At 74.4% G+C, this 81,070-nt stretch carries 41 protein-coding genes, 1 tRNA gene, 1 rRNA gene, 2 pseudogenes and 1 other annotated feature; of the genes and pseudogenes, 37 read left to right on the plus strand and 8 right to left on the minus strand.

All coding sequences use genetic code 11. The features are described 5' to 3' along the window. The first annotated feature begins 89 nt into the window (after positions 1 to 89). Positions 90 to 190 (plus strand) — a sequence feature (23S ribosomal RNA rRNA prediction is too short). A gap of 88 nt (positions 191 to 278) precedes the next feature. Continuing rightward, positions 279 to 395, plus strand: a 5S ribosomal RNA gene (rrf, locus tag NMK34_RS12635). A 94-nt stretch (positions 396 to 489) separates the two neighbouring features. Here rrf and NMK34_RS12640 read toward each other — a convergent pair. Continuing rightward, positions 490 to 2,043, minus strand: a complete 1,554-nt coding sequence (locus NMK34_RS12640; RefSeq protein WP_318333527.1) for a hypothetical protein — start codon at positions 2,041 to 2,043, stop codon at positions 490 to 492. On the opposite strand from NMK34_RS12640, the gene NMK34_RS12645 reads away from it, so the two are divergent. Next, positions 1,960 to 2,943 carry a Replicase polyprotein 1ab gene (locus tag NMK34_RS12645; protein ID WP_318333528.1) on the plus strand — a complete coding sequence of 328 codons (984 nt, stop codon included), beginning with the start codon at positions 1,960 to 1,962 and terminating at the stop codon, positions 2,941 to 2,943. The genes NMK34_RS12640 and NMK34_RS12645 overlap by 84 nt on opposite strands. Continuing rightward, positions 2,940 to 4,007, plus strand: a complete 1,068-nt coding sequence (locus NMK34_RS12650) for an HAD-IIA family hydrolase (protein ID WP_318333529.1) — start codon at positions 2,940 to 2,942, stop codon at positions 4,005 to 4,007. The genes NMK34_RS12645 and NMK34_RS12650 overlap by 4 nt, the downstream gene beginning before the upstream one ends. Before the next feature lie 13 nt (positions 4,008 to 4,020). Here the strand turns inward: NMK34_RS12650 and NMK34_RS12655 are convergent, their stop codons facing one another. Then, complete coding sequence (locus NMK34_RS12655; protein WP_135239476.1) at positions 4,021 to 4,356, minus strand: SCP2 sterol-binding domain-containing protein; 336 nt, start codon at positions 4,354 to 4,356, stop codon at positions 4,021 to 4,023. 112 nt (positions 4,357 to 4,468) lie between these two features. Here NMK34_RS12655 and NMK34_RS12660 point away from each other — a divergent pair, with 112 nt between their 5' ends. The 13 genes from NMK34_RS12660 to NMK34_RS12720 all read left to right on the plus strand — a co-directional run bounded on the left by NMK34_RS12660 (position 4,469) and on the right by NMK34_RS12720 (position 20,488). Continuing rightward, positions 4,469 to 5,134 carry a hypothetical protein gene (locus tag NMK34_RS12660; protein ID WP_318333530.1) on the plus strand — a complete coding sequence of 222 codons (666 nt, stop codon included), beginning with the start codon at positions 4,469 to 4,471 and terminating at the stop codon, positions 5,132 to 5,134. Then, on the plus strand, positions 5,131 to 5,358 hold the full coding sequence (locus NMK34_RS12665; RefSeq protein ID WP_194799848.1) for a hypothetical protein: 228 nt from the start codon (positions 5,131 to 5,133) through the stop codon (positions 5,356 to 5,358). Before NMK34_RS12660 ends, NMK34_RS12665 begins: the two co-directional genes overlap by 4 nt. 21 nt (positions 5,359 to 5,379) lie before the next feature. Beyond that, positions 5,380 to 6,228 (plus strand): TlyA family RNA methyltransferase, encoded by an 849-nt coding sequence (locus NMK34_RS12670; RefSeq protein ID WP_269700394.1) that lies wholly within the window; start codon positions 5,380 to 5,382, stop codon positions 6,226 to 6,228. After that, on the plus strand, positions 6,225 to 7,109 hold the full coding sequence (locus NMK34_RS12675; protein ID WP_013285580.1) for an NAD kinase: 885 nt from the start codon (positions 6,225 to 6,227) through the stop codon (positions 7,107 to 7,109). Before NMK34_RS12670 ends, NMK34_RS12675 begins: the two co-directional genes overlap by 4 nt. Positions 7,110 to 7,683: 574 nt before the next feature. Further along, positions 7,684 to 9,441: a DNA repair protein RecN gene (gene recN, locus NMK34_RS12680; RefSeq protein ID WP_318333531.1), complete on the plus strand. Its 1,758-nt coding sequence runs from the start codon at positions 7,684 to 7,686 to the stop codon at positions 9,439 to 9,441. Positions 9,442 to 9,559: 118 nt separating this feature from the next. Continuing rightward, entirely contained in the window at positions 9,560 to 10,738 is a 1,179-nt protein-coding gene (gene steA, locus NMK34_RS12685) for a putative cytokinetic ring protein SteA (RefSeq protein WP_318333532.1), read from the plus strand. A gap of 27 nt (positions 10,739 to 10,765) precedes the next feature. After that, positions 10,766 to 11,707, plus strand: coding sequence for a copper transporter (locus NMK34_RS12690; RefSeq protein WP_318333533.1), 942 nt, complete (start codon positions 10,766 to 10,768; stop codon positions 11,705 to 11,707). A 60-nt stretch (positions 11,708 to 11,767) separates the two neighbouring features. Beyond that, positions 11,768 to 12,631, plus strand: coding sequence for a hypothetical protein (locus NMK34_RS12695; RefSeq protein WP_318333534.1), 864 nt, complete (start codon positions 11,768 to 11,770; stop codon positions 12,629 to 12,631). Position 12,632: 1 nt separating this feature from the next. After that, entirely contained in the window at positions 12,633 to 14,330 is a 1,698-nt protein-coding gene (murJ, locus tag NMK34_RS12700; RefSeq protein ID WP_318333535.1) for a murein biosynthesis integral membrane protein MurJ, read from the plus strand. Continuing rightward, a complete protein-coding gene (locus NMK34_RS12705; RefSeq protein WP_318333536.1) occupies positions 14,327 to 15,460 on the plus strand; it encodes a glycosyltransferase family 4 protein in 1,134 nt (377 codons plus the stop codon). The genes murJ and NMK34_RS12705 overlap by 4 nt, the downstream gene beginning before the upstream one ends. Further along, a complete protein-coding gene (locus NMK34_RS12710; RefSeq protein WP_318333537.1) occupies positions 15,460 to 17,847 on the plus strand; it encodes a hypothetical protein in 2,388 nt (795 codons plus the stop codon). Before NMK34_RS12705 ends, NMK34_RS12710 begins: the two co-directional genes overlap by 1 nt. A 270-nt stretch (positions 17,848 to 18,117) precedes the next feature. Further along, a complete protein-coding gene (locus NMK34_RS12715; protein ID WP_318333538.1) occupies positions 18,118 to 19,848 on the plus strand; it encodes a CTP synthase in 1,731 nt (576 codons plus the stop codon). A 34-nt stretch (positions 19,849 to 19,882) separates the two neighbouring features. Further along, positions 19,883 to 20,488, plus strand: coding sequence for an NUDIX domain-containing protein (locus NMK34_RS12720; protein WP_135239487.1), 606 nt, complete (start codon positions 19,883 to 19,885; stop codon positions 20,486 to 20,488). A 67-nt stretch (positions 20,489 to 20,555) separates the two neighbouring features. Here the strand turns inward: NMK34_RS12720 and NMK34_RS12725 are convergent, their stop codons facing one another. After that, positions 20,556 to 20,870 (minus strand): TM2 domain-containing protein, encoded by a 315-nt coding sequence (locus NMK34_RS12725; RefSeq protein ID WP_396884342.1) that lies wholly within the window; start codon positions 20,868 to 20,870, stop codon positions 20,556 to 20,558. A 224-nt stretch (positions 20,871 to 21,094) separates the two neighbouring features. Between NMK34_RS12725 and ald the strand changes: the two genes are divergently transcribed. The 15 genes from ald (at position 21,095) to NMK34_RS12800 (ending at position 42,244) form a co-directional block, all read left to right on the plus strand. After that, positions 21,095 to 22,210 carry an alanine dehydrogenase gene (ald, locus tag NMK34_RS12730; protein ID WP_013285593.1) on the plus strand — a complete coding sequence of 372 codons (1,116 nt, stop codon included), beginning with the start codon at positions 21,095 to 21,097 and terminating at the stop codon, positions 22,208 to 22,210. Positions 22,211 to 22,221: 11 nt separating this feature from the next. After that, a complete protein-coding gene (locus NMK34_RS12735) occupies positions 22,222 to 23,193 on the plus strand; it encodes a site-specific tyrosine recombinase XerD (RefSeq protein WP_318333539.1) in 972 nt (323 codons plus the stop codon). Positions 23,194 to 23,387: 194 nt separating this feature from the next. After that, positions 23,388 to 24,311: a ParA family protein gene (locus NMK34_RS12740; RefSeq protein ID WP_013285595.1), complete on the plus strand. Its 924-nt coding sequence runs from the start codon at positions 23,388 to 23,390 to the stop codon at positions 24,309 to 24,311. Positions 24,312 to 24,352: 41 nt separating this feature from the next. After that, positions 24,353 to 25,348 (plus strand): ScpA family protein, encoded by a 996-nt coding sequence (locus NMK34_RS12745; protein WP_318333540.1) that lies wholly within the window; start codon positions 24,353 to 24,355, stop codon positions 25,346 to 25,348. 4 nt (positions 25,349 to 25,352) lie between these two features. Further along, entirely contained in the window at positions 25,353 to 26,291 is a 939-nt protein-coding gene (scpB, locus tag NMK34_RS12750) for an SMC-Scp complex subunit ScpB (protein ID WP_318333541.1), read from the plus strand. Then, positions 26,278 to 27,048, plus strand: a complete 771-nt coding sequence (locus tag NMK34_RS12755) for a pseudouridine synthase (RefSeq protein ID WP_318333542.1) — start codon at positions 26,278 to 26,280, stop codon at positions 27,046 to 27,048. The genes scpB and NMK34_RS12755 overlap by 14 nt, the downstream gene beginning before the upstream one ends. Positions 27,049 to 27,219: 171 nt before the next feature. Next, complete coding sequence (gene cmk / locus NMK34_RS12760; RefSeq protein WP_318333543.1) at positions 27,220 to 27,900, plus strand: (d)CMP kinase; 681 nt, start codon at positions 27,220 to 27,222, stop codon at positions 27,898 to 27,900. Then, positions 27,897 to 29,306: a ribosome biogenesis GTPase Der gene (gene der, locus NMK34_RS12765; RefSeq protein WP_318333544.1), complete on the plus strand. Its 1,410-nt coding sequence runs from the start codon at positions 27,897 to 27,899 to the stop codon at positions 29,304 to 29,306. The genes cmk and der overlap by 4 nt, the downstream gene beginning before the upstream one ends. Before the next feature lie 148 nt (positions 29,307 to 29,454). Beyond that, positions 29,455 to 29,528: transfer RNA gene (locus tag NMK34_RS12770), tRNA-Pro, on the plus strand. Between the two features lie 479 nt (positions 29,529 to 30,007). Further along, complete coding sequence (locus tag NMK34_RS12775) at positions 30,008 to 30,154, plus strand: hypothetical protein (protein WP_318333545.1); 147 nt, start codon at positions 30,008 to 30,010, stop codon at positions 30,152 to 30,154. Between the two features lie 155 nt (positions 30,155 to 30,309). Then, positions 30,310 to 31,218 carry a DUF4132 domain-containing protein gene (locus tag NMK34_RS12780; RefSeq protein WP_318333546.1) on the plus strand — a complete coding sequence of 303 codons (909 nt, stop codon included), beginning with the start codon at positions 30,310 to 30,312 and terminating at the stop codon, positions 31,216 to 31,218. Next, positions 31,215 to 35,945: a hypothetical protein gene (locus NMK34_RS12785; protein WP_318333547.1), complete on the plus strand. Its 4,731-nt coding sequence runs from the start codon at positions 31,215 to 31,217 to the stop codon at positions 35,943 to 35,945. Before NMK34_RS12780 ends, NMK34_RS12785 begins: the two co-directional genes overlap by 4 nt. Next, the gene (locus NMK34_RS12790) at positions 35,942 to 37,057 is read left to right on the plus strand and encodes an AAA family ATPase (protein ID WP_318333548.1); all 1,116 of its coding nucleotides are present in this window, start codon (positions 35,942 to 35,944) and stop codon (positions 37,055 to 37,057) included. The genes NMK34_RS12785 and NMK34_RS12790 overlap by 4 nt, the downstream gene beginning before the upstream one ends. After that, positions 37,041 to 40,490, plus strand: a complete 3,450-nt coding sequence (locus tag NMK34_RS12795) for a DUF5682 family protein (protein WP_318333549.1) — start codon at positions 37,041 to 37,043, stop codon at positions 40,488 to 40,490. Before NMK34_RS12790 ends, NMK34_RS12795 begins: the two co-directional genes overlap by 17 nt. Continuing rightward, on the plus strand, positions 40,487 to 42,244 hold the full coding sequence (locus NMK34_RS12800; protein WP_318333550.1) for a hypothetical protein: 1,758 nt from the start codon (positions 40,487 to 40,489) through the stop codon (positions 42,242 to 42,244). The genes NMK34_RS12795 and NMK34_RS12800 overlap by 4 nt, the downstream gene beginning before the upstream one ends. 968 nt (positions 42,245 to 43,212) lie before the next feature. Here NMK34_RS12800 and NMK34_RS12805 read toward each other — a convergent pair. Together NMK34_RS12805 and NMK34_RS12810 are read right to left on the minus strand one after the other, a co-directional pair. After that, positions 43,213 to 43,305, minus strand: a pseudogene (locus NMK34_RS12805) (IS5/IS1182 family transposase); the annotation flags it as partial. A 355-nt stretch (positions 43,306 to 43,660) separates the two neighbouring features. Further along, positions 43,661 to 45,592: pseudogene (locus tag NMK34_RS12810) on the minus strand (non-ribosomal peptide synthetase); the annotation flags it as partial. A 1,228-nt stretch (positions 45,593 to 46,820) separates the two neighbouring features. On the opposite strand from NMK34_RS12810, the gene NMK34_RS12815 reads away from it, so the two are divergent. Continuing rightward, complete coding sequence (locus NMK34_RS12815; RefSeq protein WP_318333551.1) at positions 46,821 to 48,011, plus strand: ATP-grasp domain-containing protein; 1,191 nt, start codon at positions 46,821 to 46,823, stop codon at positions 48,009 to 48,011. Positions 48,012 to 48,111: 100 nt separating this feature from the next. On the opposite strand, the gene NMK34_RS12820 is transcribed toward NMK34_RS12815, so the two are convergent. Then, complete coding sequence (locus tag NMK34_RS12820; RefSeq protein WP_318333552.1) at positions 48,112 to 49,149, minus strand: 3-dehydroquinate synthase family protein; 1,038 nt, start codon at positions 49,147 to 49,149, stop codon at positions 48,112 to 48,114. After that, positions 49,130 to 49,963 (minus strand): hypothetical protein, encoded by an 834-nt coding sequence (locus NMK34_RS12825; protein ID WP_318333553.1) that lies wholly within the window; start codon positions 49,961 to 49,963, stop codon positions 49,130 to 49,132. The genes NMK34_RS12820 and NMK34_RS12825 overlap by 20 nt, the downstream gene beginning before the upstream one ends. A 225-nt stretch (positions 49,964 to 50,188) precedes the next feature. Here NMK34_RS12825 and NMK34_RS12830 point away from each other — a divergent pair, with 225 nt between their 5' ends. From NMK34_RS12830 to NMK34_RS12840, 3 genes are all read left to right on the plus strand, one after another. Next, positions 50,189 to 65,095, plus strand: coding sequence for an SDR family NAD(P)-dependent oxidoreductase (locus tag NMK34_RS12830; RefSeq protein WP_318333554.1), 14,907 nt, complete (start codon positions 50,189 to 50,191; stop codon positions 65,093 to 65,095). A gap of 78 nt (positions 65,096 to 65,173) precedes the next feature. Further along, positions 65,174 to 66,736: a bifunctional 3-(3-hydroxy-phenyl)propionate/3-hydroxycinnamic acid hydroxylase gene (locus tag NMK34_RS12835; protein ID WP_318333555.1), complete on the plus strand. Its 1,563-nt coding sequence runs from the start codon at positions 65,174 to 65,176 to the stop codon at positions 66,734 to 66,736. Positions 66,737 to 66,765: 29 nt separating this feature from the next. After that, positions 66,766 to 67,653: a class I SAM-dependent methyltransferase gene (locus tag NMK34_RS12840; RefSeq protein ID WP_116506946.1), complete on the plus strand. Its 888-nt coding sequence runs from the start codon at positions 66,766 to 66,768 to the stop codon at positions 67,651 to 67,653. A 70-nt stretch (positions 67,654 to 67,723) separates the two neighbouring features. On the opposite strand, the gene NMK34_RS12845 is transcribed toward NMK34_RS12840, so the two are convergent. Beyond that, on the minus strand, positions 67,724 to 68,485 hold the full coding sequence (locus NMK34_RS12845) for a thioesterase II family protein (protein ID WP_318333556.1): 762 nt from the start codon (positions 68,483 to 68,485) through the stop codon (positions 67,724 to 67,726). A gap of 285 nt (positions 68,486 to 68,770) precedes the next feature. Between NMK34_RS12845 and NMK34_RS12850 the strand changes: the two genes are divergently transcribed. Continuing rightward, positions 68,771 to 74,335: a type I polyketide synthase gene (locus NMK34_RS12850; protein WP_412098873.1), complete on the plus strand. Its 5,565-nt coding sequence runs from the start codon at positions 68,771 to 68,773 to the stop codon at positions 74,333 to 74,335. A 44-nt stretch (positions 74,336 to 74,379) separates the two neighbouring features. Further along, a partial coding sequence (locus NMK34_RS12855) for a type I polyketide synthase (RefSeq protein ID WP_318333558.1) occupies positions 74,380 to 81,070 on the plus strand: 6,691 nt, incomplete at its 3' end.

The raw sequence follows: 81,070 nt of genomic DNA on the forward strand, positions 1-81,070 counted from the left end.
CCGCCAGGGGCACGGCTGGTTAGCTACGTTCGGAAGGGATAACCGCTGAAAGCATCTAAGCGGGAAGCTCGCTTCAAGATGAGGTATCCCACCCACATTGTGGGGTAAGGCCCCCAGCTAGACGACTGGGTTGATAGGCCGGAAATGTAAGCCCGGTAACGGGTTCAGTTGACCGGTACTAATAGGCCGAGGACTTGACTACCAAGCTGCTACGCGTCCACTGTGCAACTCTGAACAAACGATCACCCACCAAGGGTTGGTTGACATGTTCATAGAGTTACGGCGGTCATGGCGGAGGGGAAACGCCCGGTAACATTCCGAACCCGGAAGCTAAGCCCTCCAGCGCCGATGGTACTGCACTCGGGAGGGTGTGGGAGAGTAGGACACCGCCGGACAATCTTCCAGTCGAGGGCCGCCCCAGCAGGGGCGGCCCTCGACTGCGTTAGCGTTCTCGGCGGAAACGCCATCAGGAAGGATGTACCTGTGAGCTCAGGACCCCAGGGCGGGGACCGCCCCCGTCGTTACGAGGATCGCGCCGACCGCGGCCAGGGGCGTGGTGACGCCGGCCGCGACGGCCGTCGCGATGACCGTCCCTCGTACCGGGGCGGCCGCGACGACCGCCCGGGTGGCTTCCGTGGTGGCGACCGTGACAGTGGCACCCGTGGCGGTGACCGTCGTGAGGGCGGTTTCCGTGGCGGTGACCGTCGTGAGGGCGGCTCCGGCGGCGGTGACCGTCGTGAGGGCGGTTTCCGGGGTGGCGACCGTGAGGGTGGCTTCCGGAGTGGAAGCCGTCCGGGCGGCGACCGGCGCGAAGGCGGGTTCCGGGGCGGCGACCGTGACGGCGGTTTCCGCGGTGGTGAGCGTCGCGAGGGTGGCTTCCGTGGCGGTGACCGCCGCGAGGGCGGCTTCGCCGGTGGCGACCGCCGCGAGGGCGGTTTCCGTGGTGGGGACCGTCGCGAGGGTGGCGCCCGCGAGGGCGGCTTCCGGGGCGGCGATCGTCGCGAGGGCGGTTTCCGGGGTGGCGACCGTGAGGGTGGCTTCCGCGGTGGTGAGCGTCGCGAGGGCGGGTTCCGCGGTGGCGACCGTGAGGGTGGCTTCCGCGGTGGTGAGCGTCGCGGGGGCGGGTTCCGCGGCGGTGACCGTGAGGGTGGCTTCCGCGGTGGCGACCGCCGTGAAGGCGGCACCCGTGACGGTGGCTTCCGTGGCGGTGACCGCCGTGAGGGCGGGTTCCGCGGTGGCGACCGCCGCGAGGGCGGCTTCGCCGGTGGTGACCGTCGTGAGGGTGGCTTCCGCGGTGGCGACCGTGACGGTGGTTTCCGGGGCGGTGCCCGTGAGGGAGGCTTCCGGGGCGGTGACCGCCGCGAGGGTGGTTTCCGTGGCGGTGACCGGCGTGAGGGCGGTGCCCGTGAGGGAGGCTTCCGGGGCGGTGACCGGCGTGAGGGCGGTGCCCGTGAGGGAGGCTTCCGGGGCGGTGACCGCCGTGAAGGCGGCGGTTTCCGGGGCGGTGACCGTGAGGGTGGTTTCCGCGGTGGGGATCGTCGTGAGGGTGGCTTCCGTGGTGGCGACCGTCGCGAGGGCGGCTTCGCCGGTGGTGACCGTCGTGAAGGCGGTTTCCGCGGTGGCGACCGTGAGGGTGGTTTCCGCGGTGGGGATCGTCGTGAGGGTGGCTTCCGGGGCGGCGACCGTCGTGAGGGCGGCTATCAGGGCGGCGACCGCCGGGAGGGCTACGCCGGCGGCGAGCGCCGCGACGGCGGGTTCCGCGGTGGCGACCGCGACCGTGGCTTCCGGCGTGACGACCGGCGGCCGGGTGGCTTCCGGGGCGAGCGGGACGGTGAGCGCCGCGGCTACGGTGACCGGCCGGGCGGCGACGACCGCCGTGGCACCTACGGTCCGCAGCGGGAGCGCCAGGACGAGCGCGGCGAGGGTCGTACCGGTGAGGCGCCGGAGCTGCCCGACGACGTGGTCGCGAGCGACCTCGACTCGGCCGTCCGGGCGGAGCTGCTCTCCCTCGCCAAGCCGGTCGCGGAGACGGTCGCCCGGCACCTGGTCGCGACCGGTCTGCTGATCGACGAGGATCCGGCGCTGGCGCTGGCGCACGCCATGGCGGCCCGCCGCCTCGCCTCGCGGATCGCCGCCGTGCGGGAGGCCGTCGGGCTGGCCGCGTACCACGCCGGTGAGTGGCAGACCGCCATCGCCGAGCTGCGGACGTACCACCGGATGACCGGCCTGCAGAGCCACCTGGCGGTGCTGGCCGACTGCGAGCGGGCGCTGAGCCGGCCGGAGCGGGCCATCGACCTGTTCCGCGGCGCGGACCGGGACAAGCTCGACCAGGCCGTCGCGATCGAGCTGCTGATCGTGGCCGCCGGGGCGCGCGGTGACCTCGGGCAGAAGGACGCCGCGGTGGCGATGCTCCAGGTCCGCGAGCTGACCGGCGACTCGACCGAGCCGTGGGCGGCGCGGCTGCGCTACGCGTACGCGGACGCCCTGCTGGCGGTCGACCGGCGCGAGGAGGCACGGGAGTGGTTCTCCCGGGCCGCCGATGTCGACTCCGAGGGGGAGACGGACGCCGCCGAGCGGCTGCTGGAGCTGGACGGCGTGGTCATCGAGGGCGACGACGAGCCGGAGGACGACGCGGACACGTCCGAGGCGTCGGCCGACGACGACGACGACGATGACGATGACGACGACGATGACGACCGGGACGACCGGGACGACGACGCTCGGCTGAGCGGCGACGGCGGTGACGCGGCTCGGGCCGGCTACCGGGACCGGGACGCCGGCGACCTGGCCGACGACGAGCTGACCGACACCGAGGCCGGCTCGCTCGCCGCCGACACCCCGGCCGCCGTCGGCACGACCGAGGAGCCGGCCGCCGGTACCCCGGCCGACGAGGTCACCCAGGCGCGGGCGGCCGGCGAGGGCGAGGCGGCGGACCGCCGATGACCGGGTACGCCGGTGACACCGCCTCCGGCGCGGATCGGGGAGAACCCGACCGCGCCGGGGCGGGGCGGCTCGTCGACGCGTACTCGCTCGTCGTCTTCGACCTGGACGGCGTCATCTACCTGATCGACCGGCCCATCCCCGGCGCGGTCGAGGCGGTCAGCCGGCTGCACGCCGAGGGGCGCGCGGTCGCGTACGCGACGAACAACGCCTCCCGCCGCTCCAGCGAGGTGGCCGATCTGCTCACCGGCATGGGCGTCGCGGCTGAGCCGGCGGAGGTGCTCACCTCCGCGGCGGCCACCGCCGAGCTGCTCCGCGACCGGCTGCCCGAGGGCGCGCCGGTGCTCGTGGTCGGTGCGGAGGCGCTGCGGGCCGAGCTGCGCGCGGTGGGCCTGCGGCCGGTGTCCACCGCCGACGAGGAGCCCGCCGCGGTGGCCCAGGGCTACGGCCCGCAGGTCGGCTGGTCCGACCTGGCCGAGGCGTCCCTGGCGGTGCGCGCGGGCGCGCCCTGGTACGCCACGAACACCGACCGCACGCTGCCCAGCCCGCGTGGCCCGCTGCCGGGCAACGGCTCGCTGGTCGCCGTGCTGCGGACCGCGCTCGGCCGCGACCCCGACGTGATCGTGGGTAAGCCGGAGCCGGCGCTGTTCACCACCGCCGCGCGGCGGGCCGGGACCGGGCGCACGCTCGTCGTGGGCGACCGGCTGGACACCGACATCGAGGGCGCCCGCCGGGCCGGGCTGGACAGCCTGCTGGTGCTCACCGGCGTCAGCGACGCCACCGAGCTGCTGGCCGCACCCGAGGAGCGCCGCCCCGCGTACGTCTCGTTCGACCTGGCGGGCCTGTTCGACCCGGCCGCCGTGGTGGCGGTGCCGGGCCGGGCCGCGGACGGCGGCTGGTCGGTGACGGAGGCCGGCGCGGACCTCGTGCTCGACGGCGCGGGACCGCCTCTGGCGGCCCTCGCGGCGCTCTGCGCGGTGGCCTGGTCGACGGGGTCGGGGCCGCGCGTGCGGGCGCAGTCCCCGGCGGCGGAGGAGGCCCTCGCCACGTTCGGTCTCGACGGCTGAGGGGCCGGGCCGCTCAGAGCAGCTTGCGGAGCTTCATCAGGTCGAACGGGTTCGCCTTGATCGACACCCGGCGGGAGGCCACCGCCGCCATGACGTCGAGCCGGCCGTGGACCAGCGCGACGAGGTCGTCGCTGCCGGTGCTCAGCGCGATCTTCGCCTTCGGGTCGTCGCCGTCGGCCAGGTCGACCAGCCGGCCGCCCTCCAGCCGCCCGTGGAACGCGGTGCCGAGGTCGGTGATCCGGCAGGCCAGGGTGCGGTCGAGGTCGATGCGTCCCTGCGCCTCGGCGTTGCGGTCCAGCCGCGCGGCCAGGTCGTGCAACGCCTGCCGGCACTCGTCCACGCTGGCCACATCGTCTCCTCACCACGAACCACGCCGTTTCCCGGCACCGTACCGCAATGGGGCGTCCGGGGTGCCCGGTAGCGTGGCACCTGCACATCTCGCCCCGCGGAAGGACTCAGGCATGCAGGACGCGTGGCGCGCCTACCTCGAGCTGGCCATGGGCCTGACGGAGGCGCCCCGGAAGAAGGCACAGGACGCGGTCATGCGCGTCGTCGGCCAGGGCGGCGCGACCGCCGCCCAGCTCCAGACGCTCGCCGAGGAACTGGTCGCGACCGGCCTGGCGAACCGGGAGTCGCTGACCAAGCTGGTCCGCTTCGAGGTGGACCGGGCACTGGGCGCGGTCGGCCTGGCCACCGCCGACGAGGTCGCGGAGCTGACCCGCCGGGTGCACGACCTGGAGCGGCAGCTGCGCGAGGCGCGCGGCCACCTCGGCCCGGCCGACACCCCGCCCGCCGCCGCAGCACCGGCCGGGACAGCCGCCGAGCCGTCCGAGACGGCGCCGTCCGGGGCCGGGCAGCCGAACACCGCGTCGCCCGCCGCCGAGACCCAGCCCAAGGCCCCGGCGACGATGCCGGCAAAGGCCCCCGCGACGACGCCCGCCACGGCCCCCGCGACGACGCCGACGAAGGCGGTGGCGAAGAAGGCGGTGGCGAAGAAGGCGGTGGCCAAGAAGGCGATCGCGAAGAAGCCGCCCGCCACCGTGGCCCGCACCCCCGCCGACGACTCGCCCGCCGCGCCCGCCCGGCCGGCGAAGAAGGCAACCGGGCACCGGGCGGCCGGCTCGTGACCGCGCCCCGGCCCGGCCCGCCGCCGGGTCCGCGGCCCGGACCGCCCCCGGGGGTACGGCCCGCGCCGGTCGAGGAGGTCGGCGAGGCGAGCCATCCGGCGGTGGACGCCGCGGTGCTCGGCATGGCCAACGCCGAGGCGCTGGCCCCGGCCGACCAGATCGCCCAGTACGAGGCGGCGTACGAGACGCTGCGCGAGACCCTCGCCACAATCGACCAGGCCTGAGCAGAGGCGGAGACACACCTGATGGCTCGTCGTACCCGGCTGGACGCCGAACTGGTCCGGCGCGGGCTGGCCCGCTCCCGGGAACAGGCCGCCGCGCTCGTGGAGGCCGGTCGCGTCCAGCTGCGCGGAGTGCGGGCGCGCAAGCCCGCGGCGATGGTCGACCCGGCCGACCCGCTGCTGGTCACCGGCGAGGATCCGGCCGACGAGTACGTCTCCCGGGGCGGCCACAAGCTGGCCGGCGCGCTCGCCGCGTTCGCCCCCGGCGGGCTGACCGTCACCGGCCGGCGCTGCCTGGACGCGGGCGCGTCGACAGGCGGGTTCACCGACGTGCTCCTGCGCGGCGGCGCCGCCGAGGTGGTCGCCGTGGACGTCGGCTACGGGCAGCTCGCCTGGTCGCTGCGTACCGACGAGCGGGTGCGGGTGTTCGAGCGCACGAACGTGCGTACCCTCACGCCGGAGGCGATCGGCGGCCCGGTCGACCTGACGGTGGCCGACCTGTCGTTCATCTCGCTGCGGCTGGTGCTGCCGGCGCTGGCGGCGTGCACCGGGCCCGGCGGTGACCTGGCGCTGATGGTCAAGCCGCAGTTCGAGGTCGGCAAGGAGCGCGTCGGTGCCGGCGGTGTGGTCCGCGACCCGGCGCTGCGCGCCGAGGCGGTGCTGGACGTGGCCGCGGCGGCCGCCGGGCTCGGCCTCGGCCTGGCCGACGTGGCGGCCAGCCCGCTGCCCGGGCCGAGCGGCAACGTCGAGTTCTTCGTATGGTTGCGCGGGGACGCGCCCGCCGCGGACCCGGAGCGGGTCCGCGCGGTGGTGGCCGCCGGCCCGCAGGGCGCCGCCGCGACGGCGGCCACGACCGAGGAGGTGTCCGGGTGAGCCGTACCGCGCTGCTGGTCACGCACACCGGCCGTCGACGCAGCACCGAGCACGCCCGGGCGGTTGCCGCCGACCTGATCGCCGCCGGGTTCGAGGTGCGGGTGGTGGCCGAGGAGGCCGACGACCTGGACCTGCCGGGCGTGGTGCCGGTGACCGGCCCGGAGGCCGCCGAGGGCGCCGAGATCGTGTTCGCGCTCGGCGGGGACGGCACGTTCCTGCGCGCCGCCGAGCTGGCCCGCCCGGCCAAGGTGCCGCTGCTCGGCATCAACCTGGGCAAGGTCGGCTTCCTCGCCGAGGCGGAGATCGACGACCTGGACACCGCCGTGCGTGACGTGGTCGACCGCAACTACACGGTGGACGAACGGCTCACCCTCGACGTCACCGCCGAGTTCGAGGGCGGCCCGACCATCGAGTCGTGGGCGCTCAACGAGATCAGCGTGGAGAAGGGCGAACGCGCCCAGATGCTGGAGCTGCTCGTCGACGTGGACGGCCGGCCGCTGTCCCGGTACGGCTGCGACGGCGTGATCTGCGCGACCCCGACCGGCTCGACGGCGTACGCGTTCTCCGGCGGCGGGCCGGTGGTCTGGCCCGAGGTGGAGGCGCTGCTGCTGGTGCCGATCAGCGCGCACGCGTTGTTCAGCCGTCCGCTGGTGACCGCGCCGACGTCGACGTTCGTCATCACCGTCGACCCGTTCACCACACTGGCCGTGCTGTGCTGCGACGGGCGGCGCGTCTACGACCTGCCGCCGGGCGCCCGGGTGACGGTGCGCCGGGGCACGCTGCCGGTGCGCATCGTGCGGCTGCGGGCCCGCCCGTTCACCGACCGGCTGGTGGCCAAGTTCGACCTTCCCGTCCAGGGCTGGCGGGGCAACCGTCGCTGACCAGCGGCTCAGTGGAAATCTCCGTTCGGCCCACCGGTCCCGGCCCTCGCGCGCGTTACGGTGGGCGTACGGGCCGCGAAGAGGTGAGTCCGGGCGCGGCGGTGAGGCCCGCCGCTTCCCGGATGCGGCCCGGTGTCGCGGGGCTCGGCCAGGGGGTGGCCGGGGCCGCGACGGTCGGGACGCCGGAGCGTCGTAGCCGGCCGCGGCGGGCGGACCGGCACGCCGTGTCCGGTCGGGTGTCGACCCCGGCCGGGCCGACAGGTCGCAGGGCCGCCGCCGGAGGAAGCGGCGGCACGCGAGCTGGGCGACACGGTCTCCGGCGTCCCGGCCTCCACTCCGTCGTGCGCGTGTCCACCTGGCTACGCGGTCCTGGGGCCGTCCCGCCCCGACCCCGGTCGGATCCAGCCGGGCCGGGCGGCCTGGAACGCCAGCCCGGGCCGGGTGTCCACATCGGCGGAGGCCATCAAGTCGGCCGGCCGCCACTGCACGGCACGCCGGGCTGACCTGTACCGGTGCCCGCGGCTCGCCCTGCCGGCTGGTCAACTGTCACACGGCGGGGCTACTGTCGGGTGCTGTGCTGGAAGAGCTGCGCATCACCGGACTGGGCGTCATCGAGGACACCACGCTGCCGCTGGCCGCGGGGATGAACGTCATCACCGGCGAGACCGGCGCCGGCAAGACCATGGTGGTGACCGGCCTCGGCCTGCTCTTCGGCGGCCGTGCCGACGCCGGCCGGGTGCGCGCCCAGCCGGGCCGCGCGGCGGTGGAGGGCCGGCTTCGCCTGAGCGGACGGGTGGCCGAGGCGGTGCACGCCCGCATCCTCGATGCCGGTGGCGAGCCCGACGAGGACGGCTCGCTGCTGCTCAGCCGCACCGTGACCATCGAGGGCCGCTCCCGGGCCCACCTGGGCGGGCGCGCCATGCCGGTGTCCACGCTCGGCGAGGTCGGCGAGCAGGTGCTCGCCGTGCACGGCCAGTCCGACCAGCTCCGGCTGCTGCGCCCGGCCGAGCAGCGCGCCTCACTCGACCGGTTCGCCGGGGCCGAGCACGAGAAGCTGCTCGACGCGCTGCGCGAGACGTACGCCCGGTGGCGCACCGTCGTCGACGACCTGGCCGACCGGCGGCGCAACGCCCGCGAGCGCAACCAGGAGGCCGACCTGCTGCGCCTGGGCCTGGACGAGATCACCCGGGTCGACCCGCAGCCGGGGGAGGACGACGAGCTGAAGGCCGAGGCGCAGCGGCTGGAGCACGCCGAGGGGCTGCGTACCGCCGCGCAGGTGGCGCAGCAGTGCGTGGCCGGCGGCGTCGAGGCGACCGACGAGACGCCGGACGCGACGGTGCTGCTCGGCACCGCGCGGCGCACGCTGGAGGCGCAGGCCGGCACCGACCCGGCGCTGGGTGAGCTGGCGGCCCGGCTGGAGGAGGCGGCCACGCTCGTCACCGACGTGGCCGCGGAGCTGTCGGCCTACCTGGCCGCGCTGGACGCCGACCCGGCCCGCCTGCAGACCGTGTACGAGCGGCGGGCCGCGCTGCGCGCGCTCACCCGCAAGTACGCCGACGACGTCGACGGCGTGGTGGCGTGGGCCGAGCGGGCTCGCACGCGGCTGTCCGATCTGGACACCTCCGACGAACTGCTGGACGAGCTGGACCGCGAGGCGACCCGGCTCGCCGGTGAGGTGGCCGACCTGGCCGGCCGGGTGTCGGCGTCCCGGCGGGAGGCGGCGGTGCGCTTCGCCGAGGAGGTGACAGTCGAGCTGGCCGGGCTGGCGATGCCGCACGCCCGCATCGAGGTGGCGGTGCTGCCGCGCCCGGCGGGCCGGTCCGAGCCGAGCCTGCCGGTCAACGGCGTCGAGACCGGCGTCGGCGCGGACGGCGCCGACGAGGTGGAGCTGCGGCTGCTGGCGCACCCGGGCGCGCCGGCGCTGCCGTTGCAGAAGGGCGCGTCCGGTGGCGAGCTGTCCCGGGTGATGCTCGCCATCGAGGTGGTCTTCGCCGGTTCCGGCGGCCCGCCCACGCTGGTGTTCGACGAGGTCGACGCCGGTGTCGGCGGTCAGGCCGCGGTGGAGATCGGGCGCCGGCTGGCCCGGCTGGCCCGTAGCCACCAGGTGCTCGTGGTCACGCACCTGCCGCAGGTCGCCGCGTTCGCCGACCGCCACCTGGTGGTGGCCAAGGACACCGGGGGAGCGGTCACCACGAGCGGGGTGCGCGTGGTGGAGGACACCGAGCGCGCCCGGGAACTGGCCCGGATGCTCGCCGGTTTGCCGGACTCGGATCTGGGTATCGCCCATGCCGAGGAGCTCCTGGCCGTGGCGGCCAAGGAAAGGCGTCCGTGATGCCCCGATTGTGAGCGCAAGCACACCGGCGCGGGTTCCGGTGTGCTTCCCTGGGTAGGCGGCCCTGCTCAGGCATGTCGCGACAGCAAAACCTGCCTCACATGCCAGGATGGTCACGATGCGTCTACCCACACTGCGCCGGAGCCGGAACCCGGAGCCGGGCTCCATCGTCGGCACCGCGCGCCTCGACCGGCGGACGAAACGGCTGGTCGGGCGGCTGCGACCCGGCGACATCGCGGTCATCGACCACGTCGACCTGGACCGGGTGGCGGCCGACTCGCTCGTCGCGGTGGGTGTGGCGGCGGTGCTCAACGCCAAGCCGTCGGTCTCCGGCCGCTATCCCAACCTCGGCCCGGAGGTGCTGATCTCGGCCGGCATCCCGCTGCTGGACGACCTCGGCGAGAGCGTCTTCGAGCAGGTCCGCGAGGGCGACCGGGTCCGCATCGAGGGCAACACCGTCTTCGTCGGCGACGAGCCGGTCGCGCACGGCTCGCTGCAGGACGCCGAAACCGTGGCCAAGTCGATGGCCGACGCCCGGGAGGGCCTGTCGGTGCAGTTGGAGGCGTTCGCCGCCAACACGATGGACTACCTGCGCCAGGAACGTGACCTGCTGCTCGACGGCGTCGGCGTGCCGGAGATCCAGACCCGGATCCAGGGCCGGCACTGCCTGATCGTGGTCCGCGGCTACGACTACAAGGCCGACCTGGACGTGCTGCGCCCCTACATCCGGGAGTTCAAGCCGGTGCTGATCGGCGTGGACGGCGGCGCCGACGCGCTTGTCGAGGCGGGCTACACGCCGGACATGATCATCGGGGACATGGACTCGGTCACCGACGACGTGCTGCGCTGCGGCGCCGAGGTGATCGTGCACGCCTACCCGGACGGGCGGGCACCGGGTCTGGCCCGGGTCAACGGGCTCGGCGTACCGGCGATCACCTTCCCGGCGGCGGCCACCAGCGAGGACCTGGCCATGCTGCTGGCCGACGAGAAGGGCGCCTCGCTGCTGGTGGCGGTCGGCACGCACGCCACCCTGGTGGAGTTCCTCGACAAGGGGCGCGGCGGCATGGCGTCGACGTTCCTGACCCGGCTGAAGGTCGGTGGCAAGCTGGTCGACGCCAAGGGCGTCAGCCGGCTCTACCGGCAGAGCATCTCCGGGTCGTCGCTGCTGCTGCTGGTCCTGTCGGCGGTGGCCGCGATGGCCTCCGCGGTGGCGGTCTCCACCGTCGGGAAGGCGTACCTGGGCGTGGTCTCCGAATGGTGGGACAATTTCGTGTTCCAGCTCGGCCAGCTCTTCTAGCTCCCCGACGATCAAGAGGCTGCAAGCGTGATCAACTTTCGCTACCACGTGGTGTCCCTGACCGCGGTGTTCCTGGCACTGGCGATCGGCCTGGTGGTCGGCACAGCCGCCCTCAACGGGCCGGTCGCCGACTCGCTCCGGGAGAACGTCAACGGCCTGCGCAAGGACAACTCGCTGATGCGCCAGTCGGTCAACAGCATGCAGAAGCAGCTGGAGACCGAGGAGGACTTCGCCGCCGAGATGGCCCAGCTCGTGCTGCCCGGCAAGCTGACCGGCCGCCGCGTGCTGGTGCTCACCCTGCCCAGCGGCCGCGACCAGGCCGAGGGCGTGGTGGAGATGCTCCGGACCGCCGGTGCCGACGTCACCGGCCGCATCGACGTGCAGGACAAGTTCGTCAACCCGGACAGCAACAACAACCTGCTGGAACTGGCGGTCACCGCGGCCCGGCCGAACAGCGCCCCCACCGGCAATCTGCCCGGCAACGGCCACGGCGTGGAGACCTCCAGCGCGCTGCTGGCAAACGTGCTGGTCGACCGCCCGGCCGGGAGCCCGCCGGTCAGCGACGCCGACCGGCGCGCGGTGCTGGAGCAGTACGCCACCGCCGGCTACCTCACCCCGGCGGACAAGATCTCCACCGCCGCCGAGGCGGTGGTGATGGTCACCGGCCAGCCGTACGTCGACAAGGACTCGGCGAAGAAGGACGAGTCGGTGGTGAAGATCGCCGAGCAGTTCGACAGGGCCGGCGCGCTGGTGGTCGCCGGGATGGGCTCGACCGGCGGCAACCTCGTCTCCGTGGTGCGCGGCGACCCGGTGCTGTCGCAGACCATCTCCACCGTCGACAACGCCAACACCGTGCAGGGCCAGCTGGGCACCAGCCTCGCCCTGGCACAGCAGCTCACCGAGAAGAAGACCGGCCAGTACGGCGTGGGCGACAACGCCACCTCCCGGGTGCCTACACTGCCCCGGTGACCGCTGCGGGCCGCCCGGTCCGTGCCGCGTCGCGTTCGAAGTCCGGATCGAGGAGGTTCCGTGAGACTGGGTCGGCTGCTCGCCGTGGGCGCGGGCGCGCTGGCCGCCCGCTACGTGCTGCGTCAGACGCGCACGTCGCCCGGCGGCCCGGCGCTGGAGCGCACCAACTACCGGGGCCGCACCGTGACCCTGGCCGCCGGTCCGGCCCTGGCCGCGGGCGCGGCCACCGGGGCCGCGCTCGGCGCCGGTAGCGCCCCGGCCGGCGCCGCCGCACTCGTCGCCGGGCTCGGCGCGGGCGCAGTCGGCCTCTACGACGACGTGGTCGGCGCGCGTCCCGAGCAGAAGGCCGCCAAGGGGTTCGCCGGGCATCTCGCCGCGCTGCGCGAGGGTCAGGTCACCGCCGGGATGGTCAAGGTCGCCGGGGTGGGCGTGGCCGGGCTGGGCGCCGCCGCGCTGCTCGCCGCCGACCGGCGGGTCGCCGCGCATCCGCGCCGCCGGCGGGCCGGGGCGTTCGGCCGCGGGCTCGACGTGCTGCTCGGCGCCGGCGTGGTGGCCGGCACCGCCAACCTGGTCAACCTGCTCGACCTGCGGCCCGGCCGGGCGCTGAAGTCCGGCATGCTGCTCGGCGCGCCACTGACCACCGGCCCGTACGGCGGGCTCGCCGCGGGCGCTGTCGGCGCCTCGGCCGCGCTGATCGGCGACGACCTCGGCGAGCGCGTGATGGTGGGCGACAGCGGCGCCAACGCGCTCGGCGCGCTGCTCGGGGTGAGCCTGGCCGCGCGTACCGGGCCGCTGGGCCGGGCCGGCGTGCTGGCCGTGCTCGCCGCGCTCACCGCCGCCAGCGAGAAGGTCAGCTTCACCCAGGTCATCGCGTCCACGCCGGGGCTGCGGCACCTCGACGAGCTGGGCCGGCTCCCGGACTGACGTGACGAAACCGGCTCCTCTCGCCGCCGCCGGCCGGGTCGCCGGGGCGGCCGCCCTCATCGCCGTCCTCACCGTCCTCAGCCGGCTCGCCGGCTTCGGCCGCACCGCCGTGTTCACCTGGATGCTGGGCCCCACCGACCTCGGCGGCGCCTACCTGGTGGCGAACTACGTCCCGAACTTCATCTTCGAGATCGTCGCCGGTGGGGCGCTCGCCAGTCTCGTCGTACCGCTGCTCGCAGGCGCCGTCGAGGTGGGTGACCGGCGCGCGGTGGCCGTCACCACCGGCGCGCTGCTGACCTGGACGCTGAGCCTGCTGGTTCCGTTGGCGGTGCTGCTGGCGGTGTTCGCCGACCCGCTGCCCGGCCTGATCGGAAACGGTCTCAGCGAGGCGCAGCAGGCCTCCGGGGCGCGGATGCTGCGGGTCTTCGCACCGCAGTTGCCGCTGTACGGCGTGGGCATCGTGCTGACCGGCGTGCTCCAGGCGCACCGCCGCTTCGCCTGGCCGGTGATCGCGCCGCTGCTGTCCAGCGTCACGGTCATCGCCGTCTACCTCGGGTTCACCGCCGCCGAGGGGCGGCAGGCCACGATCGGGGAGGCCGGACGCGGCGGCGAGTTGCTGCTGTCCGCCGGCACCACACTCGGCGTGGTGATGCTCTCGCTGTCGCTGCTGATCCCGGTGCGCCGGCTGCGGCTGCGGATCCGGCCCGGTTACCGGTTCCCGGCCGATGCCCGCGCCCGGGTCGGCGGTCTGGCGCTCGCCGGGGTGGTCACCGTGACCGCCCAGCAGATCGCCCTGGTGGTCGCGCTCAACCAGGTCACCTACGGCCGCACCGGCGACGTCGTCGTCTACAACCTCGCCCAGACCGTCTACTTCCTGCCCTGGGCGGTGCTGGCGGTTCCGCTGGCGGTGGCCGCGTACCCGACGCTCGTGGCGGCCCGGGCCACCGGCGACGAGCGCGCCTACCGGGAGACCCTGGCCCCGGCGGTACGCGGCGTCGTGCTGCTCAGTCTGCTCGGCGCCGCCGCGCTCGTCGGCACCGCGATCCCGGTCGGGCACTTCTTCTTCGCCGACCCGCTCGATGCGCGTACCGCGGCGGCCGGGATCGCCGGGTTCGCGCCCGGCCTGGTCGGCTACGGCCTGTTCGCGGTCCTCACCCGTGCGCTGTACGCCCGCGGCGAGACCCGCGCGGCCACCGTCGCCACCGCGCTCGGCTGGCTCAGCGTGCCCGCGCTCGCCGTGGTGTCCGCCCAGGTGGCGCCGCTGGCCGACCGGGTGCTCGCGGTGACGCTGGCGACATCGGCCGGCATGCTGCTGCTCGGCGCGCTGCTGATCGCCGCGGTCCGGCGGGCGGCAGGTGGCGAGGCGCTGGCCGGGATCGGCCGGGCCGGCACCGCCGGACTGCTCGCCGCCGTGGTCGCCTGCGCTGGCGGGGCGGCCGTCGCGGCGGGACTCGCCGGGCTCGGTGACGGCACCCCGACGACACCGTGGGCCCTCGCGCAGGGCATGCTGTCCGGGGTCGTGGTCGGTGTCCTGTTCCTCGCCGTCGCCTGGCTGACCGATGCCCGCGACCTGCGGCCGCTGCTCGCGACCGTTACCCGCCGGCTGCGCCGGCGACGCCCGGCCGGCGGGGACGACGGCCCGCCGGCGCAGCAGCACCCCGGCGAGCGGGGTGACGGAAGGGAGACCGTTTCCTCATGACGGACGCCTCGCCGGCACCGCGCTGGCCCGGGTCGGTGGCCCTGGTGCTCGCCTCCAGCACCGGCGGGGTCGGGCAGCACGTGCGCTCGATCGCCCGAGGGCTCACCGAGGCCGGCGCGTCCGTGCTGGTCTGCGGCCCGGCCGCCACCGAGGAGCAGTTCGACTTCACCGGTGCCGGAGCCCGGTTCACACCGGTGGAGATCCCGGCCAGCCCCACGCCGGGTGACGCGCGCGCGGTCACCGCGCTGCGCCGGGCGCTCGCCGGCACACCTGTCGACGTGGTGCACGCGCACGGGCTGCGCGCCGGCCTGGTCGCCGCGCTCGCCCGTCCCGCCGCGCCGCTGGTCGTCACCTGGCACAACGCCGTCCTCGCCGGTGGCCTGCGCGGTGCGGTGTCCCGGCTGGTCGAGCGCGTCGTCGCCCGGTCCGTGCGGGTCGCCCTGGGCGCCTCCGCCGACCTGGTCGACCGCGCCACCGCGCTCGGTGCCGCCGACGCCCGCCTGGCCCCGGTCGCCGCGCCGGCGCTGCCCGCGCCGCGCCGCCGCCGCACCGCGGTACGCGCCGAGTTCGGCGTCGCCGCCGACCGCCCGCTGATCCTGTCGGTGGGCCGGCTGCACCCGCAGAAGCGGTACGACGTCCTGATCGACGCCGCCGCCCGCTGGCGGACCCGCACCCCCGCCCCGCTCGTGGTGATCGCGGGCAGCGGTCCGGCGTACCTGCCGCTCGCCGCCCGGATCTCGGCCGCCCGCGCGCCGGTGACGCTGCTCGGGCACCGCACCGACGTGGCGGACCTGCTCGGCGCCGCCGACCTCGCGGTGGTGACGAGCGACTGGGAGGCCCGTCAGTTGTTCGCGCAGGAGGCGCTGCGGGCCGGCGTACCGCTCGTCGCGACCGCCGTCGGCGGTCTGCCGGACCTGGTCGGCGATGCGGCCGTGCTGGTGCCGCCGGGCGACGTGGACGCCGTCGACGCGGCGGTGCGCGACCTGCTCGACGACCCCGCCCGCCGGGCCGACCTGGGCCGGCGCAGCCTGGCCCGGGCCGCGACCTGGCCCACCGAGGCGGACACCGTGGCCGCGCTCGCCGGCCTCTACGCCGAGCTGACCCCGCAGCTCTCCACCGGGAACCGCTGATGCTGCGCAGACTGACCCCGGTGTTGCTGACGCTCGTCGTGGTGGCGCTGGGCATCACCGCGCTGTCCGCCCGCCCGGACGACGGCGCGACCCGGCCGAACGCCGACTACGTGGTGCTCGTCGGCGCGGCGGGCCTGCGGTGGGACGACGTCGACCCGGAGAACACGCCGACGCTGTGGCGGATGGCCGAGCAGGGCGCGATCGGGTCGCTCTCGGTCCGCTCCGCGCACCGCCCCACCTGCCCTGTCGACGGCTGGCTGACGCTCGGCGCGGGGAACTTCGCCGCCTGGCCCGGCACCCGCCCGAGCGGCGGCTGCCCGGCCACCGCCGTCACAGTCGAACGGCCCGACGGCATCGGCGCGAACCTGCCCGACCAGGCCAGCGCGGTCGTACACAACCAGGAGCAGCTCTCCTGGGGCGCCACGCCCGGCGCGCTGGCCGAGTCGGTGCGCTGCTCGGTTGCGGTCGGGCCGGGTGCCGCGGTGGCCGCCGCCCGCCCGTTCGGCCGGGTCGACAGGTACGCGCCCACGCTCCCCGAGGATCCGGCCGAACTGCTCGGCTCCTGCGTGCTGAGCATCGTCGACGTCGGCACCGTCGACGACGAGGACCCGGCCGTGCGGGCCGCGCAGGCGCGGCAGGCCGACGCCCGGCTGGCCCGGGTGCTCGCCGCCCGGCCGCCGCGTTCGCTGGTGCTGGTCGCCGGCGTGTCCGACACCGACTCCCCGGCGCGGCTGCACGTCGCTGTCGCCGACGGCCCCGGCTGGGAGGGCGGCTGGCTGACCTCGCCCAGCACCGCCCGGTCCGGCTACCTGCAACTGATCGACCTGGCCCCGACAGTGCTCGCCGTGCTCGACAAGCCGATGCCGGAACGGGTGTTCCTCGGCCGCCCCGCGGTGACGGTCGACGACCGGCCGGACGACCTGCGGGCCGCGATCGAGGCGCCGGCCGACGCGGACCGGGAGGCCGCCGCCCAGCGCCGCGTCGCCGGCTGGTTCTTCACGCTGCTCGCCGCCGCCCAGCTCGCCCTCGCGGTGGCGGTGCTGCCGCTGCTGCGCCGGGCCCGCCGGCTCGCCGGCCCGCACGGACCGGAACCGGTGTCCCCGCGCATCGTCGCCGTGGTGGAGCTGATGCTGATCGCCGCCGCGCTCGCCGTGCCCGCGGCGCTGCTCGCCGACGCCGTGCCCTGGTGGCGCGGCGACCACGCCGGCCTCTGGTACGCCTCGGTGACCGCGCTGCTCATCGTCGGCGGCACCGCCGCGGTCCGGTTCACTCCGGGGCACGAGCGCACCCTCGGCCCGCTCGGCGCGGTGGCCGGGCTGGCCACGCTCGTCGTCGGCGTGGACGTGCTCACCGGCTCCCGGTTGCAGCTCAACGGCGTGGTCGGCTACTCGGCGCTGGAGGGCGGCCGGTACGCCGGGCTCGGCACCGTCGGGCTGGGCGTGTTCATCGCCGGGGCGCTGCTGTGCGGCGGCTGGCTCGCCCAGCGGTTCCGCAAGGGCTGGCGGCCGATGGTGATGGTGACTGTCGGCGGGCTCGCCGTGGTGATAGTGGGCAGCCCGTACCTGGGCGCCGACTCGATCGGCGCGATCGCGCTCACCGCCGGCGTCAGCGTCGCGGCAGCGATCTGCAGCGGCGGCTGGCTCACCGTGAGCCGGCTGGCCTGGGCCACCATGGCCGCGCTGGCGGTCACCGTCGGCTTCGCCCTGGTCGACCTGGGCCGTCCGGCGGACGAGCGGGGCAGCGTGGGCCGGTTCCTGGCCGCTGTGGGCGACGGCACCGGCGGGCTCACCGTGCACCGGTCCAGCAGCTCCAACATCCAGACGCTGGTGAACAGCCCGCTCACCGTGCTGGCCCTGGCCGGGGCGGCGCTGGTCTGGCTCGCGCTGCTCCAGCCGTGGGGCGGGCTGATGCGGCTGTTCGGCATCTACCCGGCGATCCGGGCGGCGATGGCCGGTACCGGCGTGGCCGTCGGGCTGGGCGGCCTCCTTGGTGGGTCGGCACTGGACGTGGCCGGCGCGGCGGCGGCTCTCGTGGTGCCCATGGCGGCCCTGGCGGCGCTGCGGGTGCTCGACCACTCCACCGACCGTACGGTGCCCGACAGCGGCCGTCCCGGCGGCGAGACGGGCGCGGTCCCACCGGGCGGCCCGGACAGCTCCTCCCGGGGCGGTGCGGCCGGCGACGGTGCGGGTGGTGGTCGGCCGGCTGCCGACGGCCCGGCCGGTGACGGTGCCGGCGACCCGGGGGAGGCCGGGGAGCCGGTCGGGCCGGACGGACAGGACTCCGCCGGCACGCAGGCGCCGGACGGGCCGCCCGCCGCCGGCATGGCCCACGGGGCGCGGGTGCCCGCGCAGCCGACCCCGGCGTCCTCGGAGATCCCCGCCGGCTGACCCGGGCCGCCCGTGCGGCCCGCCAGGTCTGCCGCTCGCCGGTTCGGGGAGGTGGCGGGGTCGAGGCCCGGTGGAAGGCACCACAGCGGCGAGCTGGTGTCGATCAAGGGCCGGATCCGGGCCGGATCCGGCCTCACGTGCGCCGACAGCGGGTGCGACGCCGGCTCACGGTCCGGATGGTGTTACCGTGGAATCCCGTGGATCGCGTGATCACTCTGCTGATCGGCACGGCGGTTCGCACGACCGCTACGGACGACACGGGAGCAGGCCTTGGCCCCTACAGCACGGACGACCAGGCACATTTTCGTCACCGGGGGCGTCGCCTCCTCGCTGGGTAAGGGCCTCACCGCCTCCAGCCTCGGGAGTCTGCTCACCGCGCGCGGACTGCGCGTGGTGATGCAGAAGCTCGACCCGTACCTGAACGTCGACCCCGGGACGATGAACCCGTTCCAGCACGGCGAGGTCTTCGTCACCGAGGACGGCGCCGAGACCGACCTCGACGTCGGGCACTACGAGCGGTTCCTCGACCGGGACCTCTCCGGGAAGGCGAACGTCACCACCGGCCAGATCTACTCGGCGGTGATCGCCAAGGAGCGGCGCGGGGAGTACCTCGGCGACACGGTGCAGGTCATCCCGCACATCACCAACGAGATCAAGGCCCGCATCCTCGGCATGGCCGACCCGGACGCCGACGGCCAGGTGCCCGACGTGGTGATCACCGAGGTCGGCGGCACGGTCGGCGACATCGAGTCGCTGCCGTTCCTGGAGTCGATCCGGCAGATCCGCCACGACCTGGGCCGGGACAACTGCTTCTACCTGCACGTGTCGCTGGTGCCGTACCTGGCGCCGTCGGGCGAGCTGAAGACCAAGCCGACCCAGCACTCGGTGGCGCAGCTGCGCAGCATCGGCATCCAGCCCGACGCGCTGGTGCTGCGCTGCGACCGGGAGATCCCGGAGAAGGTCAAGGAGAAGCTGTCGCTGTACTGCGACGTCGACCGGGAGGCGGTCACCGCCGCGCCGGACGCGCCGAGCATCTACGACATCCCCAAGGTGCTGCACCGCGAGGGCCTCGACGCGTACGTGGTGCGCCGGCTCGGCCTGTCGTTCCGCGACGTGGACTGGACCCGCTGGGACGACCTGCTGGAGCGGGTGCACCAGCCCCGGCACACGATCACCGTCGCGCTGGTCGGCAAGTACGTCGACCTGCCCGACGCGTACCTGTCGGTCAGCGAGGCGATCCGGGCCGCCGGGTTCGGCCACCGCGCCCGGGTGCAGCTCAAGTGGGTGCCCAGCGACGACTGCGTGACCCCGGCGGGCGCCGCCGCCGCGCTGTCCGGCGTCGACGGCATCGTGATCCCCGGCGGCTTCGGCGTCCGCGGCATCGAGGGCAAGGTCGGCACCGCCCGGTACGCGCGGGAGAACGGCATCCCGCTGCTGGGCCTCTGCCTCGGCCTGCAGTGCATGACCATCGAGGTGGCCCGGCACCTGGCCAACCTCGACGGGGCGAACTCCCTGGAGTTCGACGAGGAGGCCGTGCACCCGGTCATCGCCACCATGGCCGACCAGGAGGACATCGTCGCCGGGCGCGGCGACCTGGGCGGCACCATGCGGCTCGGGGCGTACCCGGCGAAGCTGGCCGAGGGTTCGATCGTCGCCGAGGCGTACGGCAGCACCGAGGTCAGCGAGCGGCACCGGCACCGGTACGAGGTGAACAACGCCTACCGCGACCAGCTCACCAAGGCCGGCCTGACCATCTCCGGCACGTCGCCGGACGGGCGGCTGGTCGAGTTCGTCGAGCTGGACCGCAACCTGCACCCCTTCTTCGTGGCCACCCAGGCGCACCCGGAGCTCAAGAGCCGCCCCACCCGGCCGCATCCGCTGTTCGCCGCGTTCGTCGGCGCCGCCGTGGCGTACTCGCAGGCCGACCAGCTGCCGGTGGACCTGGACGGCGCGTCGAAGAAGGCCGGCCGCGGCGGTGGCGCGAAGGCCTCGGCCAGATGAGCGGCCGGTCCGCGCGAACGCGCGGGGTGGCGGCGTGAGCGGCGTCGAGCACCGGTACGAGGTGACCGGCCGCCGCCAGATCTGGTCCGGCCGGATCTTCTCCGTGGTCAGTGACGACGTCACCATGCCCGGTGGCGGCAGCGCGACCCGTGACTACGTGCGGCACGTCGGCGCGGTCGCCGTGGTGGCGCTCGACGACGCCGGTCAGGTGGTGCTGATCCGCCAGTACCGGCACCCGGTCGGCCGGCACCTGTGGGAGCTGCCCGCCGGGCTGATGGACGTCGGCGGTGAGGACCTGGCCGCCGCCGCGCTGCGGGAGCTGGCCGAGGAGGCGGACCTGACCGCCGGGCGCGTCGACGTGCTCGTCGACCTGCACAGCTCGCCCGGTTTCGCCGACGAGGTCGTGCGGGTGTTCCTGGCCCGCGACCTCGCCGACGTGCCGGCGGAGCAGCGGCACGACCGGCACGACGAGGAGGCCGACCTCCAGGTGGTCCGCGTGGACCTGGACGAGGCGGTGCGGATGGTGCTGGCCGGGGAGATCACCAACGCGTCCTGCGTGGCCGGTCTGCTCGCCGCCGCCCGCGCCCGGGACACCGGCTTCACCGAGCTGCGCCGCCCGGAGGCGCCGCTGCCGCGCTGATCCGGCACGGACGACGAAGGGGCCGCGCGGTGCGACGCACCGCGCGGCCCCTTCCGTGTGCCTGCGCTCAGTCGCGCAGCGGCCGGCCCTGCCCGTCGACGCCACCGTTGACCAGGATCAGGATGCCGTCGATGGTGCCCCAGAGCGCGCCGAAGCCACAGGTCACGACGCTCACCACGAGCTGGAGGACGCCGGTCTTGGTGTCGCCCATGTAGAACCGCCCGGCGCCGAAGAAGCCGAGCAGGATGCCGAGGATGCCCGCGACGACCTTGCTCTTGTCCGAGACGCCCTGCGGGTACTGCTGATAAGGAGTGGTCATGAGCGGACACAATAGTGATCGGTTCACGTCTTGTCGGTCTCGCGGCTCAGCCGATGGGAAGATGTCATCGAACTTTGTCCTGTCGGCGGATGGCGTCTCCACCGGGCAGTCCGAGGCATGCCTGACACACCGTCAGGACCAGCGGGCACCGGATGTCACAGTGTCGCCGTCCGTGGGCTTCCCGCGGGCCTAGACTGCCGCCGGCGGGACAGAGGACCGCGCCGGCAACGGAGCCGGCGCGGCCGCGCAGTCGGGGGTGAGCCGCCCCGGAGGAAGGTGTCTGCATCGTGAAGGTCGGAATCCCCCGCGAGGTCAAGAACCACGAGTACCGGGTGGCGATCACGCCCGCCGGCGTCAACGAGTTCACCCGCCACGGCCACGAGGTCTTCGTGGAGGCAGGCGCCGGAGTCGGCTCCAGCATCACCGACGACGAGTTCGCCGCCGCCGGCGCGAAGATCCTGGCCACCGCCGACGAGGTCTGGGACACCGCCGATCTGGTGCTCAAGGTCAAGGAGCCGATCGCCGAGGAGTACCACCGGATGCGCGAGGGGCAGGTGCTGTTCACCTACCTGCACCTGGCCGCGTCCCGCGAGTGCACCGACGCGCTGGTCGACCGGAAGGTCACCGGCATCGCGTACGAGACGGTCGAGCTGCCCGACCGCTCGCTGCCGCTGCTCGCCCCGATGTCCGAGGTGGCCGGCCGACTCGCCCCGCAGGTGGGCGCCTTCTACATGATGCGTACCGGCGGCGGGCGGGGCGTGCTGCCCGGCGGCGTCTCCGGCGTGTACGCCGCAAAGACCGTGGTCATCGGCGCGGGCGTGTCCGGCCTCAACGCCGCCGCCATCGCGCTCGGCCTGCAGTCCGAGGTGCTGCTGCTGGACAAGAACGTGGCCCGGCTGCGCCAGGCCGACGCCATCTACCGGGGCCACCTGCAGACCGTCGCCTCCAACGCGTACGAGATCGAGCGGGCCGTGCTCGACGCGGACCTGGTCATCGGCGCGGTGCTGGTGCCCGGCGCGAAGGCCCCGAAGCTCATCTCCAACGAGCTGGTCTCCCGGATGAAGCCGGGCAGTGTGCTCGTCGACATCGCCATCGACCAGGGCGGCTGCTTCGAGGACTCGCGCCCGACCACGCACGCCGACCCGGTCTACAAGGTCCACGACTCGATCTTCTACTGCGTGGCGAACATGCCGGGCGCGGTGCCGAACACCAGCACCTACGCGCTGACGAACGTCACCCTGCCGTACGCCCTCGAACTGGCGAACCAGGGCTGGCAGCAGGCGCTGCGCAACGACCCGGCGCTGGCCCTGGGCCTGAACACCCACGCCGGCAAGGTCGTCTACGGCCCGGTCGCCGAGGCGCACGGCATGGACGTGCTGCCGCTGGACGAGGTGCTGAGCTGACCGACGCCGCCGTGCGCAGGGCCGGCGCGGAACCCGCGCCGGCCCTGCGCCGTGCGGTCCGGACCTACCTGGACCACCTCACCGTCGAACGCGGGCTGTCCGCGAACACGCTCGCCTCGTACCGCCGGGATCTGGACCGCTACCTCGCCACACTTGCGGCAGCCGGGGTGGACGACCTGGCCGCCGCCGGGCCCGCGCAGGTCGAGGCCCATCTGGCCCGGTTGCGCGCGGGCGACGACGACCACCCGCCGCTCGCCGTCTCCTCCGCCGCCCGCGCGGCCAGCGCGGTCCGCGGCCTGCACCGCTTCGCGCTGCGCGAGGGACTGGCCGGCGCCGACCCCAGCCGCGACGTCCGCCCGCCCGCGCCGCCGCGCCGGCTGCCCCGCGCGCTCCCCGTCGACGCGGTCCTGCGGCTGCTGGCGGCCGCCGGCACACCCGGCGCCACCGGCGACGCCGCCGCCCGCACGCTGCGCGACCGGGCGCTGCTGGAATTCCTGTACGGCACCGGCGCGCGCATCTCCGAGGCGGTCGGCGCCGCCGTCGACGACCTCGACCTGGGCGCCGGCGCCGTGCTGCTGCGCGGCAAGGGCGGCCGGACCCGGCTGGTCCCGGTCGGCGGGTACGCGGCCGACGCGCTGCGCGCCTGGCTGGTCCGGGGCCGCCCGGCGTTGCTCGCCGCCGGGCGCGGCACCCACGCGGTGTTCGTCAACGCGCGCGGCGGCCCGCTCACCCGGCAGGGCGCCTGGGCGGTGCTGCGTACCGCCGCCGCACGTGCCGGCCTGCCGGTCGACGGTCCCGACGCGGTCTCGCCGCACACGCTGCGCCACTCGTACGCCACCCACCTGCTCGACGGCGGCGCGGACGTGCGCGTGGTGCAGGAACTCCTCGGCCACGCGTCGGTCACCACCACCCAGGTCTACACGCTGGTGACTGTGGAGCGGTTGCGCGAGGTGTACGCGACAGCGCATCCGCGCGCCCGCTGAGCGCCGACGTGGCGAGCCCCGGCTGACGGGCTGCCGACACGCCGACCCGCTACCGAACGCGCTGCTGGCCGGTGGCGTACAGTCGGCATCGGCGCGGGCCTCCAGGTGCGACGGACCGGGGGTGCGCAGCGGCGCCGCGAGGGACGTCGGACGGCTCCGACGCCGGGTGGTCGTCGGGAGGGGGCAACGAGGACATGGCAGGAAACGGTGACCGTGCCGAGACCTGGACGTCGGAGCTCCGTGAGCAGCAGGCGACGCTCGGTGCCGATCTCGGCCCCGCCGACCCGGCCGCGTACACCATGCGCAAGCCGATCCCCGAACCCATGCCGACCGACCGGCACGGCCCGGCGCGGATCATCGCGATGGCCAACCAGAAGGGCGGCGTCGGCAAGACCACGACGACCATCAACCTGGGCGCGGCCCTGGCCGAGTACGGCCGCAAGGTGCTGCTCGTCGACTTCGACCCGCAGGGCGCCCTCTCCGTCGGGCTGGGCGTCAACCCGCACAACCTGGACCTGTCGGTCTACAACCTGCTGATGCAGGACGACGTCACCGCCGAGGACGTCCTCATCAAGACCGACGTGGCCGGCCTGCACCTGCTGCCCGCGAACATCGACCTCTCCGCCGCCGAGATCCAGCTCGTCAACGAGGTCGCCCGTGAGATGGCCCTGGCGCGGGTGCTGCGGACCATCCGCAAGGAGTACGACTTCATCCTGATCGACTGCCAGCCCTCGCTGGGCCTGCTGGCGATCAACGCGCTCACCGTCGCGCACGGCGTGCTCATCCCGCTGGAGTGCGAGTTCTTCAGCCTGCGCGGTGTCGCGCTGCTGCTGGACACCATCGACAAGGTGCGCGAGCGGCTCAACTTCGACCTGGAACTCGAAGGCATCCTCGCCACCATGTACGACAGCCGGACCACCCACTGCCGCCAGGTGCTCCAGCGGGTGGTCGAGGCGTTCGGCGACAAGGTCTACCAGACCGTCATCACCAAGACGGTGAAGTTCCCCGAGTCCACGGTGGCCGGTGCGCCGATCACCACCCTCGACCCGGCCTCCTCCGGCGCGCGCAACTACCGGCAGCTCGCCCGGGAGGTCATCGCCGCCCAGGCGGACCGGTAGGGCGCACGCCGGCCGCCCGCCGCGTCGTCTACGGTTTCCCGGTGACCGCACCGCCCCTCGACCCGCCGCACGGCACCGGCGACCCCGCCGTCGCCGCGGAGCCGGCCGCCGAGGCCGACGGTGTGGTGCCCGACAGCCCGGAGACCAGTGGCTTCACCGTCCGGCTGGACAACTTCACCGGCCCGTTCGACCTGCTGCTCCAGCTGATCAGCAAGCACAAGCTGGACGTCACCGAGGTCGCGCTGCACAAGGTCACCGACGAGTTCATCGCGTACCTGCGCGCCATGGGCGACCAGTGGGACCTGGACGAGACGAGCGAGTTCCTGCTCGTCGCCGCCACCCTGCTCGACCTCAAGGCGGCCCGGCTGCTGCCCTCGGCCGAGGTCGAGGACGAGGAGGACCTGGCGCTGCTGGAGGCGCGGGACCTGCTGTTCGCGCGGCTGCTGCAGTACAAGGCGTACAAGGAGGCCGCAGCGCACATCGCCGAACTGGAGGCGGTCGGCGGCCGGCGCTACCCGAGGGCCGTCACCCTCGAACCGCGGTACGCCGAGGCGCTGCCCGACCTGGTGCTCGGCATCGGTCCCGAGCGGCTGCGCACGCTCGCGGTCAGGGCGATGAGCCCGAAGCCGGTGCCCGAGGTCTCCATCGCGCACGTGCACATGGTCCGGGTCAGCGTCCGCGAACACGCCGGCATCATCGCGGACCGGCTGCGCCGCGCCGGGATCGCCACGTTCTCGCTGCTCTGCGCCGACTGCGAGATGACGCTCGAGGTGGTGGCCCGGTTCCTGGCACTGCTGGAGCTGTACCGGCAGGGCCTTGTCGCGTTCGTGCAGGAGCAGGCGCTGGAGGAACTGACAGTCCGCTGGACCGGCCCGGCCGACGGCGAGGCCGAGCTGACGGTCGACGAGTACGCCGGCAGCCCCGAACCCACGACCACGTCCGTCCCCGCCGCCGACGCCCCGCTGAGCGATGCTGCCGCATCCGACGCCGCCGTGCCCTCCGAGGCGGCGGACGAACCCGCACCGACGCAGGAGTGAACGGATGAGCGACCAGGAACGCCGCGACTCCCTCGCCGACCAGGCCGCCGCCTGGGTGCCCCCGTGGGAGCGCCCCGCCCCGCCCAAGCCCGCCCCGGACGATTCCGACGCGCCCGCCGAGCACCCGGACCCCGACATCACGGACACCGCGTCGGAGTCCTCCGCAGATCTTGGAAGCGAAGGGCCCTCAGAGGGGCCCGTTCCTTCCGAGATCGCCACGATCGGGGCGGATCTTGGTACGGGGGCGCCCCTCGGAGGGCGGGACCGTACCAAGATCTCGGGGGAAGACGCCGGCATGACGGCGCGGGACGCGGGGCAGCAGGCGGGTGCTGACGGCGTACCCGTTAAGCGGGGACGGCGGCGAGCCGTGCCGGAACCGGTGCCCGCGCCCGTCCTGGACGACGCGGAGCTGCGCGGCGCCCTGGAGGCGATCCTGCTCGTGGTGGACCAGCCGGTCAGCGAGCTGGTCCTGGCCGAGGTCCTCGAACAGGCCCCGGAGCGGGTCGGCGCGATGCTCGACGAGATCGCCGCCGGGTACACCGCGGCCGGCCACGGGTTCGACCTGCGCCGGGCGGCGGGTGGCTGGCGTCTCTACACCCGGCCGGAATACGCGACGTACGTGGAACGGTTCGTACTGGACGGGCAGTCCGTGCGGCTGACCCAGGCCGCGCTGGAGACCCTCGCCGTGGTCGCCTACCGGCAGCCGGTGACCCGTTCCCGCATCTCGGCCATCCGGGGTGTCAACTGCGACGGGGTGCTCCGTACCCTGGTGGGTCGCGGCCTGGTCGAGGAGTGCGGCACCGAAGCGGACAGCGGCGCCTACCTCTACCGGACCACCACCATGTTCCTGGAGAAGCTGGGGCTGAACTCGGTGGACGACCTGCCGCCGCTCGCCCCGTTCCTTCCCGACGACGTAGAAGAGCTTGCCGATGCGACGCGATGACCGTGCCCCGAAGCCCGACGCCCCCGTGTACGAGGGCGCCGAGCGCCTCCAGAAGGTGCTCGCCGCCGCGGGGGTGGGTTCCCGGCGCGCCTGTGAAGACCTGATCTTCCGGCGCCGGGTCACCGTGAACGGGCGGGTGGCGCAGCTCGGCGACAAGGCCGACCCGGCTCGCGACGTGATCGTCGTCGACGGGGAGCGGCTCCAGGCCGACGTCCGCCTGGTCTACGTGGCGATGAACAAGCCGCGCGGGGTGGTCACCACCATGGCCGACGAGAAGGGGCGTACCGAGCTCGCCGATTTCATCGGCGCGCGGCTGGAGCAGCGGGTCTACCACGTCGGGCGACTGGACGCCGACAGCGAGGGCCTGCTCCTGCTCACCAACGACGGCACCCTGGCCCACAAGCTCATGCACCCGTCGTACGAGGTGCTCAAGACCTACCTCGCCGAGGTGGCCGGGCCGATTCCGCGCAACCTGGGCAAGCGGCTGACCGCCGGCATCGAGCTGGAGGACGGGCCGGTGAAGGTCGACGGGTTCAAGCTGGTCGACACGCTCGGCAAATCCGCCCAGGTGGAGCTGACCCTGCACGAGGGGCGCAAGCACATCGTCCGGCGCCTGATGGCCGAGGTGGGACACCCGGTGTCCCGTCTGATCCGTACCTCGATCGGTCCGATCAAGCTCGGCGACCTGCGTACCGGGCGGATGCGGCGGCTCACAAACGCGGAGGTCGCCGCCCTGTTCAGGGCGGTGGGTGACTGACCCGCCGATCCGGGTACGGCTCCCGGTAGGCTTCGACGCGGTCCGCGGGCCGGCACACGCCGGCCCGGCGGGACGCCCGCGCGGCGCGGGCATGATTGACGACAGAACCATCCGCTCAACGGCGCCGGACATATCAGGCGACCTGCGAGGTACGGGCTGAGGAGGACAACGGTGGAGGAAAACGTACCGGCCGGGCGATGCGTGGTCGCTGTGGACGGGCCGTCCGGTTCGGGGAAGTCCACCGTGTCGCGGCGACTGGCGACGGGTCTCGGCGCCCGCTACCTCGACACCGGCGCCATGTACCGGGCGCTGACCTGGGCGGTCCTGCGCTCCGGCGTGGAACTCACCGACGCCGAGTCGGTGGCGAAGGTCGCCGCCGAGGCCGATCTCCGCATCGGCACCGACCCCCAGGGGTACGCCGTGACAGTCGACGGCACCGACGTGTCCACCGCCATCCGCGGCGCCGAGGTGACCGGAGCCGTCTCCGCGGTGGCCGCCGTCGCCGCCGTACGCGAGCTGCTGGTGGACCGGCAGCGGCGGGTGATCGCCGACGCGGGCCGCATCGTGGTCGAAGGCCGGGACATCGGCTCGGTGGTCGCGCCGGATGCGGACCTGAAGGTGTACCTGACCGCCTCCGAGGCGGCGCGCGCGAAGCGGCGCAGCGCCGAGGACGCCGCCGACGTCGCGGCGACCGCCGTCGACCTGGCCCGCCGGGACAGGCTCGACTCGACCCGCAAGGTCAACCCGCTGCAGCAGGCCCCAGACGCGGTGGTGCTGGACACCACCGAGCTCGGCATCGATGAGGTCGTGGCCCGCTTGCGCGAGATGCTCACGGAGCGGGGCGTGGCATGAGTGACAATGATCTCGAAGGCTGGGTGGAGTTGCGCGAGCCGGAGGCCGACTCCGGTGAGCCGACCGGCCCGCAGCCCGTGGTGGCAGTGGTCGGCCGTCCCAACGTCGGCAAGTCCACGCTGGTCAACCGCATCATCGGCCGTCGGCAGGCGGTCGTGGAGGACATTCCCGGCGTGACCCGGGACCGGGTGCCCTACGACGCGCAGTGGAACGGCCGGGCGTTCACCGTCGTGGACACCGGCGGCTGGGAACCCGACGCCAAGGACCGCGCCGCGGCAATCGCCGCCCAGGCCGAGATCGCGGTGGTCACCGCCGACGTGGTGCTGTTCGTGGTGGACGCCATGGTCGGCTCGACCGACGTGGACGAGGCCGCGGTGAAGATGCTGCGCCGCAGCGCCAAGCCGGTCATCCTGGTCGCCAACAAGGCCGACAACACCACCATCGAGATGGAGGCGACCGCGCTGTGGTCGCTCGGCCTCGGTGAGCCGTTCCCGGTCTCGGCGCTGCACGGCCGCGGCTCCGGCGACCTGCTCGACGCCATCCTGGACGCGCTGCCCGAGGCGCCGAAGATCGTGGAGAACCGGCCGCGCGGCCCCCGCCGGGTCGCCCTGGTCGGCCGCCCCAACGTCGGCAAGTCCAGCCTGCTCAACCGCTTCTCCGGTGAGGAGCGCGCGGTCGTCGACTCGGTGGCCGGCACCACTGTCGACCCGGTCGACAGCCTGGTCGAGATCGGCGGCGAGACGTGGCAGCTGGTCGACACCGCCGGCCTGCGCAAGCGGGTCGGCAAGGCCAGCGGCACCGAGTACTACGCCAGCCTGCGGACCGCCTCGGCGATCGAGGCGGCCGAGGTCGCCGTGGTGCTGATCGACTCCAGCGAGGTGATCAGCGAGCAGGACCAGCGGATCCTCACCATGGTCGTCGAATCCGGCCGGGCGCTGGTCATCGCCTTCAACAAGTGGGACCTGGTCGACGGCGACCGCCGCTACTACCTGGACAAGGAGATCGACCGGGAGCTGCGCCGCATCCCCTGGGCGATCCGGCTGAACCTGTCCGCGAAGACCGGCCGCGCCGTCGACAAGCTCGCGCCCGCGCTGCGCAAGGCGCTTGCGAGCTGGGAGACGCGCATCCCGACCGCGCAGCTCAACCAGTGGCTCACCGCGCTGGTCCAGGCCACCCCGCACCCGGTACGCGGCGGACGCGCGCCACGCATCCTGTTCGCCACCCAGGCCGGGGCGGCGCCGCCGCGGTTCGTGCTGTTCACCACCGGGCCGCTGGACGCCGGCTACCAGCGCTTCGTCGAGCGCAAGCTCCGCGAGGAGTTCGGCTACGAGGGCAGCCCGATCGAGATCTCGGTACGCCCGCGCAAGAAACTCGGCCCCGGCGGCCGGGGCAAGGCCCACGGCTGACCCTTCGGGTGCCGCTGTTTTGCCGCGCCCACCCTCCTAGGACGCTCTAGGGGGTGTGGCGCGCGGCGCGGGAGGGGCCTCTGCGCACGGTGCGAAGATCCTGCGCTAAGCTGTACCGGCTGCCGCGGGGGAGACCCGGCGGGGGCATCGGGACGTGGCGCAGCTTGGTAGCGCACTTGACTGGGGGTCAAGGGGTCGTCGGTTCGAATCCGGCCGTCCCGACTGGTTGACCTGGGGAGATGAAGATCTTCTCCGGTGACGGCGGCAACATCCGGTAACGGATGATCTTTGTTGGCAGTAACGGCGATGAGCTTTTGCCGCCGGCATGCTGAACTCGGAACGCTCTGACCCGCCGCTTCGTCTGGGTTCTGGACGGGGCGGCATTGTGGTTCTTGATTCCGCGTCAAGCGCTGCGGATGCTGCTGGCTGTCGCTTCGCGCAATCCCCTCGGATCGCCGCGATGGCCGCTGCGCCCGATGCCGACGCCCTGCAGGAGATCGCGAGGTCGTGGCCGCCCAGGGAAGGCTCGCCCCGGGCATTTCACGCCACAGGCGATGGCCCATTCGCACGGCTGCACAGCGGCTGGGTGGATCGCGCGCGGGATCGATCGGTTCCCCCTTGTGGCAGAGATGCTCGTCGCCACTGGCGCACGCCGGGTTCACCGGAGGGAGCTGGCGAGGGATTCCACGCGACGGGCGCCGTTGATCGGCACCGTGGAAACGGCCGGCAGCGACGATCCGATGGTGTGGGCTCTGGAGGAGCTGCGTCGAGAGATCAGCCAGCAGCCGACGTACGGCTCGGAGTTGGTCGACGTGCTGCTGGCGGTGGGCCGTGACAAGCATGCGTGACGGTGGCCGGTACCCGGGCCTCGACGAGCAGGCCATCCTTAACTCGGCCGGCATGCGGCGCAGCCGGAGGTCGACGACCCGCAGGTGCTACCGGCTGTCGCGGGTCTGCGCATCCCGTTGACGGTGATCTTCCAGTGTCGGTCCCGGATGGCACAATGCCGCTCACTGCCCGCCGGGAGGAGATCAACATGGGCTGGCTGTCGGCCGGTGCCGATTACGAGGTGAGCCTGGAGCGCGGCCGGGTGGTCGCGCGGAACCGCCAGGGAAAGCCGCTGAAGAGTTTGCCGAAGGCGTTGCGCGATGCCGACGTGGTGGTCGGCCTGCGGCAGCTGTCGGAGTGGTTGAAGCGGCACGAGCTCTCCTGCCGGCGTGAGGTCGAGCAGTGGATGATCCGGTCTCTCCCGGTGCCCACCACGGTGATCTGCGAGGTCTGGGCAGACGACTCGTGGCGGACTCCGCTGCGTGATCTGGTCGTGGTGCCGCTCGACGACGCCGGGCGATGGGATACCGACCGGGCGGGGCTGCTACGTGACGCGGACCCCGAGAAGGGTCTCGGGGTGGTGGACCTGGATGGCGAGAGTGGCCGTCTCACCGTCGAGCAGGTTGTTCTGCCTCACCCGGTTCGGCTGCCTGAACTGGCGGATCTGCGGGAGTTCGCCGCCGACCTGGGGGTGCGGCAGGCGACGCTGCAGCTGTTCCGTGAGGTGTGGACGCGGCCGGAGTCCGACGACGAACGACGGCGGGAGGTGTCCCGGTACGCCGGCGGCCGCTACAAGGAGTTGCGCCACGTGCAGGCGAGGACGACGTCGGCGGGTTACCGCGTGCAGGGCGGCGCTGCGTCGCTGCGGGTGTGGGAGGACGGTATTCCGATCGTCGCCTCGGTGTGGATCGGCGAGGGCGATCCGCTGTACGAGACCGAGACCGGCCCACTCAACTTCACCGGTCGTGCAGGGGAGGCGGTGGCGCTGGCGGCGGTGGGACCGGTGGCGTGGTCGGAAGGAATGCGGATGGCGGCGAACCTGTACGCCGGCCGGGTTGTCGACGAGGACGGTGAGCAGGCGTGAGTGAGGCACTGTTGGAGGCGGGGGCCATCCTGCCCGGTGGTGAGGCGCAGGCGGGACGCGACGTGGTGACCGCCCGCCGTTACACCCATCCGGCGCTCAGTGGCCGGGCCGCGGTGCGTCTGGCCGGCGCCACCCTCGGGGAAGCCGAGGATCTGTCGATGGAGTTCCTCGGCTTCAGCCGCAGCGTCGAACCCACGCCGGTGGGCACGGCCCGCCGGCAGTCGCTCGGATTCCCGGCCTGGGCGCTGATCAACGATCCCGCTAACGGCCGGCACGCACTGGCGATGGTCAAGGACATGGCGCGGCTGGCCCGGACCGCCGCCTCCAAGCCGGGCAACGCCCGCGAGGGCTATCAGCAACTGGCCACTCGGCTGGGCGCAGCAGCACCGCATTTCCTGCCGACGTTCTGGGAGCAGGCCGGGCGGGCGTTCCTCGCCGCCGACAATCCGCGGATGGCTGGCGGCTGCTTCGCCGAGGCCCGTCGGGCCGAACAGATGCACGGGCTCGCAGTGGACGAGGAGCGGCTGCGGGAGGTGCATCTGGAGTTTGCCTTCGCCGGTGCGCTGACGGCGAAGATGCTGACCGAGTACTCTCGCGCGGTCGCGGCACGGCGGCCGGCGCTTGAGGCGTACGAGCTGGTGCGGACCCTTGCGATTCGTCGCGTCGCCGGCGGACTGCCGCCGTACGCGGCGATGGCAGAGGACCTGCGACGGCTGGCGAAGGCTGCCGGCGTGGACGTCGAGGAGCAGGCCGAGGCGGTGATCCGGCAGTTGCTGGCGTTCCCCGCGATGGCTCGCTCGAGCGAGCCGGTGTGGAAGGCGTACCGCACACCCCTGATGCGGCTGGCCAGGCGGGACCCGGCGGTGCGTACCCGGTTGGTGGAGATGTTCCCCGAGCCGCCGGGCTGGTCGACGGATGTCACCGACTTCTGGCTGGAGCTGTTGGAGGCAACGGGCACGCTCGATCTGCTGCGGGACGAGGCGGCGACGGTGTCCGCGGCCCGATGGCTGGAGCGGTTGATGGCGCTGCGGGAGCGGCGCAGCCGACGCCGCTGCGAGCGGCTCATCGGTGTGGTGGCGGATCTGGTGCCGCGGTTGCGGGCGGAGGACCGGCCGGTCACGTTGTGGAGCGGCTTCGCGCACCGGGCCGACCTGGACGTTCTCGACGTCTGCCTGACCGGCGGGGTGCCGGTGGCGGTGGAGACAGACAGCAGTGCGTTCAACGTGTCCGCCTGGGTTCAGGACGACGGTCCCGGCCGGCGAGACCTGCGGGCCGTGGCCGCCGACCCCGAATGTCGGGTGCTGCTGGCGCGTGGGGCGGCCGACGCGCTGTCGGGGCTGCACAGCAGGCACGGGTCGGGGCCACTGTCGGCGCAGCTGGTCACCGAGACGCTGGGAGCGGCCGGCCTGCGCGAGGTGTTGTCCGAGCTGCTCGTCGAACGGGCCGCCCGGGTGCCGGAGGGTACCTTGATCGGCTTGGACGAGGCACTGTCCCAGCTCGCGGCCGTGTGGTCGCCCGCCGGCGTGGCGCTGGCACCGGAGGCGTTCACCGCCTTGGCGCGGGTCGACGTGCCTGCGGTGCTCGCGCGGTCGTTGCGCGCCGGTCTGGTCGCTGAGCTGTCGTGGCCGGCTTATGAGCAGGTGGCCGAGGACAAACTCGGCCGACGCTACGGCGACGGTTGGCCGCAGCTGGTGGTGCAGGACAACCGGACGGCGCACGTCGTCGACGTCAACGGCCTGATCAGCGAACACATCTTCCGGTATCCGCCATCGGACAGCCCACACGCGCGCAACTCCTACTCCGACACCAGCTGTCGGCTGGTCGATGGGCAGCTCCTGGTCACCTGGTACAGCACCAGCGGCCGGCTTGTCGGCTACTGGTCCGCCGACCCGGACGTGCTGGTTGAGCCCGACCAACCGACGGACCACGCCCTGTGGGGCCGACGGTCGCTGCCGTTGCCGCTGCCCGAAGGCGCGACGACCACGGGCGGTCGGCCCTGGCACGCCGGAGACACCCGCGGCCCGGCCGGGACATATCCGGTCGCCAGTGACGGGGTCTCGTTCTGGCGCTGTGAACGGCCCACCGACCCGACGGCCGGTGAGCGGCGTTGGCGGGAGTACGACCCGGCGACGGGCGAGGGCGGTCGCTACAGCCTGCCCGCGTTCTTCGCCACCGACCTGCCGCGCGACGGGGTCCTCCTGGCTGACCTGTGTGAGTTGCGGCCGGCTCCGGCAGAGTTCGCCTCGTCGCCGCTGGGCTGGCGGGACGGGCTGGTGGGGTGGCGGGTGACCCGGCTGCCGGACGGCACGCAGGTGGGGGAGGGGGTTGACGGGCGGCGGGTGTCCTGGCACCCGACCGCGGTGCGGGCCAGCCGCAACCCGTTCCACAGTGACGCGCTGGTGGCGGGGCTCCAGCTGCCGGGCAGCGACGTGGTACTTCCGGTGACCGGGCGGCCCCATCACCGGGCCGAGTTGGAGCTGACGGTGTGGAGCGCCGACGGCCGCGAGCCGGTGGACCGTTGCAGGACATCCCGGTACCTGCCGCCGTTGGCCTGGTGGCACGCGCTGGGCGCGCGCGACGGGCAGGGCTCGGCCCGCCTGCGGCGTATCGACGCCGCCGACGCGGCCCGGCTGATGGCAATCGCCGACGCCGTCACGAAGTCCACCGAAATCAATGCGGCCGCGCTGGCCATCGTCACCGAGGTGCTGACGGAGGTGACCGACCCCGTCCTGCGTTCCGCCTTGGCGGACAAGGTGGTGCGCGCGGTACGCCTGCGCCGGCGACTGGAGGGGCTGCCACAGTTGTTGGCGACCGACCCGGTCGAGGAGAGCACCGTCGAGACCGTCGCCGACGATGTGCTGCGCACCGCCTGGTCGGGGCTGCTGCCGGCGGAGAGGTTCACCTACTACTCGGGCAGAGCGCAGACCCGGCACGATGTTCTCCGGCAGGTCACCGCGGTCGCGGACCTTCTCACGGCCGGGACGGTCGAGGACGTACCGGCAGCCACCCCGACGTGGGTGGACGCCCTCGGCGGACTCGGCGCCCTGGCCGTCCGCGCCGCCGCACTGGTGACCGGCGAGCAGGAGCGGGCCGCTTTGACGCAATTGGTGTCCACCCTGGCCGGTACCATCCTCTCCGACCCTGGGCAGGCCGTGCGGGTGCTCACCGTGACCTGGGACGAGGCACCTCCGGAGAGCCAGCGGACCGTTCAGCGCGACGGCGGCCAGGTGACGGTGCTGCTGCCGGAGCGCAGTCCCACCTGGTACGCCGGGCGGAGCAAGCAGTGGCGGCGTACGGCGGTGCAGCTGTCCCCGGACGGGCGGTTCACCCCGCCGTCGGGTGCCACCGTCGAGGCGGAGATCGTCGCGGCCGGCTGGCGCGGCGCCGATCGCATCGCGGCGTTCTGCCGACTGCTCGCCGAACAGGGCCCGGCCCGCTGGCGTGCGGAATGCGTCGATGACCTGGTGCAGCGCACCGGCATGACGCGGGCGGAGGCCGCTCTGCTGCTGGCCGGTCTTCCCGGCATCGACGAGTGGCAGGCGAACTTTCTCACCGCCGAACAGCGGCGCATCCTCGGCGTGAACACCACGCAGGCGCGCGCGGCCCGCGACGCCTTGAAGTCCCTGTCGTACGGGCAGCGGATCGCGCTGGTGGACGCGGCGATGCCGCGGGACTCGGCCGATCTGTGGCGGCGGGGCCCGGACGTCGACGGGCTGGCGACGGCCTGGCTGGCACTGCGCGGCGTCCGCGTCGTCATCGGCGAGCACCTGCTTGCCGACGCCACCCGTGTCCTGCCCACGACCCAAGCGGCCGACATCCTGCAGACGATCGCCAACCCGGCACCGGGAAGCTGGCTGACGACCGACGGCGAGAGCCGCCCCGGCGACTGGGGCCGACTGGAGACCACCGCCACCAGCGGAACCCCGTTCGACGGCAACCACCTGTACGGGTGCACGGTGGCGCTGCTGTGGCTGGCGTACGAGTTGCCGTGGGGTGACCCGATGCGCGACGCCCTGCCTCGGGCGCTGGAGCTGCTGCGGGAGCGGCTGCGCAACCCGCGGTTGCTGATCGGCGCCGGGCGACACGAGGTGGACGAGCCACCCCAGGCGGGGCCGGCGCTGGTGCCCGGACACGCCTTCCGGGACACGGTCGTGCACCATCTCGCCCCGGCCCGCCTCAACGGACCGCATGATCCCGCGGTCAGCTTCGTCTCCGGCCCGGTCGCGGACGCGCTGCGGCTGGTGCTCTCCCCGGACATCACCGCCGTGCTGGCCACCCCCGACGGCGTCGGCGGCGAACACCGCGACCCGCGGGTCAGCGCACCCGAGCTGGTCGACGCCGTCGCGGTTCACACCGGCCTCGACCGTGACCCGGCGAGTTACTACCTGCAGCTGCTGGCCCTGCCCAACCCCACCGATGTCAATGTGCGGACCTGGAACGCCTGGAAGCCCGCCACCCTCAAGCAGGCCCAGGCGGCTCTTCTCGACGCCGGTCTGGTGCTGGCGGGCAAGCGGGAACGGGCGGGCCGCGGCGTCTTCCTGCCCGGCGGCTGGCTCGCGGCGAAGGCCCCCAGCACGCCGATGGAGACCTGGAAGCAGCCGCTGTACCTGTTCCTCAACGGACTGACCCTCGTCAACCGCACCATGCCGGAGCTGTACCGCGCAGCGTGGGATCGCGTGACCGCCGGTGACAACCCCCGCTACCTCGACCTGCAGGAGAAGGCGTGAGCACCCGACAGATCGACCCGCCGGAGCACCTGTACGCCGACGAGCTGGCGTTCCTGGCCGCCGCCGACCGTGGTCCCCGCCCGCCCGGCTGGCGGCTGACCCCTCATGCCGTGGTCACGTTCATCGCCGGTTCCGCCGGCCGCCCCGTGCCGGGCCCCGACGGCCGTCAGGTCACCATCGCGCCGAAGTTCGTGGGGGAGCGGGCCCTGATCGAGCGGTGTGTGGTGACCCTGGCCGGTGAGCGGGGCCTGCTGCTCGTCGGCGAACCGGGCACTGCCAAGTCGATGCTGTCCGAGCTGCTCGCCGCGGCGATCTGCGGCACAAGTGCCTTGGCCGTGCAGGGTACGGCCGGTACCACTGAGGAACAGCTGCGCTACGGCTGGAACTACGCGCTTCTGCTGGCCAAGGGGCCGTCCCGGGAGGCGCTGGTGCCCTCACCGGTGCTCACCGCCATGACCACCGGCGCCGTCGCCCGGGTCGAGGAAATTACCCGCTGCCTGCCCGAGGTGCAGGACGCGCTGGTGTCGATCCTGTCCGACCGTCGGTTGGTCCTGCCCGAGCTTGCCGACGACCCCGTCGCCTACGGGGCCCCCGGCTTCTGCGTCATCGCCACGGCGAACCTGCGCGACCGCGGCGTGTCCGAGATGTCTGCGGCGTTGAAACGGCGGTTCAACTTCGAGGTGGTCCCGCCGATCGCCGACTTCGACGCCGAGGTCGCCCTCGTCACCCGGCAGGCCCGCGCCACCGTCGAACGGGTCGGCGCCGCGTACACGGTGGACGAGGCGGTGCTGGAGACGCTGGTGACCGCCTTCCGTGACCGGCGCACCGGCAGCACCGTCGAGGGCTGGGAGGTGGAACGCCCGTCCTCAGTCATGAGCACCGCCGAGGCGGTCGCCGTCGCCACGTCGATCGGCCTGTCCACCTCGTATCTGCCCGGCCCGGATCCGTTGTCCCTGCTCCCCGGGCACCTGCTGGGCGTGGTGCGCAAGGACGACCCGGCCGACCACGCGCGGCTGCTGGCGTACTGGGACGGCGCCCTGCGCCGACGCGCAGAGGCCGGCGGCCGGATGTGGCGGCAGCTCTGGGAACAGCGCGATGTCCTCCGCGACTGACCACATCACCGCCGGCGACCCCCGCGCCGCCGTCGCACGTCTCACCGACACCGGCCGCGTCACCCTGATCGGAGTGCGGCACCACTCGCCGGTGCTCGCCGCGGCGATCCCCGCCCTGTTGGACGCGGCCGCCCCGGACGCGGTGCTGGTCGAGTTGCCCGCCGACATGCAGCCGTGGCTGCCCTGGCTGGCGCACCCCGACACCCACGCCCCGGTCGCCCTCGCCGCCGCCGACGGCGACGAGGGCGGACCGCTGGCGTTCTACCCGTTCGCCGACTTCTCCCCCGAGCTGGCCGCGCTGCGGTGGGCGCAATGTCGAGGCGTGCCGGCCCACTGCTGCGACCTGCCGCTGACCGACCCGGCCTGGCAGGAATGTCCGGCCGTCGGCCCCCGGGCGAGCGGCTACGCCGATACCGTGCGGGCCGCCCTGACCGGGCGGACCGGCGACGACCTGTGGGACCGCTGGGTCGAAGCCGCAGCCCCCGGTTCACCGCCCGAGGCGGTACGCCGATCGGCGCTGGCGGTCGGCTGGGCGCTGCGTGCCGATGCCACCGCCGGCGGAATCGGCGCCCTCGACCAGCGGCGCGAGGCATGGATGCGACAACGCATCGCCGAAACCCCGGGCCGCCTCGCCGTCGTCGTCGGCGCTTTCCACGCCCCCGCCTTGACCACACCCGCTCAGCCATCGCCCAACACACCACCCGACGCCGAGCCGCCACGGCGCGCACCGGTCATCTCGCTGGTGCCCTACTCGTTCGACCTGCTCGACGCGCGGTCGGGCTATCCCGCCGGAATCCGCGATCCTCGCTGGCAGCAGGCTGTCCACGAGGCTCATGCCGACCCCACCGCGCTGGCCGCCCGCCTGCGCGGCTTCGCCGTCGAGATCACGCGCCACCTGCGGGACCAGGGACACCCCACGGGACCGGCGGAGGCCGCCGAAATCGCACGGCTCGCCCACGATCTGGCCCGACTGCGAAACCTGCCCACCGCCGGACGCGGTGAACTCGTCGAAGCGCTGCAGACGGTCCTCGCCCAGGGCGAGCCGGTCGGCCGCGGCCGAGCGGTCGCCGCCGCCATGCAGCACACCCTGATCGGACAGCGCCGTGGTCACCTCTGCCCGGACACACCCGTCTGCGGGCTGACCCCCGCAACCACAGCTCTCTTGCGGCAGTTGCGCCTGCCCGGCCCCGGTGAGGCGCCCCGCACCGTTCGCCTCGACCCGCTGCGTAACCCGCTCGAACAGCGACGAGAGGCCACCCTGCAGCGACTGCGGGCCTGCCAGGTGCCCTACGCCGAGCCGGTCGAGACCACCACGGCCGACACCCTCACCACCCGCTGGCGGTTGCACTGGCAGCCCGGCACCGAAGCCGCCCTCGCCGCCGCCAGCCCACACGGCGTCACCCTCGCCCAAGCCGCCGCCGGCATGCTGAACATCCGGCGCCGCCGTGAGGTTGCCAACGGCGGCCCCACCGCCGCACAGGCCATCTCCGGGCTCGCGCGCGCCGCCGCCTGCGGCCTGCCCGACGCCGTCGACGTCCGCCTCGCCGACCTGCACGCCGCGGCGACCGGCACCGCCACGCTCGCCGAACTCGCCACCGCCAGCCAACTGCTCCAGCGGCTGCAACGCGGGCACATACCCGCCACGCCGTCACCACCGACGGGCCTCGGCGAGCACCTGGCCCACCTGCACGCCGCCGCAGTCCGCGCCGTCAACGGGCTCGCCGGATCGACCGATGCGGGGGACGCCCGCGCCCTGCTCGACCTCGTTCGGCACGCCGACGACAGCGGCCACCTGCTGCGGCTCGGTGACGCCGTCAGCCACCTCGCCCGTGAGGGATCACCGCTGATGCGAGGAGCGGGCCACGCCGTCCAGATGCTGCTCGGCCTCGCCGAGCCCCATGCGTTCGGTGCTGCCCTGGCGTCCTGGGCCGAGATGCCCGCCGCCGAGTGCACCGACCGACTCCGTGGAGCACTCAGCGTTGCCGGCGCCCTGCTGGAGGCCGGCGGGGAAACGCTGGCCCCGCTGCTGGACACCGTAGACGGCTGGGACGACGAGCACTACATCCGCCGGCTGCCCGCGCTGCGCGGCGGTTTCGACGCGCTGAGCCCCGCCGATCGGGACCGCCTTCTGGACACCGTCCGTCACCGCATTGGTGACCTCGACGCGACGATGACCGTCGCACCGAGCCTGCTCGCCGACTGGCTCGCCGTCGACCAGAAGGGACGCCAGGCCCTGACCGCCCTCGGACTGCCTGCGGGCACAAGCGACAGCGCCGCCGAGTGGTCGGGTCCACCACCGCCCCCGGCAGAATCCCGCCAGGCATCCCGCCCCCAGACGCTCCCCGCCGCGCAGCGCTGGCGACTACTGCTCGGCCGCCGCCGCGACGACCTGCCACCGGGCGCCCGCCGACTCGCTACCGCGCTCGATGAGCTGTACGGGAACGGCAGGGGAGAGGGCTCTCACACCACCGCCGGACCTGGCGGCGGACGACAACCTGCTTACCCCCAGGTGCGCGACTGGGCTGGCGACCTCGAAGCGCTGTTCGGCGCGGCAGTACGCGACGAGGTGCTCGCCCGCGCCGCCGAACGCGGACGCGCTGACGCCCTCCTCACCATCGCGCCCGAGAACGTCCGACCCTCGGTGGAACTGCTGCACACCGTCCTGGCTCTGGCCGGCGGTCTGCCCGAGGCGCAGCTGCACGGACTGCGCCCACTCGTCGCCTGGCTCGTCGCCGAGCTGACCGAGCAGTTGGCCCGACAGATCAGACCGGCACTCAGCGGACTCGCCACACCACGACGCAGCCGCCGACCCACCGGGCGCCTAGACCTCGGAGCCACCGTTCATGCCAACCTGCGCACCGCGCACATCGACTCCCACGGCGCGGCCCAGATCAGCCCCGAACGGTTCGTCTTCCGCAGCCGCGGTCGACGCAGCGTCGACTGGCAGGTCATCCTCCTCGTCGACGTATCCGGGTCGATGGAACCGTCCACTATCTGGGCCGCGCTGACCGCGTCCGTCCTCGCCGGCGTGACGACCCTGCGAACCCACTTCGTCACCTTCTCCACCGACGTCGTCGACCTGACCGACCGGGTCGTCGACCCGCTCAGCCTGCTGATGGAGATCAGTGTCGGCGGCGGCACCCACATCGCCGCCGCCCTACGCTACGCCCGGCAGATCGTCACCACCCCCAGCCGCAGCCTCGTCGTGCTCGTCAGCGACTTCGAAGAGGGGCATCCCATCGGCGGACTACTGGCCGCCGTTTGGGCGCTCGCCGACGACGGCGTCACCCTGCTCGGCTGCGCCAGCCTCGACGACCGTGGCCAACCCCGCTACAGCACCGCCGTCGCCGGGCAACTCGTGGCTGCTGGGATGCCCATCGCCGCGCTGAGCCCCACCGAACTCGCCCGCTGGATCGGAGACCAGGTCCGATGAGCCTGCCGGACGTCGCACCACACGTCACCGCCGACGCCGTCGCCGCTCTGCCCACCCGGCTGCGGTCCAAGCTCGACCAGGCTCTCGAGAAGCAGCCGACCTGGACCATCGCCTCGTCCGACTCCGGCGCGACGATCGCCTTGGACGACCATGTCACAGTCACCCTCACCACACCGGTCGACGCGGCGGACCGAGCCGCCTGCAACTGCCTGCTCGCACCACGCTGCCTGCATCGGGCCGCGGTGCTCAGCGCCGCACCCGTCCTGACCACGCAGCCACACCATGCGGCCGCAGCCGGACCGGACGTGGCCACCGCCGGGGCCGTCGTGACCACCGAAGCCGACCCGCCGGATGCCGCCGCCCCGTCCACCACCGCCGAGGAGAAGGCCGCCGCCGCCCAGGTACGCGACGTCGCTGCCCAGATCCTCGAACACGGGGTGGCAGGCGCCGGCGCGGTGACCCAGGCGGACCTGCTCCGCGCCATCCACCAGGCCCGCGCCGTCGGACTGCCCCGACTGGCGACAGCCGCGACCAGAGTGGTTGAACAACTGCGCGCAGCCCGCCGGGGAATCTCCGGATTCCGGCTGGCCGACCTCACCGAGGATCTGCGCGAGGCGCTGACCGTCTGTCACCTCCTCACCGAAGGTATCGGTGACCAGCGAGCCGCCCGGGGCACCAGCCGGCGCGGCTACAGCCCGGTCGGCGACCTGCACCTGTACGGACTGTGCACCGAGCCGCTGCGCACCAGCACCGGCCACGTCGGCGCGATCAGCTACCTGACCGACGGCGATGCAGCGATCTGGAGCCTGGCGCAGGCACGCCCCGGCGCTGGCGACATAGCCCGCAACGCCGCACACTCAAGCGTCAACCTCGGCGACGTGACGCTCAGCCACCGCGAGTTGGGCCGCGCCGGAATCATCGCCGTCAACGCCCACGCATCCGTCGACCGGCGCCTCAGCCACGGCAGGACAGTGCAGGCCGTACGAACCACAGGCCGCAGCTGGCACGAGGAACCAGCCGACGCCCTCTGGCGACAACCGATCTCCGAACAGGCCGCCCGCTGGCTGAACGCCCTGGAACTCGCCCGAAACGAGCGGCCCGCCGGCCACGACCTCGCCTTTTTCGACGGCGTCCTCGCCGCCGACCAGCGAGGCCTACTCCTGCAGACGGCGCAACTGCCGGGGCCGGTCACCGTCCTGGCCCCACACGACGATCCGATGCTTCCGTACGTCGCGAACCTGCGCCTGCTCGCCGCCCACGCCACCGGCAGGCCGGTACGAATGGTCGGGCGCTTCCACGGACGCCGCCATGTCCACGGTCTCGCCGTTGCCGCGCCCTGGCTGCCGAACCGCTTCGCCGGACACATCGACCTCGGCGTCGACCAGCTACAGCGTGCCGACCTACCCGGCGCCGCAACCACGGAGCCTTCGGGCGCCGACCAACCTCAACCACCGCTGCATCTCCTCGCCCACCACCTACAACGAGTTGTCGCCGCCGGTCGCAGCGCCCTGATGCCGGACGTCGATCGGGACCTGCGAGCGCTGCTGGACGCCCAGCTGCCGACAGCCGCGTCCGTGCTGCGAGAGCTACGGCGCGCGGGCCACCGGCGTAGCCGCGACGCGTTCGGCCGCTTGAACCAGCAGGACTCCACCGCCCTGGCGGTGGCCTGGCTGACCGCTGCGGCCTACCAACACGCTGCGACTACAGCCGCAGCCGCAGGATCATGGCAGGCCACGTGGCAGCCGTCAGCCTGATGCTGCCCCTGTGCACGTCCGCTTCGACAAGCCCTGCTGCCGTAGTGCTTCAGGAGCGGGAAAAGTATGTGGCTCGACATGGTCAAAGGACTCGAAACCCCGGACTTGACTCTTGCAGCAGTCCCGGATCGTCCGGCAGTCCCGGATCGTCCGGCCGAGGTGGGTGGTGCCGGGCTCCATGGTGACGACGGCTTCCCGCCAAGTTGGCGCATCGCTCCAGCGTCCCCTCAGGACTGCACGCTCGTTCCTCTCGTCGCCGAGGGCAGCGAATTTTCGGTCGCGGACGGGCAACCGGGCATCGTCGTGCTGACCAAAGGCAGACACCCTGGCCGACCCTACGCCCGCGCTGTCGAACCGTCGTGGGACTGTTTCCTCGAGTCAGCCGGTGGGACGACAGCGATCTCGACCAAGTGCCGGACTCGCCACCCGAGTGGGCGCGCGTGGTCACCATCGGATCCGCTCCCACCGCTCGGTGAGCCCGGCCGGCGGCAGCAGATCGGTGGGGCGCCTCAAAGAATCCGGGCTGTTGTGAAGCAATGGGCGCCGAACGCCTCCGGACTTCTATCCTAGGACGCTCCAAGGGCTGTGTTTCTCGTCAACCATGGAGTCTGGATGGGGCGGCAGGGCGAATCCTTGACCGTTCGCCGTAACGGACCCGGGAACGGCGAGGGCTCGCCGCCAGGGGAGGAGTGCCCGACATCCGATGGCATGAGAACGTGACGCGTGATGTCGCTGTGTCCGGGTATGCGGATGTATCGAGCTGTTCCGGCATCACGTGACAGAATCGTTGTAAAACTGGGGGTCAAGGGGTCGTCGGTTCGAATCCGGCCGTCCCGACAAAGAAGAAGCCCTGACCAGCGGGAACACTGGTCAGGGCTTCGATTTTCTTCGATGGAGATTTGAACCGCCCCCCGAAAACCCCCCGTTTACGCGGTGCGGCAACCAAGTTCGTCATCGGTGAGCCATTTTCATCCTGCGTGGCGGTCGGCTTCGACGCGGTGCAGGACGAGGATGGCCTGCACGATCGCGGTCGCTCGGCGTGGGCAGCAGCGCAGCGGGTTGTTGTACTGCTTCGGCGAGTTGGTCGAGGGCGTCGTGTTCGGTGGTGGCGTCGGCGAGTAGCCGTAGCTGGGGCATGCCGGGGTTGGGTGGGATGATTGCGGTTGGTGGGTCGGTGCGCCGGTAGCGGGCGTGTAGGGCCTGGTGGCGGTGGTGGATGTCGCCGAGGGCGGCCATGAGGGCTCGTAGGTCCAGCTCACCCTCGATCCACCAGGTGACCGGGACGACGACCTCCAGCGGCGACATCAGGCACTTCGCCACCTGCTGCGCGAGCGGGACCGGTCCCGGGCGCTGCCGGGCCTGTCCCGCGGTCGAGCCGGTGTCCGTACGGCGGGGGGCGGTGGCGAGCCACCGGGCCAGCTCGTGCGGGGTGGGGGTGCGGTGGATCTGCGAGACGGGCACCACCACGTCGGCGGCCTCGTCGAGGGCGACGGCGACGGCGGCGGACTGCAACGACGTGCCGCCGAGGTGGAAGAAGCCGTCGCGGGCGCCGACCCGCTCGATGCCGAGCACGCTCGCGAACACCTCCGCGACGAGGCGCTCGCCCTCGGTGGCCGGCTCCACGTACGGCACGCCGAGGTCGGGGCGTTGGGCGCCGGGTGCGGGAAGGGCACTCCGGTCGATCTTGCCGGTGCCGCCGAGGGGGAAGCGGTCGAGGACGACGACGGCGGCGGGGACCATGTAGCCGGGCAGGTGGGCCGCGGCGTGATCGCGCAGGTCGCCGGTGCCCGGGGTACGGCCGTCGCGCCCGGTGACGTACGCGACGAGGCGGGCCATGCCCCGGTCCTCGCGGCGGACGACGACGGCGGCCTCCACCTCCGGGTGCTGGGCGAGGATGCTCTCGATCTCGCCCAGCTCGATGCGGATGCCGTTGACCTTCACCTGGTGGTCCATCCGGCCGAGGATCTCCAGTGCGCCGGCGCTGTTCCATCTCCCCAGGTCGCCGCTGCGGTAGGCGAGCCCGCCGCCGTACGGGTCGGTGACGAACCGCTGGGCGGTCAGTTCGGGGCGGTTGAGGTAACCGTCGGCGACGCCGAAACCGGCGATCAGGATCTCCCCGGGAACCCCGGCCGGCATGAGGTCGAGGTTCGCGTCGACGACGCGGACCTGCCGGTTCGGCATCGGCCAGCCGATCGGCACGTACGCGCCGGGCCAGCCCTTCGACGCGTCGAACCAGGTGCACGCCACGGCGATCTCGGCCGGCCCGTACGCGTTGACCACCCGCGTGCCCGCCGTCAGCCACCGCTGGGCCAGCCGCGGCGGGACGGCCTCGCCGCCGAAGATGACGCAGCGGAGGCCGGGACAGGCGGCCGGGTCGAGCGGGGCGATGTTGGTGGCCGGTCCGAACGTGTGCGTGACGCCCTGGGTGTTGACGAGGTCGGTGAGCCGGCGCGCGTCGAGCAGATCGTCGCGCGGGCACACGACGACGCGGCCCCCGCCGGTGAGCGCGGCGAAGATCTCCCCGAACGCGGCGTCGAAGACCGGTGCCGCCGAGTGCAGCATCCGGCTGCCGGGGCCGATGGCGCACTCGCCGGTCATCCACGCCAGGAAGTTCGCCAGCCTCTCGTGTGACAGCACCACGCCCTTCGGCGTGCCTGTCGAACCCGACGTGTAGATGACGAACGCCGGCGCGTCCACCGGCACCGCAGGCAGATCCGCCACCGCACCGGCCGGTACCGCGGGCCAGCCGTCGTCCAGCGCGACCACCGTGACCCCGTCGCCGGCGGGAATCCGGGGCGCTACCGCACCGACCGTCAACACCACCCGCGCGCCGTGGTCGGCCAGCAGCACCCGCATCCGCTCCGCGGGCCACGACACGTCCATCGGCGTGTACGCGGCACCCGCCCGTAGCACGCCCATCGTCGCCACCAGCGACCACAACCCGCGCTCCAACGCCACGGACACCACGTCACCGGCACGGACACCCACCGACCGCAGGTACGCCGCCAGCAGCCCGGACCGGCGATCCAGCTCCCCGTACGTCAGCACCTCGTCGCCCGCGACACCCGCCACCGCCTCCGGCGACCGCCGCGCCCAGCTCAGCACGAGCTCGTGGATCGGCTCACCCGGGATCTCCCGCACCGGGCCGCGCCCCCACGTCAGCAACCGCTCCCGTTCCGCGGCGTCCAGCAACGGCAATCGCGACAGGGCGACCTGCGGCGCCGCCGTCCCGGCGGAGACGAGCACCACTACCTGATCCACGAGTCCCCGCACGAACTGCGCGGAGAATCCCTCCACCGCGTAGTCCACCCGCAGCACGGACCCGTCCGCCGCCACGCGCACCACCATGTCGACGTCCACCACGGCCGGTCCCGTCTCCGCCACCGGACCGTCGGTCAACTCCACCGCCACCGGGTCCGGCCGGTCCGGGCCCGCCACCGGCGCCGTCCACGCCAGTCCCACCCGCGCCGCCAACTCCCCGAATCCCGGGTCGCCCGAGACGTCCACCCGCGCCACCGACCCGCCGGCCGTGGCCAGCCCGAGCACCACCTCGTCCTGGCCGGTCCAGCGGGCCAGGACCGCCACGAGCCCCGCCACCACGACGTGCCCGGCCGGTGTCACGCGCGACGGCCAGGCGGGAAGCACCCGGTGCACCGAGGCCGCCCGCGCGGGCCACACCGCCGGCCTCCGCAGGTCCCCCACGAGTTCCAGAGCAACCGCGCCGTCCGCGGCCTGGGCGCCATCGAAACCGACAGACAACAGCTCGACCTCCGATCGAAAGGGGACGACCGAAAGGCTCAGGGCCGCGACGATCGGTCAGCCGGGATGCCGTACGCCGGACGGTGGGGGGGTGACGCGAGGCGCGTCGACGGGCGGCACCGCTCGCGGGCCACCCGATCCGGTGCGCTGAGAGTGGCAACGACGAGCCGACGGGGCCCGACCATACGAAGCGCAGTGCAGTGACGTACACCCCTAGAGATCGGCACGTCGACCCCTAGCGCATCAGCCGGAGATCTCCTCCCCGGGCAGGCCTGGGACGTTTCGGCGGTGCCCGCCGGCCGCGTCGAGGCCGGGCCGGCGATGTGAGCTGGCAGGGGGCGTGGCCGCCGGAATCCGGGCCCTCGACAGCGCGGGCTGCGACAGCGCCGTCCGGTGACTCCAGCCCTTCTGAAGAACAGCTTTTCGGTCAGCCCGAGTCGATGGCCCCGCTAGGAGTATCGGCGGCCTCGGCGGCGAAAGAGCCGTCCGCGTTCGCCTGTCCGGCCCATCCCGGGGCAATGCATAGTGACTATGATCTTTCGATCATGACGCCGGTCGGTGGCTGGAAACTCAACCGCTGACCGGCGGTGTGCACCTCGCCGCCGCAACGCTGGCCATAAGCCAGCCGGCTTCCCGGCCGGTCCAGCTCACGACCGTCCGGTCGGTGCACGCGGCACGCCCGGCTCTCGCGGCCGAGCGGCCGCATCAGGACCGGGAGCCCACCCCTTCGGCCACGTTCTCCGCTGTTCGTGGCCGTGGCGCACCGGTTTCACCGCCACCCCGAGGCCCGCACCGGGCCGGCATGTCAGGAGACCAGATGCAGGTGCCCATCCAGGTACAGGTGTTCGCACACGACGGGGTGGTCCTGGCCCGACCGCCCGACCCGACGGCCACCGCCGACAGCCCCTATCTCGCCGGCGCGGGCGCCGCTCTCTACAACGGCCTGGACATGATCACGGGTCTGCACCTGACCCTTCCGCACCAGTCGGCGGCGATCTGCAGCACCGGCTCCAGCGCGGACAAGTCGCTGCGTCTGCTCAGCCGGAGTGGTCTGAAGACGCCCAGCGACCTGCGGAAGTTCCGTTCCGGCGCGCAGGCGGTGCGGTACGCGCGGGAAGCCGTCGAGCGGGGCGAGACGCTGGAGTTCCAGTTTCCTCCGCATGACCCGCTGCTGCGGGCCGCTCGCGCCCGGGTGCCCGCGGATCTGGTCGCCCGCCTCAACAACAAGACCGTGCTGGAGACGCTGGTCGCGCCGGAGTACCTGCCCCGCCGGCAGGTCGCCACCCCCGCCGAGGTGCGCCGGATCGTGGCGCGGGACCGCCGGCCGGCGGTCATCAAACCGGCCGGGGTCGAGGTGTCCAGCGGAATTGCGATCTTCACCCGTCGGTTGCGGGACCGGCGGAACCGTTCCCTGTTCAACCAGTTGGAACAGGTGAGCGAGCAGTGGATCGTCGAGGAGGAGGTGCCCTTCCAGACGATCTGGGGTATCCAGTTCGGCGTGACCGACAGCGGATCGGTGCACTACTTCGGATCGTCGGTACACCTGCCGCAGCCCACCTCGACGTGGGTCGGTTGTGTGATGGACGACGACCAGCCCCCGGAGGAGCTGGTCGAAGCGCTGACCGTGGGGGTCCGAAAGGCCAGCGCGCTCGGGTACCGGGGCTACTGCTCCTTCGACGCCGGGATCGGCCGCGACGGCGCCCTGCGGGTCATCGACCCGAACTTCCGGGTCAGCGGGGCCACCACCTCGCTGCTGCACCGCAGCTCGCTGCTGGGCCGGCATCCGTGCGCCATGACCACGTTCTTCTCACTGGCCCCCGGCGTCGACGCCGAGCCGATCCTCGCGCCGTTCATCGACCGGGGGCAGTTCGTCGTGTTCATGCACCACGATCCGGCGGAGACGGACAACGGCCCGCTGCCGGCGACCATCGTCGGCATGGTCGGGGCCGCGGACCGGTACGCCTGCGGCGTGCTGGTGGCGCAGATCCAGCGGGCCCTGGGTAGCTGACGCGCCGATCCGGGGCTCGGCTCCGGCGACTCGTCGTCCGTTCGCCGGCCCGGCCGCCCCGCGGCGCCGGCCGGCGAACGGGCACCGGGCGGTGTCGGCCTCACATGACGGCGAGTGCGGTACGCACAGCGACCTCGGGGACGTGGGTGACCAGCTCGACTCCGCCCGGTCCGTCCAGGACGAAGGACAGGCCCGAGGTTGCTTTCTTGTCCCGGCGCATCAGCGTGATCAGCTCGTCGTGGTCGACGCCGCCGGGCAGCGTGGTGTCGAGCCCGTAGCCCGCCACCACGTCGTGGTGCTCGGCCACCCGGTCGGCCGGTATCCGGCCGAGGACGCCGGCCAGCCGGCCCGCGAAGACCGTGCCGACGCCGACCGCCTCACCGTGGCGCATGCCGAAGTCGGTGGCCCGCTCCAACGCGTGCCCGAGCGTGTGGCCGTAGTTGAGGATGTGCCGCAGGCCGGAGTCCCGCTCGTCCGTGGCCACCACCCGGGCCTTCAACGCCACCGACGCGGCGATCTGCTCCGCCACCGGCCGGTCACGCAGATCACCGGCGCCGATGAAGTGCGCCCGGGCGATCTCCCCGTACCCGTTGCGCCACTCCCGCTGCGGCAGCGTCCCCAGGTGCTCGGTGTCGCAGAGCACCGCCCGGGGCTGCCAGTACACGCCCACGAGGTTCTTGCCCTCCGGCAGGTTGACGGCGGTCTTCCCACCGACGCTGGCGTCCACCTGGGCCAGCAGCGAGGTCGGCAGGTGGATCACCGGTACGCCCCGGTGGTAGAGGCCGGCGGCCAGCCCGACCACGTCCGTGGTGGTGCCGCCGCCGCAGGAGACCACCGCGTCCGTCCGGGTCAGCCCGAACTCGGCGAACGCCCGGCAGAGCTGTTCCACAGTGGTCAGGTTCTTGTCGTGCTCGCCGTCGCGGGCCGGCACCACCCGGTGCGGCACGCCCGGGTCGGGCGTCCACTCCGGTGGCCGGGCCGAGACCACCACGACCCGCTGGGCGCCGATCCGAGTCACCTCCGCCGGGAGCCGGTGGCGCACGCCGGGACCGATCAGCACCGGGTACGACCGTTCCCCGAGTGCCACCTCGACGCGGGCCGGCTCGCCGGCGGGACGGTCAGGTACCGGCGCGTGCATGTGGTTGCTGCCTCCTCTGCGGAACGTGGGCCGGCACGGTCGCGGCCGGGCTGCCCCGCACCATCGACAGGCGCAGCGCCAGCGCGGCCAGCGAGTCGACCTCCGGCCGGATGCCCCACCGATCGTGGGTGAGCTGCGCGTGGTGCGCCAGCAGGAACCCGGGAGGCGCTGTCGGGTGGTCGTGGCCCACCACGTCGGTCACCCGGTCCAGGTAGCGCTGCCACGCCACTGCCACGTCCCCGCCCAGCGGTAGGTCACCGGCCGACAGGACGATCTTCTCCGCCCCGGCGTCGGCCTGCGCGGCCAGGTCCCGCCGCTGCGCGCCGGTGAGCCGCTGGCTGCGTTCCTGCCAGTGCAGGAACAGGAACGCCAGGCGGTCGGCCGCCGGCATCAGCCCGGTCAGGTGCCGCAGGTGCGCCACGGCCAGCGGCAGCTCGCCGCCGGCCAGCCAGGGCACGTCGCCGCCGAGCAGGGTGAGGGCCAGTTCGCTGCCCGCGAACGCGAGCGGGCCGCCCCGCGCGGGGTCGCGCACGACACACCGGTCCCCGGCGAGGGACGTCCCCGGGTCGTACGCGAGCAGCCCCGCCCGTACCGCGTCGAGCGCGGCGGGGGCGGCATGGAAGCCGAGGCTCAGCCGCCCGGCGGGGGAGTCCTCCGGGTCGAAGAACCAGTCCATGCCGGGATCGGCCCGGCGGGCGGCGGCGACCAGCCCGGTCAGGACGGTGCCGACCAGCTCGGTCAGCCGCGTGCCCGGGCAGCCGCCGGCCGGTACGGCCGAACGGGCGAACAACCAGCAGCGTTCCAACGACGGCACCTCGGCTGACGGGCGGGTGGAGCACGGGATTCGACGGTCCGCGGGGGTCGCCCCATCATCGGCCCGCAGGCCCGCTCCACCACCCGATCGGCGCTCCGAACTGGGGACGACTTAGGGGGTGACAGGGGTAGGACGTCGGCAGGGTGCTCGGAAGACTTGGGCCGCTACGGCGAGCGAGGTCTACGCCGCGGATGAGGAGTCTCGCCGACGGATGGATGTGGTGACATGCTTCGGAGCGACCTGATCCAGCCGTTGTCCGATCTGATCGAGGCGCACGCCGCCAGATCGGGGAACAAGGTCGCATTCCGCGACGACCGCCGGGCGGTCGGATACGCCGACCTGGCGGCGCGGACCCGTCGGCTGGCCGGTCACCTGGCGGCGGCCGGGGTCGCCCGGGGCGACCGGGTGGCCTTCTGCCTCGGCAACCGCGTGGAGACGGTGGAGACCTGGCTGGCCGTCACGCGGGCCGCCGCGGTCGGCGTGCCGGTGAACCCGCACAGCACCGACGCGGAACTGGCCCATCTGCTGGACGACTCCGGTGCGGTGCTGGTGGTCACCGACCCGCGCCACCTCGACCAGATGCTGCGGCTGCGTACCTCCCGGCCGGCCCTGCGGATCGTGGTCACCGGGGACAGCCCGGTTCCGGACGAGGTCGTCGCCTGGCGCGACCTGGTCGACACCGAGCCGGCCGTGGGCGCCCGCGACGACCTGGGCCTCGACGAGGTGGCCTGGATGCTCTACACCTCCGGCACCACCGGCCGGCCCAAGGGTGTCCTTTCCACCCAGCGCACCTGCCTCTGGTCGGTCGCCGCCTGCTACGTGCCGATCCCCGGGCTCACCGCCGCCGACCGGGTGGTCTGGCCACTGCCGCTGTTCCACAGCCTCTCCCACATCGGGTGCGTGCTCAGCGTGACGGCGGTCGGGGCCACGGCCCGGCTCATCGACGGCTTCTCCGCCGACGACGTGCTGCGCGCGGTCGACGAGGACGAGGCCACAGTGCTCGCCGGTGTGCCGGCCATGTACCACCACCTGGTCACCGCCGCCCGGGAGACCGGCTTCCGCGCCCCGGCCCTGCGGGTCTGCCTGGTCGGCGGGGCGATCACCACCGGCGCGCTGCGGCGGGCGTTCGACGAGGTCTTCGACGCGCCGCTGCTCGACGCGTACGGCAGCACGGAGACCTGCGGCTCGATCGCCGTCACCAGGCCGGAGCAGCCCCGGGTCGAGGGCTCCTGTGGACGCGCGGTGCCCGGCGTCGAGGTGCGCCTGGTCAGCCCGCAGACGGGTCTGGACGTGCCGACCGGCGCCGAGGGGGAGGTCTGGGTCAGCGGTCCGAGCGTCATGCTCGGCTACCACGGCCTGCCGGAGGTCACCGCCGCGGCCCTGCGCGACGGCTGGTACCGCACCGGTGACCTGGCCCGCCGCGACACCGACGGCAACATCTTCGTCACCGGCCGCCACCAGGAGCTGATCATCCGGGGCGGGGAGAAGATCCACCCGGGCGAGGTGGAGGAGGCGCTGCGCGCGGTGCCCGGCGTCGCCGACGTGGCGGTGACCGGCCGGCCGCACGAGGTGCTCGGCGAGGTGCCGGTGGCGTTCGTGGTGCCCGGGCCGGAGGGCTTCGACCCCCGTGCCGGGTACGCGGCCTGCCGGGAGAGGCTCAGCTACCACAAGGTCCCCGAGGCGCTGTACGAGATCGGGCAGGTGCCCCGCACCGCGTCCGGCAAGGTCACCCGGCGGCTCCTGCTCGACGGGCCGGCCCGGCTGCGGGCGGTCAACGGCAGCCACCACGAGGCGCTCAGCCTGCTCGCCTGGCGACCGCTGGACCTGGCCGCCGTACCGCCGGTGGCGGCGCCCGTCCCGGCGGCCGCGCAGGACGCCGCCGCCCCGGCCCGCCGCTGGGCGCTCGTCGGCGCCGGGAGCGAGCCGCTGGTGGAGCCGCTGCGCGCGGCGTCGCCGGGGGAGCGGTTCCGGGCCCACCGGGATCTGGCCACCCTGCGCGAGACTCCCGACGCGCCCGACGTGACGGTGCTGCTGGCCGGGCCGGCCGACGCCGACGCGGCGGACCTCGCCGACCGGTTGCGTGGCTGGCTCGACGACGACCGCTTCGCCGGCACCCGGCTGATGCTGCTGACCGGCCCGGCCGGCGACGCGGCCAACGGCCCCGGCACGAGCGGTGCCGGCAGCGCGGGCGACGCCCCCGCGCAAGACGCCGCCGCAGGCGAGGCCACTGCGGGAGACGTCGCCGGAGGAGCCGCCACCGGGGGCGACGCCGCCGGGTGGGCCGGGCCCGATCCGGCGGCCGGCGCCGTCTGGGCGGTCGGGCGCAGCCTGCAGGCCGCGTACCCGGACCGGATCGTGCTGGTCGACCACGACGCCGCGGACCGCTCGCTCGCCCTGCTGTCCGCCGTCGTGGACGCCGGCGCCGCGCAGGTCGCCCTGCGGGCCGGGGCGGCCCGGCACGCGGCCCTCGTGCCCGCCCCGGCGACCGTGCCGGGACGGCCGGCGACCGTGGCCGACCCGGAGCGCCCCGTCCTGGTCACCGGCGCCGACGGACCGACCGGCGCCGCGCTGGCCCGGCACCTCGTCGCCGCGCACCGCGTCCGCCGGCTGCGGCTGCTGCACGCCGGCGCGACGCCCGCCCCGGCCCTGGCGGACCTGGCCGCCGAACTCGCCGCCGCCGGTGCGGAAGCCGTTCCGCTGCCCGCCGAGCGGGCCGGCGACGAGGCGTTCGCCGCCGTCTTCCTCTGCCCGTGCGACGACGACCTGGCCGACGCCGAGGCCGCAGCCCGGCTGCTCGGCCTCGCCGCGACGCTGGACGCCGCGAGCCGGCACCCGGGGGCCGCGTTCACCGTCCTCGCGCCGTCCGCCCTCCTGCTGGGCGCCGCGGGCCGGGAACGGGCCGCCTCGGCCGTCGGTGCCCTGCACGCCCTGGCCACCCGCCGCCGGGCCGCCGGTCACCCGGCCCGGCTCGTCGGCACGACCGCGCCCGCCGAGCGCGGGCCGGCGGCGACCGGACCCGCAGCGGGCACCGCGTCGGCAGCCGTCCGTGCCGACCTCGCCGCGTTCGACGTGGCTCACGACGGCGCCGACCTGGTCGTGCTCGCCCGCCCGGCGGGCCACGCCGACGCCGCGCACCCCGCCTGGCGCGGGCCCGTGGCCGGCGACGCCACGGACGACCGGGACGCCGCCGAGCTGCGCCGCCGGCTGGCCGGGCTCACCACCGCCGAGGGGGACCGGCTCGTGCTCGACCTGGTCCGCGCCGCCACCGCGCAGGTGGCCGGGCTGCCCGGCCCGGCCGCGGTCCGCCCCGGCCGCGCCTTCAAGGAACTCGGCTTCACCTCGGTCGCGGCGGTTGCGTTGCGCGACCGGCTGGCCCGAGCCACCGGGGTACGGCTCTCCGCCACGGCCGCGTTCGACCGGCCCAGCCCCCAGGCCCTCGCCCGGCACCTCGCCGCCCGGCTGCGTGGTGCCGCCGCGCAGGCCGCTCCCACGACGGACCCGGCGGTGGTGCCGTCCACCGGGGACGATCCGGTGGCCGTCGTCGCCATGGCCTGCCGGCTCCCCGGCGGCGTCGCCTCCCCCGAGGAACTGTGGGATCTGGTCGACCAGGGCCGGGAAGGGCTCACGGAGTTCCCCACGGACCGGGGCTGGGACCTGGCGAACCTGTTCTCCGACGACCCCGACCGCCCCGGCACCTCGTACGCCCGGGTGGGCGGCTTCCTCACCGGCGCCGCGGACTTCGACGCCACCCTGTTCGCGATCAGCCCGCGCGAGGCGCTCGCCATGGACCCGCAGCAGCGGCTGCTGCTGGAGACGTCCTGGGAACTGTTCGAGCGGGCCGGCATCGACCCCACCTCGCTGCGCGGCAGCGCCACGGGCGTCTTCACCGGCGTCATGCACCACGACTACGCCGCGAACCTGCGCCAGGCGCCGCCCGGCACCGAGGGCTACCTCGGCGTCGGCACCGCCGGCAGCGTCGTCTCCGGCCGGGTCGCGTACGCGCTGGGGCTGGAGGGGCCGGCTGTCACCGTCGACACCGCGTGCTCGTCGTCGCTGGTGGCGCTGCACCTGGCCGCCCAGGCGCTGCGCGCCGGGGACTGCTCGCTCGCCGTGGCCGGCGGCGTGGCGGTGATGGGCACCCCGCAGGCGTTCGTGGAGTTCAGCCGGCAGCGCGGGCTCGCCCCGGACGGCCGGTGCAAGGCGTTCGCCGACGGCGCCGACGGAACCGGCTGGTCCGAGGGCGTCGCCGTGCTGCTGCTGGAACGGCTCTCCGACGCCCGCCGGCACGGGCACCCCGTCCTCGCCGTGCTGCGCGGCTCCGCCGTCAACTCCGACGGCGCGTCCAACGGGCTGACCGCCCCCAACGGGCCCGCCCAGGAGCGGGTCATCCGCCGGGCGCTGGCCGCGGCCGGGCTCTCCACCGCCGACGTGGACGCCGTCGAGGCGCACGGCACCGGCACGTCCCTCGGTGACCCGATCGAGGCGCAGGCGCTGCTCGCCACGTACGGGGTGGGCCGCGGTGACGCCGAACCGCTGCGGCTGGGCTCGCTGAAGTCCAACCTCGGCCACACCCAGGCCGCCGCCGGGGCCGCCGGGGTGATCAAGATGGTGCTCGCGATGCGGCACGGGACACTGCCGCGCACCCTGCACGTGGACGCCCCGACGTCCGAGGTGGACTGGTCCGCCGGCGCGGTCGAGGTGCTCACCGAGGCCCGCCCGTGGCCCGACGTACACCGGCCCCGCCGGGCCGGCGTCTCGTCGTTCGGCATCAGCGGCACCAACGCCCACGTCATCGTCGAGGCCCCCGCCGATCCGCCGACCGCCGCCGGGGACGCCGCCCGCCAGTCGCCGCCCGCCACCGCGGCAGCGCGGCCGTCGACCGGCACCGCTCGGCCGCCCGTACCGTGGCTGCTCGCGGCTGCCTCCGGCGAGGCGCTGCGTGACCAGGCGGCCCACCTGCTGGCCTGGCTCGACGGGCCGGGGGCGCACGCCGACCCGGCCGACGCCGGGCACGCCCTCGCCACCACCCGCGCCGCTCTCGAACACCGGGCCGTGGTGCTGGTGGGCGACGCGGAGTCCGCCCGGACGGGGCTCGGCGCGCTGGCCCGCGGCGGACCGGACCCGGACCTGCCGGGCGTGCTGACCGGCCGGGTCGTCGACGGCCGACTCGGCCTGCTCTTCGGTGGGCAGGGCGGCCAGCGCGCCGGCATGGGCCACGAGCTGCACGCGGCGTACCCCGTCTTCGCGGCCGCCTTCGACGCGGCCTGCGCCGAACTCGACCGCTGCCTCGCCGGCCACGCCCCGCTCCCCGTCGCGGACGTCGTCCTCGCGGCCGAGGGCACCGCAGCGGCCGAACTGCTCGACGAGACCCTGTACACCCAGCCGGGCCTGTTCGCCTTCGAGGTGGCGCTCTACCGCCTCCTGGAGCACTGGGGGGTCCGCCCCGACGCGGTGCTCGGCCACTCCGTCGGCGAGCTTGCCGCCGCGCACGTGGCCGGGGTGTTCTCCCTCGCCGACGCGGCGGCGCTGGTCGCCGCCCGCGCCCGGCTGATGCAGCAGCTGCCCGCCGGGGGCGCGATGGTCGCCGTCGAGGCCGACGAGGCCGAGGTCGCCGCGCACCTGACCGACCGGGTGGGCCTCGCCGCCGTCAACGGACCCACCAGCGTCGTCCTGTCCGGCGACACCGACGCGGTGCTGGCCGTCGCGGACACCCTGCGCGCGGCCGGGCGCCGTACCAGCCGGCTGCGGGTGTCGCACGCGTTCCACTCGCCGCGCATGGACCCGATGCTCGACGAGTTCCGCGCGGTCGCGGCCGGCCTCACGTACCGCACCCCGCACCTGCCGGTGGTGTCCAACCTGACCGGCCACCCCGTCGACCCGGCCCGGCTCTGCTCGCCCGAGCACTGGGTGGCGCACGTGCGGGGCACCGTCCGCTTCCACGACGGCGTACGGGCCCTGCACGGGCAGGGCGTCACCACCTTCCTGGAGATCGGCCCGGCTGGTGTGCTCACCGCGATGGCCCGGGACTGCCTCGTCGCCGAGGCCGACGAGCTGGCCTTCGTCCCCGCCGTACGGGGCACCGCGGGCGAGGCCGAGGCGCTGCTCGCCGCCGTGGCGCGGCTGCACGTGCGGGGCGTCGCGGTGGACCGTGCCGCCCTCGCCGGCCCCGGCCCGCACCGCCGCGTCGACCTGCCCACGTACGCCTTCCAGCGCCGGCACTACTGGCTGCCCGCTCCCACCGGCGCCGGCGGTCCCGTCGGCGCCGGACTGGCCGACGCAGGGCATCCGCTGCTCGGCGGCCGGCTGGCGGTCGCCGGCACCGGGCAGGTGGTCTGGACCGGGCGGATCGCCACGGCCACCTCGCCGTGGCTGGCCGCGCCCGGCGACGGCACGGCGCCGCTGCTGCCCGCCACCGCCCTGCTGGACATGCTCACCCACCTCGGCGACCAGCTCGCCGCCCCGAGCGTGCGGCGGCTGCGCGTGCCCGAGCCGGTTCCGCTGCCCGCCGAGGCAACCCTCGAGGTGCAGATCGACGTGGGCGCGCCGGACGGGCACGGACGCCGGGTGGCGCACTGTCACGTCCGGGCCGGCGAAGAGCTGCCCTGGCGGGAGGTCGCCGAGGCCGTGCTCGCACCCGTCGACCCGGAGAGCGGCCGGGGCGCCCTCGCCCCCGTCTGGCCACCTGCCGGGGCCCGGCCGTTGGACCTGAGCGCCCCGCCGCACCGCGCGCTGGCCGGGGAGCTGGCCCGTGCCGCGTGGGTCGCCGCCGACCGGCTCTACGTCGACGTACGCCTGCCCGACGACGCCCGCGACCCGGACGCCGAGCGGTACGGCGTGCACCCGCTGGTGCTGGACGCGGCCCTGCGCCTGCTCCCGCTCGCCGGCTTCGCGTCGGTCGCCGACGCCGGGCCCACCACCCGGCTGCTGCCCACCGAGTGGGCGGGCGTGCGCCGCCACGCCGTCGGGGCGCACGCGCTGCGCGTCTGCCTGGCCCCCGCCGGGGCGGACGCGGTGACGCTGAGCGCCGTCGACGACGCGGGCGGGCCCGTGCTCGACGCCGACCGGGTGGTGCTGCGGCCGGTGGACCTGCCGTCCGCCGACCCGCCGGCGCCGGCGGCCACCCCCGCCGGGCTGTACGCCGTCGACTGGCTGCCCGCCGCGTTCCCGGCGACCCCGGCGCCCTCCTGGACGCTCGCCGACGGCACGCCGCCGGACGGGCCGCTGCCGCCGCTGCTGGTGCTGCGGGTCGGCGACGGCGAGCCGGGCCGGCCGGTGCCCGACCGGGCGCACGCCGTCGGCCTCGCCGTGCTCGACGTGCTCCAGACCTGGCTGGCCGACCCCCGCGCGGAGACCACCCGCCTGGCCCTCGCCGTGCGCGACGGCGACCCGGTGCACGCCCCCGTGGCCGGGCTGCTCCGCGTCGCCCAGGCCGAGCAGCCCGACCGTTTCCTCCTGCTCAGCCTCGACACCACCGACGACGCCGCCATCCGTTCGGCGCTGGCCGCCGCCGACGACGAACCCGAGGTGGCCGTCCGCGGCGGCCGCGCACTGCTGCCCCGCCTCCGCCCCGTCGAGCGGCCCCCGGCCGGCGCGCCGCTCGCGGCCCTGGCCGGCGGCACCGTGCTCCTCACCGGCGGCACCGGCGGGATCGGCCGGCACGTCGCCACCCACCTCGCCACCGCGCACGGCGTCACCGAACTGGTGCTGGTCAGCCGCAGCGGCCGGGCCGGCGACTGGACGACCGCGCTGACCGACGCCGGCGTCACAGTGCGGGTGGTCGCGGCCGACGTCGCCGACCGGGCGGCGCTCGCCGAGGTCATCGCCCCGCTGGCCGACCGGCTCGTCGCCGTCGTGCACGCCGCCGGGGCCACCGACGACGCCCTGCTCACCGACCTCGACCCGACCCGCTGGGCCCGGACCCTGCGCGCCAAGGTGCACGGCGCCTGGCACCTGCACGAGCTCACCGCCGGCCTCGACCTGGCCGCGTTCGTGCTCTTCTCCTCGGCCGCCGCCACCTTCGGCAGCCCCGGCCAGGGCAACTACGCGGCCGGCAACGCGTTCCTCGACGCGCTCGCCGCGCACCGCCGCGCCCAGGGCCGGCCGGCGAGCGCCCTGGCCTGGGGGCTGTGGGCCGCCGAGGACGGGATGGCCGGCCGGCTCAGCCCCGCCGACCTGGCCCGGCTCGCCCGCGGCGGCACCCGCCCCCTCGACACGGCCGCCGGGCTGGCGCTGTTCGACGCCGCCCTGCACGTGGACCGGCCGGCGCTCGTGCCGATCGGGCTCGACCTGGCCGCCGTACGGACCTCCGGCGAGGTGCCCACCCTGCTGCGGGCGCTGCTGCCCCCGCCGCCCCGCCGGGCGGTCAACGCCGCCTCCGCGCCCGCCTCCGCGAAGGGCTTCGCCGACCGGCTGGCCGAACTCGCCGAGCCCGAGCGCGCCGAACTGCTGCTGGACCTCGTACGGGCCCGGTGCGCCACAGTGGTCGGGCACACCGGCCCCGAGCAGGTCGAGCCGCGCCGCCCGTTCAAGGACCTCGGCTTCGACTCGCTGATGGCCGTCGAGCTGAGCAACCGGCTCACCGCCGTCACCGGGGTCCGGCTCGCCCCGCACGCCGTGTTCAACCACCCCACCCCCGAGTTGCTCGCCGCGCACCTGCACGCCCGGCTGCTCGGCACCGCCGCCACCGAGGTCGCCGACGCGAGCACCGTCGCCCTGGACGAGCCGGTCGCCATCGTCGCGATGGCCTGCCGCTTCCCCGGCGGGATCGGCTCCCCGGAGGAGCTGTGGCGGCTGCTCGACGCGGGCGACGACGTCATCGGCGACCTGCCCGACGACCGGGGCTGGCCGCTGGCCGACCTCCACGACCCGGTGCCCGGCACGCCCGGCCGGACCTACGTGCGCTCCGGCGGGTTCCTCACCGGCATCGCCGACTTCGACGCCGAGTTCTTCGGCATCAGCCCCCGTGAGGCCCTCGCCATGGATCCGCAGCACCGGCTGCTGCTGGAGACCTCCTGGGAGGCGCTGGAACGCGGTGGCATCGACCCGGCCACCCTGCGGGGCAGCCGCACCGGCGTCTTCGCCGGCACCCACGGGCAGGACTACGCCGACCGGGTCGCCCCCGGTGTCGTCTCCGACGACGGCGAGGTCACCGCCGACGAGGGGCACCTGCTGACCGGCACCGCCGGCAGCGTCCTCTCCGGCCGGGTCGCGTACGCGCTCGGGCTGGAGGGACCGGCTGTCACCGTCGACACCGCCTGCTCGGCGTCGCTGGTGGCGCTGCACCTGGCCGTCCAGGCGCTGCGTCAGGGCGACTGCGACCTGGCGCTGGCCGGTGGGGTGTCGGTGATGTCCACCCCGGCCGGGCTGACCGGCTTCAGCCGCCAGCGCGGTCTCGCCGCCGACGGGCGGTGCAAGGCGTTCGCCGAGGACGCCGACGGCTTCGGCATGTCCGAGGGCGTCGGGATGCTGGTGGTGGAGCGGCTCTCCGAGGCCCGCCGCCGGGGCCACCCCGTGCTGGCCGTCGTGCGCGGCTCGGCGGTCAACTCCGACGGCGCGTCGAACGGGCTGACCGCCCCGAACGGGCCGTCGCAGGAACGGGTCATCAAGGCCGCGCTGGGCGCCGCCGGGCTGAGTGCCGCCGACGTGGACGTGGTGGAGGCGCACGGCACCGGCACGTCGCTGGGCGACCCCATCGAGGCGGAGGCGATCCTCGCCACGTACGGGCAGCGCCCGGCCGGCGCCGCGCCGGTGCTGCTCGGCTCGGTCAAGTCCAACCTCGGGCACACCCAGGCCGCGGCCGGCGTCGCCGGCGTGCTCAAGATGGTCCTCGCCATGCGGCACGGGCGGCTGCCCCGCACCCTGCACGCCGAGCGCCGCAGCTCGCGGATCGACTGGGACTCGGGAGCGGTGCAGCTGCTCACCGAGGCCCGCCCGTGGCCGGCGGCGGACCGGCCGGTGCGCGCCGGAGTCTCGTCGTTCGGCATCAGCGGCACCAACGCCCACGTGATCGTCGAGTCGGTCGCCGAGGCGCCGCCGCAGGCCGCCGAATCCGAGCCGCCGCAGGAGCGCGCGCTGCCGTGGCTGCTGTCGGCGCGTACCCCGCAGGCGCTCGCCGGCCAGGCGCGGCGGCTGCGGGAGCACCTCGCCGCCCGGCCCGACCAGCGGCCCCTCGACGTGGCGTGGTCGCTGGCCACCAGCCGGGGCACCTTCGACTCCCGAGCGGTGCTGGTGGCCGCGTCCGCGCAGCGGGTCGCCGACGCCCTCGACGCGCTCGTCGAGGGCCGGCCCGACCCGGCGGTCACGCGCGGCGAGGCGCGGCCCACCGGCCGGTGCGTCTTCGTCTTCCCCGGGCAGGGCTCCCAGTGGCTCGGCATGGGGTTGGACCTGCTCGACCAGGCCCCCGTGTTCGCCGAACGCATGGCGGCCTGCGACGCGGCGCTGCGGCCGTACCTGGACTGGTCGCTGCTGGACGTGCTGCGCCAGGCGCCGGGCGCGCCCGGCCTCGACGAGGTCGACGTCGTGCAGCCCGCCCTGTTCGCGATGATGGTGTCGCTGGCCGAGCTGTGGCGCTCGTACGGCGTGCAGCCGGCCGCCGTGGTCGGCCACTCCCAGGGCGAGATCGCCGCCGCCTGCGTCGCCGGGGTGCTCTCCCTGCCCGACGCGGCCCGGGTGGTGGCACTGCGCAGCCGCGCGCTGCGGGCTCTGGCCGGGCACGGGGCGATGGCCTCCGTCGCGCTGCCGGCCGACACGGTCCGCGACCGGATCGCCCGCTTCGGTGAGCGGATCTCGGTCGCCGCCGTGAACGGGCCGGCCGCCGTCGTGGTCTCCGGCGAGCCGGAGGCGGTCGAGGAGCTGCTCGCCGAGCTGGCCGGCGAGCAGGCCCGGGTGCGGCGCATCGCCGTCGACTACGCCTCCCACTCCGCCCAGGTGGAACGCATCCGCGACGAGCTGGCCGAGGTGCTGGTCGGCATCGCCCCCGGCCCGGCCGCCGTGCCGCTGTTCTCCACCACCGACCTGCGCTGGCTCGACGGCGAGGAGATGGGGCCCGACTACTGGTACCGCAACCTGCGCCGGCCCGTCGAGCTGGAACGGGCGATCCGCGCGCTGGCCGCCGAGGGCCACGACGCGTACGTCGAGTGCAGCCCCCACCCGGTGCTCACCGTCGGCGTGGAGGAGACCCTCGCCGACCACGACGGCGATGCCGTGGTGGTCGGCTCGGTGCAACGCGACCAGGGCGGCCGGGAGCGGTTCCTGCTCTCCCTGGCCCAGCTCCACGTGTCCGGGGTCGCGGTGGACTGGCGGCCCGCACTGGCCGGCGGCCGGCGCGTCGACCTGCCCACGTACGCGTTCGCCCACCGCCGCTACTGGCCCCGGCCGTTCTCCGGCCCCGGCGACGTCGGCGCCGCCGGTCTGGACGCCGCCGGTCATCCGCTGCTCGGCGCGTCGGTCGTGCTGGCCGAGACGGCCGGCCACCTGTTCACCGGGCGGCTGTCGGCCGACGCGCAGCCGTGGCTGGCCGATCACCGGGTCACCGGCAGCGTACTGGTGCCGGGCACCGGCCTGGTGGAGTTCTGCCTGCGCGCCGGCGACGAGGTCGGCCACCCGTTCCTCGACGAGCTGGTCATCGAGGCCCCGCTGACCCTGCCCGCCGACGGCGCGACGCAGGTGCAGGTGGCGGTCGGCGCGGGCGCCGGCGACGGACGTCGCCCGGTGACCGTGCACTCCCGGCCCGCCGACGCGCCGGCGGGACAGCCGTGGACCCGGCACGCCAGCGCCACCCTCCGCGCCGACCAGCCCGCGGTGTCGCCGCAGCTCACCGCCTGGCCGCCGCCCGACACCCGGCCCGTCGACCTGACCGGCTTCTACGCCGGCCTGGAAGCCGACGGGTACGCGTACGGGCCGGCGTTCCAGGGCCTGCGCGCCGTGTGGACCAGCGGCGACGAGGTCTACGCCGAGGTCGAGCTGCCGGCGGCCCAGCGGGTCGACGCCGACCGATACGGCCTGCACCCCGCCCTGTTCGACGCCGCCCTGCACGCCGCGCACTTCGGCGGCCTCGCCGCGGCCGGGGCCGGCCGGCTCCTGCTGCCGTTCGCCTGGAACGGCGTCAGCCTGCACGCCACCGGGGCCACCGCCCTGCGGGTACGGCTGACCCGGGTCGGGCCGCACGCCATCGCGCTGACCGTCGCCGATCCGACCGGCGCCCCGGTGGCCGAGGTGGCCGCCCTGACGATGCGCCCGATCTCCACCACCGAGCTGGCCGTCACCGACGACCGGGCCACCCGCGACGCCCTGTTCCGCGTCGACTGGACGCCGCTGCCGCCCGTCGAGACGGCCACCCCGGTCGACGCCGTGGCCGTCGCCCCCGGCCTGGACGGGTTCCCGCTGCACCACGGGCTGGACGGGCTCGCCGACGCGGTGGACGCCGGACTGGCCCTGCCCGGGGCGGTGCTCGTGCCGCTCGGCGCGCACCCCGCGCAGCCCACCCCCCGCGCGGCGCGCCACGCCGCCGTGCAGGCCCTCGACCTGGTCCGGCGCTGGCTCACCGAGCCCCGCTGGGCGACGTCGCGGCTGCTGCTGGTGACCCGGGGCGCGGTGGCCGTGCACCACGCCGGCGAGGTGACCGACCCGGCCGCCGCGGCGGCGTGGGGCCTGGTGCGCTCCGCCCAGTCGGAGAACCCGGGCCAGATCGTCGTCGTCGACGTCGACGACGACGGGATCGGCCCCGACGAGGTGGCCGCCCTCCTGGCGGCGGACGAGCCGCAGGCCGCGATCCGGGTCGGCGCGGCGTACGTACCGCGGCTGGCGCGGGCCGGCTCGGCCGGCGAGCTGCCCGCACCGCCCGCCGCCGCGTGGCGGCTGGACGCGCCGGTGCGCGGCAGCCTGGAGAACCTCACCCTGGTCGCCACCGACGCCGCCGACGCCGCGCTCGGCCCCCGCGAGGTCCGGGTCCGCGTCCGCGCCGCCGGCCTCAACTTCCGCGACGTGCTCAACGCGCTCGGCCTCTACCCGGGCGACGCGGGCCCGCTCGGCGGCGAGGGCGCCGGCGAGGTCGTCGAGGTCGGCACCGAGGTGACCGACCTGCGCCCCGGCGACCGCGTCTTCGGGGTCTTCGTGGGCTGCTTCGGACCCGTCGCGGTCACCGACCGCCGCCTGCTGGCCCCGATGCCGGCCGGCTGGTCGTACATCGAGGCCGCGTCCGTGCCGGTGGTCTTCCTGACCGCGTACCACGGGCTGGTCAACCTGGCCGGGCTCACCCGGGGCGAGTCGGTGCTGGTGCACGCGGCGGCCGGCGGCGTCGGCATGGCCGCCGTGCAGCTCGCCCGCCACCTCGGGGCCGAGGTGTACGCCACCGCCAGCCCCGCCAAGTGGGACGCCCTGCGCGCGCTCGGTCTCGACGAGGAGCACCTGGCCTCGTCCCGGACCCTCGACTTCGAGTCCCGCTTCACCGACGCCACCGGCGGCCGGGGCGTTGACGTCGTGCTGGACTCGCTGGCCCGCGAGTTCGTCGACGCCTCGCTGCGGCTGCTGCCGCGCGGCGGGCGGTTCGTCGAGATGGGCAAGACCGACATCCGCGACGCCGCCCGCGTCGCCGCCGACCATCCGGGGGTGGCCTACACCGCCTTCGACCTGACCCTGCAGGAGCCCGACGAGGTGCAGCGCATGCTTGTCGTGCTGCTGGGGCTCTTCGAACGGGGGACGCTCACCCCGCTGCCCACCCAGGTGTGGGACGTCCGCCAGGCGCCGGAGGCGTTCCGGCACGTCAGCCAGGCCCGGCACGTCGGCAAGGTGGTGCTCACCATGCCCCGGGCGTGGAACCCCGACGGCACGGTGCTGCTGACCGGCGGCACCGGAACGCTGGGCCGGCTGGTCGCCCGGCGGCTGGTCGAGACGCACGGCGTACGGCGGCTGCTGCTGGTCAGCCGCCGCGGCGAGCGGGCCCCCGGCGCGACCGAGGCGCTCGACGAACTGCGGGCCCTGGGTGCCGAGGCCACGGTGGTGGCGGCCGACGTGTCCGACCGCGACGACCTCGCCGGGGTGCTGGCGGCGGTACCGGAGCGGCACCCGCTGACCGCCGTCGTGCACCTCGCCGGGGTGCTCGACGACGGGGTGATCACCGCACTCACCCCGCAGCGCGTCGACACGGTCTTCGCGCCGAAGCTCGACGCCGCGTGGCACCTGCACGAGCTCACCCGCCACCTCGACCTCGCCGGCTTCGTGCTCTTCTCCTCCGGCGCCGGAGTCTTCGGCGTCCCCGGTCAGGCCAACTACGCGGCGGCCAACGCGTTCCTCGACGCGCTCGCCCTGGCCCGCCGTGCGGAGGGGCTGCCGGGCCGGTCGTTCGCCTGGGGGCTGTGGGAGCAGGCCAGCGAGATGACCGCCAAGCTGGACCGGACCGATCCCCGGATCACCGCCCGTGACGGGCAGCTCGCCATCCCGTCCGAGCTGGGGATGGCCCTGTTCGACGCGGGCCTGCGGCTGGCCGAGCCGGTGCTGGTGCCGACGAGGATCGACGTCGCCGCGCTCGGCGAGCGGGCCGAGCGGCCCCCGGCGCTGCTGCGCGGGCTGCTGCGCCGGGAGCGGCCGACCGCGCGGGCGGCCACCCCGGCCGGCGGCGGGCGTACGCTCGCCGACCAACTGGCGGCGCTGGACGGGCCCGAGCGCCACACCCTCGTGGTCGACCTGGTACGCGAGCAGGCGGCGAGCGTGCTCGGGCACGGCAGCCGGGTGGCGGTGGCCCCGGGCCGGGCGTTCAGCCAGATCGGCTTCGACTCGCTGACCGCCGTCGAGCTGCGCAACCGGCTGACCACGGCCACCGGCCTGCGCCTGCCGGCCACGCTGATCTTCGACTACCCGGATCCGAACGAGCTGGCCACGTACCTGGTGTCCGAGCTGGCGCCGGACACCGGACCGGCGGCCCCGCCGGTCCTCGCGGACCTGGAGAACCTGGAGCGCTCGCTGACCGAGGCCACTGTGGAACCGGAGCTGCACGACCAGATCGGGTCGCGCCTGGAGGTGCTGATCGCCAAGTGGCGGACGATGCGCGCCGGCACGGGCGGCGATCCCGACCTCGATCTCGAACTGGCCAGCGACGACGACCTTTTCGACCTCATCGACTCCGAACTCGGTATCTGATGGCCGTCCGGCCGTCCGGCCGTCCCGCACGCCGCAAGCCGACCCGTGTCCGACCGACCCCCTGAGGAACCGATACCGATGCTGACGACCGACGTCCTGATCGTGGGCTACGGCCCCGTCGGTGAGATGCTCACGATCCTGCTGGCGCAGCGAGGGCTCACCGTCACTGCGGTCGAGCGGTGGGCCACCCCGTACAACTTCCCCCGCGCGGTGTCGTACGACGGGGAGGCGAGCCGTGTCCTGGCCGCCGCCGGCGTCGCCGACCGCCTCGGGCCGGTGGTGGAGTCGTCCGGCGAGTACACCTTCAAGAACGGCTTCGGCCGGACCCTGCTGCACGTCAAGGTCACCGGCGACGGTCCGATGGGCTGGCCGGACTCGGTCTCGTTCTACCAGCCGGGACTGGAGGCGCTGCTCGCCGAGCGGGGCGCGGAGCTGCCGGGTGTCACGGTGCTGCGCCCGTACCAGGTGACGGACCTGGTCGAGCACGACGACCGGGTCGAGGTGACCATCGCCGGCCCGGACGGCGAGGAGGTCCGCGCGGCCCGCTGGGTCATCGGCTGCGACGGGGCCAACAGCTTCGTGCGGGAGCACCTGGGCAGCGGCGTCACCGACCTCGGCTTCACGTACGACTGGCTGGTCTGCGACGTGGTCCCGCACGAGGCCCGCGAGTTCAAGCCGAACAACCTGCAGGTCTGCGACCCGGCGCGGCCCCGCACGGCCGTTTCGGCCGGCCCGGGGCACCGGCGGTGGGAGTTCATGCGGGTGCCGGGGGAGAGCCGCGAGGAGTTCGAGAGCGCCGAGAGTGTGTGGCGGCTGCTCGGCCTCTTCGACATCACCCCCGACAACGCCACCCTGGAGCGGTACGGCGTCTACACCACCCAGGCGTGCTCGGCCGGGCGCTGGCGTTCCGGGCGGATCCTGCTCGCCGGCGACGCGGCGCACGTGATGCCGCCGTTCATGGGGCAGGGGATGAGTTCGGGCTTCCGCGACGCCCTCAACCTCGCCTGGAAGCTCGACCTGGTGCACCGCGGCCTCGCCGACGAGGCCCTGCTGGACACCTACCAGGAGGAGCGCTGCGCGCACGTGCAGCACGCCATCCGGATGTCCATGGACTCGGGCACGGTGATCTGCGAGACCGACCGCGCCGCCGCGGCCGGCCGCGACGCCGCGATGCTCGCCGAGCTGCGCCGGCGTACCGCCCGCCCGCGCACCCGGTCCCTGCTGGAGCCTCTGTCCGGCGGGATCCTGCACAGCGGCTGCGAGGCCGCCGGCGCCCCGATGCCGCAGGGCCGCGTCGAGGTCGACGGCCGCGCCGGGCTCTTCGACGAGGTCGTCGGCACCGGCTTCGTCCTGCTCTGCGCCGAGGACCCCGACGACCTGCTCGACGCCGACGCCCGGGCCTTCCTGGACGCGCTCGGCACGCGGGTCGTCCGGATCGTTCCCGCCGGAGCGCCAGTACCCGGATCCGGCGCCGCGCCGACCGCCTTCGACCTCGACGACGTGTACCTGCCCCACCTCAAGCGGTACGACGCGGTGGCGGTGCTCGTCCGGCCCGACTTCTACGTCTTCGGCACCGCCGCCGACCCGGCCGTCGTGCCCGCGCTCGTCGAGGATCTGCGCCGGCAGATCCGGCGCGGCTGATCGGCATCCACCCACCGGAAGGAACCGACATGTTCGAGAACCTGAAGATCGCCGGCCGGGCGATCCGCACGGTCTTCACCGCCGACCCCATCACCCGGGTCCGGCGCTTCTACGAGATCCAGTCACCCGACGTGGAGTTCGCGGCCCGCCGTACCCACTACATGAACGTGGGCTACTGGTCCGACGGGGTCACCGACATCGACACGGCCGCCGACGCGCTGGCCGACAAGCTGGCCGACGCCGCCGGGCTCAAGCCGGACGACACCGTGCTCGACGTCGGCTTCGGCTACGGGGACCAGGACTTCAAGTGGCTGCGGGAGCGCCAGGTCGCCAAGGTGTACGGCCTGAACATCACCCCGCACCACGTCGAGGCGGCGCAGCGCCGGGCGCAGGAGGAGGGGCTCGCCGACCGGACCGACTTCCGGCTCGGCAGCGCCACCGAACTGCCCTTCGGGGACAACACCTTCGACCGGGTCGTCGCCCTGGAGTCCGCCTTCCACTTCTACCCGCGCAGCGCGTTCTTCGCCGAGGCGCTGCGGGTGCTGCGCCCGGGCGGCGTGCTCGCCACGGCCGACATCATCCCGGTCAGCGGCGACGTCGTCCGCGCCGCCATCCAGTCCGGCCCGCTGAGTTTCGTCAAGTTCAGCATCCCGAAGGAGAACTGGCACGACCGGGACACGTACCGGCAGCAGTTGGTCGAGGCCGGCTTCGCCAACCCGGAGGTCCGCTCGATCAAGGAGCAGACCTGGGAGGGCTGGCGGGCGTACATGGCCGAGCGGACCAACGACCCCGCGTTCCGGGCCGTCGTCAAGCCGGCCGTCCGCAAGAGCATGGCGGCCCACTGGAAGAACCAGGACCTCATGAAGCGTGAGCTGGCGCAGCTCGACTACGTGATCGCGGTCGGCCACAAGCGGTGACACCGCGTACGGACGAGGGGCCCGCCGACCGGTCGTGACGACCGGCGGACGGGCCCCTCGCCCGGTGGGATCAGACCGCCGGCGCCGCGCTCAGTGCCGTCGAGATGGCCCGCAGGATCGCCGGCTGGTGCTCGGCGAGGAAGAAGTGCCCGCCCGGGTAGACCTTCAGGTCGAACGCTGCGGTGGTGTGGTCCGACCACGCCCGGGCCTCCTCGACAGTCGTCTTCGGGTCGTCGTCACCGGTGAGGACGGTGATCGGGCAGCTCAGCGGCGTCCCCGGCCGGTAGGTGTACCGCTCGGCGGCCCGGTAGTCGTTGCGGATCGCCGGCAACGCGGCGCGCAGCATCTCCGGATCCCCGAGGACGGCGGAGTTGGTGCCGCTCAGCTTCCGGACGTCGGCCAGCAGCCCCTCGTCGTCGAGCAGGTGCACCGTCTCGTGCCGTGACTTCGACGGCGCCCGGCGCCCGGAGGCGAACAGGTGCGCGACGCTGCCGCCGTCCTGCTCGATGAGCCGGGCGAGTTCGAAGCCGAGGCTGGCCCCCATGCTGTGCCCGAAGATGGCCAGCGGCTCGTCCCGCCAGGGCCGCAGCACGGTGAACACCTCGCGCGCGAGGTCGTGGATGTCGCCGATGCACTTCTCGTGGCGCCGGTCCTGCCGCCCCGGGTACTGGATCGACAGCACCTCCACGGCGGGGGAGAGAGCGCGGGACACCGGGAAGTAGAAGCTTGCCGACCCGCCGGCGTGGGGCAGGCACACCAACCGCCTCGCGCCGCCCGGAGCGGGGTGGAAGCGTCGCACCCACAAGCCGTTGTCGGTATCTGGCGTCGTCATCCTCTGGTGGTCCTTCCGGCGGCTGCGGTTGCCGACCGGATCGGCGCGGACCCGGTCGAGGCGACGCTAGTGCGACGGGTCGGGACCGGACACCCCTAGCTGGTCGGTTGCCTGGTTAGGGGTTGTCCGCGCTCGCGCGCAACCAATAACTTCTCCCGGCAGATGGGGATCTGCGTGGCTCTCGGCCGAGCGAGCCGAACGACAGATACAGGTGTCGCCTGAGACTTCTGCGCATTCGTACCGTCGCTTACGTCGAGTCTCCGCCGTGAATCGCGATGGGCTGGGTTGATGGACACCGAAGAGAAGCTCCGGGAGTACCTGAAGAGAGTCACCGCCGACCTGCGGCGGACCCGGCAACGGCTCCGGGACGTCGAGGCCGACGCGCAGCAGCCCATCGCGATCGTCGGCATCGGCTGCCGGTTCCCCGGCGGGGTGCGCACCGCCGAGGAACTGTGGGATCTCGTCGCGTCCGGCGGTGACGCGATCGCCTCCTTCCCCACCGACCGCGGCTGGGATCTCGACGCGCTCTACGACCCGGAGCGGTCCCGGCCGGGCACCTCCTCGGTCCGTGAGGGCGGATTCGTGGCCGACGCCGCCGAGTTCGACCCTCGGCTGTTCGGGGTCTCGCCGCGGGAGGCCCTCGCCATGGACCCGCAGCAGCGGCTGCTGCTGCAGACCTCGTGGGAGGCCGTCGAGACGGCGGGGATCGACCCCACAAGCCTGAAGGGCGCCCGGGTCGGGGTCTTCGCCGGCATGACCCACAGCGGGTACGCCCACCCGCCGGAGACCCCGCCGGCGGGCGTGGAGGACTACCTCGGTCTCGGCAACGCGGGCAGCATCGCCTCGGGTCGGGTGGCGTACTCGTTCGGGTTCGAGGGTCCGGCGGTGACTGTGGACACGGCGTGTTCGTCGTCGCTTGTGGCGTTGCACCTGGCGGTGCAGGCGCTGCGGTCGGGGGAGTGCGATCTCGCGCTGGCCGGCGGCGTGACGGTGATGCCCACTCCCGCTGTGTTCGTCGACTTCACCCGGCAGGGCAACCTGTCCCCGGTGGCCCGGTGCCGGGCGTTCGCCGACGCGGCGGACGGCACGGCGCTCGCCGAGGGGGTCGGTGTGCTGCTGGTGCAGCGCTTGTCGGATGCGCGGCGTGACGGGCGTCGCGTTCTGGCGGTGGTGCGGGGTTCGGCGGTGAATCAGGACGGTGCGTCGAATGGTTTGACGGCGCCGAATGGTCCGTCGCAGCAGCGGGTGATCCGGCAGGCGCTCGCCGACGCCCGGCTGGGCGTGGGTGATGTGGATGTGGTGGAGGCGCACGGCACGGGCACGACGTTGGGTGATCCGATCGAGGCTCAGGCTTTGCTGGCGACGTACGGGCAGGGTCGGGATGTGCCGCTGTTGCTCGGCTCGGTGAAGTCGAACATCGGTCATACGCAGGCCGCTGCGGGGGTGGCCGGGATCATCAAGATGATTTTGGCGATGCGGCACGGGGTGGTGCCGGCGTCGTTGCACGTGGATGTGCCGTCGTCGCATGTGGACTGGTCGTCGGGTGCGGTGGAGTTGGTGACCGAGTCCCGTGAGTGGCCGGCCGTGGAGCGCCCTCGGCGGGCGGGTGTGTCGTCGTTCGGCATCTCGGGGACCAATGCGCACGTGGTCCTGGAGCAGCCGGAGGCCGAAGCCGATCTCGAGCCCGTCGCGGTGCCGGTGGGTGTGCCGGTGCCGTGGGTGGTGTCGGGGCGTTCGGAGAGTGCTCTGGTGGGTCAGGCGTCGAGGTTGGCGTCGTTCGTGCGGGGTCGGTCTGACCTGTCGGTGGCTGATGTGTCGTGGTCGTTGGTGAGGTCGCGGGCGGCGTTGGAGTATCGGGCGGTGGTGTGGGGCTCGGACGTGGACGAGCTGGCGGCGGGCCTTGCGGCGGTGGCTGAGGGCCGGTCTGCGGGTGTGGTGTCGGCGGGTCGTCGGGCGGTGTTGTTCACGGGTCAGGGTTCGCAGCGTGTGGGTATGGGCCGGGAGCTGTACGAGACGTTCCCGGTGTTCGCGAAGGCCTTCGACGGGGTGTGCGCGGGGTTCGATGGCCTGTTGCCGCGGGCGTTGCGGGAGGTCGTGTTCGCCGAGGCGGGTTCGGGTGAGGCCGCCCTGGTGGATCAGACGGTGTTCGCGCAGGCGGGGTTGTTCGCGGTGGAGGTGGCGTTGTGGGAGTTGTTGTCGTCGTGGGGTGTGCGGGCTGATTTCCTGGCGGGTCATTCGATCGGTGAGGTGACGGCGGCGTACGTGTCGGGGATGTTGTCGTTGGCGGATGTGTGCACGTTGGTGGCGGCGCGGGGTCGGTTGATGCAGGCGTTGCCGGCTGGTGGGGTGATGGCGGCGGTGGGTGCGTCGGAGGAGGCTGTCGCCGRGCTGMTCGGTGCGTCGGGTGCGGGTGTGGATGTGGCGGCGGTGAATGGTCCGGCGTCGGTGGTGGTGTCGGGTGCCTTCGGCGGGGTTGCGGTGGTGGTGGCGGCCTGTCGTGAGCGGGGTTGGCGGGTCAAGGAGCTGGCGGTCAGTCACGCGTTTCATTCGCGGTTGATGGAGCCGATGCTGGAGGAGTTCCGGTCGGTGGTGGCGGGGCTGGACTGGCGGGCGCCGCGGATCCCGATCGTGTCGAACGTGACCGGCGCGGTGGCGGACGCCGCAGAGATCACCGAGCCCGGCTACTGGGTGCGGCACGTGCGGCAGCCGGTACGGTTCGCCGACGCGGTGCGCACCCTCCACCAGCAGGACGTCACCCAGTTCCTGGAGGTCGGCCCCGACGCCGTACTCACCGCCATGGCGCAGGACTGCGTCGAGGCGACCGGCGAAGTCCGGTTCACCGCCACGATGCGCGCCGGGCACTCCGAGGCCGACACGCTGCGCACCGCCCTCGCCGAGCGGTACGTCACCGGCGACCACGTCGACTGGACCGGATACCTCGCCGCCCTCGACGGGTCCGGCCCCGAGCGGGCAGCCGAGGCACGCCCCCGCGCCATCGCCCTGCCCACGTACGCCTTCGACCAGCAGCGCTACTGGCTCAACGCCAGCGCGGGGGTCGAGACGGCGCCCGGGCTCGGTGTCCGCCCCGTCAACCACGCGCTGCTCGGCGCCGCCGTACGCGTCGCCGACGACGACGTACGGGTCTTCGGCACCGAACTCTCCGTACTGACACACCCGTGGCTCGCCGAACACGTCGTCTGGGACTCGGTGGTGGTGCCCGGCGCCGCCCTGGTCGAGATGGTCCTGCACGCGGGCGCGCAGGTCGGCTGCGACACCCTCGACGAGCTGACCCTCCAGGCCCCGCTGGCGCTCGCCGAGGACGGCACCCGGGCGGTGCAGGTGAAACTGGGCGCGGCGGACGAGGACGGTCGCCGGACGGTCACCATCCACTCCCGCGCCGCCGCCGACCCGGACGGCGAGTGGGACCGCCACGCGGCGGGCGTCCTCGCCCCCGCCGTACCGCAGCCCGACCGGTCCGATCCGGCGCCGTGGCCGCCCAGCGCCGCCACCGCCGTCGCGGTCGACGGGATCTACACCGAGCTGTCCCGTCTGGGCGTCGAATACGGCCCCCTCTTCCGTGGCCTGCGCGCCGTCTGGCGCACCGGCGACGAGGTGTGCGCCGAGGTGGCGGTGCCCGACGGCATCGAGGTCGCCGGCTTCGGCCTGCATCCCGCCCTGCTGGACGCTGCGCTGCACGTCGTCGGCCTGCTCGACTCCGACGCGGAGGATGCCTCCGGCGTACGCCTGCCCTTCGCCTGGACCGGCGTCACCCTCTCGGCGGTCGGCGCGACCGCGCTGCGGGTACGCGCCCGGCGCAGCGGCGGCGGCGTGGCCCTGACCCTGACCGACCCGGCCGGCGCCCCCGTCGCCCGGATCGACTCCCTGGTCTCCCGCCCCGTCACCGCCGGACAGGTGCGCGGCGGTGACTCCGCAGCCGACCCGCTGTACGCCCTCAACTGGCAGAGCGTGCGGCCGGGTACCCCGGCGACCGTCCGGGTGGTGCTCCTCGGCGACGCGCCGTCCGACCTGTCCGAGATCGCCAGGTACAAGCTCGCCGAGCTGGCGGAGGCGGTCGACTCCGGCCGGATCGACCCGGAACTGGTGCTGCTCGCCGCGTACACCGACGACGAGGACGCCCCGGTTCCCGCCGCGACGCGGAGCCGGCTCACGGCGGTGCTGGCCGCCGTCCAGGGCTGGCTCGCCGACGACCGGCTGGCGGAGCGGCGGCTGGTCGTGCTGACCCGCGGGGCCGTCGCCGCCGGCGACACCTGTCGTACGGGCGACCTGCCCGGCGCGGCGGTCTGGGGCCTGCTGCGCTCGGCCCAGGCGGAGCACCCCGACCGCTTCGTGCTCGTGGACCTCGACGAGGCGCGGCAGCCGGAGTCCTGCACTGTGGACCTGGTGGCCCGTGCGGTCGCCACCGGCGAACCCCAACTGGCGGTCCGGGACGAGCAGGTGCTGACGCCCCGGCTCGCGCCGGCCGTCCTCGACCCGGTGCCGGCCGCCGCCCTCGATCCCGACGGGACGGTCCTGGTCACCGGGGCCACCGGTGCCCTCGGCGGTCTGCTGGTCCGGCACCTGGTCAGTACGCACAAGGTGCGCCACCTGCTGCTGGTCAGCCGCCGCGGAACCGACGCCCCCGGCGCGGCGGAGCTGCTCGCCGAGCTGACCGCGCTGGGTGCGCAGGCCCGCCTGGTCGCCGCCGACGTGGCGGACCGGGACCGCCTGGCCGCGGTGCTGGCCGACGTTCCCGCCGAGCACCCGCTCACCGGCGTGGTGCACGCCGCCGGCGTCCTCGACGACACGGTGATCTCGGCGCTGACCCCCGGCCGGCTGTCAGCCGTTCTCTCCGCCAAGGCCGACGCCGCCTGGCACCTGCACGAGCTGACCCGATCGCGGCCGCTGGCGATGTTCGTCCTCTTCTCGTCGGTCGCCGGTGTCCTCGGCGGCCCCGGGCAGGGCAACTACGCCGCCGCGAACGCGTTCCTCGACGGCCTCGCCGGGCACCGGCACGCCTGCGGCCTCGCCGCCACGTCCCTGTCCTGGGGCCTCTGGGCCGCGGACAGCGGGATGACGGGCGCACTCGACGCCGCCGGGCGGCAGCGGATGAGCCGCAACGGCCTCAGCCCACTCGGCACCGGCCAGGCGCTGCGCCTCTTCGACAACGGCCTGCACGGTGGACGCCCCCACCTGGTGCCGGCGCTGCTCGACCTCGCCGCGCTGCGCCGCCAGGCCGACGCCGGCCAGCTCCCGGCGCCGCTGCGCGGCCTGGTCCGGGCCCGGCGGCGCGTCGTCGAGGGCGGCGGCGACGGCGGCCCGTCCTTCGCGCAGCGCCTCGCCGGCACGCCCGAGGCCGAACGCGGCCGGCTGGTGGAGGACCTGGTCAAGGCGCAGGTCATCGAGGTGCTCGGCTACCCGCCGGCCACCGTCGTGCCGTCCGGGCAGACGTTCACCGGCCTCGGCTTCGACTCGCTGACAGCCGTGGAGCTGCGCAACCGGCTGACCGCCCTCACCGGCATCCGGCTGCCGGCGAGCCTCATCTTCGACTGCCCCACGCCCGCCGCCCTCGCCGACTTCCTGCTGGTCGACGCCGCCCCGCCGAAGCCCGAACCGGGCCTGCTCGCCGAACTGGACCGGCTGGAGGCCGCGTTCGCCGCGACCGCGCCGGAGGAGCTGGAGCGGCTGGCCGCCGACGACGAGACGCGTACCGCCGTGGCGGTCCGCCTCCGGGCGCTGGTCACCCGGTGGAGCGACACCACCGACCGGCCCGACGACGTCGGCCAGGCCCTCGACGACGCCTCGGACGACGAGCTGTTCGACTTCATCGACCAGAAGTTCGGCCGATCCTGACCACGAGTCCGCCGCTTGCCCCTTAGCGACAGGTGATCAACCCGATGGCGAACGAAGCCAAGCTCCGCGAGTACCTCAAGCGCGTCACCGCTGACCTGCACGAGACCAGCGAGCGCCTGCGGGCCGTCGACGAGCAGAATCACGAGCCGATCGCGATCGTGGGGATGGGCTGCCGCTACCCGGGCGGGGTGCGGACTCCGGAGGCGCTGTGGCGGCTGGTCGAGTCCGGCGTCGACGCCGTCACACCCTTCCCGGCGGACCGGGGCTGGGACGTGGAGAGCCTCTACGACCCCGACCCGGACGCGCACGGCAAGTCGTACACCCGCGAGGGCGGCTTCCTGCACGACGCCGGCGAGTTCGACGGCGGCTTCTTCGGCATCTCGCCCCGCGAGGCGCTGGCCATGGACCCGCAGCAGCGCCTCCTGCTGGAGGTCGCCTGGGAGACGGTCGAGCGGGCCGGCATCGCCGCGGACTCGCTCAAGGGCAGCCGCACCGGCGTGTTCACCGGCGTCATGTACCACGACTACGTCTCCCGGCTCAACGGCGTGCCGCAGGAGGTCGAGGCGTTCGTCGGCACGGGCAACCACGGCAGCGTCGTCTCCGGCCGGATCGCGTACACGTTCGGCTTCGAGGGTCCGGCCGTCACCGTCGACACCGCCTGCTCGTCCTCACTGGTGGCGCTGCACCTCGCCGTGCAGGCCCTGCGTTCCGGCGAGTGCACCCTCGCGCTGGCCGGCGGCGTCACCGTCATGTCCAGCCCCGACACGTTCGTCGGCTTCAGCCGCCAGCGCGGCCTGTCCCCGGACGGGCGGTGCAAGTCCTTCGCGGCCACCGCCGACGGCACCGGCTGGAGCGAGGGCGCCGGGTTGCTGCTGCTGGAGCGGCTCTCCGACGCGCAGCGCAACGGCCACCGGGTGCTCGCCGTGGTGCGCGGCAGCGCGGTCAACTCCGACGGCGCCTCCAACGGCCTCACCGCGCCGCACGGCCCGTCGCAGCAACGCGTGATCCGCCAGGCCCTCGCCAACGCCCGGCTCGCCCCGGCCGACGTGGACGCCGTCGAGGCCCACGGCACCGGCACCCGCCTCGGCGACCCCATCGAGGCGCAGGCCCTGCTCGCCACGTACGGCCGGGACCGGGCCGACGACCAGCCTCTGTGGCTCGGGTCGATCAAGTCGAACCTCGGGCACACCCAGGCCGCGGCCGGCGTCGCCGGCGTCATCAAGATGGTCATGGCGATGCGTCACGGCGTCCTGCCGCGCACCCTGCACGTCGACGAGCCGTCCCCGCACGTCGACTGGTCGGCCGGCGCGGTGAGCCTGCTCCGCGAGCCGCGCCCGTGGCCGCGCGCGACGAGGCCCATGCGCGCGGGCGTCTCCTCGTTCGGTGTCAGCGGCACCAACGCCCACGTCGTCGTCGAGGCCGCCCCGCCCGCGCCGCAGCCGGCCACCGACGCCGTCACCGGTCCCGACCTGCTGCCGTGGGTCGTCTCCGCGCGCAGCGCCGCAGCGCTCGGCGCCCAGGCCGACCGGCTGCGCTCCTGGCTCGCCGAGCACCCCGACGCCGCGCCGGCCGCCGTGGGCCGGGCCCTGGCCACCGGCCGGTCCGTCCTGGAACACCGGGCGGTGCTGCTCGGCGCCGACCGGGACGAACTGCTCGCCGGGCTCGGCGCGCTGGCCGACGGGGTTCCGGCCGCGTCCGTGCGGCGCGGGGTCGCCAGTCCCACCCGCGTCGCCGTGCTCTGCACCGGCCAGGGCGCCCAGCGCGTCGGCATGGGCCAGCGGTTGTACGCCGCCTTCCCGGCCTTCGCCGACGCCTTCGACGCCGCCTGCGCGGAGCTGGACAGGCACCTCGACCGGCCGTTGCGCGGCGTGCTCGACGGCCCCGCCGACGTGCTCGACCGCACCGGGTACGCCCAGGCGGCGCTCTTCGCCGTCGAGGTCGCCGCCTACCGGCTCGTCGAGTCCTGGGGTGTCGTGCCGGACTTCGTGGCCGGGCACTCGGTCGGCGAGGTGGCCGCCGCGCACATCGCCGGCGTGCTGTCGCTGCCCGACGCCGCCCGCCTGGTGGCCGCCCGGGGCACCCTGATGCAGGCGCTGCCCACCGGTGGCGCCATGGTGTCGATCCGCGCCACCGAGGCGGAGGTCCGCGCGCACCTGGCCACCGTCGGCGGGACGCCGGGCGCCGGGCTGGCCGCCGTCAACGGCCCGGAGTCCGTCGTCGTCTCCGGCGACGAGGACGCCGTGCTGGCGGTCGCCGCACACTTCGCAGCCCTCGGCCGCAGCACCAGGCGGCTGCGGGTCAGCCATGCGTTCCACTCCGCCCGCATGGACCCGATGCTCGACGCGTTCGGCGACGTGCTCGGGCAACTGACCTTCGCCGCGCCCCGCATCCCCGTGGTCTCCACCGTGACCGGAGCGGTGCTCGACCCCGACGAGGTGTGCTCCCCGGCGTACTGGCTGCGCAACGTCCGCGACACGGTCCGCTTCGACGCCGCCGTGGCCACGCTGCGTGAGCTGGGTGTCGGCGCGTACGTCGAGGTGGGCCCGGGCGGAGTGCTCTGCGCGCTCACCCAGGAGATCGTCGGCGCGGACCAGGCGGTCTGCGCCCCCGTGCTGCGCGCCGAGCACGACGAGGCGACGACCGCCCTGGCCGCCGCGGCCACCGTGTGGGCCAGGGGCGTGCCGGTGAACTGGGCGGCCCTGTTCGCCGGCCCGCCCGTGCCGGTCGACCTGCCCACGTACGCGTTCCAGCGCGAACGCTACTGGTTGCTGCCCCTGCCGCAGCCCGCCGACGTGACCGCCGCCGGGCTGACCCCGACCGGCCACCCGCTGCTCGGCGCGGTGTTCCGCTCGGCCGACGGCGACGAGGTGACGCTCACCGGCAGGTTGTCCGTGGAGACCCAGCCCTGGCTGGCCGAGCACGCCCTGCGCGACGTCGTGCTCCTGCCCGGCACCGGGTTCGTGGAGCTGGCGATGCGGGCCGGCGCGGAGGTCGGCGCCGAACGGCTCGCCGAGCTGACCCTCCAGGCGCCGCTGGTGCTGCCCGAGACCGGCGGCGTCGACGTGCAGGTCGCCGCCGAACGCACCGGCGGCGGAGCGTGGCAGCTCACCGTCCACGCCCGTCGCGCCGGCACCGACGACATCTGGGTACGGCACGCCACCGGCCTGCTCACCGAGGAGCCGGATGAGGAGACGGGCGCGCTGGCGCAGTGGCCGCCGAGCGCCGCCACCTCCCTGGACGTGTCGGAGCTGGCCGCGCGGGCGGCACGGGCCGGGTTCGCGTACGGCCCGGCCTTCTCCGGGCTGCGTGCCGCCTGGCGCGTCGGCGCGGACGTGTACGCCGAGGTGGCGCTGCCCGATCCGGCGGCCGGCGACGCCGGTGGGTACGGGCTGCACCCGGCGTTGCTCGATGCCGCCGTGCAGGCGGTCGGGCTGGGCATCGTCGACCCCGGCGAGGCCCGGATGCCGTTCGCCTGGTCCGACGTGACGCTGTCCGCCCACGGCGCCGACACGCTGCGGGTACGGTTGACCCCCACCGGTCCGGACACGGTGTCCATGCTGGTCGCCGACGCCACCGGGGCGCCGGTCGCCCGGGTCGGCTCCCTGGTGCTGCGGCCCCTGCCGGCGGGGGAGCTCACCGCCGGCGGGTCCGCGTGGCGGCGCTCGCTGTTCCGCCTCGACTGGCTCCGGCACCCCGTCGCCGGGGGCGCCGCCGACGGCACGACCTGGGCGGTGCTCGGCGAACGTCCCGCCCCGCTGCCGTCCGGCCCGCCCGCCGCCCGGTACGCCGACCTCGACGCGCTCCGCGACGCCGGGGTACCCGACGCCGTGCTGTACCCGGTGGCCGGCGCGACCGGTCCCGGCGCCGTCCACGACCTGCTCGCCGAGGTCCTCGCCGTGCTCCAGGGCTGGCTCGCCGCCGAGCCGCACACCGGCGACTCCCGGCTGGTGGTCCTCACCGGCGGTGCCGTCGCCGTGGACGACGACGCGGAGGTCACCGACCTGGCCGGCGCCGCCGTGTGGGGCCTGCTCCGCTCCGCCCAGGCCGAGCACCCCGGCCGCTTCCTCGTCGTCGACGTCGACGACGAGGAGAACTGCGCCGCCGTCCTCGCCGGCCTGCTGTCGGCCGACGAGCCGCAGGCGGCGGTACGCGACGGGGCGCTCCGCGTGCCCCGGCTCGTCGCCGCCCCGGAACCCGACGCGCCGGCGCCGGCGCTGGACCCGGAGGGCACGGTGCTGGTCACCGGCGGCACCGGTGCCCTCGGCGCGCTGACCGCCCGCCACCTGGTCACCCGGTACGGGGCCCGGCACCTGCTGCTGACCAGCCGGCGCGGCGCCGACGCCGACGGCGCAGCCGACCTGGTCGCCGCCCTCGCCGACCTGGGGGCCACCGCGACGGTCGAGGCGTGCGACGCCGCCGACCGGGCCGCCCTCGCCGCGCTGCTGGACCGGATCGACCCGGCGCACCCGCTGACCGGCGTGGTGCACACCGCCGGCGTGCTGGCCGACCGCACCCTGACCTCGCTCACCCCCGAGACCCTCGGCGACGTGCTGCGGCCGAAGGTGGACGCCGCCGCGAACCTGCACGAGCTGACCGCCGCCAGCCGCCTCGCCCTCTTCGTCACGTACTCCTCGGCGGCGGGCGTGACGGGCAGCCCCGGCCAGGCCAACTACGCGGCGGCCAACGCCTTCCTGGACGCGCTCGCCCACCGGCGACGGGCCGCGGGCCTGCCGGCGCACTCGCTGGCCTGGGGCCCGTGGGCGGAGTCGGGCGGCGGCATGACCGCCGGCCTCGACCGCGCCGACACCGACCGGCTGGCCCGGGGCGGCGTACGGCCGCTTCCCGAGGCGGACGGCCTCGCGCTCCTCGACGCCGCCCTGCTCACCGGCCTGCCCGCGACGGTGCCGATGGCGCTGGACGGGCCGGCGCTGCGCGCCCAGGCCGAGGCGGGCACCCTGCCGTCGGTCCTGCGCGGCCTGGTCCGGGCGCCCCGGCGCCGCGCCGCGCGGTCCGGCCCGGCGGAGACCGCCGCGCTGACCGGGCGGCTCGCCGGCCTCGACCGCGAGGAGCGCGCCGCGGCCCTGCTACGGCTCGTCCTCGACCAGGTCGCGACGGTCCTGGGGTACGCCGACGCCGCCGCCGTCGAGGCCGGGCGTCCGTTCACCGAGCTCGGTTTCGACTCGCTCACCGCCGTCGAACTGCGCAACCGGCTGGGCGCGGTCACCGGCCTGCGCCTGCCCGCGACGCTGGTCTTCGACCACCCGACCCCGCTCGCCCTCGCCGACCACCTGGACGCCGAGACCGGAACGGACGCCGGCACCCGGGCGGCTCCGGTCGCCGCCGTCGCGGCGCTCGACGAGCCGATCGCGATCGTCGGCATGAGCTGCCGCTACCCCGGCGGCGTACGCAGCCCCGAGCAACTGTGGGATCTCCTCGTCTCCGGTGGCGACGGCATCACCGGCTTCCCCGCCGACCGTGGCTGGGACGTCGACGACCTGTACGACCCGTCCGGCACGCGCCGGGGCAGCAGCTACGCCCGCGAGGGCGGCTTCCTGGCCGACGCCGCCGACTTCGACGCCGACCTGTTCAAGATCTCGCCGCACGAGGCCCTCGCCATGGACCCGCAGCAGCGGCTGCTGCTGGAGACCTCGTGGGAGGCCATCGAGGACGCCCGGATCGACCCGCTTGCGCTGCGTGGCCGGCCCGTCGGCGTGTTCGCCGGCATGATGTACCACAACCACGCCGCGGGGCTGGCCGACGTCCCCGAGGCCCTCGACGGCTACCTCGGCGTCGGCACGGCCAGCAGCGTGTTGTCGGGTCGGGTGGCGTACTCGTTCGGGTTCGAGGGTCCGGCGGTGACTGTGGACACGGCGTGTTCGTCGTCGCTTGTGGCGTTGCACCTGGCGGTGCAGGCGCTGCGGTCGGGGGAGTGTGACCTGGCGCTGGCCGGCGGCGTCACCGTGATGGCGACGCCCGAGACGTTCATCGACTTCTCCCGGCAGCGTGGCATGGCCCCCGACGGCCGGTGCAAGTCGTTCTCCGACGCCGCGGACGGCACGGGCTGGTCCGAGGGCGTCGGCGTGCTGCTGGTGCAGCGGCTGTCGGACGCGCGGCGTGACGGGCGCCGGATCCTCGCGGTCGTGCGGGGCACGGCGGTGAACCAGGACGGCGCGTCGAACGGGTTGACGGCGCCGAACGGCCCCTCGCAGCAGCTGGTGATCCGCCAGGCCCTCGCGAACGCCCGGCTGGGCGTCGCCGACGTCGACGTCGTGGAGGCGCACGGCACGGGCACGACGTTGGGCGACCCCATCGAGGCCCAGGCGCTGCTCGCCACGTACGGGCAGGACCGCGACGAGCGGGACGCGCTGCTGCTGGGGTCGGTGAAGTCGAACATCGGTCATACGCAGGCCGCTGCCGGGGTGGCGGGCGTCATCAAGATGGTCTTGGCGATGCGGCATGGGGTGGTGCCGGCGTCGTTGCACGTGGACGTGCCGTCGTCGCATGTGGATTGGTCGTCGGGTGCGGTGGAGCTGGTGACGGCCTCGCGTGAGTGGCCGGGGGTGGGGCGTCCCCGGCGTGCGGGTGTGTCGTCGTTCGGCATTTCGGGGACGAACGCGCACGTGATCATCGAGCAGCCGGAGCCGGAGTCCGCTCCGGCACCGGTCGCGCCCGTCGCGCCGGTCGGGTTGCCGGTGCCGTGGGTGGTGTCGGGTCGTTCGGAGCGGGGTCTGTCGG

Origin of the sequence: Micromonospora sp. BRA006-A, from assembly GCF_033433935.1 — a bacterium.
Classification (GTDB): domain Bacteria; phylum Actinomycetota; class Actinomycetes; order Mycobacteriales; family Micromonosporaceae; genus Micromonospora; species Micromonospora aurantiaca.

What these genes read in the sequence shown, in the direction of transcription:
- NMK34_RS12755 (WP_318333542.1), top strand. Translation starts at nt 26,278, where the DNA reads ATGCGACGCGATGACCGTGCCCCGAAGCCCGACGCCCCCGTGTACGAG.
- NMK34_RS12650 (WP_318333529.1), top strand. Translation starts at nt 2,940, where the DNA reads ATGACCGGGTACGCCGGTGACACCGCCTCCGGCGCGGATCGGGGAGAA.
- steA (WP_318333532.1), top strand. Translation starts at nt 9,560, where the DNA reads ATGCGTCTACCCACACTGCGCCGGAGCCGGAACCCGGAGCCGGGCTCC.
- NMK34_RS12845 (WP_318333556.1), bottom strand. Translation starts at nt 68,485, where the DNA reads ATGACGACGCCAGATACCGACAACGGCTTGTGGGTGCGACGCTTCCAC.
- NMK34_RS12710 (WP_318333537.1), top strand. Translation starts at nt 15,460, where the DNA reads ATGCTGCGCAGACTGACCCCGGTGTTGCTGACGCTCGTCGTGGTGGCG.
- NMK34_RS12740 (WP_013285595.1), top strand. Translation starts at nt 23,388, where the DNA reads ATGGCAGGAAACGGTGACCGTGCCGAGACCTGGACGTCGGAGCTCCGT.
- NMK34_RS12800 (WP_318333550.1), top strand. Translation starts at nt 40,487, where the DNA reads ATGAGCCTGCCGGACGTCGCACCACACGTCACCGCCGACGCCGTCGCC.
- NMK34_RS12670 (WP_269700394.1), top strand. Translation starts at nt 5,380, where the DNA reads ATGGCTCGTCGTACCCGGCTGGACGCCGAACTGGTCCGGCGCGGGCTG.
- der (WP_318333544.1), top strand. Translation starts at nt 27,897, where the DNA reads ATGAGTGACAATGATCTCGAAGGCTGGGTGGAGTTGCGCGAGCCGGAG.
- scpB (WP_318333541.1), top strand. Translation starts at nt 25,353, where the DNA reads ATGAGCGACCAGGAACGCCGCGACTCCCTCGCCGACCAGGCCGCCGCC.
- NMK34_RS12840 (WP_116506946.1), top strand. Translation starts at nt 66,766, where the DNA reads ATGTTCGAGAACCTGAAGATCGCCGGCCGGGCGATCCGCACGGTCTTC.
- NMK34_RS12780 (WP_318333546.1), top strand. Translation starts at nt 30,310, where the DNA reads ATGCCGCTCACTGCCCGCCGGGAGGAGATCAACATGGGCTGGCTGTCG.
- NMK34_RS12795 (WP_318333549.1), top strand. Translation starts at nt 37,041, where the DNA reads ATGTCCTCCGCGACTGACCACATCACCGCCGGCGACCCCCGCGCCGCC.
- NMK34_RS12830 (WP_318333554.1), top strand. Translation starts at nt 50,189, where the DNA reads ATGCTTCGGAGCGACCTGATCCAGCCGTTGTCCGATCTGATCGAGGCG.
- NMK34_RS12820 (WP_318333552.1), bottom strand. Translation starts at nt 49,149, where the DNA reads ATGCACGCGCCGGTACCTGACCGTCCCGCCGGCGAGCCGGCCCGCGTC.
- NMK34_RS12705 (WP_318333536.1), top strand. Translation starts at nt 14,327, where the DNA reads ATGACGGACGCCTCGCCGGCACCGCGCTGGCCCGGGTCGGTGGCCCTG.
- NMK34_RS12815 (WP_318333551.1), top strand. Translation starts at nt 46,821, where the DNA reads ATGCAGGTGCCCATCCAGGTACAGGTGTTCGCACACGACGGGGTGGTC.
- NMK34_RS12835 (WP_318333555.1), top strand. Translation starts at nt 65,174, where the DNA reads ATGCTGACGACCGACGTCCTGATCGTGGGCTACGGCCCCGTCGGTGAG.
- NMK34_RS12660 (WP_318333530.1), top strand. Translation starts at nt 4,469, where the DNA reads ATGCAGGACGCGTGGCGCGCCTACCTCGAGCTGGCCATGGGCCTGACG.